This window comes from Arcticibacterium sp. GJ41-1 (genome assembly GCF_055808875.1).
In genome coordinates this window covers 5050344-5165686 of sequence record NZ_CM147888.1, presented here as the reverse complement: position 1 = coordinate 5165686, position 115343 = coordinate 5050344, and the positions used below count along the sequence as shown (strand labels likewise).

General features: G+C 36.8%; 105 protein-coding genes, 2 tRNA genes and 1 pseudogene (2 of these 108 cut by a window edge). 67 read left to right on the top strand and 41 right to left on the bottom strand.

From position 1 onward, the window contains the following. The 14 genes from nrfD to AC0L6O_RS21360 all read left to right on the top strand — a co-directional run. Positions 1–1104: the 3' portion of an NrfD/PsrC family molybdoenzyme membrane anchor subunit gene (gene nrfD / locus AC0L6O_RS21425; RefSeq protein WP_473305249.1), read on the top strand. Its footprint begins 261 nt before the window's first position; 1104 of the gene's 1365 nt are visible here — the last part of the coding sequence; the start codon falls outside the window, past its left edge; its stop codon occupies positions 1102–1104. 24 nt (positions 1105–1128) lie between these two features. Then, a complete protein-coding gene (locus tag AC0L6O_RS21420) occupies positions 1129–1650 on the top strand; it encodes a DUF3341 domain-containing protein (RefSeq protein WP_341227723.1) in 522 nt (173 codons plus the stop codon). A gap of 8 nt (positions 1651–1658) precedes the next feature. After that, the gene (locus AC0L6O_RS21415) at positions 1659–2273 is read left to right on the top strand and encodes a c-type cytochrome (protein ID WP_473305247.1); all 615 of its coding nucleotides are present in this window, start codon (positions 1659–1661) and stop codon (positions 2271–2273) included. A 52-nt stretch (positions 2274–2325) separates the two neighbouring features. Next, positions 2326–3690: a quinol:cytochrome C oxidoreductase gene (locus AC0L6O_RS21410; protein WP_473305246.1), complete on the top strand. Its 1365-nt coding sequence runs from the start codon at positions 2326–2328 to the stop codon at positions 3688–3690. Between the two features lie 55 nt (positions 3691–3745). Beyond that, positions 3746–4855, top strand: coding sequence for a cytochrome c oxidase subunit II (locus tag AC0L6O_RS21405; RefSeq protein WP_473305244.1), 1110 nt, complete (start codon positions 3746–3748; stop codon positions 4853–4855). 31 nt (positions 4856–4886) lie between these two features. Further along, a complete protein-coding gene (locus AC0L6O_RS21400; protein WP_473305242.1) occupies positions 4887–6758 on the top strand; it encodes a cytochrome c oxidase subunit I in 1872 nt (623 codons plus the stop codon). Positions 6759–6834: 76 nt separating this feature from the next. Further along, the gene (locus AC0L6O_RS21395; protein ID WP_473305240.1) at positions 6835–7773 is read left to right on the top strand and encodes a COX15/CtaA family protein; all 939 of its coding nucleotides are present in this window, start codon (positions 6835–6837) and stop codon (positions 7771–7773) included. Position 7774: 1 nt separating this feature from the next. Then, positions 7775–8656: a heme o synthase gene (gene cyoE / locus AC0L6O_RS21390; RefSeq protein ID WP_473305239.1), complete on the top strand. Its 882-nt coding sequence runs from the start codon at positions 7775–7777 to the stop codon at positions 8654–8656. Next, positions 8656–9228 carry a cytochrome c oxidase subunit 3 gene (locus tag AC0L6O_RS21385; protein ID WP_473308555.1) on the top strand — a complete coding sequence of 191 codons (573 nt, stop codon included), beginning with the start codon at positions 8656–8658 and terminating at the stop codon, positions 9226–9228. Before cyoE ends, AC0L6O_RS21385 begins: the two co-directional genes overlap by 1 nt. A gap of 88 nt (positions 9229–9316) precedes the next feature. Then, on the top strand, positions 9317–10045 hold the full coding sequence (locus AC0L6O_RS21380) for a cytochrome c oxidase subunit 3 (protein WP_473305238.1): 729 nt from the start codon (positions 9317–9319) through the stop codon (positions 10043–10045). A 25-nt stretch (positions 10046–10070) separates the two neighbouring features. After that, positions 10071–10406, top strand: coding sequence for a cytochrome C oxidase subunit IV family protein (locus AC0L6O_RS21375; protein ID WP_473305236.1), 336 nt, complete (start codon positions 10071–10073; stop codon positions 10404–10406). A gap of 1 nt (position 10407) precedes the next feature. Continuing rightward, positions 10408–11097 (top strand): SCO family protein, encoded by a 690-nt coding sequence (locus AC0L6O_RS21370; protein ID WP_473305234.1) that lies wholly within the window; start codon positions 10408–10410, stop codon positions 11095–11097. After that, positions 11094–11615 carry a DUF420 domain-containing protein gene (locus AC0L6O_RS21365; RefSeq protein WP_473305233.1) on the top strand — a complete coding sequence of 174 codons (522 nt, stop codon included), beginning with the start codon at positions 11094–11096 and terminating at the stop codon, positions 11613–11615. Before AC0L6O_RS21370 ends, AC0L6O_RS21365 begins: the two co-directional genes overlap by 4 nt. After that, entirely contained in the window at positions 11608–11895 is a 288-nt protein-coding gene (locus AC0L6O_RS21360) for a hypothetical protein (RefSeq protein WP_473305231.1), read from the top strand. Before AC0L6O_RS21365 ends, AC0L6O_RS21360 begins: the two co-directional genes overlap by 8 nt. A gap of 1 nt (position 11896) precedes the next feature. On the opposite strand, the gene ftsZ is transcribed toward AC0L6O_RS21360, so the two are convergent. The 11 genes from ftsZ to AC0L6O_RS21305 form a co-directional block, all read right to left on the bottom strand. Next, positions 11897–13201: a cell division protein FtsZ gene (gene ftsZ, locus AC0L6O_RS21355; RefSeq protein ID WP_473305230.1), complete on the bottom strand. Its 1305-nt coding sequence runs from the start codon at positions 13199–13201 to the stop codon at positions 11897–11899. A 25-nt stretch (positions 13202–13226) separates the two neighbouring features. Continuing rightward, on the bottom strand, positions 13227–14576 hold the full coding sequence (locus AC0L6O_RS21350; protein ID WP_473305228.1) for a cell division protein FtsA: 1350 nt from the start codon (positions 14574–14576) through the stop codon (positions 13227–13229). A gap of 28 nt (positions 14577–14604) precedes the next feature. Next, on the bottom strand, positions 14605–15366 hold the full coding sequence (locus AC0L6O_RS21345; protein WP_473305227.1) for a cell division protein FtsQ/DivIB: 762 nt from the start codon (positions 15364–15366) through the stop codon (positions 14605–14607). Between the two features lie 2 nt (positions 15367–15368). Continuing rightward, positions 15369–16145, bottom strand: a complete 777-nt coding sequence (locus AC0L6O_RS21340; protein WP_473305226.1) for a GNAT family N-acetyltransferase — start codon at positions 16143–16145, stop codon at positions 15369–15371. A gap of 2 nt (positions 16146–16147) precedes the next feature. Then, on the bottom strand, positions 16148–17230 hold the full coding sequence (gene murG / locus AC0L6O_RS21335; RefSeq protein ID WP_473305224.1) for an undecaprenyldiphospho-muramoylpentapeptide beta-N-acetylglucosaminyltransferase: 1083 nt from the start codon (positions 17228–17230) through the stop codon (positions 16148–16150). Next, positions 17227–18411, bottom strand: a complete 1185-nt coding sequence (locus AC0L6O_RS21330) for an FtsW/RodA/SpoVE family cell cycle protein (RefSeq protein WP_473305222.1) — start codon at positions 18409–18411, stop codon at positions 17227–17229. Before AC0L6O_RS21330 ends, murG begins: the two co-directional genes overlap by 4 nt. 185 nt (positions 18412–18596) lie before the next feature. Then, complete coding sequence (gene mscL, locus AC0L6O_RS21325; RefSeq protein ID WP_473305221.1) at positions 18597–18998, bottom strand: large conductance mechanosensitive channel protein MscL; 402 nt, start codon at positions 18996–18998, stop codon at positions 18597–18599. Positions 18999–19027: 29 nt separating this feature from the next. Further along, on the bottom strand, positions 19028–19951 hold the full coding sequence (locus AC0L6O_RS21320; protein ID WP_473305219.1) for a DUF3078 domain-containing protein: 924 nt from the start codon (positions 19949–19951) through the stop codon (positions 19028–19030). A 22-nt stretch (positions 19952–19973) separates the two neighbouring features. Further along, positions 19974–20804: a mechanosensitive ion channel family protein gene (locus AC0L6O_RS21315; protein WP_473305218.1), complete on the bottom strand. Its 831-nt coding sequence runs from the start codon at positions 20802–20804 to the stop codon at positions 19974–19976. Next, positions 20797–21000: a hypothetical protein gene (locus AC0L6O_RS21310; RefSeq protein ID WP_473305216.1), complete on the bottom strand. Its 204-nt coding sequence runs from the start codon at positions 20998–21000 to the stop codon at positions 20797–20799. Before AC0L6O_RS21310 ends, AC0L6O_RS21315 begins: the two co-directional genes overlap by 8 nt. A 2-nt stretch (positions 21001–21002) precedes the next feature. Beyond that, a complete protein-coding gene (locus AC0L6O_RS21305) occupies positions 21003–21605 on the bottom strand; it encodes an RNA polymerase sigma factor (protein ID WP_473305215.1) in 603 nt (200 codons plus the stop codon). Between the two features lie 216 nt (positions 21606–21821). Between AC0L6O_RS21305 and AC0L6O_RS21300 the strand changes: the two genes are divergently transcribed. Next, entirely contained in the window at positions 21822–22130 is a 309-nt protein-coding gene (locus AC0L6O_RS21300; protein WP_473305214.1) for an SCP2 sterol-binding domain-containing protein, read from the top strand. A 38-nt stretch (positions 22131–22168) separates the two neighbouring features. Next, entirely contained in the window at positions 22169–23971 is a 1803-nt protein-coding gene (locus tag AC0L6O_RS21295) for an acyl-CoA dehydrogenase (protein ID WP_473305212.1), read from the top strand. A 35-nt stretch (positions 23972–24006) separates the two neighbouring features. On the opposite strand, the gene AC0L6O_RS21290 is transcribed toward AC0L6O_RS21295, so the two are convergent. Then, positions 24007–24516 (bottom strand): NADH-quinone oxidoreductase subunit B, encoded by a 510-nt coding sequence (locus AC0L6O_RS21290; protein WP_341227697.1) that lies wholly within the window; start codon positions 24514–24516, stop codon positions 24007–24009. Next, positions 24513–24977, bottom strand: coding sequence for an NADH-quinone oxidoreductase subunit A (locus tag AC0L6O_RS21285; protein WP_473305210.1), 465 nt, complete (start codon positions 24975–24977; stop codon positions 24513–24515). Before AC0L6O_RS21285 ends, AC0L6O_RS21290 begins: the two co-directional genes overlap by 4 nt. A gap of 184 nt (positions 24978–25161) precedes the next feature. Here AC0L6O_RS21285 and AC0L6O_RS21280 point away from each other — a divergent pair, with 184 nt between their 5' ends. Then, complete coding sequence (locus AC0L6O_RS21280) at positions 25162–26376, top strand: T9SS type A sorting domain-containing protein (RefSeq protein WP_473305208.1); 1215 nt, start codon at positions 25162–25164, stop codon at positions 26374–26376. Here the strand turns inward: AC0L6O_RS21280 and AC0L6O_RS21275 are convergent. Next, the gene (locus tag AC0L6O_RS21275; RefSeq protein ID WP_473305207.1) at positions 26354–27841 is read right to left on the bottom strand and encodes a sodium:solute symporter; all 1488 of its coding nucleotides are present in this window, start codon (positions 27839–27841) and stop codon (positions 26354–26356) included. The two genes, AC0L6O_RS21280 and AC0L6O_RS21275, sit on opposite strands and share 23 nt — an antisense overlap. Before the next feature lie 94 nt (positions 27842–27935). Between AC0L6O_RS21275 and AC0L6O_RS21270 the strand changes: the two genes are divergently transcribed. The 6 genes from AC0L6O_RS21270 (at position 27936) to AC0L6O_RS21245 (ending at position 32243) form a co-directional block, all read left to right on the top strand. Beyond that, entirely contained in the window at positions 27936–28229 is a 294-nt protein-coding gene (locus AC0L6O_RS21270; protein WP_473305205.1) for an ATP-dependent Clp protease adaptor ClpS, read from the top strand. 24 nt (positions 28230–28253) lie between these two features. After that, entirely contained in the window at positions 28254–28865 is a 612-nt protein-coding gene (recR, locus tag AC0L6O_RS21265; RefSeq protein WP_473305203.1) for a recombination mediator RecR, read from the top strand. 109 nt (positions 28866–28974) lie between these two features. Continuing rightward, positions 28975–29934 (top strand): isopenicillin N synthase family dioxygenase, encoded by a 960-nt coding sequence (locus AC0L6O_RS21260; protein ID WP_473305202.1) that lies wholly within the window; start codon positions 28975–28977, stop codon positions 29932–29934. A gap of 12 nt (positions 29935–29946) precedes the next feature. Next, positions 29947–30498, top strand: coding sequence for a YceI family protein (locus tag AC0L6O_RS21255; RefSeq protein WP_473305201.1), 552 nt, complete (start codon positions 29947–29949; stop codon positions 30496–30498). 104 nt (positions 30499–30602) lie between these two features. After that, positions 30603–31778, top strand: coding sequence for a chromate efflux transporter (gene chrA / locus AC0L6O_RS21250; RefSeq protein WP_473305199.1), 1176 nt, complete (start codon positions 30603–30605; stop codon positions 31776–31778). Between the two features lie 72 nt (positions 31779–31850). Beyond that, a complete protein-coding gene (locus AC0L6O_RS21245) occupies positions 31851–32243 on the top strand; it encodes a RidA family protein (RefSeq protein WP_473305197.1) in 393 nt (130 codons plus the stop codon). Here the strand turns inward: AC0L6O_RS21245 and AC0L6O_RS21240 are convergent. The 4 genes from AC0L6O_RS21240 to AC0L6O_RS21225 are packed head-to-tail and all read right to left on the bottom strand — an operon-like array spanning position 32229 to position 34694. Further along, a complete protein-coding gene (locus AC0L6O_RS21240) occupies positions 32229–32894 on the bottom strand; it encodes a response regulator transcription factor (protein ID WP_473305195.1) in 666 nt (221 codons plus the stop codon). The genes AC0L6O_RS21245 and AC0L6O_RS21240 overlap by 15 nt on opposite strands. Before the next feature lie 3 nt (positions 32895–32897). After that, the gene (locus AC0L6O_RS21235) at positions 32898–33680 is read right to left on the bottom strand and encodes a sensor histidine kinase (RefSeq protein ID WP_473305194.1); all 783 of its coding nucleotides are present in this window, start codon (positions 33678–33680) and stop codon (positions 32898–32900) included. Between the two features lie 3 nt (positions 33681–33683). Further along, the gene (locus AC0L6O_RS21230) at positions 33684–34349 is read right to left on the bottom strand and encodes a hypothetical protein (RefSeq protein WP_473305192.1); all 666 of its coding nucleotides are present in this window, start codon (positions 34347–34349) and stop codon (positions 33684–33686) included. A 9-nt stretch (positions 34350–34358) separates the two neighbouring features. Further along, positions 34359–34694 (bottom strand): hypothetical protein, encoded by a 336-nt coding sequence (locus AC0L6O_RS21225; RefSeq protein WP_473305190.1) that lies wholly within the window; start codon positions 34692–34694, stop codon positions 34359–34361. A gap of 269 nt (positions 34695–34963) precedes the next feature. Here AC0L6O_RS21225 and AC0L6O_RS21220 point away from each other — a divergent pair, with 269 nt between their 5' ends. Beyond that, positions 34964–35185 carry a PspC domain-containing protein gene (locus tag AC0L6O_RS21220; protein WP_341227683.1) on the top strand — a complete coding sequence of 74 codons (222 nt, stop codon included), beginning with the start codon at positions 34964–34966 and terminating at the stop codon, positions 35183–35185. A gap of 3 nt (positions 35186–35188) precedes the next feature. On the opposite strand, the gene AC0L6O_RS21215 is transcribed toward AC0L6O_RS21220, so the two are convergent. Beyond that, a complete protein-coding gene (locus AC0L6O_RS21215) occupies positions 35189–36403 on the bottom strand; it encodes an NADH-quinone oxidoreductase subunit D (RefSeq protein ID WP_473305188.1) in 1215 nt (404 codons plus the stop codon). 218 nt (positions 36404–36621) lie between these two features. Between AC0L6O_RS21215 and AC0L6O_RS21210 the strand changes: the two genes are divergently transcribed. Both AC0L6O_RS21210 and AC0L6O_RS21205 read left to right on the top strand, forming a co-directional pair. Beyond that, positions 36622–37449 (top strand): aminotransferase class IV, encoded by an 828-nt coding sequence (locus AC0L6O_RS21210; RefSeq protein ID WP_473305186.1) that lies wholly within the window; start codon positions 36622–36624, stop codon positions 37447–37449. A gap of 27 nt (positions 37450–37476) precedes the next feature. After that, the gene (locus tag AC0L6O_RS21205; protein WP_473305185.1) at positions 37477–38043 is read left to right on the top strand and encodes a hypothetical protein; all 567 of its coding nucleotides are present in this window, start codon (positions 37477–37479) and stop codon (positions 38041–38043) included. 274 nt (positions 38044–38317) lie between these two features. Here AC0L6O_RS21205 and AC0L6O_RS21200 read toward each other — a convergent pair whose 3' ends face one another. Next, positions 38318–38734, bottom strand: a complete 417-nt coding sequence (locus tag AC0L6O_RS21200; protein ID WP_473305183.1) for a Dabb family protein — start codon at positions 38732–38734, stop codon at positions 38318–38320. Between the two features lie 55 nt (positions 38735–38789). Further along, complete coding sequence (gene mgrA / locus AC0L6O_RS21195) at positions 38790–39779, bottom strand: L-glyceraldehyde 3-phosphate reductase (RefSeq protein ID WP_473305182.1); 990 nt, start codon at positions 39777–39779, stop codon at positions 38790–38792. Positions 39780–39948: 169 nt separating this feature from the next. Here mgrA and AC0L6O_RS21190 point away from each other — a divergent pair, with 169 nt between their 5' ends. Continuing rightward, the gene (locus AC0L6O_RS21190) at positions 39949–40533 is read left to right on the top strand and encodes a hypothetical protein (RefSeq protein WP_473305181.1); all 585 of its coding nucleotides are present in this window, start codon (positions 39949–39951) and stop codon (positions 40531–40533) included. A 264-nt stretch (positions 40534–40797) separates the two neighbouring features. On the opposite strand, the gene AC0L6O_RS21185 is transcribed toward AC0L6O_RS21190, so the two are convergent. Continuing rightward, positions 40798–41820, bottom strand: a complete 1023-nt coding sequence (locus tag AC0L6O_RS21185; protein ID WP_473305180.1) for a hypothetical protein — start codon at positions 41818–41820, stop codon at positions 40798–40800. A gap of 87 nt (positions 41821–41907) precedes the next feature. Further along, positions 41908–41975 (bottom strand) — tRNA-Asn (locus tag AC0L6O_RS21180). A gap of 114 nt (positions 41976–42089) precedes the next feature. Between AC0L6O_RS21180 and AC0L6O_RS21175 the strand changes: the two genes are divergently transcribed. The 12 genes from AC0L6O_RS21175 to AC0L6O_RS21120 all read left to right on the top strand — a co-directional run bounded on the left by AC0L6O_RS21175 (position 42090) and on the right by AC0L6O_RS21120 (position 57491). After that, positions 42090–43331 (top strand): tyrosine-type recombinase/integrase, encoded by a 1242-nt coding sequence (locus tag AC0L6O_RS21175; RefSeq protein WP_473305178.1) that lies wholly within the window; start codon positions 42090–42092, stop codon positions 43329–43331. 83 nt (positions 43332–43414) lie between these two features. Then, positions 43415–43951: a lipocalin-like domain-containing protein gene (locus AC0L6O_RS21170; protein ID WP_473305176.1), complete on the top strand. Its 537-nt coding sequence runs from the start codon at positions 43415–43417 to the stop codon at positions 43949–43951. 385 nt (positions 43952–44336) lie between these two features. After that, positions 44337–45905 (top strand): hypothetical protein, encoded by a 1569-nt coding sequence (locus tag AC0L6O_RS21165; RefSeq protein ID WP_473305175.1) that lies wholly within the window; start codon positions 44337–44339, stop codon positions 45903–45905. 149 nt (positions 45906–46054) lie between these two features. Continuing rightward, a complete protein-coding gene (locus AC0L6O_RS21160; protein WP_473305174.1) occupies positions 46055–46231 on the top strand; it encodes a hypothetical protein in 177 nt (58 codons plus the stop codon). An 835-nt stretch (positions 46232–47066) separates the two neighbouring features. Beyond that, positions 47067–48773: a type I restriction-modification system subunit M gene (locus AC0L6O_RS21155; RefSeq protein WP_473305173.1), complete on the top strand. Its 1707-nt coding sequence runs from the start codon at positions 47067–47069 to the stop codon at positions 48771–48773. Between the two features lie 88 nt (positions 48774–48861). Further along, a complete protein-coding gene (locus AC0L6O_RS21150) occupies positions 48862–50163 on the top strand; it encodes a restriction endonuclease subunit S (RefSeq protein ID WP_473305172.1) in 1302 nt (433 codons plus the stop codon). 6 nt (positions 50164–50169) lie between these two features. Continuing rightward, complete coding sequence (locus AC0L6O_RS21145) at positions 50170–53166, top strand: type I restriction endonuclease subunit R (protein ID WP_473305170.1); 2997 nt, start codon at positions 50170–50172, stop codon at positions 53164–53166. Beyond that, complete coding sequence (locus tag AC0L6O_RS21140; RefSeq protein ID WP_473305169.1) at positions 53163–53972, top strand: hypothetical protein; 810 nt, start codon at positions 53163–53165, stop codon at positions 53970–53972. Before AC0L6O_RS21145 ends, AC0L6O_RS21140 begins: the two co-directional genes overlap by 4 nt. 29 nt (positions 53973–54001) lie before the next feature. Beyond that, positions 54002–54703 (top strand): hypothetical protein, encoded by a 702-nt coding sequence (locus tag AC0L6O_RS21135; RefSeq protein ID WP_473305168.1) that lies wholly within the window; start codon positions 54002–54004, stop codon positions 54701–54703. A gap of 247 nt (positions 54704–54950) precedes the next feature. After that, positions 54951–55706, top strand: a complete 756-nt coding sequence (locus tag AC0L6O_RS21130; protein WP_473305166.1) for a hypothetical protein — start codon at positions 54951–54953, stop codon at positions 55704–55706. A gap of 173 nt (positions 55707–55879) precedes the next feature. Further along, positions 55880–56107, top strand: coding sequence for a hypothetical protein (locus tag AC0L6O_RS21125; protein WP_473305165.1), 228 nt, complete (start codon positions 55880–55882; stop codon positions 56105–56107). A 406-nt stretch (positions 56108–56513) separates the two neighbouring features. Further along, on the top strand, positions 56514–57491 hold the full coding sequence (locus tag AC0L6O_RS21120; RefSeq protein ID WP_473305164.1) for a DUF3871 family protein: 978 nt from the start codon (positions 56514–56516) through the stop codon (positions 57489–57491). A gap of 385 nt (positions 57492–57876) precedes the next feature. On the opposite strand, the gene AC0L6O_RS21115 is transcribed toward AC0L6O_RS21120, so the two are convergent. After that, a tRNA-Asn gene (locus AC0L6O_RS21115) sits at positions 57877–57953 on the bottom strand. Positions 57954–58182: 229 nt separating this feature from the next. Between AC0L6O_RS21115 and AC0L6O_RS21110 the strand changes: the two genes are divergently transcribed. Both AC0L6O_RS21110 and AC0L6O_RS21105 read left to right on the top strand, forming a co-directional pair. Then, entirely contained in the window at positions 58183–58995 is an 813-nt protein-coding gene (locus tag AC0L6O_RS21110) for a crotonase/enoyl-CoA hydratase family protein (RefSeq protein ID WP_473305163.1), read from the top strand. Positions 58996–59019: 24 nt separating this feature from the next. Beyond that, the gene (locus AC0L6O_RS21105; RefSeq protein WP_473305162.1) at positions 59020–59799 is read left to right on the top strand and encodes an enoyl-CoA hydratase/isomerase family protein; all 780 of its coding nucleotides are present in this window, start codon (positions 59020–59022) and stop codon (positions 59797–59799) included. 5 nt (positions 59800–59804) lie between these two features. Here AC0L6O_RS21105 and AC0L6O_RS21100 read toward each other — a convergent pair whose 3' ends face one another. Further along, the gene (locus tag AC0L6O_RS21100) at positions 59805–60245 is read right to left on the bottom strand and encodes an acyl-CoA thioesterase (protein WP_473305161.1); all 441 of its coding nucleotides are present in this window, start codon (positions 60243–60245) and stop codon (positions 59805–59807) included. 116 nt (positions 60246–60361) lie between these two features. Continuing rightward, positions 60362–60748 (bottom strand): DUF1573 domain-containing protein, encoded by a 387-nt coding sequence (locus AC0L6O_RS21095; protein ID WP_473305160.1) that lies wholly within the window; start codon positions 60746–60748, stop codon positions 60362–60364. Between the two features lie 227 nt (positions 60749–60975). Between AC0L6O_RS21095 and AC0L6O_RS21090 the strand changes: the two genes are divergently transcribed. Beyond that, the gene (locus tag AC0L6O_RS21090; protein WP_473305159.1) at positions 60976–63384 is read left to right on the top strand and encodes an alpha-ketoacid dehydrogenase subunit alpha/beta; all 2409 of its coding nucleotides are present in this window, start codon (positions 60976–60978) and stop codon (positions 63382–63384) included. A gap of 80 nt (positions 63385–63464) precedes the next feature. Here the strand turns inward: AC0L6O_RS21090 and AC0L6O_RS21085 are convergent, their stop codons facing one another. Beyond that, positions 63465–65165: a DUF6089 family protein gene (locus AC0L6O_RS21085; RefSeq protein ID WP_473305158.1), complete on the bottom strand. Its 1701-nt coding sequence runs from the start codon at positions 65163–65165 to the stop codon at positions 63465–63467. A gap of 317 nt (positions 65166–65482) precedes the next feature. On the opposite strand from AC0L6O_RS21085, the gene AC0L6O_RS21080 reads away from it, so the two are divergent. Genes AC0L6O_RS21080 through AC0L6O_RS21070 form a run of 3 tightly spaced genes read left to right on the top strand, consistent with a single transcriptional unit; the run spans position 65483 to position 69273 of the window. Then, positions 65483–66955, top strand: coding sequence for a M20/M25/M40 family metallo-hydrolase (locus AC0L6O_RS21080; RefSeq protein WP_473305156.1), 1473 nt, complete (start codon positions 65483–65485; stop codon positions 66953–66955). A 12-nt stretch (positions 66956–66967) separates the two neighbouring features. Further along, a complete protein-coding gene (locus AC0L6O_RS21075; RefSeq protein WP_473305155.1) occupies positions 66968–68509 on the top strand; it encodes a YifB family Mg chelatase-like AAA ATPase in 1542 nt (513 codons plus the stop codon). A gap of 44 nt (positions 68510–68553) precedes the next feature. Then, on the top strand, positions 68554–69273 hold the full coding sequence (locus tag AC0L6O_RS21070; protein WP_473305154.1) for an energy transducer TonB: 720 nt from the start codon (positions 68554–68556) through the stop codon (positions 69271–69273). A 141-nt stretch (positions 69274–69414) separates the two neighbouring features. Here the strand turns inward: AC0L6O_RS21070 and AC0L6O_RS21065 are convergent, their stop codons facing one another. Beyond that, entirely contained in the window at positions 69415–69822 is a 408-nt protein-coding gene (locus AC0L6O_RS21065; protein WP_473305153.1) for a hypothetical protein, read from the bottom strand. 58 nt (positions 69823–69880) lie between these two features. Between AC0L6O_RS21065 and AC0L6O_RS21060 the strand changes: the two are divergent. Beyond that, positions 69881–69997 (top strand): annotated as a pseudogene (locus AC0L6O_RS21060) (magnesium chelatase subunit ChlI family protein); the annotation flags it as partial. A gap of 4 nt (positions 69998–70001) precedes the next feature. On the opposite strand, the gene AC0L6O_RS21055 reads toward AC0L6O_RS21060, so the two are convergent. After that, positions 70002–72032: a protein-disulfide reductase DsbD family protein gene (locus tag AC0L6O_RS21055; protein WP_473305152.1), complete on the bottom strand. Its 2031-nt coding sequence runs from the start codon at positions 72030–72032 to the stop codon at positions 70002–70004. A gap of 342 nt (positions 72033–72374) precedes the next feature. Between AC0L6O_RS21055 and AC0L6O_RS21050 the strand changes: the two genes are divergently transcribed. From AC0L6O_RS21050 to AC0L6O_RS21030, 5 genes are all read left to right on the top strand, one after another. Then, positions 72375–73157 (top strand): XRE family transcriptional regulator, encoded by a 783-nt coding sequence (locus AC0L6O_RS21050; RefSeq protein WP_473305151.1) that lies wholly within the window; start codon positions 72375–72377, stop codon positions 73155–73157. Positions 73158–73522: 365 nt separating this feature from the next. Next, entirely contained in the window at positions 73523–73990 is a 468-nt protein-coding gene (tnpA, locus tag AC0L6O_RS21045) for an IS200/IS605 family transposase (protein ID WP_473305150.1), read from the top strand. A 305-nt stretch (positions 73991–74295) separates the two neighbouring features. After that, positions 74296–74748, top strand: a complete 453-nt coding sequence (locus AC0L6O_RS21040) for a GNAT family N-acetyltransferase (protein WP_473305149.1) — start codon at positions 74296–74298, stop codon at positions 74746–74748. A 63-nt stretch (positions 74749–74811) separates the two neighbouring features. After that, positions 74812–75180, top strand: a complete 369-nt coding sequence (locus AC0L6O_RS21035; protein ID WP_473305148.1) for a DoxX family protein — start codon at positions 74812–74814, stop codon at positions 75178–75180. A gap of 88 nt (positions 75181–75268) precedes the next feature. Beyond that, positions 75269–76279, top strand: a complete 1011-nt coding sequence (locus AC0L6O_RS21030) for an alpha/beta hydrolase family protein (protein WP_473305147.1) — start codon at positions 75269–75271, stop codon at positions 76277–76279. Between the two features lie 70 nt (positions 76280–76349). Here AC0L6O_RS21030 and AC0L6O_RS21025 read toward each other — a convergent pair whose 3' ends face one another. From AC0L6O_RS21025 to AC0L6O_RS21015, 3 genes are all read right to left on the bottom strand, one after another. Then, positions 76350–76916, bottom strand: a complete 567-nt coding sequence (locus AC0L6O_RS21025) for a hypothetical protein (protein WP_473305146.1) — start codon at positions 76914–76916, stop codon at positions 76350–76352. A gap of 11 nt (positions 76917–76927) precedes the next feature. Next, positions 76928–78262 (bottom strand): tetratricopeptide repeat protein, encoded by a 1335-nt coding sequence (locus tag AC0L6O_RS21020; RefSeq protein ID WP_473305145.1) that lies wholly within the window; start codon positions 78260–78262, stop codon positions 76928–76930. Between the two features lie 75 nt (positions 78263–78337). Further along, complete coding sequence (locus AC0L6O_RS21015) at positions 78338–79216, bottom strand: 1,4-dihydroxy-2-naphthoate polyprenyltransferase (protein WP_473305144.1); 879 nt, start codon at positions 79214–79216, stop codon at positions 78338–78340. Between the two features lie 265 nt (positions 79217–79481). Here AC0L6O_RS21015 and AC0L6O_RS21010 point away from each other — a divergent pair, with 265 nt between their 5' ends. Together AC0L6O_RS21010 and AC0L6O_RS21005 are read left to right on the top strand one after the other, a co-directional pair. After that, positions 79482–81314 carry an AAA family ATPase gene (locus tag AC0L6O_RS21010; RefSeq protein ID WP_473305143.1) on the top strand — a complete coding sequence of 611 codons (1833 nt, stop codon included), beginning with the start codon at positions 79482–79484 and terminating at the stop codon, positions 81312–81314. Next, on the top strand, positions 81292–82200 hold the full coding sequence (locus tag AC0L6O_RS21005) for a hypothetical protein (protein WP_473305141.1): 909 nt from the start codon (positions 81292–81294) through the stop codon (positions 82198–82200). Before AC0L6O_RS21010 ends, AC0L6O_RS21005 begins: the two co-directional genes overlap by 23 nt. Here the strand turns inward: AC0L6O_RS21005 and AC0L6O_RS21000 are convergent. The 4 genes from AC0L6O_RS21000 to AC0L6O_RS20985 form a co-directional block, all read right to left on the bottom strand. Further along, entirely contained in the window at positions 82197–82799 is a 603-nt protein-coding gene (locus tag AC0L6O_RS21000; protein WP_473305140.1) for a glutathione peroxidase, read from the bottom strand. The two genes, AC0L6O_RS21005 and AC0L6O_RS21000, sit on opposite strands and share 4 nt — an antisense overlap. 88 nt (positions 82800–82887) lie before the next feature. Continuing rightward, positions 82888–84273, bottom strand: a complete 1386-nt coding sequence (locus tag AC0L6O_RS20995) for an NAD(P)(+) transhydrogenase (Re/Si-specific) subunit beta (RefSeq protein WP_473305139.1) — start codon at positions 84271–84273, stop codon at positions 82888–82890. A gap of 49 nt (positions 84274–84322) precedes the next feature. Next, complete coding sequence (locus AC0L6O_RS20990) at positions 84323–84613, bottom strand: NAD(P) transhydrogenase subunit alpha part 2 (RefSeq protein ID WP_473305138.1); 291 nt, start codon at positions 84611–84613, stop codon at positions 84323–84325. A 73-nt stretch (positions 84614–84686) separates the two neighbouring features. Next, positions 84687–85814, bottom strand: a complete 1128-nt coding sequence (locus AC0L6O_RS20985) for a Re/Si-specific NAD(P)(+) transhydrogenase subunit alpha (RefSeq protein WP_473305137.1) — start codon at positions 85812–85814, stop codon at positions 84687–84689. Positions 85815–85968: 154 nt separating this feature from the next. Between AC0L6O_RS20985 and AC0L6O_RS20980 the strand changes: the two genes are divergently transcribed. Continuing rightward, entirely contained in the window at positions 85969–88164 is a 2196-nt protein-coding gene (locus AC0L6O_RS20980; protein WP_473305136.1) for a S9 family peptidase, read from the top strand. An 85-nt stretch (positions 88165–88249) separates the two neighbouring features. Here AC0L6O_RS20980 and AC0L6O_RS20975 read toward each other — a convergent pair whose 3' ends face one another. Next, the gene (locus AC0L6O_RS20975) at positions 88250–88993 is read right to left on the bottom strand and encodes an NIPSNAP family protein (protein WP_473305135.1); all 744 of its coding nucleotides are present in this window, start codon (positions 88991–88993) and stop codon (positions 88250–88252) included. A 147-nt stretch (positions 88994–89140) separates the two neighbouring features. On the opposite strand from AC0L6O_RS20975, the gene AC0L6O_RS20970 reads away from it, so the two are divergent. After that, positions 89141–90241, top strand: coding sequence for a glycerate kinase (locus AC0L6O_RS20970; protein ID WP_473305134.1), 1101 nt, complete (start codon positions 89141–89143; stop codon positions 90239–90241). Positions 90242–90384: 143 nt separating this feature from the next. Here AC0L6O_RS20970 and AC0L6O_RS20965 read toward each other — a convergent pair whose 3' ends face one another. The 3 genes from AC0L6O_RS20965 to AC0L6O_RS20955 are packed head-to-tail and all read right to left on the bottom strand — an operon-like array spanning position 90385 to position 94247. Continuing rightward, a complete protein-coding gene (locus AC0L6O_RS20965; RefSeq protein WP_473305133.1) occupies positions 90385–91425 on the bottom strand; it encodes a phosphotransferase enzyme family protein in 1041 nt (346 codons plus the stop codon). Then, positions 91422–92885, bottom strand: a complete 1464-nt coding sequence (locus AC0L6O_RS20960; protein WP_473305132.1) for an alpha-L-fucosidase — start codon at positions 92883–92885, stop codon at positions 91422–91424. The genes AC0L6O_RS20965 and AC0L6O_RS20960 overlap by 4 nt, the downstream gene beginning before the upstream one ends. Before the next feature lie 3 nt (positions 92886–92888). After that, positions 92889–94247: an FGGY family carbohydrate kinase gene (locus tag AC0L6O_RS20955; protein ID WP_473305131.1), complete on the bottom strand. Its 1359-nt coding sequence runs from the start codon at positions 94245–94247 to the stop codon at positions 92889–92891. 201 nt (positions 94248–94448) lie between these two features. Between AC0L6O_RS20955 and purD the strand changes: the two genes are divergently transcribed. The 3 genes from purD to AC0L6O_RS20940 all read left to right on the top strand — a co-directional run bounded on the left by purD (position 94449) and on the right by AC0L6O_RS20940 (position 97831). Beyond that, positions 94449–95738 (top strand): phosphoribosylamine--glycine ligase, encoded by a 1290-nt coding sequence (gene purD / locus AC0L6O_RS20950; RefSeq protein WP_473305130.1) that lies wholly within the window; start codon positions 94449–94451, stop codon positions 95736–95738. A 130-nt stretch (positions 95739–95868) separates the two neighbouring features. After that, the gene (locus tag AC0L6O_RS20945) at positions 95869–97359 is read left to right on the top strand and encodes a PSP1 domain-containing protein (protein WP_473305129.1); all 1491 of its coding nucleotides are present in this window, start codon (positions 95869–95871) and stop codon (positions 97357–97359) included. Continuing rightward, entirely contained in the window at positions 97346–97831 is a 486-nt protein-coding gene (locus AC0L6O_RS20940) for a gliding motility lipoprotein GldH (RefSeq protein ID WP_473305128.1), read from the top strand. Before AC0L6O_RS20945 ends, AC0L6O_RS20940 begins: the two co-directional genes overlap by 14 nt. A gap of 137 nt (positions 97832–97968) precedes the next feature. On the opposite strand, the gene AC0L6O_RS20935 is transcribed toward AC0L6O_RS20940, so the two are convergent. Next, entirely contained in the window at positions 97969–99231 is a 1263-nt protein-coding gene (locus AC0L6O_RS20935; protein ID WP_473305127.1) for a thioredoxin family protein, read from the bottom strand. Between the two features lie 135 nt (positions 99232–99366). Here AC0L6O_RS20935 and map point away from each other — a divergent pair, with 135 nt between their 5' ends. From map to AC0L6O_RS20890, 9 genes are all read left to right on the top strand, one after another. Continuing rightward, a complete protein-coding gene (gene map / locus AC0L6O_RS20930; RefSeq protein ID WP_473305126.1) occupies positions 99367–100131 on the top strand; it encodes a type I methionyl aminopeptidase in 765 nt (254 codons plus the stop codon). Positions 100132–100466: 335 nt separating this feature from the next. Next, positions 100467–100817 (top strand): ArsC family reductase, encoded by a 351-nt coding sequence (locus AC0L6O_RS20925; protein WP_473305125.1) that lies wholly within the window; start codon positions 100467–100469, stop codon positions 100815–100817. A 202-nt stretch (positions 100818–101019) separates the two neighbouring features. Then, entirely contained in the window at positions 101020–102456 is a 1437-nt protein-coding gene (locus tag AC0L6O_RS20920) for an arylsulfatase (protein ID WP_473305124.1), read from the top strand. Between the two features lie 9 nt (positions 102457–102465). Next, positions 102466–106509, top strand: coding sequence for a hybrid sensor histidine kinase/response regulator transcription factor (locus AC0L6O_RS20915; protein WP_473305123.1), 4044 nt, complete (start codon positions 102466–102468; stop codon positions 106507–106509). A 233-nt stretch (positions 106510–106742) separates the two neighbouring features. Continuing rightward, on the top strand, positions 106743–109760 hold the full coding sequence (locus tag AC0L6O_RS20910; protein ID WP_473305122.1) for a SusC/RagA family TonB-linked outer membrane protein: 3018 nt from the start codon (positions 106743–106745) through the stop codon (positions 109758–109760). A gap of 12 nt (positions 109761–109772) precedes the next feature. After that, a complete protein-coding gene (locus tag AC0L6O_RS20905) occupies positions 109773–111272 on the top strand; it encodes a RagB/SusD family nutrient uptake outer membrane protein (protein WP_473305120.1) in 1500 nt (499 codons plus the stop codon). A gap of 83 nt (positions 111273–111355) precedes the next feature. After that, positions 111356–112765, top strand: a complete 1410-nt coding sequence (locus tag AC0L6O_RS20900) for an arylsulfatase (RefSeq protein ID WP_473305119.1) — start codon at positions 111356–111358, stop codon at positions 112763–112765. Between the two features lie 200 nt (positions 112766–112965). Then, the gene (locus AC0L6O_RS20895; protein ID WP_473305118.1) at positions 112966–114855 is read left to right on the top strand and encodes a sulfatase family protein; all 1890 of its coding nucleotides are present in this window, start codon (positions 112966–112968) and stop codon (positions 114853–114855) included. Between the two features lie 351 nt (positions 114856–115206). Beyond that, on the top strand, positions 115207–115343 hold the beginning of the coding sequence (locus AC0L6O_RS20890; RefSeq protein ID WP_473305117.1) for a Gfo/Idh/MocA family protein. The gene runs 1159 nt beyond the window's last position; 137 of the gene's 1296 nt are visible here — the first part of the coding sequence; the start codon lies at positions 115207–115209; its stop codon lies beyond the right edge, outside the window.

Sequence of the window (115343 nt, the reverse complement as noted above, 5' to 3'; positions counted from 1 at the left end):
GGTCACGCTGGTACGCTTATTTCTGCAATTCTTTTATTATTCCGTCAAAAATGGAGAACCTCTATTAATAGAGCGGCAGAAGCCATGACCATTTTCGCTGTACTTTGTGCAGGTACGTTCATTTTCTTTCACATGGGTAGACCATGGTTAGCATATTGGGCTTTACCCTTGCCAAATACATTTGGTTCTTTATGGATTAACTTTAACTCTCCATTAGTTTGGGACGTTTTCGCCATCTCTACTTACTTATCAGTTTCTTTATTGTTCTGGTATATCGGTCTTATTCCAGATTTAGCCACTATTAGAGATAGAGCTACAGGGTTAAGAAAAATCATTTACGGAGCTTTGGCAATGGGTTGGACTGGTGGTGCAAGAGCATGGGCGAGATATGAGGATGTTTCTTTAATTCTTGCGGGTTTATCTACGCCACTTGTACTTTCTGTACACACAATTGTATCAATGGACTTTGCAACTTCAGTAATTCCGGGATGGCACACGACTATATTCCCTCCATATTTCGTGGCAGGTGCAATCTTCTCTGGTTTTGCCATGGTTCAAAACCTTATGCTTATTGTAAGAGTGGTTTATAAGTTAGAAGACTACATTACTATAGAGCATATCTCTTTAATGAATAAGATTATTACCGTTACAGGGTCTATTGTAGGGGTAGCTTATATAACAGAGTTTTTTATAGCTGCTTATTCTGGTGTTCAATACGAAAGTTACGCTTTCGTGAATAGAGCAACGGGGCCATTATGGTGGTCATATTTAGCTATGATGACTTGTAATGTTCTTTCTCCACAGATTTTCTGGTTCAAGAAAATGAGAGAGAGTATTGTAGTATCTTTTGTAATTGCGGTTGTAGTAAATATAGGGATGTGGTTTGAGCGTTTCGTTATTATCGTAACATCGCTACACAGAGATTATCTACCTTCCAGTTGGACGTATTTTACACCAAGAATGGGTGATATAGGTGATTACTTATTTACTTTTGGTTTCTTCTTTGTATGCTTCTTATTGTTTGCCAAATTCTTACCAGTTATTAATATGGCAGAGGTGAAAGGTGTGTTGAAATCATCATCAGAAAAGAAATCTAATAAATAGTTAAGCATAATTTTTAAGTCAATAATGGCAAATAAAAAATATATATTGGGTGTTTACGAGGATGATGAAGACGTATTACATGCGGTTTCTGATGTTCGCGGAAAGGGAATTAAGATTCATGAAGTGTACTCTCCATTTGCCATTCATGGTTTGGATACCGCTTTAGGTTATTCAAGGGCAAGAATGGGTGTTCCGGCATTTATGTTTGGTATCACTGGTACTTCGTTAGCATTCTTACTTACTTTTTGGACTATGGGTTGGGATTGGCCAATGATTATTGGAGGAAAGAATTTTGTCCCTTTTCCTACTAATATTCCTATCGTTTTTGAATTAACAGTTTTACTTGCGGCTTATGGTATGTCCTTTGTGTTCTTTGGAATGGAAAGTTTATATCCAGGTTCTAAGCCTGTTATTTTCGACGAACGTATTACAGATGATAAATTTGTAATGGCGATTGACTTAGAAAAAAGTGGTGCTTCGGAAGAAGATGTTATGGAAGCTTTGAAAGCATCAGGTGCGGCAGAGGTTAATGTTAAAGAGATATAATAGAAGAAATGAATATTTTGAAAAATAAACTTTCGATTTCCTTATTAGGCTGTGTGCTTTTAGGTGTGGCAATGATCTCTTGTAATGATACTGAGAGTACTGGTTGGGAGTATGCTCCTAACATGTATAACTCTCCAGCTTATGAGGCTCAAACGCAATACAGGTCAAATGACATAAATCCTCATGGAATGAGCATGAGAGAGCCTGTAGAAGGAACAGTAGCAAGAACTAATTATCAAACATCTTTTTTACAAGATGATGGTACCGTTTTGAATGACCTGATGATGTATAATATGACTAAGGATAGTTTAAATTGGGCTGCGGCTAATTTAGTAAATCCAATTCCTTGGTCTGAGAATGCTGAAGATGAGGGTAAGGTTCTTTATCAAAGAAATTGCATGCATTGCCACGGTTCTAAAGGAGCTGGTGATGGAAATGTAGCTGAAAAGTATAAAGGTATTCCTAACTATGCTTCGGATGCTTTAAGTAGTGTAAGTGGTGGACATATTTATCACGTCATTACTTTTGGAAAAGGTAGAATGTGGCCACATGCGTCGCAGGTTACACCAGAAGAAAGATGGAAGATTGTACATTATGTACAACGTTTACAGTTAGGAATTTAATTTAAGAATTTAACAAGTTTTTCCGTAAAAGGAATAATAATAAGAATTAGACATGGCTCATAAGCACGAAACTCCTTCAGTAGAAGAATCTTATGATTTCTCCCCAGAGCTAAAACGAAAGCTGTTAATCGGCGGTGTTATTGGCGTAGCTCTAGTGGCTATCGGAGTATTTTTGATAAATATGGGATGGTGGGGTCCTGACGGGTTTGCCGGTGGGGCTCACGAGGCACATGGTGCTGTTGATGCTCATGGTGCTGCAGAAGCAGCTCACGGGGCCGCCGCAGAACATGGTGCTGAAGGACATCACGAAGCTACGTTATTAAATAGAATTGTTGGGAATCTTTGGATGAACTCAATTTACTTTTTAGGGCTTTCGGTAATTGGGGTGTTTTTTATCTCTTATAATTACGTAGCTAAGGCAGGTTGGTATACTTCTTTTAAAAGAATTCCTGAAGCACTTCCGGCATTCATGATAATACCGGCAGCGGTTATTTTAATCTTAATGGCCATTCCTGGTTCTAGACATATTATTATGCACTGGACTCATGAAGGTATAATGGATCCTTTAAGCCATAATTTCGATGCTATTATAGCAGGAAAGTCGTGGTGGTTGAATATGCCATTTTACATGTTTAGATTGGTGGCTTATTTTGTAATATGGTGGTATTTATGGAAACAAATTAGAAAATACTCTTTATTAGAAGATGTTTCTGGGAGTTTAGAAGATTATAACAAAAGCAGGCTTTATGCTAAGTTCTTTCTGATATTCTTCGCTGTTACAAGTTCTACAGCGGCATGGGATTTATCTATGGCAGTAGATGCTCACTGGTTCTCTACCATGTTTGGATGGTATCATTTATCTAGTTGGCATGTGGCAGGTCTTGCGGCCATTATGTTAGTTATCGTTACACTTAAAAGTAAAGGGTATTTAAAAGGTGTTAATGATTCAGCTATTCAAGATTTGGGTAAATTAATGTTCGGTTTCTCAATTTTCTGGACATACGTGTGGTTTAGTCAGTTTTTCTTGATCTTTTATGCTCATTTACCTGAAGAGACTATTTATTTTAGAGAGCGTTTGCATGGATATGGTGGAAGATACTTATTCCCATTTTATGCTAGTTTAGTTCTGAACTTTGTGTTCCCATTATTAATATTGATGGCTAGAAGTTCAAAAAGAAATTATACATTCTTAAAGATTGCTTGTTGGGCCATTCTAGTTGGGCACTGGTTTGATTTCTATCAAATGCTTATGCCTGCAATAGCTAAAGATCAAGGAGGTATTGGTTTGATTGAGTTGGGTATTACAACGGTTTTCGCTTGTAGTTTTATATATGTGATTTACTCGCAATTGAGCAAAGCAAATATGTATGCGAAGAATCACCCATTCTTAGAAGAAAGTTTACATCACGATATTTAATCATTAAAAAGATTAATTGAATTTATTTCTGAAAGGAGATTGAATAGTTAATTATATGACAATTATAATAGGAATTTTAGCTCTTGTGTTTGTTGCCTTAACGGTAATCGTGATTGGAAAAACACAAGACCTGTTGAAAGGCGTACAGGGTAAAAGTGAGGAAACGGAAGACCATCAGTTGGATAGTTCAAATGATTGGAATGCCATTGGTTTATTCATATTTTGGATAGTTACAGTGGTTGGTTTGGTCTGGTCTTTCTTAGATGCAAGAAAGGATTTCTTACCAGAAGCTTCATCTATTCATGGCCGTGAAACTGATTTTTGGTTCTGGGTTTCAATGAGTGTTATAATGGTGGCATTCTTTATTGTAAACTCATTATTGTTTTACTTCCCAATTAAGTATAAGTATAAGGCTGGTCATAAGGCTACGTTTTATCCTCATAATAACAAATTAGAGGTTATATGGACTGTTATTCCAGCTATTGTTATGGCCGGTCTAGTATTCTCAGGACTTCGAGTTTGGAATAAAATAATGGATGATGCTCCTGAGGACGCTGAAGTCATTGAAATAATGGGTCGCCAGTTTGCATGGGAAGTAAGATACCCTGGTGTAGATGACAATAAATTAGGAGATTACGATTATCGTTTAATTGATGATGCTAAGTCAAATTCTTTCGGAATAGACTTTTCTGATCCTAACTCGTTTGATGACTTTACTAGTGCAACGGAGATACATATTCCTAAAGGAAAGCCTGTTTTATTGAAGATTAGAGCAAGGGATGTATTGCACTCTGTTTTTATTCCTCACATGAGAGTGAAAATGGATGCTGTGCCAGGAATGCCTACTAAGTTTTGGTTTGAAGCTGATAAGTCTACGGAGGATATGAGAAAGGAATTAAACAACCCTGACTTTAATTACGAAATAGCTTGTACTGAGATTTGTGGAAGAGGTCATTTTAGTATGCGTTTGCTACTAATTGTGGATGAGCTTGAAGACTATGAAGCTTGGAAAAAAGAGCAAACACCTTTCTTATCAATGAATCCTGATTTTATAGAGAAGGTACCTGACAATTTAAAAGCTAGAGCACTAAAGTATATTGAATCAGATGATTCGGATGCAATGGTAGAGGTAATAGAGGCTACAGTAGAGGAGTCAGCAGAATAATTTGAAAATTTGATTTAATTCAATAAGATATATGTCAACGGTTTTATCACATACAGACGCTCATGACCACGGTCACGAAGAACACCATGAGCTTGGTTTTATTAGAAAATACATATTTTCAGAAGATCATAAAATAATTGCTAAACAGTATCTTATTTCAGGTATAGTTTGGGCTGTTATTGGTGGTTTGATGTCTTTGGTTTTCCGTCTTCAGTTAGGTTTTCCTGACATGGATATGACATTCCTTAAACCTTTCTTAGGTCAATGGATAGATGCTCAAGGGAAATTGGATCCTAACTTTTATCTGGCATTAGTTACAATGCATGGTACCATTATGGTATTCTTTGTACTAACGGCTGGTTTGAGTGGAACATTCTCTAACTTTCTTATTCCTCTGCAAATTGGAGCAAGAGATATGGCCTCGGGTTTTCTTAACATGTTGTCTTACTGGTTCTTCTTTGTTTCTAGTATTATCATGTTTTGGTCAATTTTTATTGAAACGGGTCCTGCTGGTGGTAGCTGGGTGATTTATCCACCTCTAAGTGCTTTACCAGAGGCTAATCCGGGCTCTGGACAAGGGATGACCTTATGGCTTGTAGCTATGGCTCTCTTCATTGTATCTCAATTATTAGGTGGTGTAAACTATGTTTCTACTATCATTAACTTGAGAACAAAGGGTATGACCTTTGATAAGTTACCTTTAACAGTTTGGGCATTTATGTTCACGGCTATTTTAGGAATTCTTTCTTTCCCTGTTCTTTTATCAGCTGCTTTACTTTTGATATTTGATAGAAGCTTTGGTACTAGTTTCTTCCTTTCTGATATTTACATTAACGGACACGCTTTACCTAATCAAGGTGGTAGCCCGATTTTATTCCAACACCTTTTCTGGTTCTTAGGACACCCTGAGGTTTATATTGTTATTTTACCGGCATTAGGTTTGGCATCAGAGGTTATTGCTACAAACGCTCGTAAGCCGATATTTGGATATAAGGCAATGATTTTCTCTATGGCTGGTATTATGTTCCTTGCATTTATTGTGTGGGCTCACCACATGTTTATGACAGGAATGAATCCTTTCTTAGGTTCTGTGTTTATGTTATTGACCTTGATTATTGCTGTACCATCGGCAGTAAAGGCCTTTAACTATATCACTACATTATGGAGAGGTAATATAATATTTACTCCTGCAATGTTATTTGCTATTGGGCTAGTATCTTTCTTCGTATCAGGGGGATTAACAGGTATTATACTTGGAAACTCTGCTTTAGATATTCAATTACATGATACATACTTTGTGGTAGCTCACTTTCACCTAGTAATGGGTTCGGCTGCAATATTTGGTATGGTGGCTGGTGTTTATCACTGGTTCCCTAAGATGTTTGGTAGAATGATGAATAAGAGCCTAGGTTATATTCACTTCTGGATTACTTTCGCTGGTGTTTACGCTGTGTTTTTCCCAATGCATTACGTAGGTATAGCTGGTTTCCCAAGAAGGTACTATGCTTGGTCTGGTTTTGATACATTTAATATATATGCTGATTTGAATGCTTTTATGACTATTGCAGCCATATTGACATTTGCAGCTCAGTTGATTTTCATATTCAATTTTATTTATTCTATTTTCTGGGGTAAAAAGGCTTCTGCTAACCCATGGAATTCAAATACTTTGGAGTGGACGACACCTGTAAATCCGGGTCACGGAAACTGGCCAGGAGAGCTTCCTACTGTTTATAGATGGCCTTACGATTATAGTAAGCCGGGACAGGAGGATGGAGATTTTATTCCTCAAAACGTTCCTTTTTCTGCAACACCTGAATCTAACTTACCTGAGGAGAATGAGTTAATCGCAGAAGAAAAAGTTATAGAGGCTATTGAATTTGATAAGAATATTCCAGATTAATTTCTAGGTATTATTTATTAACCAAGTGCGAAGTATTGGGATGTAATACCTTATACTTCGTACTTTTTGTTTAAGGATGTATAAGAAATTTGCCATCGTTACTATTGTAGCAGTGTACTTCCTAATTTTAGTTGGAGGTATAGTAAGGGCTACTGGCTCTGGAATGGGATGTCCGGATTGGCCAAAGTGCTTTGGTACTTGGATTCCTCCGACTAGTGTAGAGCAATTGCCTGATAATTATCAAGAAGTTTTCGGTCAAAAGCTAAAAGGAGAGGTAGAATTTAGTGCCGTTAAAACTTGGACGGAGTATGTCAATAGGCTTGTAGGTGTGTTGATAGGGATATTTATTTTTATAACACTTTTGTTGGCATTTAAGGAGTATAGGGGAATTAAAACGGGAATAGTAAAGTATTCGCTAATCGCCTTTATATTGGTTGGTTTACAAGGTTTTTTAGGCTCTATAGTAGTATCTACCGAGTTGCATCCTGGACTGGTAACGGTTCATATGCTGCTAGCGATAGTGATAGTGTTATGTTTGATTTATGCACTGTTTTTAGCCTATAAATATGAAGGTAAGGGATTAGAGACAGAAAATAGGTCTTTGCGGTTTATTACATTGATAGTGCTAATACTTAGTGTAGGTCAATTAGTTTTGGGTACTCAAATTAGGGAGATGGTAGACCATCTTTCTTTTGGAAGTTTACCAAGAAGTGAATGGGTAGATTCATTGCTAGGAGGTAAGTTTTATATACACATTGTTTTGGCGGTTATTTTGCTTGTCGTTCACTGGATTTTATTTAGAGATGGCAAGAAGGTTTTAAAGGAAGGTGGTTTAAAAATCTTGAATCTGTTGTTTGTGTCTGTAATAATGGAATTTGTAATTGGTGGGGTTTTAGTTTTTTTTGATATACCTGCTTTCTCTCAACCTATTCATCTAACATTGGCAACATTGATAATAGGTTTGCAATATGCATTATTTTTAATTTTTGGTAAATCGAAAAAGTCGCTTAGCTGAAATGGACGAATTAGTAATTTCAAGGAGTATGGGTGGTAAGGCTAAAGCTTTTTATGAGCTGACTAAGTTTAGGTTATCTGCTACTGTAGTATTTTCTAGTGCTATAGGTTTTATGCTAGGTGCCACGGTTATTAACTATGCTTCTTTAGCATTGTTTGCTCTTGCTGCTTTTTTAACAACTGCAGCCGCAAATATTGTGAACCAAATTTGGGAAATAGATCTGGATAAACTTATGACAAGAACAGAGGGAAGACCTTTGCCTTCTGGTAGATTAAGTGTAAATGAGGCTGCTGTTTTTGGTGGGATATGTTTGACAATAGCCATTTTTCTATTGTTATACTTTTTCAACATAAAGGCTGCAGGGATTTCTTTCTTGTCTTTTGTACTCTATGGCTTTGTGTATACACCATTAAAGCGAAAAGGGCCAATTGCAGTTGCTGTAGGTGCTTTACCAGGAGCTTTCCCGCCGATGATAGGCTGGTTGGCTGCAACTAATCAATTTGGCTTAGAACCAGGTATACTTTTTGGAATTCAGTTTTTCTGGCAGTTCCCTCATTTTTGGGCAATAGCTTGGGTGCTGGATGATGATTATAAGAAGGCAGGTTTTAAACTTTTACCTTCAACTGGTGGAAGAAATATTAATTCTGCGATACAAATAATGATTTATACAGTGGTTTTATTACCACTTTGCTGGGTTCCTATGTATCTTGGGATGACAGGAATAAATTCAGCAATGATAGCTATGTTATTTGGTGTTTTATTTTTGATTCAAACTTTTCATTTAATGAGGAAAATGGATAATAAAGCGGCATTACAATTGATGTTTGGCTCTTTTATTTATTTACCTGTAGTTCAAATCGCGTTTTTACTTGATAAAATATGATGGCAATTTCAAAACAAGAAGCGAAGCCAGTTTTAAGCGTAAATAAATGGAAATTTATTACATGGCTTTTTATTATTACTATTTTGATGCTTTTCGCATCGCAAACTTCCGCCTATCTTGTAAGAAGGGCAGAAGGAAATTGGGTAGAGTTTTCGTTACCGGCTGTTTTTTATTGGAGTACGGGAGTATTGCTGATAAGTAGTGTTTTGATGCATCTCGCACTTAAGGCGGCTAAAAAAGATGAGTTTTCTAAGTTAAGAATGTTCATTTCGGGTACTTTCGTTTTTGGAATGGTATTTCTAGTGATGCAGTATATGGGGTGGCAAGAACTTCAGGCTGCGGGAGTATATTTAAAAGGTAACCCGTCTGGTTCGTTTATGTATATTCTAACAGGTTTGCATGCATTTCATTTACTTAGTGGTTTAATTGTTCTAGTATTTGCTTTAATGGCCGCTTTTAAATTGCATATTCACGCTAAGAGTTTAGTGCAAATTGAAGTTTGTGCTACTTACTGGCATTTTTTAGATATTCTTTGGATTTACCTATTTGTGTTTTTATTGTATTTCAGATAATTTTTTAACCAATACTCTATTCTCAAGGCATTTTTACAAAAGATGATTAAATTTGCCGCGGTATAATAGAAAAAATTAAAAGCGTTTTATGTCAAGTCATGCTTCTTCTACGCCAGAAAACCTTCTTTGGAAGGGTGGTGTACAACCAATGAGAGTTGGATACGGTAAACTGATGATGTGGATTTTCCTTTTGTCAGATACATTTACTTTTTCTGCTTTATTGATTTCTTATGGATTAGTAAGATTTAGTTATCCTACTTTTAAGGATCTTAATCCAGGTCAATCCATTGCGGATTTTGTTCCGTCTACAGAATGGTGGCCTACTCCTGAAAAGGTTTTTGAGGCTGTACCTTTTTTACATGGCTTAAGTTTGCCATTGGTATTTGTAGGAATCATGACCTTCATTTTGATATTTAGTTCTGTTACTATGGTTTTGGCAGTAGAGGCTGGACATAGGATGGATAAGGCTGATGTAGAAAAATGGATGCTTTGGACAATTTTAGGTGGTATTACTTTCTTAGGCTCTCAAGCTTGGGAATGGTCTCACTTTATACACGGAACAGGTGCAGGAGGAGCTAACCTTATTCAGAACGAGTATGGTCCTACAGCGTTTGCAGACTTTTTCTTCTTTATAACAGGTTTTCACGGAACTCACGTACTCTCCGGAGTAATACTTAATATTCTCATTTTTTATAATGCCTCAAATGGTGTTTATCAAAAAAGAGGACACTATGAAATGGTGGAGAAAGTTGGTCTTTACTGGCACTTTGTAGACCTTGTTTGGGTGTTTGTATTTACTTTCTTTTACCTAGTTTGATCACATTATTAAAGCATATTAAAAGATGGCAGAACATATAGAAAATATAGATGCAGAAAAGCAAAAACCACAAACAAAGGAACTTTGGAAGGTTTTTTGGATTCTGCTAATAATTACGGCGGTTGAATTTGTGATTGCATTTCAAATCAGCTCAGACAGTGATTTTGGGAAATGGTTGAAAATATCACTTTTCATTATTCTAACATTTGTAAAATCGTTTTACATAGTAGGTACATTTATGCACTTAAAGCATGAGGTCAAAGCCTTAATCTGGACAGTGGTATTACCTGTGATTTTTGTCTTATGGTTTATCTTAGCTCTTGTATACTTTGAGGGTGGCTACATAGGTTCGCTTAAATAAGATGAATAAAGGTTATTTTAAGGCCGGAATACTAATTGTATTATTAGTAATTCCGGCTTTGTTTTTTGTATTCCTTAAAACATTTGGCGATAATCAGTTTAGCTTACCTAAATATTTTCCGGTTTTAGATGAGTCTGGTCATGTTCTAATTACTGAAGGAGATACTGTTTTTAATACTATTGATGATTTTACTTTAACCAATCAATTTGGTGAGCCCCAAGGTTTGTTTGAGCTAGGTGACGGAATCAAAGTGGTTAGCTTTTTCTTTAGTCGTTGCGGTACTATTTGCCCTATGATGAATGAAAACTTGGGCAGGGTACAGGGAACTTTCAAAACTGACAGTAGTGTCAATTTCTTAAGTATTACAATAGACCCTGAGTTTGATACTCCAGAGGTACTTTTAGCGTACGCCTCTGAGTTTAGTCCTGAGTTTAAACAATGGAAATTGTTAACTGGAGAAAAAGAGTATATCTACTCACTTGCCATTAATGAGTTTAAATTACCAGTTGCAGATTATTCCGGTTTAGATTCATTGGGTAATCTAGATGTAGATAAGGCATTCATTCATTCAGAAAGAGCTCTCTTATTAGATCAGAATAACTTTATTCGTGGAATTTATGATGCTACTGATTTGTTAGAGATAGACAGATTGAAACTGGAGATTAAAGTGCTAAAAGATATTAATCAATGAAAAAGGAATACTCACTGAGAACAATCAATATCATATCGGTAGTTGTACCGGTTGTAGTGGCTGTTTTGTTAGGGATTAGGTCAAAACCTTATTTAGGTGAGTGGACCAGAGCATTGCCGCATGTTAATGCTGGTATAAATAGCCTTACGTCGGTTTTATTGATAACTGGCTTGGTATTAATAAAACAAAAGAAGCAGATGGCTCACAGGTTAGTTATGACGTCAGCATTTTCTTTAGGCGGACTGTTTTTAGTGTGTTATGTGCTTTATCATTTGACTAACCCTTCTACTAGTTTTGGTGGGGAAGGAGCTGTAAAATATTTTTATTACTTTATTTTAATTAGTCATATAGTCTTGTCGTTGGTGGTACTTCCATTGGTTTTAAGAGCCTTTTATTTTGCATGGGTTCAAGACTTTCAAAGACACATAAAACTGGTTAAATTTGCATATCCTATCTGGTTGTACGTTTCTATAACAGGAGTAATAGCCTATTTAATGATATCACCATATTATGCTTAAGAGAAGTTTCTTATTTAAAGTCGGGTTTGTTTTACTAGCGGTAATGTTAGTTTCTAACGTTAGTATGGCACAGTGTGCCATGTGTAGAGCTACGGTGGGTAGTAACTTGAGCGAAGGTAGAGGAGTAATAGGTACAGGCCTTAACTTTGGGATTCTGTATTTACTTTTGACACCTTATTTGCTAGTTGGTGGTGTCGCTTTTTTCTGGTTTAGAGCAAGTAAAAAAGAGCTTTCGGAAAAGCTCTCTCTTACTAATTCAATAAAGAAAATATACAACTAGTTTAAATCTTATTGATAAGCCTATTTTCTTCAGGAATATCATCTACTTCTACTAGTTCTAGTCCAAACCTTAAATACGCAGGAGTATTTTCAATGTCTTCTTTGACATCATCGTTTTTGGCAAAGCTGGTTACGCTCTCTCTTAATTTTTCTTCTGCTTCAAATAAACCTACCTGATTCTCAGGAATCGGGTTCTTCTTTTTACTCTTTTGACTTGCAATTCCAGGCATGCCAAAGGTAGAGAAAGGGCTATCACTGTGGTTTGATTCGTTGTTGTCACTTTCGTCCTCTTTCTTAGTTTCAGGAACGGTGTTAAAATCAGTAATTCCAGCTGCTACTATAGTTACTCTGATGCGGTCTTCTAAACTACGGTCAATTGAATATCCGTGCTTAACTATTTTAGCCTTGGTTTTGATTTCATTTTCAATGAAACGCATAATCATAGCTTGGTCACTCATTTTGATTTTGTATTCTGGCTTTTCGTCAGAGTAACAAATAGAAACCAATAATCTTTTAGAACCTTTAATGTTATTGCTATGCAGTAGCGGCGACTTTAAGGCCTCTTCTACGGCTATTTTAGCTCTATCTACACCAGAAGCTTCTGCAGAGCCCATAACGGCTTGTCCGGCGTTTTTAAGCACTGTTTTAACATCCGCGTAATCAAGATTAATAATACCTGGTCTTGTTATCAATTCGGCAATGCTCTTAACGCCATTCGCTAGTATCCCATCAGCTCTTTCAAAGGCCTCTTGAATATCCATGTCATGAAATAGGTTTTCCAACCTATCATTTTTGACAATTAACACAGTGTCGCAATAGGTTTTCATTTTTTCAATTCCCTCTAAAGCCTGCTCAATTTTTTCCGTGCCTTCCCAGCTAAATGGATCGGTAACCACACCTACTGTCAGCATGTTTTTTTCTTGAGCTATTCTGGCTATTACAGGAGCGGCACCTGTACCAGTTCCGCCACCCATACCAGCTGTAATGAAAACCATTTCTGTAGGCTCATTAAAAAGCTGATGAATAGAATCTTCGCTTTCAAGTGCGGCTTGTTCTCCAACTTTAGGAATTGCACCTGCACCTAGTCCTTTTGTTAGTTCAGCCCCAAGCTGGAGTCTCGTAATCTCTTTTGGCAAGTTTTTTAGAACTTGCAGGTCTGTGTTTGCCGCTACAATATTGACATCCTTGATGCCCATTTTGAAAAGCGTTTTAACAGCATTTCCACCTGCACCACCTACACCTATTACTGTAATAATATTAGGCATGTCAGATTGGAAATCTAGTCCATAGTCTTGAGGGTATAACATAATTTCTAATTTAAAGTGAAGGCTACTAGTTATAAGTTTGTCTTAATTCAGGATCCTCCAACCTTTCAAGAAAGGAAGAGATAGGATTGTTTTTAAATGAAAAGATAGTCTTTTTTCTTTTCTCTTTCAACACGTTAGTCATTGGTAATCTGTCGTCTGCTGGTTTCAGCGTTGATAACATTAAACCAACTGCAGTACTATACTTTGGGTGAGAAAGCTCAAAGAAGGTATTATTGTCAATGTTTCTTACAGAATCAGCGACCCTAACGGTCAAAGGAGAAAAAGAGTTTTGAAATATCTTTTTAACCAAACCTAACCTTGCAACAGCTCCAGAAACTATGACACCATTTCCTAGAACCCTGGCATAATTGCTTTCAATAACATTTGAGGCTATTAGACCTACTATTTCTTTTAATCGGCTTTCTATCACAATAGCCACAGACCTTTGCAATAACTGTTTAGTAGGAAGGCCATCTTTTCCCTCAAGCTCCAGTACTTCGTTTATTTCAATTTCTTTGCTACTCTTATCTGAACTGGCTCTTAATACCTCTTCTGCTTGGGCTTCTGTGATATTAAATGCTTGAGATAAATCTTTCAAAATAGCTAAAGAACCAATTCCTAAAACGGCGGTATGTCTTAAACCGAAATCTTTATAAACTGTAACTTCGGTCAGTTGAGAACCTAGGTTAATAAGTAAAATTCCGTTTTGCTTATCTTCAATAGAAAGTGCCGCTGCAGCATCAGCTACGGGCGTATAAATCAATTGGTCTACGGCTACTGGGCTTGGTCCTTTCCTGCTGCTTTCTAAAAAACCATAAGAGAGTTCGTTGGTACTTTCTAAAAAGTTGTTGACTTTTTCAACTGGTGATACCACAAAGTTGAAGTTGCAGGTCAATTTATTTCCTGTAGCACCTTCTGGGTATTTATTTATTTTTTCACCGTCTATAAAAAAGTCTGTAGGTAAAGAATGAATGCACTCTGCTTTGTTACGCTTGTTAAAATTACTCTTGGCAGTTTTAACCAGCTGTACTAAAGTGTTATCATTTACTGTAAACTTATTTCCTGAGTTGGTGTATTCTTCACGTTCTCCTTTTAGTGTAATAAACTCGTTTGAGTAATTACAATTAACCGAACCAATATCTAGGCTAGATTTATTAGCTAGTTTTTGTAAAACTCTGCTAGCTGTTTGTTCAAAATTCTGTGAGTTTTTTGAAAAGCCTTTTGACATAGACTCATAGTCAGGGTCATATCTTTCTTCTGCATAATGCAGAATACTGATTTTACCATGCTCATCTCTTTTACCCGCTACGGCACACATTTTGGAGTTTCCGATATCTAGTCCTACGGAATACATTGGTTCTTTTTGTTCTTTCATTTTTCTCGATTATTAGGATTCACTTTTTTTATTCGCACACAAGTTGGTTGGCATATTGTAATTTGACTTTCGAAAACTTATCCCAGCCTTTTACTGTCATAACCTGTTTATAGAAAACTTTCAGTTTATGAAGTTTCTGTTCTATGTTTTCAGCCTTTCCAAATTCAATAATGTGATTTCCTAAAACTGGGACAAGTTTGATTTGTCCACTTTTGCTGACATCCATTTGAGATATTTGAGCATCCCAAAAGTCGTCTGTCTTGATGACTTTTATAAGTTCCATTAAGGAAGCGTCATCCTGTTTTTGAAGTGATTTCTTTTTATAAAAATAATCTCCAGAAAGTAAGAGAACTCTTTCGGAGTGATATTTAGAAAGTGGGAAAAAGTGACCGCTTTCGTTTAAGTATTGGTCATTTTTAGAAATATATGAGCTGAGTCTAGCATATGGGATGTAAGGTTTTACTTTCACATGAAGCATTCCTTTAAGGTCGCCATAAACTTCGCAATACTCTATCTGGTCTATTTGTTGAATACGCTCTTCCAGTTTTCCTAAGTCAATTTCAGAAAGCACTTTTCCTTCAAGCGGTTCTAAACCGTTTTTAGTTATGTATTTCTTTACATCTTCTTTAGATATATAAGACTGGTCATTATTCTTAATCATTTTGATGTCTATTCCCTGACATCGTTGTACTCTCGATTTCTCATTTACAAAAGCAATGAGCGACAGCAATACCACCAAGCCGATTCCTGCAAATCCGTATTCCTTGAAGTTATTTAGTGATAGTTTCATTGTTATAGTTGGTTTAGGAAGTTGTTAGGTTCCTCTAGATTTTTAAATCTATCTGATGTTTTTTCTTCTAAATCGGTCTTACAGTATTCTTTTAAGAGTTTTACGTCTTGATTCCAATGCTGACCGTCCCAAAACTCTAAACCTTTATGATCTCTAATTTTATAAAGAGCTGCAGGTTTATACGCGGTGCCTAAGTATACATAATCTAATCCTCTTTCTTTAGACCAGTTAATAGCACGCCACATCATCCATTTCCCTAAGGAATGGCTTTTCATATAGTCTGTGTCAAAAAATGAGAACCAGTAGTGTAACATGCTATCCGTTAGGCTAACCAGAATGTAACCTAAAGTTTTATCAGCATTCTTAAACTTTAGAATATGTGTTCCAATACTGCTTTTCAATATATAATTCCAACGTTCTTGGGTCATATTAGAGTCACCAATTCGTTCGGTAATGTATGCTTCGCAAAGGGCTTTGAAAGTTGGCTCTTCAAGGTCAAACTTGTCTTTCTCTATCAGTTCTACACTTACGCCAAGGGGTTCTATTTGACGACAAATCCTCCTGTTTTCAGAAGTGTCTTCAAATCTTGCCAAGTCTACACGTAAGCTTCTTGCTAAATAGAAAGTTTCAGACTCAAGTGTTATGTTTCCTGTATATGGAAGAAAACCTTTATCATAAATAGGTGAAACATCTTCTTGCCCCTCTCGCATAGCATAAATAGCATACGAAAAAGTATAGCTGCTGTAGTCCACGTTATTTTCTGAATAAAATATCTTCATTCCTATATTAGGCTTAAAATTTGGTTTACAATATCTTCCGCAGCCTTAGGCTTGGCGAAAGCTTTAATATTTTTACTTAACTCACCTTGCAAATTGCTGTTTGAAGCTAATTCCAAAGTAGTTTTAATGAGTTCTTTATTTACATCAATGTCTTTAACCAATAGAGCAGCATTCTCATTTACCAAACTCAAAGCATTCATGGTTTGATGGTCTTCCGCAGCGTTAGGAAAGGGAACTAAAATTGACGGCTTATTGGTCAGACAAAGCTCAGAAACTGATAAAGCTCCGGCTCTAGAGATAACAATATCTGCTGCTTTATAAGCTAAGTCCATTTCATAAATAAATTCTGAAATGTAGGTCTTAGAATCTGTAGGAAATGCTGATTTAAAGTTTTTACCGGTTTGCCAAATGACTTGAAGGCCTGCCTCCGTTAAATCTTTGAGGCCTCCTTCTATGGCTTGGTTAATACTTCTGGCACCTTGGCTACCGCCAATAATTAATAATGTTTTTTTGCCTTCAGCTAAACCGAAATGGGCGAGTGCTTCCTTAAGAGTCTTGTTACTTTCAATAATGTCTTTTCTTACTGGATTCCCGGTGAAAACTATTTTTTCACTAGGGAAAAAAGTTTCCATTTTAGGATAGGCCACACATATTTTTGAGGCCTTTTTCGACAAGAATTTATTTGTAATTCCTGCGTATGAATTTTGCTCTTGAAGCAAGGTTTTTACGCCTTTAAAGTTTGCCATTAAAAGAGTTGGTCCACTGGCATAGCCACCCACGCCTATTGCGGCATCCGGTTTAAACCTGCTTATTGTTTTATAAGCGAGTCTAAGGCTATTGATAAGCTTAAATGGAAACTTTAAGTTAGCTATCATATTGGAACGGTTAATTCCCGCTATTGGTAGCCCAATAATTTTAAATCCAGCTTTAGGCACTTTTTCCATTTCCATTTTGCCTTCAGCTCCAACAAATAAGATTTCAATATCGGCAGACCTTGACTTTAATTCATTAGCGATAGCAATGGCAGGGTATATGTGCCCTCCAGTACCACCTCCACTGATTATTATTTTGTAAGGTTTACTCATCTTAATTTGTTTGCGGCTTTAGCCTCATGATTTTTTGATACACTTAATACTATCCCAAGTGCAATGGAGGTAAATAGGATAGAAGTTCCTCCTTTACTAATCAATGGTAATGTTTGACCGGTAACGGGACCAAGGCCAACGTTTATAAACATATGGGTCAATGCCTGAAATACGATACTTAAGGTTAAACCAATACTTAACAAACCTCCAAAGGCATTGGTGGTGTTTTCAATGTTTTTAAAGCCTCGTGCTAAAAGCCATAGATAAAGACCTAGAATGAATATGCCACCAATGAGGCCATATTCTTCAATAATTATGGCGTAAATGAAATCTGAATAAGATTCGGCCATTCCGTGTTTTATGGCACTTCTACCTGGTCCTACACCAAAGAGTCCACCTCTTGCCACTGCGGCTAGGGCTTGGTCTTGTTGGATACTATTGCTACCAACTGTACCGCCAATTAGACTATTGCCATCTAAATCTGAATTTGTGAAGGCTTCTACTCGATCAATAACTGTTTGGGTTCTTCCAAAATCTTTGTCAAAAACTACCTTAGAAATCCAGCCTGCTCCAAAAGCAAGTATTAAACCCATGAATACCGAGCCTGTAAGCCAGAGAATGTATTTTCTAGGAATACGACCTATGATCATAATCATGAGGCAAGTCAGCCCCAGAATAACCGATGTGGAGAAACTAGAAATAGCTAATAAACCACATAGTACACCACACCAAATAATGATAGGCCAAAGGTGTTTGAAGTTGTCTAAAGTATTTTGCTTTCTTGCCAACATGGCAGAAAGATTGGTGATAAGTACTAGACGTACCAAATCTGAAGTTTGGAAAGTCCAACCAAAAACAGAAATCCATCTTTTGGCACCACCCACTTCTCTTCCTGAAGAGAGGGTGTAAATAAGAATCAATGGGGTTAGCCAAAGAAGAATTTTGGCCAAAGGAGCTAAATTGATAAAGTCAAAGCGATGTATGAAGTAGGTCACAAAAAAACCGATAGCTACAAAGAAGGCATGCTTAAAAATGACCATTTCTGGCGTGGCCGAAGTTCTATAAACCAAAGCTGATATAGAGCTATATACCGCAGCAATACCAAAAAGAGACAGAAAGATAGTGATGACCCAAATCTGCATGTCGCCTTGCAGATGGTCCTTCAGTTTGAACCTATTCATTACATGTTTTATTAGAAAAGCTTGATATTAATCTAATTAGAGTTAGTAATTAGACCTTTGTTGTTCAAATTTACGTTTAAAAAACGCTTCGCAAAAGATAATCTGAGTTTTTAATTTGGGTCAAAAGATAAAAAGGGAGAAACGTCTCGTTCCTCCCTTTTTGGTTCTATATGTTCTCTGAAAAATTACTTTTTAAGAGAGTCTCTGATTTCTTTTAGGATATCTAATTCAGATGGTCCTGCTGGAGCTGGAGCAGCTACTGGCTCTTTTGTTTTATTGTAAGCCTTAACAATCATAAAAAGAACAATACCTACTGTGATAAGATTAATAATGCTATTAATCCATACACCATATTTGATTGCATTTTCAGGAGTTGCTACAGTCCCATCTTCAGCCATAATAGCTGGGTCTAAAACGACTTTTAGGTCAGCGAAGTCAAGTCCACCAGCAAAATGACCAACTATTGGCATCATGATGTTTCCTACAAAACCACTAACTACAAGGCCAATGGCTCCGGCTAAAATTACTGCAACTGCAAGGTCAATGACATTTCCTGTCATTATGAAATTTTTGAATTCTTTAAGCATTTTGTTAAAAGATTTATGTTTGAAAAAAATTAAAGGGCAAGTGAAAAGCCAGCTGAAAGGCCTTGGCTAAGTTGGAATTTCTTTACTTGGTCTTCGTCGTAAATACCTATTAAAGAAAAGTTTACATTAAAATATTTACCAATTTTTGAAGTAGCAATTAAATTAATGTTATGGTCAATAGGCTTAGTTTCGGGAGCGTATGCTACAAATGCTTGATACCTCCACTTAAGATTAAAGTTTTCTGTAAGGTTTTTATCAAATGAAGCTACGGCTTGTACGCCTAGTTCATTAAGAATGTTTTTACCTTCATCCACTCCATAAGCCCTTCTAATAATCTCTCCATTTTTAGCTTCTACTTCTATAGCTTTATTTTCAAATACTTCATCATTGAAAACAAGTGTTTGTCTTACTGTAGCACCACCTAACTGTACCGTAAAGTATGGCTTAGGAACCCATTCCAGGCCAATGCCTTCTGATAAAAAAGCAGGTGCGAAAAAGTTTGAAATCATATTACCTCTAACACCATTCTCATCAAATTCATACCCGCCGCCAAGCTGAGAAAGAAGGTTTACACCTGCAAACCAGTTTAATTTTGGAGAAATGCTACTGGCATATTTACTTTCCGCAAAAAGCCTATCAACACTTTTTCTTAAATCAATTCCTTTGTTTTTTAAGAAGCCATATTGGAATTGAATGTCATTTGTCCACACTCCTTTTCCTTTATGCTTGACCGCAAGGTTGTTGAATAATAGGCCGATTGCAAAATTATTCACTCCACCGCCTTGCCAGTTGTTATTAAAAGAGGCTTGAGAAAAGTTAACGGCCACCTGAGTGTTTCTGTCCCACCAACCTACGCGTAATGAATCTTCTAAATTATTCATAACTATTTCTTGTGCAGATGCACCAACAGCCATTAATGAAAAGAAGACTAAAGCTAAAATTTGTTTTTTCATCTTAATTAAATAAGGGGTTTGTTTATTGTTTGTGTATTGTTACTTTTTCCGATTGTAAAACTCTTAATGGGAAAACGGTTTTTGCTTCGCCATTTTGAATCGTTATTGTTGTGTTATCAACTTTTAATATCTCTCCTTTTATACCGTCAATCTCAATGATTTCTCCAGCAGCATACTTGTTCTTTGAGTAGAAGGAACTTATAATATTAAGCAATATTTCTTTAGAAGCAAAGCCGTAACCTATTGAAAACGAAAGGATAATGCCAGCTATTAATATATTGAAACTACTTTCTAAAAGAGCAGTGTTTATGCCAGCTTGGCCTAAAGCCGCTATAATGGTTATCACCAATAGGAAGAAAAAGACACCCGTTCCTATTAGTTTTCCTGAGGCTATATTGAAAGATTCGCATAGACCTACCACAAAAGATTTTACAGCATCTGCCAGTAATAGACCAGCAAATATCATGATGGTAGCGGAGATAACTTTTGGTATATATTCTACCACCATTGCAAACATGTTAGAGATGGCCGGAACGCCTAATGTTTGAGCGGCTTGAATTAGAAAAACGATAAGTATGAAGAAGTATACAATCTTTGATACAACCTTACTCAATTTAATATTGAGGTCAAATTTCTTAATTGCGTCTATGTTGTTTATTTTCTCTCCAAGCTTATCAAGACCAATTTTTGAGATTATGTTTTTAAGAACAGTACTAGCTATTTTGGCCGTAAGCCAACCTATTAAAAGTATAACGACAGCACCAATGAAATTGGAGGTAAACTCTCCAAATTGTGTGATTAGATTTTGAAAGGTACTTATTAGGATATCCTTAATGTTAGGTAATTTATTCATTTGTTTTTTTTGTAGTTTTATTGGCTTCTATTTCTTGAAGTAAAGCAGCTCCCAGTTTAAATGGCTCTCCTATAAACATATTGACCATGACCATGGCTTCTCTTATGATATCAATTTCTGATACCAGTTGGTCTTTAACCTTGTCTGAGCCCTCAAAGGCCTCATTTGTGTTTATGTCAAAGTTGTTATTTGCCATGTTTATTTTTTTAAGAATAACAGTATTTTTAGTGCAATAAGGGCAAATAAAGCAACGTGCTCTAGGTAGAGTTTTTTCATTTTCTCCTTTGTTCTCATTAACCTCATTTTAGTTGCACTTTCAGATAATTCAAAAGTTTGTGCAATTTCCTTTATGCTAAAGTCATCTTGATACTTCATCAAAAGCATTGCTTTTTCTTGGGGAGATACCTGCTCAAGACTTTTATGCAATCCTTCTGCTTTCATACCTAAAAGTTCGGTGTCAACCTCTTCTTCCATAAACTCCATTCTATCATCCCACGCTTCTTCTCGCATTTTTTTCTGTTTCCTTATATTATCCATACAGTAATTATATGTAATGGAATAAAGCCAGGTAGAGAAACGAGCATTCTCTTTAAAAGTACCAATCTTGGTAATAACCTTTAAGAAAATGTCATGAGCCAAGTCTTCTGCTTTAGCGGTGTCTCCAGTGAATGAGAAGCATTTACGGTAAACTTTTTCGGAATAGCGATCATATATCTCTTCAAAATAGATGTTCTGCTGTGTAGAAACATATTCCCGAACAAGTTCTTCGTCCTTCATCTTATCGTACAACTGACTACGCATATTAGACTAAGCAATTTGATTAAGTAACTAGAAATTAGGGAAAAGTTTGAGATTTTTACTTTCAAAAAGCAAATATCCTAAAAATATTAACGGTTTTGGTATGCTTAAGCCTAAAATGTATCTACAAGATAAGCTTTTGAGTCGTCTAACGTGAAGGCTAAATCACGATTGAGAAGTGTAAATTGTTATATTTACAGAAAAAATAACAACAAACTAATGAACGCTAGAGAATTCTTAGAAAGAGTACCTAAAAAGGTAAATCCAGAGGAAAATAAAGATTTGAATACCGCTTTGCACTTTGACTTTAACGAAGAGCAATATACACTTGCTGTTAAAGATGGTGTGGCCGAATTTTTAGAAGGATTGGTAGGAGAGCCAGAGGTGACATTAAAAGCAAAGGCGGACGATTTTGCAAAAATTGCTGCTGGTGAAATGAATCCAATGACCGCTATGATGTTTGGGAAATTGAAAGTGTCTAACCCTGGAGCAATGATGAAGTACGCTAAAATGCTAGGCTTCATGTAAGAACAATTTTTCAATTATCACTTCATCAAACAATTAAAATGGCAAGTAAATATTTTGACAGAAAAACCCTAGATTTTATTCTGGAGGATGTGCATAATGCGTCATCCTTAAGCTCCTTACCTTATTTTGAAGACCATGATTCAGAAACCTTTAAAATGGTTCTTGACTCGGCTGAGCATATTGGAGATACCGTCATGTTTCCTAACCTATCGGCTGTCGATAAAAATCAACCTGAATTGGTAGATGGCGAAGTAAAAGTTCATCCATCGATTAAGGCTTATTTAAATGCGATAGGTGAGGCAGGACTCTTATCAGCAGACTTCTCTTATGAGGATGGTGGCTCTCAGTTACCATTGACGGTAGGGAGTGCCGTTGGCTTTACCTTGATAGCGGCGAATAATGGGATGCTTTATAGCGGATTGACCGCAGGTTCAGCAAGGTTAATTACTACTTATGGCTCTGATGAGTTAAAAGAGAGGTATGTAGAAAAAATGTTATCAGGTAAATGGCAAGGTACTATGTGCCTAACCGAACCTCAAGCTGGTTCGTCCTTATCGGATATTAACGCTTCAGCTACAAGAGAAGAGGACGGTATATTCAAATTAACCGGACAAAAAATATTCATTTCTGCGGGAGACCACGACTGCTGTGATAACGTGGTGCACTTAGTTATTGCTAGAATTAAAGGAGCCCCGTCTGGGTCAAAAGGTATTTCATTATTTGTAGTACCTAAGATTTTACCAAACGGAGAGCTTAATGATGTGACCAATGTGGGCATATTTCATAAACTTGGTCAAAAGGGAGTGCCAGCTATGCATTTGGGCTTTGGCGATAAGTCAAATAGCTGTGTAGCGTATTTGATTGGCCAAGAGAATAAAGGGCTGAGTTATATGTTCCAGATGATGAACGAGGCTAGAATAGGTGTAGGTGTAACAGGAGCGGCTATTGCTTCTGCAGCTTATCAAGCTTCATTAGAATACGCAAAAGAGCGTCCTCAAAGCAGAAGACTTAATGAGAAGTCGGCCGTAGAATCACCACAAATTCCTATCATTCAGCATCCAGATGTAAGAAGAATGCTGTTCTTTCAGAAAGCTGTGGTAGAAGGTTCTATCTCTCTTTTGACAGAAGTATCTAAGTATTATGATTTATCACATAGACTAGAGGATGAAAAAGAACGAATGAAGTATCATATGCTATTGGAATTACTTACGCCAATAGCTAAGACATACCCTTGTGAAGCTGGTGTCAAATCAATTTCTGACGCGGTTCAGGTTTTTGGTGGTTATGGTTTTACAGAAGATTTTCCTGTAGAGCAGTATTATAGAGATATTAGAATTACGCCAATTTATGAAGGAACCACAGGAATTCAGTCGCTTGATTTATTGGGTCGTAAGGTTTTGATGGCAGATGGGAAAGCAATGTTCCTTTTGGCAGAAGAAATAACAAAGACTATTAAAGAGGCAAGTCAAATAGAAAAGCTAAAGCCCTATGCAGGGAAATTAGGTGATGCGGTAGAACGGCTGTCTAAAGTAACCCAACATCTGATGAAGGTAGCTGCTACTGGCGATGTGGAGCTTTTCCTTTCTGATGCTACACTTTATATGGAAGTGTTCAGCTTAGCAACAATTTCATGGCAATGGCTTAAAATTGCAAATGCGGCAGCAAATGGTTTGAAAGATGCAGGAATTAACGCCGAGCAAAAAGCATTTTTAGAAAGTAAGATTAAAACCATGCAGTTTTTCTTCCATTATGAGCTCCCTAAAACAGAAGGATATATTACTCGACTTATGGATAGTGAGGTCATCACGGTTTTAAGAGGAGAAGAGAAAATGGTTTTTTAGAATAAAGGCATTTTTAGAAACAGAAGGCGGAGGGCTTATTCTTTAATAGAATCAAGCGTTTCGCCTTTTATTTTGTCTTGAAGTTTCAGAATTCCACCTATTAAGGCTTCTGGTCTTGGAGGGCAACCTGGTACATATACATCTACAGGAATAATTCTGTCAACACCTTTTACCACATGGTATCCATGCTCCCAGTAAGGTCCTCCACAGTTAGAGCAGCTTCCCATCGAAATTACATACTTAGGGTCTGCCATTTGCTCATATAGCCTTTTGATTCTATCGGCCATTTTGAACGTAACAGTTCCTGAAATTATAATAAGGTCAGACTGACGCGGAGAGTTTCTTGGGAAAATCCCGAAACGCTCTAAATCATAATTTGACGCCATAGAGGCCATCATCTCAATAGCACAGCAAGCCAAACCAAAGCCTAGCGGCCAGAGTGAGTTTGCTCTAGCCCAGTTGGCTAGCTCGTCTAGGTTTGTCAAAATGACTTCCCCCTGACCATCTTTAATTCTTTCGCTATTTTCTAAGGAATCAAAATTCATTGATACTTTTCATTAATAGATTCGTAGGCAGACATTGGTACTTTCGCTTCAAATTCTGTTTGGGTAACAGAAGACTTTATCCAATCTAGATGGCCTTCTTTCCAGGCATAAACTAGACCGAGGGTCAATAAAAATATAAAGACAAACATTTCACCTATGGCGTACCAAGCCCAAGCTCCTGCCGTTTCGTTTATTAGGTTGGCATTTCCGAAAACTGTAGCCCAAGGAAATAATAAAACCAACTCAACCTCAAAAAGTAGGAATATAATGGCTATTACATAGAATTTGATGTTAAAACTGACCACTGCATCTCCCTCAACTTCTTCTCCAGATTCATAAGAAGAGTTTTTTTCAGGGTTTGGTTTGTCAGGTCTTAGTAGTTTTGCAACTCCTAAAAGCACGGACAGCATTAAAAATGCACCGAGAATAAATAGAAATATGAAAGTAAAGTTTTGAGCCATTTTTTGTCCTTAGGATACAAACCTAGTTATTTAATTTAAAAATGTGACATATGGTTTCATTCTCGTCCAAAAAATGGTGTAAAATTTGTTACGCTTTGTTGATTAATAGCGTATTTAGTTTTAGCAGTCATTCATTTTAAAATTTATGTTGTTTGATCGAAGTTTAATTTTGTTTTGTGTCCTCTTGCCTTTTTTAGGTTTTGGGCAAGAGTCGGCTATTCCTGAGCCAATAGTTTGCCATGCTGATAAGCATGATGCTTTCTTTCAGGTTTTAGCAGAAGATTCAGAAAAAACAAGAAGAACTGTTACGAGCAGTATTGATGTTTCTTATACTGACTTTCCTGATGTAGCTGAAACTGCCTTTGAAAAGGCTGTAAGTATTTGGGAGACCATTTTGATTTCAAACCAACCTATCAGAATTAATGCAAAATGGGAAAATATAGGTGGTGGTACCACTTTGGCATATTCTGGAGCTACTAGAATTTATAGAAATATCGATAATGCTCCTTATAGAGATGTATGGTACGTGTGCCCATTAGCAGAGGCTATTGCAGGTAAAGATTTGAATAACGGAGACTTTGATATCAATGTGACTTTAAATAGTAATACAAATTGGTCTTACAGCACTGATGGAACTACTTTTTCAGGAAAGTTTGATTTAGTTACCGTTGCATTACATGAGATAGCTCATGGTTTGGGTTTTTCTTCATCTATGAAGCTAATTAATAATGAATCTGAAGGTCAATGGGGGCAATCTAGCTTCCCTTATATTTTTGATACGTTCGTTCAAACTGAAGAAGGAGAGTCGCTTGTAGATAAAACTAATTATCAAAACCCTTCTGAAGATTTGAAAGAAGAAATGGTCAGCAATGCATTAATTTTCAATGTTACCAACAATAAATACTTAGGAAGAACACCAGAGATATATTCTCCTGAAACGTATAAAGAAGGAGCGAGCTTGTCACATGTTGACTTTCGAGATGCCAACGCTAGTACAGATACTCCCAATGCATACTCCATAATGTCTCCTTCCATACTTGCGGCTTTGGCTATTCATAAACCCAGTGGCGAGGTTTTGACTATTCTTAATGAGATAGGGTGGCCGGTTAATAATCTAGAGACCTTTGTAGTACTAGCAGAAGAACCAGAGCCTAAGATTCTAGTTTTTCCAAACCCTGTTCAGAAGAAGTTAGCCATTGCTTTGCCAATAGAATTGAGATCAGAAAATACAGAAGTTACTATACTTGATAGCCGCGGTAAAGTCTTATTTGAAGTACAAAAAGATACAGTTTTAGAGCCAACCTTTTACATTAGCCTTACTGATTACGCTTCTGGAATTCATTTTCTGACGGTAAATTCTGAGAAAGGTCAATTTACTAAGAAGCTGGTGAAACGTTAGTTTCAGAGTTTTTGAGTGCAAATAAACCCGCAATAGTTAGCATTCCGTTTAAGAGCAAGTTTTCAAAACCAAAACGATATGCTGTTTGGGTTTCTATTATTTGAACCAAGACATAGGTAAGTATAGGGGCCGCAACACATACATAAGGAACAAACTTGTCTTTCACCCCTCTCTTGGTATAAATACCATAGGCAAATAAACCTAACAAAGGCCCGTAAGTATAACTGGCTATCTGAAAAGTAGCGGAAATAACATCAGTGCTATTTAAGGCATGGAAAGCCATAATCACTACAAAAAAGAGTAAAGAGAAGCCTACGTGGGTAATATTTTTCAATCTTCTTCTTTCTGTTTCTGGTTTTCCTTCAACGTTTAAGAAGTCAATGCAGAACGCTGTAGTAAGTGCTGTCAAAGCAGAATCAGAACTGGCGTAAGTGGCTGCGGTAATTCCTATTAAAAACATAACGGCTACTAGCATGCCAGCCATACCAAAGTCTAAACTACCAAAATGCTGTAAGGCCATCATAGGGTAGAGGTCGTCGGTTTTTGCCGGAATATCAAGGCCTTGTTTCTGTGCATAGATGTACATTAATGCACCTAAGCCTAAAAACATTAAATTGACAAAAACTAGTACTATGGTAAACCAAAGCATGTTTTTCTTGGCTTCGCCAATGTTTTTACAAACCAGATTTTTCTGCATCAAATCTTGGTCAAGGCCAGTCATGACAATGGCAATAAGTGCTCCGGAGAAAAACTGTTTAAAGAAGTTTTGGGGGTCTGACCAGCCTCCTTCAAAAAAGAAAATATTAGAATAAGAACTAGAAGAAACGGTATCAAGCATTCCACTGAAATCTAAGCCCATTTCTGCCGTAATTAAATAAATAGTTAAGGCTACTGCAGATACCAAAAATGTAGTTTGCAGCGTATCAGTAATAACAATTGTTTTAATACCTCCTTTAAAAGTATAAATCCAAATAAGAGCAATAGTGATTAATACAGAAAGCCAAAAGGGAACACCCAGTGGGTCATAAATGACAATTTGGAGCACTTGTGCTGCAATATAAAGTCTTACGGCTGAGCCCAGTGTTCTACTCAAAAGGAAAAAGGCAGAACCCGTTTTATAAGACCAAAAGCCAAAACGTTTCTCTAAATAAGTATAAATAGAGATAAGGTTTAGTTTATAGTAAATGGGCATCAGAACCGTGGCAATAAAAAGATAACCAAGAGTATATCCCAAAACCATTTGAAAGTATGAAAAGTCTTTGGTTCCTACAGCTCCAGGAACAGATATAAAAGTAACCCCAGAAAGAGATGTACCTATCATTCCAAATGCCACCAAATACCAAGGTACTTCCTTGTTGGCATTGAAAAAAGAATTGGTATCAGCACCTTTAGAAGTTCTGATTGAAATGAAAACTAGCACAGCGAAGTACACTAAAAGAATGGTGATGGCTAATCCGGGACTCATAAAGTAAGGCTTGGTTATTCAGAAAGGCTCAAAGATAAGCATAAGAAGGTAGCTTTTTTTGATATTTTTGTGTCGCTTTAACAGAGTTAAGTAAATGAAACCAGAAGAAAGTCCGGAAATAGAAATTGTCACAGCCCTAGACGAGGTAGTAGAAAACGTTAAACTATGGAGTCTTGTGGTTTTTAATGATGACGTTAATACTTTTGACCACGTGATAGATACGCTTGTGGATGTTTGCGATCATGAACCTACACAGGCAGAGCAATGTGCCATGATAATTCATTTAAAAGGTAAATGTGCTGTAAACTCAGGAGAGTATGAAGAATTGGTAGGGCAGCGAAACGAAATATGCAAAAGAGGTATTTCTGCAGAAGTGATGGTTAAGTAAACGCTAATAGTTCAAAAATAACAAGTGAATTACCCTTCCAAATTTATTGAAAATGCAATTGATGAGATTTCTAAACTTCCAGGAATAGGGAAGAAGTCTGCATTGCGTTTGGCCTTGCATTTACTGAAAGCCGACGAATCAAAAACCATGGCTCTTTCCAAAGCATTGATTGATTTAAGAACAAAAACTACGTACTGCCGTCAATGTCATAATATCTCTGATGATGTCTTGTGTCAAATATGCACTTCTATAAATAGGGATGAACAGATTATTTGTGTAGTTCAAGATACTAGAGATGTATTGGCCATAGAAAATACAGCTCAGTATCAAGGGCAGTATCATGTTTTAGGGGGAATAATATCACCCATTGCCGGCATAGGTCCAAACGATTTGAATATTGATACACTAATTAAAAGGATTTCGGAAAGTGGTCAGGTGAAAGAAATCATTTTAGCACTTTCGCCAACCATGGAAGGAGATACCACTGCTTTTTATCTTCAAAAGAAATTAACAGACTTCAATTTGCACATTACTACTATAGCGAGAGGGATTCCGATAGGTGGAGATTTAGAATATGCTGATGAAATTACTTTGGGAAGAAGTATTGCTAGCAGAACAAGGTCTGACTTACATTAATAGATTTTTGTAGGTCGAATAAATTAACGTCATTGATATACTTCTAAACGGTTTCTTTGACAAAAGAGCAATTAAACTCGTATTTTTGAATAACAATTTTCACAAGAATATGTCTCAACAAACACTTTTAGACACTATCCCTTCGATTGACTTAGCTGAGTTTACTTCGGGAGATTCTAAACTCAAAAATAAATTTGTAGGTGAGTTAGGTGCAGCCTTTACTAATATAGGCTTTGTCGCTTTGAAAAATCATGGTTTATCTGACGAATTAAGAGAGAAGCTATATGCCGCAGTGCAGAAGTTTTTTTATCAAGAGGGTGCTCTAAAAACAAAATATGAGTTTCCAGAGTTAGCGGGTCAAAGAGGTTATATTGGTAAAAATAAAGAAACTGCTAAAGGTTTTAAGAAGCCTGACTTAAAAGAGTTTTACCACGTAGGTCAGTTAAATCCTAGAGAGGACATGCCTGGAAATGTTTTTCCTGAGGAGGTTCCTGAATTTGAAGAATTCACAAAGGAGACTTTCCGCATCTTTGAAAATACAGGGCGTACTTTATTGAAGGCCATAGCACTTTATTTAGAGTTGCCAGAAGAGTATTTTGAGGCGAAAGTGTATCAGGGTGATAGTATTCTTAGAGCTTTGCATTATTTCCCAATCGAAAATCCTGAATTATTAGAAGAAGGGGCTGTTAGGGCAGCGGCTCATGGTGATATAAATTTGATAACGCTTTTAATGGGGGCATCGGCAGATGGACTGCAGGTATTAAGAGCAGATGGAGAATGGATTTCTGTGACTGCATTGCCTGACCAAATAGTAATAAATGTGGGTGATATGTTAGATAGGTTAACAAATCACAAATTAAAATCAACCATTCATAGGGTTATAAATCCTCCGGTTGAAAAAATGAAGACGTCTAGGTTCTCAATCCCATTTTTTATGCACCCACGTGCAGAAATGGATTTGACCTCATTAGATTCGTGTATTTCTGAGACCTCTCCTAAAGTATATGTGGATATGACTGCAGGAGAGTTTTTAGAAGAAAGATTAAGGGAATTAGGACTCAAAAAATAAATAATAACAAAAATGAAAAAAGTACTTTTAGCCATGTTTGTGACATCTGTAATGGTGTCTTGTAATTCTTCAACAAATACGGAAGAAATAGAAGAAACGACAGAGGCCACGGCTTATAATTTTAATTTGGCAAAGTCTACATTGACTTGGACGGCCTTTAAAACACCAGATAAAGTAGGTGTACCAGGAAGCTTTGATGAAATTAGCCTTTCAGGAAATGAATTTACGATCAATGCAAAAAGTGTAAACACGAACAACGAACCACGTGATGCTAAGTTGGTAGAGTTTTTCTTTAATAACCTTTCTGACTCATTAATTACTGGTTCTTATGGTGTTGCGGCAGATGGCCTTATTCCTGTAACATTGAAAATGAATGGTGTTGAGAAAACTTTTGACTTCGCTATTGCAGAAAATGATACTGCTACTATAGTAACAGGAAGTATTGATATACTTACTGACTTTAGTGGAAACGCGGCTTTAGAAGCTATTGGTGAAGCGTGTAAAGAACTTCACATGAACAAAACTTGGTCTGACGTTAGTCTTCAGGTAGTAGAGATGAAATAGGCTTAAATTTCAGATAGAGAAGCTAAAAAAAGAAATCGGTGCGTGCATCGATTTCTTTTTTTAGTAGATTGTGGTTCTAAGCCAAAAGGAACTCGCAGTGAAATATGCGTAAAATAAGATACTTTATATTTTTAAGGGATGTGCTTACCATAGCATTGACTGGTTTTGGTGGACCAAATGTTCACCTAACCTTGTTTATAAAGTATTTTGTTATTCGTCATAAATACTTAACAGAGGCAGAACTTATGGAGCTTCAGGCTCTCTGTCAAATACTTCCTGGCCCCACATCTACACAAACTTTAACGGCCATAGGCTTTAAGCTAGGAGGGCCTGTTTTAGCCATTATTACACTTTTGGTTTGGATATTACCAGCTACCATCATAATGGCTGGTGCGGCACTTGGGGTGTCTTTTATTGATAAAGATTTATTGCTAAAAATGACGCGGTTTATAAAACCGATGGGGATCGCATTTATTTTTTATGCTGCGTATGTGATAGGGCGTAAAGTGATACATTCAAAAACGAGTTGGGTTTTGATGGTTTTGGGAGCAGGTATGGCTTTTTTATACCGTTCTCCTTATGTTACCCCTGCTCTTATTCTTTTAGGAGGAATAGTGTCTTCTTTTAAGTTTGAAGAACAAGAGGTGATGGATAAAAGCCCTATAAAAATAGCATGGAGAAATTTCATTTTGTGGGCTGTGATTTTTGGAGCATCCATCACCGTAGGTTCTATTACTCAAAACCTTCCTATTCGTCTTTTTGAGAATTTTTACAGAAACGGTAGTTTGGCTTTTGGAGGAGGTCATATTATGAAACCTCTACTTTTCAATGAGTTTGTAGAGTTTAAACATTATTTATCTGCAGATGAATTTCTTTCAGGAATTGCCATAGCAGAGTTGGTTCCTGGGCCTACATTTTCAATAGCCTCCTTTGTCGGTTCATTGTCAATGAGAGATTGGGGGGTAAGTGGTCAAATTCTAGGAGCAGGAGTAGCCGCCTTAGGTATTTTTCTGCCCGGAATTTTGATGATATTTTTTGTGATTCGATTCTGGACTCAATTAAAACAATACCGAGCTGTGAGAGCTTCATTAGAAGGTATAAATGCCTCCAGTACAGGTTTAACCATAGCAGCAGGAATTTCACTTTTTGAAACCATGTCTGGCTCTATGATATCGGTATGGACTATCATAATAACCTTCTTGATTTTGATTACTACCAAAATACCTTCTTACGTAATTATTATGGGTGGGCTTTTTCTTGGTTTGATTCTAAACTACTAGTGCTCAGTCTACTTCGTTTTTTTTATAGTTAGCGATTTTGGACTAAAAGGGTACAGAAAACGTATATAAAATATGAATAGAAAAAATTTAAGTTCAGGAACGTCTTGGGAGGAGTCTGTCGGCTATTCTCGTGCCGTACGAGTGGCTAATACCATTGAAGTAAGTGGAACGGTTTCTATTACCAATAGTGGCGAAATAGTAGGAGAGAATGACCCGTTTTTACAAACCAGATTCATTTTGATGCGAATTCAAAATGCTATTGAGCAGCTGGGTGGAAAACTAGAAGATGTGGTTAGAACGAGGATTTATGTAAAAGATATAGATCAATGGGATAAAATAGGAAAAGCCCATTCCGAGTTTTTTGGTGAAATATTGCCTTGCACCACCATGATAGAGGTAAGCAGAATGATTCAGGAAACCTATTTAGTAGAAATAGAGGCTACCGCAATTTTAAACCATGATTAATTGATTTTTTACAGCGAAAGCCACTAAACTGGCCGTGTTTTTAACGCTCAACTTTTCCATTATTCTGGTTCTGTGTCCTTCTACAGTCCTTGGGCTTAGACATACTTTATCCGCTATTTCTGCGGTAGTTTGTCCTTGACAAATAAGCGTTAAAACCTCTAGCTCTCTTTCAGATAAGTCCTTTTTGTAATTAAAGAATTTTCCCGATCGTGGCAATTTTTTGAGCGTAGCCTTCCTAAGCATAACACGGCTTACAAAATCGGTAAAGTAAATTCCCTGCCCATTCACTTTCCTTATAGCAAGTTCCACCTCATCAGGTTCGGTGTCTTTTAATAAATAGCCGTTTGCACCTATTTCTAATAAATGAAGAATATACTGGTCTTCATTGTGCATGGATAGGATAATTATTTTGGGCTGCTCCTCATCTTTTTTTCTTAAATGCTCTGTGACCTCAATGCCATCCATTTCTGGCATTTGAATGTCTAAAAGAATTAGGTCAACGGTAGTACTTGGGAGCTTTTCTAAAAATTCTTTTCCATTTGACGCCTCTAATACCACTTCAAAGTCATCAATTTGCGAAAGTATCTGAACCATACCATGTCTAAAAAGGAGATGGTCGTCTACAATAGCAAGTTTAATTTTATCTTTCATGGTTTATACTTTTTGGGGGATAGATATCAAATATTCGACACCAGAATTTTTATTGGTGTTAAAGGTGTATTCTCCATCAATTACAGAAAGCCTAGAAAAAATATTTCCTAAGCCTAAGCCCTCTTTTTCAGAAGAAAGTACACTTGCAAGATCAAAACCTTTTCCGTTGTCTGTAAACTTTATTTGCAGTTTTTCGGAAATAACTCTTAAGTCAATTTCAATCAAAGATGCTTCAGCGTGTTTCAAGGAGTTATTAGTTAGCTCTTGAATAATTCTATAGACCGCCAATTCTAAATCGGGATGGAATCTTTCTAAGTCGTCTTCATGGCTGAAATGAAACTCAACGGATGCGGCTTCCTCCATTTTTTGAATAAATTCTTGAATGGCCAGCTCGAGACCAAATTTCTCAAGAGTACGAGGTATAAGGTCACGCGACAAGTTTCTGACTTGGGTTAGTGCTTCAGTTACAAGCTGTTTTGAATGGTTTACCCTTTCCACTACATTGGAATCCACCTGTTTACTGAGAGAGCTAATGCTAAGCTTTGTGGCAGAGAGTAGCCCGCCTATTTCGTCGTGGAGGTCATTGGATATTTTTCTACGAACTACTTCTTGTACGGCTAGAGAGTTGCTAAGCATTTGCTTTTGATGCACTTCTTTTAATTGCGTTAGGGCTCTTTGGCTTCTAATTTGTTTTCTTTGATAATATACCACAAAACCAACGACAGAAAACCCCATTAAGGTTAATATAACAGTACCAATAAGAATAGATTGAACTACCGGATCCATTAATTAAATTGTTTGCTTAAAATGTTTATTATCAAGAAATATAGCTATGGAAATAAAGGTAACAAAGATGTACTTGAAGAAGTCTCTTAGGTGCCTGAAAGTGGGGAAGTAATTATTAATGTGAGTGGTATACTCGGTGAAAATAAACATAAAAAGAGTACCTAAACTACTTATCAATAAACCTGTGAAGAACCAAAATTTTGGGTATTGGAAGAGGTTTTTTACTTCTAGTTTTTCTAATAATTCATAAAAGAACATGAAAGACAAGCCAATGAAAAGGAGTCGGTTAAAAGTGAATATTTTGCCAGAGTAATTAACGAGGTCAAAACCAATAAAAATAATAATGGCAAAAATAATGTAAATGATACTTAAGGCTCTTAATGAAAGCCCGTGGAGCATTTTGTAAAGCACATAAAACAACCAGCCAGCAATAAGTATTTCTTGTAAGTTAGCCCATTTATAGTTGTTTATACCTTGGAGAGCAGTCCACCAAAGTGAAATATCAGTCAGGGCTAATATGGCAGTATAGCCCCACATTAGTTTAATATCTGGCGTTAGTCGTCGCCACCTTACTATTCCTAAAAATAAAGGGATTAGAATACATGCACTTTCAAATACTGAACTTGGGTATTTTGAGATAAAACGTAAAAAATTGTCTAGCGATGTCATATTTTTTTATCAACAATGATCGGGACAAACGGGGCCATCTCCGCCACGATTGTCGCCATCATCACCTAGGCCACCATTTGTTGGTTTATTTACAATGTCGCCATAAGTGTCTATAGGAGTTAAAATGATGTTGGGGATGAGGTTTTCATTTATTCCATAGGAAAATCTAATCCCAACTACCGAGTCTCTGTTAAGCATTTCTTGTAAAATATCAGAGCCATAAAATTGGGAGCGTACGGCATCTGGGTCTCCTATGGCTATCATATAAGTGAGCTCGTTGTCTAGAGCTTTGGTATTACTAATATATTCGCCAAAAGTGGGTTTGAATTTTGGTTCTTTATTCATGTCTATGGTTAGATGGAAATATAAAGTTAATTCTAAATGCTCAAACCTGTTCAGTAAAAATGTGTCTAAAATGAAGCTCTTTTACAAATGGCTTGTTTTTAGCTAGTTATTCGGTTCTGCCGTGTAAATGGTCTAAGCAAGTCCTTTAAGGTCTATAAAAGGGATTATAACGACCTGTTCTGGTAGGTTTGGGCTAAATTGATTAGTGAATTCTTTTAAAAGCATTAACTTAGTGTGTTCTTTGCTAAATTCAAATGAGAAACCACTTCATGGAAAAAATTAAATACCTTGTAGAAAGTAGGCTTTTTGGCGTATGTTCTAAAATTGGTCAAAAGATGAATTTCTCGGCCAGTAGCATTAGACTGTACTTTATATACGCATCTTTTTTTACGCTTGGTTCTCCTATTATTATTTATATGGTTTTAGCTTTTTGGATGGAGGTTAGGAAGCATCTCAGAAGGCATGAAAACCCAAGTGTTTGGGAGTTGTAATTATTACCTGTCTACTTCACCCATTACCACATCAATTGAACCTACAATAGCGACCAAGTCAGCTATCATTGTTCCTCGCGATATTTCGGGTAGTATTGATAAGTTATTGAAAGAGCAAGCTCTTACTTTCGCTCTTTCAGGAATATCAGATTTTCCGTTTGTCTTAAAAAAGAAGCCTAACTCGCCCTTAGGGTTTTCAGCTCTGCAGTAAAACTCCATTGCTTTTGGCCTAATTTTCTTAGGAACTAAAGCTTGTGGGTCAAAACTTCTATCTCTTTTATGTTCTTTAGTTAGCTTTTCAAGACATTGCTCAATAATCTTAACAGACTCTGTGCATTCTTGAACCCTAACATTATTTCTATCCCAGCAGTCGCCTATGGTTCCCATTTCTCCTTTACCCACAGGTATGTCAAAATCAATTTCAGGGTAAACAGAATAGGCGTCAACTCTTCTTAAGTCGTATTTCAAACCGCTTCCTCTAAGGACAGGTCCAGAGCAACCGTAATTTACTGCCATCTGAAGTGGTAAAACGCCTACATTAGCGGTTCTGTTAATGAAAATATGATTGTCAATAATTATTTGACGAAGCTCTACCAGTTTTGGCTTAAGGTAATTCACAAACTCCAAGCACTTTTCTTCAAAGCCAACTGGGAGGTCATAGAACAAACCACCAATCCAGATATAATTATAAAGCATTCTTGCTCCAGAAGCCCACTCCAGCATTCTCATGATGGTTTCACGGTCTCTAAAGAGCCAAAGAAATGGTGTAGCTGCTCCAATATCCAAGCCATAGGTACCTATCGCAATAAAATGAGAGGCTAGTCTATTTAACTCAGCTACTAAAACGCGGATGTATTCTACTCGCTTGGGAATGTCATTTTCTATGCCGAGCATTTTTTCAACACCCATAGCCCATACATGTTCAGAATTCATGGCCGCCACATAATCTAACCTATCCACAAATGGGATAGCTTGATTAAAAGGAACTGATTGAGCATGTTTTTCAAAGCAACGATGTAAATATCCCATATGCGGGACCACGTCTTTGATTATTTCGCCATCTGTAACTACCTCTAGTCTTAAAACCCCGTGGGTAGATGGATGCTGTGGGCCAATATTAATGAGCATTTCCTCCGTTTTTAACTTGGAGGCGTCATATTTTACTGGCTCTGAGAGCGTCAGATTTTCGGGTTTGTATTTGTATTGAATGCTTGACATTTCTTATCGGTAAAGTTAATAGAGAAATGTTCAAGTTTTTATTTTTTTCGAATTAATGGTATTCACCTTTCTTTAAAATTGAGAAAGACTCCCTTAATTTGAAATTATTAAGGATTTTATGGGAGTAATTTACCTTCCTTTTGGCTCAGCAAAGTTTATGGAAATAGTCTTTCAGAAATCTTGTTAATTTACATCGGTATTGATTTAAAATATAGACAATGATGAAAAGTCACAGTTGGTATAATGGGCAAATAATGCCTTCGGAAGATATTACGATTAGTCCAAACGACTTGGGTCTACTGAGAGGGTATGGCCTGTTTGACTATTTCAGGACGTATAACGGGAAGCCTTTTCAGTGGGATTGGTATTGGCAAAGGTTTAAAGGTTCGGCCGATTTGTTAAATATTCCTTTTGGTATGAAACAAGAGGATGTTTTTGGAATTTTGACAGAGCTTTATAAGCTTTCAAACGCTGAAGAAGTAGCTTATCGATTTTTACTAACTGGTGGAGATGCTCCAGACAGTTCTACCATGACAAAGCCGAATTTTCTTATTCGTTCAGAAAATCTATCACAAATGCCAGCTGAGGCTTTTGATGAAGGAATTTCAATAATTACGCATGAGTATTCTCGTGATATGCCTACGCTTAAGTCTACAGATTATAAAAGAGTGATGTCACTTCAGCCGGCTATAAAGGCTGCAGGGGCTATTGATGTTTTATATCATACTGGCGGTCTTCTATCTGAAATGAGTAGGAGCAATATCTTTTTGGTCAAAGACAATCAAATTAAAACACCTGCCACAGGAGTTTTAAGAGGTATTACCAGAAGGACAGTTATGGAATTGGCAAAGTCAGACCATGAAGTGAGCGAAACGGATTTATTTTTAAAAGACATTTTTGAGGCAGACGAGGTGTTCACCACTTCTACCAATAAGAAGGTTTTACCCGTGACTAAAATTGACAACGTTACTATCGGAAATGGCATGGCGGGTACGGTTAGTAAAGAAATGTTGGCACGTTTTGATGAATTTATCGTTAATTGGTAAGAACCCAAATATTCTTTTAGATTTTTAATGCACGACATAGAACCTTATCATAATTGGCAAAAGTATTATCAGGCAGATAAAGACATGCGTTCTCCGTTTTTCGGAAGGGAGTATAGCATTTATTATGAAAATGATGTTTATGGCTACTATATAGACCCTCGCTGGGATGATATTGGCTCAGAAACACTTTATATAAAATTACTTTATACTGATTACACTAATAATGTGGCGGTGCTAGAGCTTTTTGGCGAGTGGAATGATACCCTGCATAATGACATCATGCATCTGAAAAGAAACGTGATTGACAGGCTGCTGAAAAACGGAATTGACAAGTTTATCCTGATTGCTGAAAACCTGTTTCAGTTTCATGGTGGAGACCAAGATTATTACGAAGAATGGTTTGACGATGTGGAAGATGGCTGGGTAAGTATCATAAACGCACCAGAGTTTATTCTCTCGGAAATGCAGAAATATAGACTTGACTATTATTTGAATTTTGGCGGGACGCTTCAGTTTGACAATTGGCGTACGCTAAAGCCCAAAAGGCTATTTGACCTAGTAGAGGCTTTAATGCAGCGGAGGTTGGGTGCTTGACTCATTGTTTTCTTTCTTAGAAGGCTTTTTTATACCTATTTTGTAGAAAAGGTAAGCAAAACCAATAAGGAAATGGAGGATAACTATCGCAGCTATGAGGTAAGTGAAATCCATCTTTTTTTCTTCAAAATTCGGGTTCTTTTTCTGAAGATAATATGACTTTTATCACCAAAAAGAAAAATTAAAGGAGACGTTCTATAAAGAAAAAGGAAGAGCCAAGCCCTTCCTTTTTTGCCGTTTAGGCTCTTAATAATAATGTAGTTTTTGGTTCTACTTACTGAATAGAATCATAAACCTTAACAGTACTCCAAAGGTGACTATAGTCTTCCACAAACTTTAAGTGAATAGGGTCTACTTGGTACATTTCTTCTTCTTCCATGTTTTTGAATAGGCACATCCAGCTTACTGCATAGTCTTTCACTATTACTTCTCTGTCTGTAGCTGCAGGGAAACCAATGTAATGTTTCTGAATAGTTTCTACTTTAGCTAATTTGTTCAAACCTTCTACCAGTTTTGCTCTGTCTTCGGCACTGTCAGGGTTATTCAAGTAGAAATATACGTGATGAATAAATGGGTTTTCTAATTCAGTGACAGCCTCTGTGATAGTTTCTGTTACTTCTGCTGCTTTTTCTTCTACTGGTGTACAAGAGAAGGCAAATGATAAAATTAAAAGAGATAAGATTGATTTCATTTTTTTTGTTAAAATATAGAGTGATACTAAGCATAAAAAATGCAGAGAAGATAAATTACTTTAGAATAGTTTCGATTTGAGCAAGCTCCTCAGCAGAAAACGCTTTGTTTTCTAAAGCACCTAAAGAGTTTTGTAATTGAGAAACACGTCTAGCACCAATCAAGACAGTAGTTACTCTTTGGTCTTTTAATAACCAAGCTATGGCCATTTGTGCCAAAGACTGTCCTCGGCCTTCGGCCAAATCGTTTAGCTTTTGAATTTTTGCTATCAAGCCATCGCTTAGATCCTCTTTTTGCAAGAAACCGTGGTCTAAAGCCGCACGAGAACCTTCAGGTATTCCTTTCAAATATTTACTTGTCAATAAGCCTTGAGCTAGTGGAGAGAAAGGGATACAGCCTACGCCATTGTCTCCTAAAACATCCATAAGGCCAGCTTCGGCATCCCTAACTAGCATGCTGTATTTTGGCTGATGAATTAAACAAGGTGTTCCTAAGTCTTTCAATATCGCTAAAGCTTCTTTTGTTTGCTCAGGGTTATAATTACTTAAACCCGCATATAATGCCTTTCCAGAGCGAACAATACTGTCCAAAGCACCCATGGTTTCTTCCATTGGCGTGTCTGGGTCTGGGCGGTGCGAGTAAAATATGTCTACATATTCTAAGCCCATTCTTTTTAGACTTTGGTCGCAGCTAGAAATAAGATATTTTCTAGAACCCCACTCTCCGTATGGGCCAGGCCACATGAGATAGCCAGCTTTAGAAGAAATGATAAGTTCATCTCTGTAAGGCAAGAAGTCCTTTTTAAGAATAGAGCCAAAGTTTTCTTCAGCAGAACCTGCAGGAGGTCCGTAGTTATTTGCAAGGTCAAAATGTGTCACACCTGCATCAAAAGCAGTATGTAAAATAGACCTATATGTTTCGTAAGTATCTACACCACCGAAATTATGCCACAGGCCAAGAGAGATTTCAGGAAGTCTGATGCCGCTTTTGCCACATCTACGATACTCCATTTTGTCATATCTGGCCGGATTTGCTACGTATGTCATTTGTGTAATAATTAAGTTTAGGTTGGAAAATTACGCTAAGGTAATAAGCCCATTCGAGGTCTGCTTTGTTTTTGGATTCAAATTATCTTTTGACCAGCTTATTTTGACTTAGGCTAGTTTTCTGATAGAATGTCTATATTTATTATTGAGTTTTAAATCAATGCCCTCCATGAAATATTTACTAAGGCTTAGCCTTCTTTTATTTTCAATGAGCCTTACGGCTCAAAAGAAACCAGTTTCTGGTCAATTTACACTCTTTGATGTAACGTTTGACTATACAAAATTTGATGCTGATAATGCTATACCAAATAAATCGCACTACTACGTCAAAGGCGATTTGATTAACGCAGAAAGGCCAAGCGATTGGACTTCGCCAGTTGATTATAGAAACGGAACAGTTCATATTCGTATTGAAGTCATAGAAAAACCAGAAGGCAGCGAGCCGACCAAGTGGACGCTATGTTATATTCCAAACAAAGGACAAGGGAACGGCTACGGCTGTACAGGAACAGAGCTATATACAGAGGAAGGAGTCTATGAGCTAGATGTTGATATGCATGACTTTTGGGAGAACGAATCCATTATTTGGTCAGAAGGAATAAAACAAATGGACTTAGTCATAAAAGACGATAGCGGCGGACAAGGAAAAGCTCACAAAAGAGCAGACCACGAAAAGTTTTTCCCCACCAAAGTCAGAATCTCCATGGTACAGGTTGCTGCTGGATTGGAGTATGATGCTGAGCTATTTGAGTAGGGGGGGCGTGATTTTTTTAACGATTACACAACCTTTGGTTTTTTATCGAAATCCATATACTCGGCTATTGTCAATTTTTAGAAAATAGAAGGCTTGACTTTCTAATAAACCAGACCCTTAAAAACAGTTGTATAGAGGCATTTTTGGAAGGAAAGTGTAGGAAGGTTTCGAGCGAAAAGGTGTAATGAAATAAGGAATTTATGAATAGAAAATGTGTTTACCAGTTACCTTTTGACAAATAATAAGTGAAGTGTTCTATTTATTCTAAAGCTTATATATGCCTTTCTTTTTTAATTTACTTACAAATTTTTCAAAATCCTCATCTAGCCCTTTATAAGAGTCGATGTAATCAGGAACATCTTCATTTGTCATGTTTTCTTGCTGTTTCAGCTTTAGTAAATCCTTATAGTTTAAGTACTCTAAATAGTCGTTTATGATATCATCTATAAATGAAATAGATTTTGTTTTCCAAAGTTGGGTTTGGGTATCTTCATCAAGTTTAACAAGAAGTTGTAATTCAAGATTTAAATACTCTTTCACTTTACTAAGTTTGTCAATGTCTTTGAGATCAAGGTAGCAGATGTTTGTTAAGGGTGTTTTTAATAGGATAGATTGTATTCTTATTATGCCATTAGAATAAAAAAACTTACGCATTTCGTTAAATCTATTGTAAACAATAGAGATGTATGCTTTTTGGCTATTAACCTTAGAGTTGAAAAAGGCGATTGTTGAAAGAAAGTCTTGAAACAGGGTGAAAAAAAACTTTGGGTATTTTTCAGGTATGATAATTTTAGAATTCGTTTTAGAAAGAAGGGGTTCGTCAAAAATTAAATAGTCCATCATTTTGGAATAGTATGAACTTGCATCTTCGGTTGTATTTAAAGCGTTCTTCAATTCAAAGTTCTGTAATTTATTATCAATCAAATCTAGTTTTCTTATGGTTTCTAGAAATATCGTTTCTTCAAACTTATCCGTTCTCTCATTATCTATCTGTTTTTGAATTTTTCTGTTGGCCTCTATTTGCTGGTCAATAGTTATGTATATTAAAATAGCACTTACCAAACCAATAAAAGGAGACAGTATACCCCCGATTGTGTCACCAATTTCATTAGGCTTGGAGGTTCCTAAGTCATAGGCCCAAGAGAAGTGAGTAATCAGAAAGGGCAGGAGAAATACGCCTACAAAGGCTAGCGTAATTACCGCTATGGCCCATTTTTTCAAGTTCTTTGAACGTTTATTGTTGTTCTCAGAGTTCTCTAGTTCTGGCAGATGTGATTTTGGATTCATGTTCTAAAAGTATCATGAATTCCTCAGAAATTCGGCAGAATTTAAAAACTGGGCATAAAAAAAGCAGCAAGAATGCTGCTTTTTTGCTCCTTCTCTTGGGCTCGAACCAAGGACCCTCTGATTAACAGTCAGATGCTCTAACCAGCTGAGCTAAGGCGAAGTGCCCATTAATGCTTGAAAAGGGTAACTCTCCTTAAGCTATTTAACAAACCAGTCTCTTTTACATATCAGTGTTGTTCATTTTGTTGTTCACCTAAAATATGTAAATCATGAGTATAAAGAGACCTACATTTAAAATCATTCAAGACCTAAGAAAGGCTTCTAAGGAGAATACTTTTCCTGTAAAGCTTAGAGTCACCTACAATAGAAAGTTTAGAGTATATTCTTTTGGTTATAATCTATCAGAAGAGGATTATGCCAAGTTAGAGTCTCCAAAACTTAGGGATAAGAACCTATTAGCTATAAGAGAGTTTTGCCAGTCAGAGCTTCATAGAGCCAAAGAAATAGCTGATGTATTTAATGTATTTGATTTTCAAACTTTCAAAAATACCTTTTATGGCATAGAGTCGGAATCTGAGTCTACCTTGGCTGTAGTCTCATTAGAATCCTATTTCCAAGAGTATATATCAAAACTTAGGAAAGAAGAAAGAGTATCTACTTATCAATCAATGGAAAATGCTCTTGCTTCCCTACAGAAATTTAAAAGAGATGTTGATTTTCAGGATATTATACCTGAGTTTCTTGAAGAGTATGAATCTTGGATGCTTGAACAAGGCAGAAGTACTACTACAGTTGGTATTTATATGAGAAACCTCAGGTCTGTTCTTAATTGTGCTATTGAAGCTGAGGATTTTAACAAATCACAGTACCCTTTTTCTAAGAAGAAGTATCAGATTCCTTCTAGCAGGAACATTAAGAAAGCCCTAACCAAACAGGAAATCAAGCTAATTATTGACTATAAGGCTGAATATATGTCTATCAGAGATAAGGCTAAAGACTTTTGGCTCTTTAGTTATTTATGTAATGGCATAAATATTAAGGACATAGTTAACCTTAAACAGAAAGATGTAGAAGCAGATAGAATACACGTAGTAAGAGCAAAGACAAAGAGAAGCTTAAAATCTATTCAGAAGCCTATTGCAATTCCCCTACATCCTTTGGCACAGGAAATCCTGAACAAATGGTCTTATCCATATTTAGGAGATGAAGATTATGTGTTTGACATTTTGACTAAAGAAGTCAGTCCTTTAAGAGAAAGACAACTTATTCAGAATTTCACTCGTGTTATAAACAGTAATATGTCTAAAATTAGTAAGGAAATTGGTCTGAATAAGCTTGTAACTACTTATGTAGCAAGGCATTCATTTGCATCTGTACTCAAATCAAATGGAGCACCAATAGAATATATTTCAGAAGCTTTTGGTCATACTAGTTTGAAGACGACACAAGCCTATTTGGCTAATTTTGACCATCAGACAAAGAAGAAATATAGTAATCTTCTTACAGAGTAATAGCCATTTCAAATGTCATCTACAGAATTAGTAGGTGACATTCTTTTTTACTTCCTTTGCGAGCTAATTTTAACACAGCAACAATGATTCTACAAAAATCCCTCTTTATCCTTATTCTTCCATTTTTATTGTCTCTCAGTTCGTGCAAGAATAATGGCAATAATATAAAACCAGAGACAGGCATAGTTGGTGCATGGAAAGTGGTATATGTGATTGAAAATGATAATGGTGATGAAAGAAGTGAGGTAGTGGACAATAGTGGTCCTTACTCTTATATTGAGTTTTATGAGGACAACCTCTTTTATTCAACTTTTGAGTTCTTTACCTTTGGATTTGATAATTTCCGTCCTTTTTCAGGCAAGCAAACCATATCTGGCAATACTCTAACCCTTTCCTACTATTTGGCTTCTATTGAAAAGGACTATAATACTGTTTTTCAGATAATCTCTATAGATTCGCACGAACTTGTACTGAGATTTAACCATTCAGATTATGCTTCTTCACTTGTAGAAGCTGGTGTAATTTCATCTATTTCAGATTTAGGTGAGCCCAATTTTACATATGTGGAGTTCACTCTAACCAAACAGCCCAATGGCATGCCAGAGGAACTTAAAAATTAAGCCTTGTTTTTTTATTCCTGTAAATCCCTTGCAGTAAGTCTATTGAGAAGTGTTTTCAGGATTCCTTTTCTCCCTAGGAACTTAATAGGCTCTTGAAATGTCTCTTTCACATACATATGTAGGTTTCATTTTTTTGTAACTTATATAGTACATGGAAGTACGAAATTACTTTCAGGGTCTCTTAGAATAATCCAAAGAGGTCTTTACAGTAGTCTTACCTAAGAAACCTGTGGAAAGGTCACTCTCAGTCTACTAATTTATTACGAAGACCTAGGTCTTCGGTTGTTACATAGTCTTGTTTTGACACTAGTAATTATGGTGTCTGGGCAGTTCTATGCGTATTCCAAAGTTTGGAATACTTTGAACTTAATAAATTAGTAAACTAATGAATTTTTTTACTGTAATTCCCAATTTCCAAGGTCAAGGAAAACCAATCCCATCCCCAAACATAGAACTATTTGGAGATTCCATGTTTCTAAGTAGAAAAGCCCCATGGGTTCTCAATTGTGAAAACCAAATGGCATATGGCTTTGTTGAATTTATTCGACTAGTCAACAATTTAAAGACCACAGAAGAAGCCTCTCAGTTTATTCTTGATAAGACTGGCATTCTACTAGAGCCTGATGAGTTTAAGTGTAAGAAGCATGTTCCACAAAATATTGATTCTTTTAAACCTGAAAAACCTAAAAGGATATCTAAGGAGCCTGATACAGAGATTAGTTTTGATTTTTCTGATGAAGAACTTAAAGAAGCAGGGGTAGAACAGTCTTCTTCTGAAACTACTCAGAATTACAAAAAACTTCCTCAAAAGCAACAAAAAGCTTTTGAAATTGAAGAAGAGGAAGAAATATACAAGTTACAAAAGAAATACAACTGGCTAGGGGATTTGATAAAGTCAGAGAAAATCATTAGGAAAACAGCCTCAAAATCCATTGTATGGCGTGAGCCATTAATTACCTATTTAGGATTTCCAGTAATTAAGAAAAACACCCTTAATCTTATTCAAGGACAGTTTGGCAGTCATAAAAGTAGACTAGCTAGTTTTTTTGCATCACTATTACTTACCCATAATAAGGAAGGAAAACTTGGATTTAAAGTAGGGAGTTCTACAAGGTCTGCAGTTGCAATTATTGATTCAGAAAGAAGCATTAGTGAGGAGTTGCCATATGCATTAGCACAAATGAACAAGCATACTAAACTAGACTTAGAGTCAGATATAACTTTTTTCTGCACATCAATAAAAAATATTCCAAGAGAGCATAGGCAGAGAGCCATAAAGCAGTATTGTAGATATGTAGAAGTACACGCATTATTTAAACCATTGATAATTCTTGATGTAGCAAGTGACTGTATTCAAGATTTTAATTCAATAACTGAATCCAACCAACTTTTAGACTTCTTAGGGAATTTATGTGAGGAGCATGATGCTACAGTTTTAATGATTATACATGAAAACCAAGGCACTACTAAAGCTCGAGGACATTTAGGAAGTGAGGCTGCAAACAAATCTAGTAATGTGTTTGGTATCAGCCAAATTCATCTACAGGATGGTACAAAGACAGAACTCATTAGAGTAAATTTTGTCAAGAGCAGGATGAGCAAGCAAATTCCCCCACTTTATCTTAAATACTCTGATAAGTTGCAGGATTTTGAGAAAGCAACACCACAGGAAGTTAAACAACTAAAAAGAGATACAGAACAATCTGCACCTACAGAAAAAGTAGCAAATGAAGTATCACTTATGCTTGGTGAAATAGGTGTCATTAAAGAACAGAAGGACTTAGTAAAACATCTAACTGTAAAGTTCGACTGTAGTATTGGAACTATAAAGTCTAGACTGAAATCTGTAGAAGAAGACCAGCTTATTTTGACCAATAATAAAGGACATAAATGCAAGCTTAAAGCTATAAGTGTATCTGGGAAAGCTACTAAATACCAATTAGTAGAAATCTAACTATTAAATCTTAGTAACACAGTATTGTGATTCTAGGTAATACTTTCCACTTACAATTATTGCAGAAAAGGTACTCGTATTGAGTGGATACAGCATACTCAAAAATAGGGTGAGGAATTAATTAAATCATAAATATAATTTTAATAAACATGTTAACAGCTACAAAAAAAGAGATTTTAGAAGAGATAATAGTCTGCCTTTCAAATGAAGGGTTTGAAAGTAAAATGGAGAATCATTTGACATATTTATTTAAAGGAAATGACTTAGGTTTTACACTAAAAAATCAAAAAGGGCTACATAAAGGAAGTAGCCTCTTTCTATTATAGACCTAACCAAATCAATATATATATATATATAAGGACAAATTAGTCTGGATGGGTAATGATTTTCAAGTTCACCTACATTGATATGGTTTAAGAATTCTCAACCTGTAGGTGTTTTTTGCAAGAATTTTAAGCAGTTCACCTACATGTTGAAATAGTAAGATTAGAGGTCTGTGGGAATATAAAAGTTTGAGTATTGCCAAGTAATATTTAAAAGAGTCTGATTTGCTTATTGTTTAAGTTTGATGTACACCTACCAATCCTGTAGGTGTCCTTTCCTATGGGTTTATTGCATATCAATAAGAGAACCTAAAGAATATTTATGAAAGACCCAACCAAAACAAAGTCTCCCTATATATATATAAATTTAGTTAGGTATGTATTTCTTTTTAAAAGAAGAATAAGAAAGTCTTAAATGAAGTTTTTTTTAACAAACTCTGAATTTCAAGAATTGACAAGTCCTACTATTTTCAAGAATTAAGAACCTTTACTTAATCTAAAGATGAAGCCAACCAAGATAATTGCCCCTTATATATATATTGATTTAGTTAGGTATATTAATATTCAGTTTTAAAGATAGGAGTATGATAATTTGACTGATACACAATCATTGCTAAAGGAATCTTTTTGCTCTTTTATAAACAAAGTGCTAGCACTCTTTACATAGCTTGCTTATTGTGTATTTACTGGTCAAAGTCTCTTTTAAGATTTTGTTGAATTTCTTCTAACACCTCCTAAACATGTAGATGAATTGCATTTTTGATAGTTTTATGGCTAACTCTTAGCAGATGTCACCTTTCAATATTTTATATTGCAAGCTAAAAGCCACTCAAACCCTATGTCAACCCATCAAGAAATCTCCTCCTTTATCTGGAATGTATGTGATGATGTCCTTCGAGGACTATTTAAACAGCATGAATATGGAGATGTTATTCTACCATTTGTTGTACTTAGAAGACTAGATTGTGTACTTGAACCTCAAAAGGAACAAGCCCATAAGCTCTATGAGGAATATAAAGACAAGATTGATGACCCAAGTCCTATCATTAAAAATGCTATTAAGCATAGTTTTTACAATTACTCTAAATATGACCTTTCTAGCCTTCCCTCTAATAGCTTAAAGCTTAATTTTGATAACTACTTGAATGGATACTCTAAAAATGTCTCTGACATTCTTGAGAAGTTTCAGCTAGAGAAGCCAATTGAAAAGCTATTAAGAAACAACAGGCTCTACCTATTGATTTCTAAGTTCAAAGAGGTTGACTTACACCCTGAGATAATTAGCAACCATACTATGGGGCAAATCTTTGAGGAACTTCTACGAAAGTTCTCAGAGATGAGCAATGAAACTAGTGGAGAGCATTATACTCCTAGAGATGTTGTCAAGCTTCTAGTAGGTCTGACATTTTCTGAGAATAAATCAGACTTAGAAGGAGAAGGTAAAATAAGGTCAATATTTGACCCATGCTGTGGTACTGGTGGAATGCTAACAATAGGCAAAGAATGGATACAGGAAAATATCAACCCTAATATAGATATCAAGCTTTCTGGCCAAGAGTTAAATCCTCAGACCTATGCCATATGTAAGTCAGATATGCTTATTACAGGAGAAAATCCTGAGAATATACACTTAGGCAGTAGCTTGTCTGATGACCAACTACAAGGAAAGACTTTTGACTATATGATTACCAATCCACCTTTTGGTGTGTCATGGAAATCTGAACAGGAACAGGTAAAGAAGGAAGCTCAAAATCCCCAAGGTAGGTTCTCTGTAGGAACTCCTAGAAGTTCAGATGGTTCCCTTTTATTCCTACAGCACATGATTTCTAAGATGGAAGAGAAGGGCAGCAGAATAGGAGTAGTTTTTAATGGCTCTCCACTTTTTACAGGAGATGCGGGTTCAGGAGAATCAGAGATAAGAAAATGGATAATTGAAAATGATTGGCTTGAGGCTATTGTAGCACTTCCAGACCAGTTATTCTTTAACACAGGCATTAGCACCTATATCTGGATTGTGAATAACAAAAAGAGAAAGGAAAGAAAAGGTTATGTACAGCTAATAAATGCCACAGACTTGCACCATAGTATGAAGAAGTCTTTAGGAGATAAGAGAAAGGTTATTTCAGATGCTCAAAGAGATGAAATAATTGCCACTTACTTAGACTTTAAAGACTCTGATATTTGTAAGATTTACCCTAACACCTACTTTGGTTATAATAAGGTAACCATAGAGCAGCCACTTGTAGATGAAGATGGAGAAGTCATTAGAAATAAGCAGGGAGAGCCTAAGCCAAACAGTAAGCTAAGAGACTATGAGAGAATTCCTTTAACTGTAGATGTTGATAGCTACTTTGATGAAGAAGTACAGCCACATTTACCTCAAGCTTGGATGGACAGAGCTAAAGATAAGGTAGGTTATGAGATTAACTTCACAAGGTATTTCTATGAATATAAGCCACTCAGAAGCTTAAAAGATATTACTGATGATTTGTTAGAGCTTGAAAAAGAGAGTGATGGTCTATTTCAACAAATCCTTGAGAAATGAGTAAAATAGACTTGATGAGTTTTGAAGAAGCAACAAATTGGATTGGAATCAAAGAAGGGGCATTACATCTTTTAGCACCTAGAACCACATGAAGACATACCCAAAATATAAGCCGACCAAAACTGAATGGATAGGAAATATTCCAGTTCATTGGTCTGAAAAAAGCCTGAAATATTTAATAACTATCAATGATGATACATTAAATGAAAAAACTGATGAAAATCTCGAAATCAATTATATAGAGATTGCTGATGTCAATGCTTCAGAAGGTATTAAGAATAGCACTCTCCTTATGTTTAAGGATGCTCCATCAAGAGCAAGAAGGAAGGTGATTCACGGAGATGTAATAGTTTCTACTGTAAGAACATATCTTAAGGCTATTGCTACCATAAGGAATCCTATAGGAAATCTAATAGCCTCTACTGGATTTGCAGTTCTAAGACCTAGAAAAATAGAATCAGGCTTTTTGGGATACTTTGCTTTAAGTAACTATTTTATTGATTTCACTATATCTAATTCTTATGGTGTTAGCTATCCAGCTATAAACAGTTCAGAGATTGGAGAAATAAAGTCATTTTTACCACCCCTCAATGAACAAAAAGCAATAGTCACCTACCTAGACAAAAAGACAGCCCTAATAGATGATTTACTAGCCAAGAAGGAAAGGAAAATAGAACTACTTAAAGAGAAGAGAACAGCACTAATTAATCATGTAGTCACTAAAGGGCTTAATCCTGATGTGAATCTTAAAGATTCAGGTGTAGAATGGATTGGGGAGATTCCTGAGCATTGGAAAATAAAGAAAAACAAATACATTTTTGAAATTATAAAAAAAATCTCAGGAGAATTGGGTTATGATGTACTATCAGTAACTCAAAAGGGGATAAAAGTAAAAGATATTATTTCAGGAAAGGGACAAGTGTCAATGGATTATTCAAAATATCAATTAGTTGAAAAAGGTCATTTCATAATGAATCATATGGACTTGTTAACGGGCTATGTTGACATTTCTAAGCAGCTAGGTGTAACTAGTCCTGACTATAGAGTATTTAGGTTAAAAGACATCCAAGCTATAAGTGCATTCTACCTTTTCATTTTTCAACTGGGTTACACCAATAAAATATTTTATGGCTTTGGTCAGGGAAGTTCAATGTTTGGAAGATGGAGGTTACCTAGTAAAGCATTTGAACAGTTTGGATTTCCATACCCTCCAATGTCAGAACAAAAGAAAATTGTAGACTATCTTAAGAAGCAAATTGAAATAATAGATAAAACAATTGAGATAGAAAAAAAGAAGATAGAAAAGCTAAAAGAATATAGGCAAAGCCTTATCTCTAATGTGGTTACAGGAAAAATATGTATACTTGAAGACAATCTGCTATCTGACTAATTTGCCATGACTGAATTAAGGTTTGAAGAATACATAGAAAAGTACTTAACAACTACAGAACAAAATGGATTAAAATATAACTCAACCAATAGAAATCTATATAATAGGGAGTTTGGTTTGGTTGGGTCTGAGGTCATTGAGTTCATTTCATCTACACAGCCAGAATCTTACCAAAAATGGCAAACAGCTTTTGGAGAACAAGCTGATGAAAAGCTACTAAAGAGACTGTCAAGTAGTCTTAAATCAGAGGGTATAATCAAGGTCTTAAGAGATGGAATAGTAGACAAAGGCATTTACCTTGACTTGGTTTATTTCGAGCCTAAAAGTGGCTTAAATCAAGACCATAAAGAGAAGTATCTAAAAAACAGACTCTCTGTAGTAAGGCAATTAAAGTACTCTACTAAGAATGAGAAGTCTATTGACATTGTACTCTGTATCAATGGAATTCCTACTATAAGTATTGAGCTTAAGAATCAGTTTACTGGTCAAGATATTTCTAATGCTATAAGGCAATTCAAGTTTGATAGAGCCCCTAAAGGTGAGCCACTTCTACAGTTTAAGAGAATGTTGGTACATTTTGTAGTTGATAATGACAGTGTAGGAATGACCACAAAGCTTAGTGGTTCAGATACCAAATTCTTGCCTTATAATAGAGCCATTGAAAATCCAATAGTTGACAAAGATTATAAGGTCTCCTACCTGTGGAAAGAGGTTCTAAGTCCTGCATCTATATTAGATATTATAGAGAATTTTGCTTTAGAAACTGTAGAGGTAGATAAAGTATGGGATGATAGATTAGGTAAGGTGATTCAGAAGAAGAAGAACCTACTAATATTCCCTAGGTATCATCAGCTAGATGTAATCAGAAAGCTTAAAAAGCAGGTGATACAAGATGGCACAGGTAATTACTACTTAATTCAGCATGCTACAGGTAGTGGAAAAAGCTACAGCATAGGTTGGTTAGCTCATGCTCTTTCATCTCTGTATCAGAATGTCACAGACAGAACTAGAATGTTTGACACTATTGTAGTGGTTACTGATAGAAGAGTATTAGATAAACAACTACAGAAGACATTAAGAGATTTAGAGCAAACAGCAGGAGTAGTAAAGTCTATTGACAAGAATTCAAATCAACTAAAAGAAGCCCTAGCCAGTGGAAATGACATCATTGTAACTACAATTCAGAAGTTTGGTGTTATAGCTGATGCCATGTCTAAGCTAAAAGGCAGGTCTTTCGGGGTTATCATAGATGAAGTACACTCAAGCCAGACTGGTGAGACATCTAAGAAGTTAAAGAAGTCATTATCTGTCAATGTTGAAACATCTACAGAATCTGTAGATGAACTGGCTAATGGGATAATAGATGATGAGGAAGATACAGAAGAGACATATGATGATTTAATTAATAAAGACCTTGCTTCTAGAGGTAAACAACCTCACATATCATTCTTTGGTTTTACAGGTACTCCTAAGAATAAGACACTAGAGCTTTTTGGTAGAAAAAATAATGATGGGCAGTTTGTTCCTTTTCATACCTATAGCATGAAGCAATCTATTGCAGAAGGATATACACTGGATGTACTAGAGCATTTCATGCACTACAAGAGATGGTTCAAAGTAAAAGAAGGTGCTAAAAAGAATGAGAAGCCTTTGCCAGAAGGAAAAGCCACTCAAGAACTGATTAAAAAAGTAGATTCTCATGAGATTACTATAAAGAGAAAGGTCACTATAATCCTGAATCAATTTGTAGGTCACACTCAAAAGCAGATTGAAGGAAATGCCAGAGCAATGGTAGTGGTAAGGTCTAGAAAGCACTGTGTATTATTTCAACAAGAGATGATAAAGCAGATGACTGAATTAAGACTACCATATTCATGTCTAGTAGCATTTAGTGGCTCTATAAAATATCAAGGTGCTGAGCATACGGAGAGTTCTTTAAACTCTGCCAATGGGCTACAGCATAAAGTAGATATTCCTGATGGATTGAAAGACCCTAGATTCAGAATATTGATTGTATCAAGTAAGTATCAAACAGGGTTTGATGAGCCACTTGTACATACCATGTTTGTAGATAAGAGACTTGGAGGTGTTCAGGCAGTTCAAACTCTTTCTAGGCTCAACAGAAAAACTAAGGGTAAGACAGACACTTTTGTGCTAGATTTTGTGAATGAGCCGGATGAAATAGTTACAGCATTCCAAGACTTCTTTACATCTACCTATCTAAGTGGAGAAACAGACTCCTACAAGCTATATGAGTTAGTTACAACAATAAGTAAATTTCAACTCTACACTAAGTATGAAGTAGATGAATTCTGTAAGCTTTTTTATACTCCAAGAGCTACAGATGAACTACTGCAAGCACCTATAGAAATAATAGTCAAGAGATGGAAGGAGATAGATGAACCAGTTCAGAGGGATGAATTTAAATCTGTGATAAACTCCTACTGTAGATTATATTCTTACATCTCACAGATAATGAACTTTGAAGATGTAGAATTAGAGAAGCAGTTCATATTCCTAAAGTACCTTAAGAAGAGGCTGCCAAAGAGAGAGGGAACTACAGTAGACTTGACTGATGCAGTTGATTTGGATTCTCTAAGGATTCAAAAGATAGGAGAGATGAAACTGAGTCTACAAGATAAAGATGGTGTTCTAGACCCACTTTCATCTACAGATTCAAAACAGCCAGAAGATGAGGAAACTTTACTTTCTATCATAATAGCTAAGATAAATGAAGCTCATGGACTTAATTTAAAAGATGAGGATAGGCTAAACTTTAATTCAGTCTATAAAAGAATCATTAAAAGTGAAGAACTAAACAAGGTAATGAATGGTGATAATTCAGAAGCTAATAAGAAAGAGTTCTTTAGAGAGATGTATAGTAAAATTGTTCTTGAATTTGTGAACAATCAATTTGACTTCTATAAGACTGCTGAAAGTTCTGAATACAAGAATGTCATTTTAGATACCATGTACCAGCATTATTTGAGAGGAAGCAAATGAGCATATATAAGATATTAGATGAACCTGAAAAACTCAAGAAAATAGCCTTTTGGTCAATTGTTTTAGGGTTGTTAGTGATTCTTCTTTACTTTATTATACTTTGCTTCAAGGGCTTTATTAATACTACTTACGAACTTGATACAGCCATCATAGGCCAATTTGGAGACTTTATTGGCGGTCTTGTAGGCTCATTATGGACTTTAGCAAGTGTGCTGCTATTTGTGGCAGCTCTTAAAATGCAACAAACAGAAATCTCTAATCAACAGAAAGAAATTAGGAATCAGACTTCTGCACTGAACCTACAAAGAGAAGAGTTTGAGGTTAATAGGATAACAAATTTGATTTTTAAACTGTCTGAGAGGAATTCTAATTATATCAAAGCAATAAGTTATACAAAAGATAAAGTAAGTGTTGACCCCATATTTTCACTTATACATGATAAAACTGTAATCTATTCCTTACATAAGAACAATTCTGATTATTTAAGATGGATTGATTCTTTAAGACAAAGCAATTCGACCTTCTTAGCACTTTTAAATGATGTCAAAATCCAAGATTCTAATATTGATTATTTGGCAAGGTTATATTGTAGCATGATGAATTTAAATGAATTCAAGAATTGTTTTAATAACCTAGAAGATATTTTCAGTATGGCTTATTCTAATAAAAATGTTGTTAAAGGGTATGAATATCTGAGTCCAGAACAAATTGATGAAGCAACAAAATTCTACTCACAACTAAATAGGTTAATTAATATGGCATTAGACTATAAAAGCTCAAACAATCAATCAAATACAAAGAGTTAAAACATTAGAACATAATAATATTTTCAAGTATGGAAGAAATGGTAATGCCAAATAGTAAAGAGGAATTGGAAAAAGAGATTGAGATGTTTAGGGCGAGAATTAATGATAAAATGAAACTTGAGAATAGGCTGTTTTACAATTTTTTGCAGGACAAGTTAGAGTATCTAGAAAGAATTAATAAAGGCAATAGCTTTCTTGAATTCCCTGATTCAATTCATTTACTTAATTTACTCCAACTAATTAAAAAGTTGGATTTCTCCAGACACTATAGTTTTAATACTTTGGCAGTATTTAATTCTTCGGGAGATGCTTTCATGTTTTTTATTAAAAATATGGAATATCTAACTGATGAGGAATATTGGGATGGTTTAGCTTATTGCTATATACATAATTCTGATAATACACTTCCAAATAGAAAATTGATAGCTCTTTTTCAATCAGAGAGACCAGATAGAGAAAAATATTTGATGGAGCTTGAAGAGCTTGAGGTGTTTAATAATTTGGCTGATGAAATAGTAGTTTACAGGGCTATGTCAAATGATGAATTTCACTCTGGTGAATTTGGAATCAGTTGGACTTTAAGTGAGGATGTAGCCATAAGCTTCCAAGAGAGATACGAAATAACAGACCCAGATGAATACACAATTTGTTCACTAACCATTAAGAAAAGTGATGTTGTTTGCTATTTCGGAAGAAGGAATGAAGAAGAAATCATTTACTTCCATAAATAGGAGACAGCCCTCTTGTTAAGGTATGTATTTAGTGTATTCTTAAACTAAACTTTTTATTCCATTTCAATAGGGGTTGTTTGTAACATAATCTGTAATACTAACAAAATTGGCAATGTAGTTTTATCCAATCTTTTTGGCAAGAAGTAGAGGAATTATCAGAAAGAATATATAAAGAGAAGATACAATGATGATGACTTTGACCCTGAGTTAGCAACTAGAAGACTTTAATTAAATTTTTATTACCATTATGGGATGGCTTACATCTGAAAGTGAATTAAAGAAAGAACTTAGACAAGTTGAGACAAAATACAGAGATACTCGTAATACATTGAAATCTGCTATAGAAGAGATGCATAAGGCAATGGAAGAGACTAAGCAAATGAAACTTGAAATTGCTAAATATCAACCTGTTAGAGATTTAGAGAAACAGCTTAAACAAGCACAAAGATATGCTGATAGGTTTGAAGCTTCATTTAAATTTCTTCATGATAAGATTGCAGTCTTGGAAGAGACTGAAGTTAAATCTAAAAAAGAAATAAATGACCTTAAGTTAGAATTAGAAAAGGTAACAAAACAAAAAGAAGGGGCTTTAGATTCTTTAAAAGTAGAATTGGAGAGTAAATTAGTTCTTCCTGAAAGAACAGTTACTATAGGTATTTTAACTTCAATTAGAATTGATGGTTATGACATTATATTGACTGTAAAGAATAAATACAAAGAGTACACTGTGTATACTTGGGAGGAGGAATGGGAAGAAGTACAACTGAGGGCAAGAACACCTCGACAAATAAAGGAGGATTTTGCTAATGAACTAAGACCAATAAGGGAAGGTAGTACAGTAAAGATATTTATTGATTCTATTATAAAAGAAAAGACCTATTTCATACATAAAGGTGATAAAGTAATGCATAAGGGTACATCTGAAATATTACATAGTATTGTTCTTCCTGTAGGGGATGAAGTATATCAATCTCCTTGGAATGAATTTTTCAAGAAATGGTAGAGGTATAGTGTGTCTCTACTTTTTTAAATCATTATGGATATAATATATGCTGTCGTACTCATTTGTACTTTATTCTTAATTATCTGGTTAATTGCTAGTTATAAATTAGAAGACAATGACTTAAGAGATAACAACTTTGTTGTAGAACACTTAAAAGAGTATGCAAGGCTTTCTTGGATTCTGATATTCCAGAAGCTGAACTAGAAGCTAATATATATTCATGTGATATAGATGTTCAAAAGTTTATTGAGGAAGATGATATTGATTCTTCTACTATGAAAACTACTGGTGATTTTGTCTCTTATCTAAAATCTCATCCTATTCCAGAACCAAATCTCTTTACTGGTTATAATTCAATAATAGTAAACAACAGAGACAGTGAATTAGTTAGGAACAAGTAAGTCTATATGTTATCTCATATCAGATTAGAAGAGCTATAAAGTATGCTCAGAATAATGGTTATGATAAGAGTGAAAGCCCAGCTTTGTTTATCTGATACGGACTAGAACTAATCCTACGGAAATTACACCAACTTATTAACCAATTTAAAAGTTTGTTTTTAAACTACACTAAATACATGTACTGCATAAGGTAGTTAGGACTTCAGCCCCATAAGCTTTCGAACAGGAAGGTTACCCCCCCATCATTATTTCTAATAATCAAAGAGTTGCAGCCCCCACAAATACTAAAGTATTTGAACAATTCTGAGCAGATTAATGTCAATTTTCATCTATTTATTAATAGCATAGATTGTGGTGGGTGCCTCCTGTTTTTAATTTATTTATAATTTTTAAACATTCAAGTCTTATGCAAAATCAAAGTTTAATCCTTCCAGAGTACACTCCTTTTGAAGAAGTAGAGTTAAGTACAGAAAAGCCCTTCATTGTATCCAACACATCTCCTATGACTCAATTTGAGTTAGAACATGAACATATCATACCTGTGTTTGTGAAAGATAATGAGACTGTTATTTCACATCAGGACTTCATTAATACTACACAGGAGGTAGTAAACTATGTATTCCAAAGAGAGTCTATTCTAAACCCTAGCTTAAGAGTCTCACACCCTATCAAAGGTAGAATACCAGAAGCTAAAAATAAGCCTGCCAAAGAACTCTTAGACCATGAGAGAACCATCTACTATGAGAGAATGGCTTTCATAATTGAAATCCCTAGTATAAGTACAGAAATCAATGGGAATAAGCTATCTCTAACTGTAGGAGGGGTTAAGTCTTATAACCTAGATAACCTCTACAATAGGAAAGGAGCTGAGGAACACTTTAAAGTCTTTATAGGCTTCCAGAATAAGGTATGTACTAATCTATGTGTATGGTCTGATGGTTTTACAGCAAACCTAGTTGCTAGAAGCATGCAGGAGCTAAAGAAGAAAGTTTATGAGCTGCTTTCTAGATATAAGATAGAGAGACATATCAATCTAATGACTACACTTCCTAACTATTCTTTAAATGAACATCAGTTTGCTACATTGATTGGTAGAGGAAAGTTATATCAATACCTCCCTAGTAAAGAGAAAAGACTTGTTCCTGATTTACAGTTTGGAGACAATCAAATTGGTATAGTTGCTAAAGACTACTACAGAGATGATAGTTTCTGTAGAAATGATGATGGCTCTATAAATCTATGGAATGTGTTTAACTTGTTCACAGGAGCTAACAAACAATCCTACATAGATACTTTCTTGGATAGAGGGCAGAATGCCTTTGAGTTTCTAGGAAAGATTCAATCTAGTTTAGATACAGGAAGAACTAACTGGTTCTTATCCTGATATAATTATAATAAAGACTTTCTGTGATACTACCTTTGGGGAAACTTACACAGTAGAAGAAGTAAGTTTCTCTGATGTAGAAGTTGTGGCATATGATTTAGGCTTTTTAAAGCCACTTGCCATTCACCTACAAAAGGTAGTTTAATAGAATCAGGTTTATGCTGTATTTTCTGCACACATCTTTTGAGATGGTTTACCTGATTAAAACAAAACCCCTGAAAAGAAATGTGATAGATTAATTAACTATTAAAATTAATTTCTACTAATTTTAATTTATCTGAGTAAAAGGACTGGTGTTAAGTAGTTTAAGAGTGTAGTTGTTGTTCATTTTGTTGTTCATAGAACATAAAAAAAGGAGTTACATTTCTGTAACTCCTTGACCTTGTGGCTCCTTCTCTTGGGCTCGAACCAAGGACCCTCTGATTAACAGTCAGATGCTCTAACCAGCTGAGCTAAGAAGGAAACTTATTCCGTTTCCGAAATGGAGATGCAAAAGTATAGCCTTTGTTTTAACTGAGCAAGCTTTTGCTGAAAATAATCTTACTTTTTTTAAGTATTTTTTTTGACGCTTGTGGATGTTGTTGAAATACAGTCAAATAGCTTTTAGCAAAGCGAATTTAAATTTCAAAAAGAAAAAGGGAGGTGCCATTGAAGGATTTGAAATATATTTGTTTAAAACAAAATCATCAACATGAATTACAAACATTTTAAAGTGGACATTGCTAGCCACATTGCCGAAGTTCGGTTTAATAGGCCACAGAAAGCAAACTCACTGGACGGCCCAGCTTGGGAAGAAATGCAGCAAATTTTTGAAGAGCTAGATAGCACTGAAGAGGTGAGGGCTATTATTCTTTACGGAGAGGGCGATAACTTCTGTGCAGGAATAGACCTAGAAACTTTAATGAATATTCAGGAGTTTGCCAGTATATCTTGCGAAGGTCGAAAAAGAGAGGCTCTAAGAGGTTTTATCTTTAAATTACAGAATACTATATCAGCTATTGAAAAATGCCGTAAGCCTGTTATTGCGGCTGTGCACAAGGCTTGTGTAGGTGGCGGCTTGGATATTGTTTCTGCTTGTGATATTAGATACTGTACAGATGATGCTTATTTCTCTATTAAAGAGATTGACCTTGGCTTGGTGGCTGATATTGGTACCTTACAAAGGCTGCCAAACATTGTAGCTCCAGGCATTGTGGCCGAAATGGCCTACACCGGAAGAAATGTAGTGGGTAAAGAGGCGGAACGCATTAATTTGGTAAACCAGTCTTTGGCAAATAAAGATGAGCTCTTAACTGCAGTAAGAAAATTGGCGGCAACTATTGCCGAAAAATCGCCACTTAGCGTTAGAGGAATTAAAGAGATGTTGCTTTATAAAAGAGACCATAGTGTAGCGGAGTCTCTAAATTATATGACAGCTTGGAACGCGTCCATGTTTTTGTCAAACGATTTACAAGAAGCTTTTACCGCATATATGGAGAAGCGTAAGCCCGTTTTTGAAAATTAATTTTATCTATTAGAAAGAATAAGAATGAAGAATTTTGAAACTATAAAAGTGGCAATTGAAGAAGGTATAGCCACATTAACATTATCAAGACCAAAGGCATTAAATGCTCTTAATGCTACTTTAATGGGGGAGTTGTATCACTTTTTTACAGAAGAGTTGAGTAGCTTAAAGTTAAAGGGAATTATAATTACTGGGGATGGTGAGAAATCTTTTGTTGCCGGTGCTGATATCTCAGAATTTGTGGAGGTAAAGCCAGGCGAGTCTTTTAGCCCAGAAAGCGGTCATAAGGTTTTTAATGCTATTGAAAGTTGTCCTATTCCTGTGATAGCCGCTGTTAATGGTTTTGCTTTGGGCGGAGGTTGCGAGTTAGCCATGGCTTGTCATATCAGAGTGGCATCTGAAAGTGCTTTGTTTGGTACACCAGAGGTTAAGTTAGGAATAATTCCAGGTTATGGCGGTACGCAAAGGTTGTGTCAATTAGTAGGACGCGGAAGAGCATTAGAACTAATGATGACAGCCGACATGATAGACGGAAAAGAGGCATACAGGATTGGTTTGGCTAATCATGTGGTACCTGCCGGTCAAGAAATAGCTAAAGCACAGGAGATTTTAGGTAAAATAGGCCAGAAGGCTCCATTGGCCATTTCAAAAGTGATTGACAGCGTAGGTGCGTATTACGCTCACGATAGAGACGGCTTTAAGTCGGAGATTGAAAACTTTGAATATTTAACCACCACTCAAGATTTCCGTGAAGGAGCTGCAGCTTTTTTAGAAAAAAGAAAAGCTTCCTTTAAGGGTGAGTAGGTATTTTACTTCAAAATAGAATCGCCGTAAATTTTTACGATAGAGTCTTTCCAAGACTCAGGGATAGCCGCTTTTTTCAATGCTTTAAAGTCATACGCCATGACGGAGCTTTTGGAGACAGCGGCTATTCTATTATGACGGTTTGAGTAGATTTTGCATTCGCCAATAATGCGGTCTTTATGGAGTTCTATCACATCAAAGGTGATGGTCACGGTGTCTGGATAGGTGACTGGGAATATGTATTTGCAATCTTGCCAAGCCAGAATAATGCCTACCGCTTTAAAGTCAAGGTCTATGCTTCCTAGCTTTTCGTAAAACCCTATTCTGCCAGACTCAGCCCATCGCAGATAATTAACATTGTTAACATGTTGGGCGGCGTCCATTTCTCCCCATTTAACAGGCAGTTCGGTTTTGAAAAAAGCCTTTTCTATTTCTGCGTTTATCATTTGTTCTTATTGATGAAGTGGGCATAAGTAACGAATGGCTGATTAAAAATCAAAATACTGGCATAAAAAAAGACTCACCCTTAGGGTGAGCCTTCCAAATCAAATGTCTTTAAGACTTATTTTGTCTTTGACTTAGGTGTTACTGAACCATTGATGGTCAATATTACCGTAGAGTTTTCTGCATTACTTGTTACAGTAATAGTTTTCTTGAAGTTTCCAGGACGGCCAGAAGTGTTGTATCCAACTTTAATAGAGCTAGATGCACCTGGTAAAATAGGGTCTTGGCTCCACTCAGGAGTAGTACATCCACAAGAAGCCATAGCTCTTGAAATAACTACAGGGGCTGTTCCCGTGTTTGTAACTTTAAATGTATAGTTAGCTACAGGACCTTCTGCAAGTGTCCCAAAGTCATGCTTTTCACTTTCGAATTTAAGAACACCTTGAGCACTTGATGCTACTGCGAAAGCCATTACCGCTATAATTGTGAATAATACTCTTTTCATTGATTTCATCTTTTCTTGAGTTTGTAATTTGAACATTTTATTAGACTGCATTACAAATTAACAGCCAAAAGGGGCTCAATACAAATATTTAACAGCCCGTTAACAAAGAAGAAACGATGTTTTAGCGGGCCTCGACTGATTGATAAATTCAGGAAATGTGGTAAATTGCAGCTCTTTTCAATAAACACGCTAAATGTAATTGATTTAGCACATAAAACCTTTACAGAATGAGTGATACCTCCAGTCAAGCTTCAATCTCTTCTAAATTCATTATTGATAAGAAAGAGGTTCTTGAAGATTATAGAATGGCGGTTGAGAGTAGGGAGGTTAGCCTTCTTGGTAGAAAAGAGGTTTTTATGGGTAGAGCTAAGTTCGGGATTTTCGGTGACGGAAAAGAACTTGCTCAGTTAGCCATGGCAAAGGTTTTTCGTAAGGGAGACTTTAGATCGGGTTATTATAGAGACCAAACTTTTGTAGCCGCTGTGGGCGGAATGACTTGGACGCAGTTTTATTCCCAGTTATATGCTCATGCAGATGTTAACCACGATATATTCTCAGCAGGTCGATCTATGAATGGTCACTTTTCTAACCCATGGTTAGATGATAAAGGAAAGTGGCTTAAACAGACTGATTTATATAATCAGGTGATGGATGTGTCGCCTACTGCCGGTCAAATTCCACGAAGTATTGGTATAGGCTATGCTTCGAAACTATATAGAAACAACCCTGAACTGAAAAGTTTAGATGGCTTTTCAAAGAATGGAAATGAAGTTTGTTTTGCTACCATTGGTGATGCATCTACTTCTCAGGGAATGTTTTTTGAAAGTATTAATGCCGCAGGTGTTCTTCAAATACCTGTCATTTTTGCTGTTTGGGATGATGGCTATGGCATTTCTGTTCCTTCGGAATTTCAAACGACTAAAAGTAGTATTTCAAAAGCTTTAGCTGGTTTTCAGTCAAACGAAGATGGTCCAGGTTTAGAAATTATTAGAGCAAGGGGCTGGAATTATCCTGAGCTTATAGAGGCTTTTCAGAAAGCGGCAAGATTTGCTAGAGATAAGCATATGCCTTGTTTGCTTCATGTATATGAAGTTACGCAGCCGCAGGGGCACTCTTCTAGTGGCTCGCATGAGCGTTATAAAGGAAAAGATAGATTAGCCTGGGAGGTTGGAATGGATTGCAACCTGAAGTTCAAAGAATGGATACTAGAGGAAGGAATAGCCTCTGAAAATGAATTGGCTAAAATAGAGGCGTCGGCCAAAGAGGTAGCTAAAAAGGCAAGGCAAGATGCCTGGCAAGCCTTTAGGAAGAATATTGATAAGGATGTCAAAGAGGCCATTTCGCTACTTGATACTGTTGCCAAAAAGAGCTCGAAAAAAAATGCATTAAATGCAATTAGGAAGTCTCTAGCGAGTAAACAAAACCCGCTTAAAAGAGATGCTGTTTCGGCTATTAAAAAGGCAAAAAGAACATTGATGAAGGAGCAGGTAGGTAAAGAGTTTACTCCTTATCTGGAAAGATTAGCTTCTGAAAATTCGCATAATTATAGTTCACATCTTTACAGTGAGTTTGAGTCTTCTCCTTTAAATGTTAGGGAGGTTAAGCCTAAATTTGGAGGAGAGCAGCAAGTATTAAGCGGTCATCAAATAATCAATAAGTACTTTGACTTACTACTAAAGAAAGACAAAAGGGTTTTTGCTTTAGGGGAAGATGTAGGTTCTATTGGAGATGTAAACCAAGGTTTTGCAGGATTGCAAGAGAAATACGGTAAGCTTCGAGTTGAAGATACTGGAATTAGAGAGGCTACCATTATTGGACAAGGTATAGGAGCTGCCATGAGAGGGCTGAGGCCAATAGTGGAGGTTCAGTATTTTGATTATATATATTACTGCCTATCTATTTTAACGGATGATTTGGCTTGTTTGAGATATAGAACCTTTGGTCGTCAGATGGCTCCGGTTATTATTAGGACGCGTGGTCATAGGCTAGAAGGAATTTGGCATTCTGGCTCTCCGCTAGCTGTCATGATTCATTCTTTAAGAGGAATGCATATTTGTGTTCCAAGAAATTTTGTTCAGGCAGCAGGTCTTTATAATACATTACTAGCTGGAGATGATCCAGCACTAATGATTGAGCCTTTAAATGGTTATAGGTTAAAAGAGAAGTCACCAAGTAATCTAGGTGATATCTGTGTACCATTGGGAGAACCTGAGGTGCTTAAAAAGGGAACAGATATTACAATAGTTACTTATGGTTCTATGTGTAATATAGTGATGGCTGCTAGCGAAGAACTTGAAAAAGTAGGAATATCTATGGAAGTGATTGATGCACAAACGCTTCTTCCTTTTGATAGAACAGATACCATCTTAAAGTCACTGAAAAAGACCAATAGAATAATATTTGCAGATGAAGATATGCCAGGCGGAGCTTCGGCTTATATGATGCAGCAGGTAATAGAACTTAAAGGAGGCTACAAGTATTTAGATTCAAAAGCGACTACCATTTCAGCTAAAGAGCACAGACCAGCGTATGGTTCAGATGGAGATTATTTCTCTAAGCCTAGTGAGGATGATGTGTTTGATGTGGCGTATGCCATCATGAGAGAAGCTAAGCCAAAGAGCTATCCAGAGATTTAGAATTAGTACGATAGTCTTAACATAAAAAGAGCCGAGTTTCAAATTGAAACTCGGCTCTTTTCGTTTTGGAAGAGTCTATCTTATTTTAACAAGAACTCAATTCTTGTTCCAGTTCTCTTTCCGTCAGCATTAGTATAATAGCTGGCTGTATCTTCGTCACCAAATCCGTCATAAGAGATTCTAGATTTAGTTAAACATTTCTTTTGTAAGAAGTACGTGTAAATAGCACAAGCTCTAAGTTTTGCTAATCTAATATTGCTAGAAGAAGAAGCACCGTCATTGTAAGCATTTACATGAATAGCAGCATCAGAACATCTAGCTAGTAAATCACAAACTCTCTGAAGAGACTTGTAAGAAGATGGACGTAATTTGTTAGTTCCGCTATAGAATTCAATTTGCTGTGCAGCATAATTTAATTCGTCTAGTTCAGAAGCTGTGATTTCACATCCGCTAGCAGTTTTGTATCCTAAAGCAGGAGCTACACCGTTAACGTATCCTTCAGGACAACCTTGGTTTGAAATTAAACCTGGTACGTCAGGACAAAGGTCTTTGTTATCTGGAACGCCATCACCATCAGAGTCTGGGCAACCGTCTGCATCACCAGCTACGTTTATGCAATCATCTTCGCTATCAGCTACACCATCACCATCAGCATCAGGACAGCCGTTAGTAGCTGCAGGACCTGGAGAGTTAGGGCAATTGTCATCTTTATCAGCAATACCGTCACCATCAGTGTCAGGGCAACCGTTTAATTCTACAACACCAGCTACATCTGGACACTCATCATCTTTGTCAGCTACGCCGTCGCCATCTCTATCAGGACAGCCATTAAGAGCAGCTAAACCGTAAAGAGTAGGGCACTCATCATCTTTATCGGCAATACCATCACCGTCAGCATCAGGACAACCCTGAAGTGAAGCTGGGCCTGCTAAAGTAGGACATGCGTCAATGTTATCAGGAACGCCATCACCATCAGTGTCAGGGCAACCTTGGAATTTACGAAGACCAGGAACGTCTGGACAGATATCACATTTGTCTACAGTGCCGTCTTTGTCACTATCCTTATCCCCAAATCTATATGAACCCATTAAAAGACCTACAAAGTAACCATCATTACGTTGGTCGTTTGCAGCCATGCTAATTCCGTCTAAGTAATCTGAAAGAGAATATCTATAGCCACCTTCTACACCTAGTGTAAATCGCTCGGCTAAGTTCCATTTCGCACCCAAACCAAAAGGAATTACGGCAGCCCATTTTTTAAGGCTACTTGCGTCAGCTGCAATATCACGTGGTAAAGGAGGGAATGTAGTTCCTGGTTGTACTTCTACGGTAGGATTGGTATATGTTACACCAATACCACCAAAAAGATAAGGAGCTAATGTTTTTCTTGTAATACCTTCGCAGGTAATGCTTCTTTCTTTAAATGGATATATCTCTCCAAGAATAGAAGCCTCCACTAAAGGAGTTTTAAATTTCAAACCTCTGTAATCCCAGTATCCGTCTGGCTGAGAAAAATCATTTCCTGCTAAGCCTCCAGCTAAAATTTGAGGACGAACTGCGAAATAATCGCTAAGATGTCTTCTGGCAAATACGCCACCAATGAGTCTATTTCCTGCTGCATATGGCATGCTACAGTGAACGTCTCCAAAATATTGTGTTAAGCCTATTGGGACTCCAATTTCCCAAGGGAATGGCTTACAAACCTTACAAGTATCTTGTGCTTTTACAGAATAGCTTGCTAAAGTTAAAACAGCGATAAAAGCGAATATACCTTTTTTCATGTGTTCTAATTAATAGTATAAATTTCTAATAACGGATTACAACTGACAAAAATAAACTTATTGAAGTCAAAGTTACGGTGAAAAATCAATTTTTAACAAAATTGACCTTAAAAACAATTCTTTTTATTTGGGGAAGATATACTAAACGAGGACACGTTTCGCGAAGATTCACAAAAAAAAACGGAAAAGTCAAATGTAGGTCACTTTATTCGTACGATTTGACGACAAACTGTGGATATAACTGCCGTTAACAATCAAATATATGCTAGGAAATAGGTTTTTCATCAAGAAAAAACTTAATTCGGGTAATATTTCTTATGAACAAAGGCACTTTTACATCGCTGGTTATTCTCTTTTTTGTTTTTGCTTCTTTTACAGATTCGAGCAAAAAGAGAATGTCTGTATTTAATCGGATAGCGAATAACGTTTCAGAAAAAGGAGCGAGCTACCAAAAGCTTCAAGAGGTTATCAACCTTACCAATCATCGTCTTACTGGTTCTGAAAATGGGAAAAAGGCAGAGACTTTTGCTTTTGATACCTTTAAGGCTTTTGGCTATTCGGATGTAAGCTATTCCCCATTTGAGGTAGAGTCATGGTCAAGAAATAGGGTTTCTCTTTCTATAGTACCTAGTAATAGTGATAATTTTAGAGAAGTTAGTGTGGTCTCTTTGGCTCACTCGCCCAAAGCGGCTCATGTAACAGCTCCTATTGTAGATTGTTTTGATGGTTTGGATGCTGATTTTGACAAAGTCAAAGATATCTTAGCCGGAAAAGTGGCTCTTTTCAATATTAATATTCAATCAGAAGAAAATAAAGGACAAAAGAATTTACATCGTTCTGAGAAAACCGCTTTGGCGATAAAGCATGGAGCAGTTGGCGTTATGATTGCAAATTCGGTAGAAGGCGGTGTGCTTTTGACTGGAACGGCATCGGTTACAGGTTCTTTAATTTCAATTCCTGCAGTTTGTATTTCTTTAGAAAGCGGAAAAGCTATTAGAGAATGGATTAGTGAGGAACATAATTTAGAAGCTCACATTGAAATGCTTAATTACAATAAGCCTGTAAGGGCTAGAAATGTAGTTGCGAAGCACAAAGGGCAAGGGAAGTATAACAAAGAGAAAATTGTGATTGGTGGGCATTTGGATTCTTGGGATTTGGCTCAAGGAGCTGTTGATAATGGTTTAGGTGCTTTTTCCGTTTTAGATGTCGCTAGGGTTTTCAAGGAATTGAATTTGAAAACTAAACGCCCTATTGAGTTTGTGCTCTTTATGGGAGAGGAGCAAGGTTTGCTAGGCTCTAAAAGTTATATTGAAAAAGCTGAGAAAGACGGAAGCATTTCAGATGTGGCTTTAATGATGAATCTAGACATGATAAATGACGCTCATGGTTTTAACGCCTTCGGCAATGATAAGTTAAACCGCCTTTTTAATAGTATAGGAAAGGAGATTCAAAGTATTGACAAAGGGTATTTGAATAAAAATCGTAATGCGGCAGGACTGCATAGCGACCATGCACCATTTATGGTAAAAGGAATCCCAGTTTGCTCGCCCGTAGGTCAATTAAGCCGAGCGGCTCTTAACTGTTATCATGCAGATTGTGATGATATAGAGTTGATAGACAAACAAGAGCTAGATAATAATGTTAAATATACGGCCATGATGCTTTATGCTCTGGCTAATTCTAATAGTCTTCCTAAAAGGAAAACCAGTGAGGAAACCAGAGATTACCTCATTGCTCAAAACCTGAAAAACGAACTTATTTTGGGGGAAGAATGGCTCTGGGATAATTAAATTAAACCACAAATGCTGGCAACAACTTTTGGTGCAGCCGTTTACGGCGTAAGTGCCACACTTATCACGGTAGAAATTAGTATTATTAAAGGTGCAGGAACCAATGTAGTGGGCTTGCCTGATAATGCGGTAAAAGAAAGTCTTCAAAGAATAGACGCTGCTCTGAAAAATGAGGGCTATAATCAGGATAGAAAGAAAACGGTTATAAACCTGGCTCCTGCCGATATCAGAAAAGAAGGCTCTTCCTATGATTTGCCAATAGCTTTATGTCTAATCAATATTTCTTGTGGGGTTACTTATGCCAAAGACATATCTGAATACGTAATTTTGGGAGAATTGGCTTTAGATGGAAGCTTAAGGCCTATCAAGGGTGTGCTTCCGATTGCTATTGAAGCTCGAGCTCAAGGGAAGAAAGGTTTTATACTGCCAAAGGAAAATGCGGAAGAAGCGTCTATTGTTAATAAATTAGATGTGATAGGCGTGGAAACGCTTGACGAAGCTGTTCGTTATTTAAAAGGAGAACTAGAGATTACGCCTTTAGTTACAGATACAAGAGAGATTTTTCAGCATACGGTTAATAATTATGAGGCCGACTTTTCTCATGTTCAAGGGCAAGAAAATATCAAAAGAGCCATGGAAATAGCGGCGGCAGGTGGTCATAATGCCATCATGATAGGCCCTCCTGGAGCAGGAAAAACGATGTTGGCAAAAAGGTTACCATCTATTTTGCCTCCTTTAACATTAGCAGAGGCTTTAGAAACTACCAAGATTCACTCGGTGGCTGGGAAGCTTGGCGGAAAAGCCACATTGATTTCCAAACGACCTTTTAGAAACCCTCATCATACTATATCTGACGCTGCTCTTGTAGGTGGCGGAAGTTTTCCACAACCTGGTGAAATATCTTTAGCACATAATGGTGTGCTTTTTTTAGATGAGTTGCCAGAGTTTAAGCGTACCGTTTTAGAAGTAATGCGTCAGCCGCTAGAAGAGCGAAAAGTAAGTATTTCTAGAACTCGCCTTTCGGTAGAGTTTCCATCTAGTTTTATGCTGATAGCCAGTATGAATCCTTGTCCGTGCGGTTACTATAATCATCCAGAGAAAGACTGTACTTGCCCTCCGGGAGCGGTAGAAAAGTATTTGAATAGAGTTTCAGGTCCACTTTTAGACAGAATTGACCTTCATGTGGAGGTTACCCCCGTGAGTTTTGACCAGATTTCATCTACACGAAAAAATGAAACCTCTGCCGAAATTAGAGAACGCGTGGTTAAAGCACGCGAAGTACAAATAGAACGTTTTAAGGAATATCCAGATATACATTCAAACGCCATGATGCCTGCAGAAATGGTCAAAGAAATTTGCCAGATAGATGATGCAGGAAAAGCCTTACTTAAAAAAGCAATGGAAAGACTAGGCCTAAGTGCAAGAGCCTACGACAGAATCTTAAAAGTAAGCCGAACTATAGCCGATTTGGCAGGTTCTGAAAACATCAGAAACGAACAACTAGCCGAAGCTATTCAATACAGAAGTTTGGATAGGGAGAATTGGGCTGGGTAGAAGTAAAATTTTAGTTATTAAATCATTTTAAATCAGTTGTCGTTGTGAAACCACTATTTTTTTTACTTTTCATTTTTAGTTTTAAATCTTTTTCTCAGACGGATACAACCAGACTGTATTTTGATGAAAATTGGGCAGAAACCACGAAAAACGATGCCAAATATTACAGTATAAGGTATCAAGTAAATGATAGTTTGTGGCAAATGAATGACCATTTCATAGATGGACGCGTTCAAATGACCGGAACATATATGGATTCAGGCTATGAAAATGAAATAGGAGAATTTAGATATTATTCAGAGGATGGTTTTTTGGAAAGTTCAAAGCACTATTATACAAAAGAAAAATTCGTCCAAGAAATACACTATTATAGAAATGGTCAGGTAGATGCTATTCATGAATATAATATAGAAACTGGGAGGTTAATTTTCTCAAAATATTTTAAAGAGAATGGGGATGAAAGTAGTTTTATAGAGCCTGCTTTCAAGGGAGGAATTAGAGAAATGTATTCATTTATTTCAAATAGAACTAGATACCCAAAGGCTGCACGAAAAAGGAATATTGAAGGACAAGTATTCGTGAAATTTGTAATCGAAAAAGATGGCTCGATTGGAGATGTTTCAATCACCAAAAGTGAAAACGTTTTACTGAATGAGGAAGCAAAAAGAGTAGTAAGTATTATGCCGAAATGGATTCCGGGTAATAGAGATGGGAACCTAATTAGATTGTATTACAGAATACCTATAGTCTTTCAATTACAATAAAAATCAGTTCCTTGAATAAACCAGTTCAAAAGATTAGACAGAGGACTAGGCTGAGTGATTATTCAATTGCTTGGAATTAGTAGAAGGGGTAGATTGTCCTAAATCCACCCCTTCCTTATAAAAGTCAGAGCTTTTACTTCTCTATTGTCTAAATTCATCTGCTCGGGTATAATTAGTAAGCCAAGCTAGTATGGTCATCAAAATAAAACAGCCAAAAAAGTAAAAAATAAACATCCAAATCTTCCTGTTTTTCTTTGACATATCAATCTCATCCGGCTTAAGTAAAGGAATGAAATATCGGAAACAAACTGGATAAGCCAAAGAGTTGAAAATTACTCCCGAAACAAAAACAAGTTTTTTAGAGCCAGTAATAAGTCCATTTATTAGCGGAATGTCTAGCATGATATGAATTCCCAACCCTCCAAACAGAAAAAACATTGGTAGAGGAAATACAAACTTGATATTACCTTTTACTTCGCTTTCGCTTTTTTTAGGGTCATTGTAAAGTATGTAGATACCTTCCAAAGCCTCTTTGATAAAATTGATCATTCTTTGATGTTATTAACACGGCTCAGGTTGACCCAAAACACAATTAAGTACAAAATTAATGATTAAAAAAAGCCGAACTATAGCCGATTTGGCAGGTTCTGAAAACATCAGAAACGAACAATTAGCAGAAGCTATTCAATGTAGAAGTTTGGATAGGGAGAACTGGGCTGGGTGAGCTCCTAATACTTACCCTTCCCCTCATCTAAAAACGCCACAAATTCCTCTTCCGTAGAGTAGCCCAATGGCTCCATTAATGTATTTCCTTCAGAGTCTACTATGACATAATATGGCTGAGCATTATTATTGAACATCGTAATTTCTAAATCCATGTTTTTGCCACCCACGGTGGTTTTTAGCTCATTATCATAGGTAGAAACATAATGTTTCTCTTTAGGCAGTTCGGCCTTATCATCCACATATAAAGAAGCTATCACAAAATCATTTTGAAGACGACTTAGTACTTCAGGCTTTGGCCAAACAAACTCTTCCATTTTTCGGCAATTAGCACAAGCATAACCCGTGAAGTCAATCAAAACAGGTTTGCCCACTTCGGCCGAATAAGCTAAGGCATCATCATAATCTTTAAAACTCTGCAAGCCATGAGGGAGCTGTTTCATTTTAGGATGCTCTAGCTTAGTAGCTATGTTGCTTACAGGCATAGGAGGCAAAATTCCCGACAATAAACTCAAAGGCTTATTACTCAGTCCAGGAACCATATACAGCGTAAACGCAAAAAACAGAGCCGCAAAACCCCACCTAGAGAAAGACCTTTTCTCTACTTTAGAATCTTTTGGAAGTCTTAAAAAACCGAGGATATAAAGCGTAATCATAGCAGAAATCAATATCCAGAACATTAAGAAGTAGTTTCTGTGAATTAATTCCCAGTGACGTGTAAGGTCAATATTGCTTAAAAATTTAAGAGCCAAGGCAAATTCTGCCAATCCAAAAACGGCTTTGAGTTCGTTTAACCAGCCACCAGATTTTGGCAATTTCTTTAAATACTCAGGGAAGAAAGCCAAGCCACCAAAAACTAATGCGAAAGGAAGTCCAAAGGCAAGCATGCCTAAAAATGGACGCCAAACATCACCCTTGGCAGACAGTATCAGCAAGCTTCCTACCAGTGGAACTGTGCAAGAAAACGAAACTAAAACCAGCGTTAACGCCATAAAAAAGATGCCGATAAAGCCCCCTTTGTCAGACATAGCGTCAATCTTATTGACTGCAGCATGCGGCAGCACTATTTCAAAAGCCCCCAAAAGAGAGATTCCGAATAGAATAAATATGATAAAGAAGATAAGATTTGGAACCCAGTGTGTACTCAGAAAATTCAAGAATGTTGGCCCTAATGACATGGTCACCAAACCCATCAATGAAAAAATAATAAGAATACAAAAACCGTAAAAAACAGCCTTTACTTTTCCGTTTTTCTGTTTTGTGAAATAACTCACCGTAATAGGCATTATCGGGAAAATACACGGCATAAAAATACTCGCGAATCCCACACCAAAAGCTCCTAAAAGAAAAGTGAAAATAGATGTATCGGCTTCTTCCTTAGGTACAGCAGCAGGTTTGTCGGTGTTTACTGGTTCCGTTCCCTGCTCTAAAACAGCTTCGTTCTCTTTAGTATTTTCAGTATCTAAGCTTGCCATTACCTCATCGGCTGCTTCTTTTTCCTCCTCTACCGAGGTCGATATTGCTACAGTTTCCCGCTCGTCGGGCACCGGCACTACAGCAGATGCTGCCGCCGCTTTAACATTAAAAACGAATTTTTCTTTCCCGTTTACACACCTTCCGTCCACATCGGTGCAGGTTTGAAAAGAGATTTCTCCCGTTATTTTAGCATTAGGTTTAAGAATTTTTACCTTCTGAATAAACTGACCTTTCTCCTTAAAATAAGTGATGTCACCCTCCCAAATATCGTCGTATTTCTTTTTAGGATGAATAGGCGTAATTCCACCTACCAGCTCATATGAGTCGTTTGGCTCCAACTTTACTTCCGTTACTATTGGCCCTAAATCGGGGGCAAAATCAGAGGAGTATAAATACCAGCCCTTATCTATGGTGGCATTAAATTCTAAGTTTATGGTCTCACCTACTTTTACCTCGCCACTTTTGGTGTCAAACGACCAAGTAGTAGGTTTCAGAATTTGTCCAAAGGACACAAAAGATGCCAAAAGAAGGAAAATAATTGGCGAAATCGCTTTCTTCATAATCGATTAATAGAGTCTTAATGGTCTTGTTATAACCCCAAAACGGAGTAAATCATTACGCATAGTATGTAAAAGTATCAATTTGCTTGCCAATGCTGCATATGAAGTCTTTCAAATATCTAAAAAAGGAAACACTTTGGCTTATCGAACCTAGTAGATTACTATTTATTTGGGGCTTACCTTTCAGGTCGGGCTTTCGCTACTCGCCCTATCGGGCTCAAACATGCCGCTCTATCCCTAAGCCGGCTTACGCAGGAGGGAATTGCTAAGTTTTTTATCATTTTTTGCACATAGCATAAAATTTTAGCAGATTTGTGCTAAATATTATTGCAAGAGAACGTTATGAAAAAAATCTGTAAGAACATCGCCCATTTACGCCATTTGAAAGGTTTCTCCCAAGAAAACATGGCGGAGCAGCTAGGTATCACACGTTCTCGTTTGAGCTCATGGGAAGAGCACAGAGCCGCACCACCTATTGATATGCTGATTAAGCTTTCAGATTATTTCAATATTTCGGTAGACTCTCTTGTGAAAATAGACCTGACGAAGGTGCAAGACCTTCGTGATTTACTAAAGATAGGAGGGAACCGAATCCTGTTTCCCGTCATGGTAGACCAAGACCAAAATGACTTGATAGAACTAGTGCCACTAAAAGCATCTGCAGGTTATCTAGATGGTTATGCTGACGAAGAATTTATAGAAAACCTCCCTCGTATAAGTTTACCTTATGCCACTAGTGGAAAATTTAGAGCTTTCCCTATAAAGGGAGACTCTATGCCGCCACTAGAAAGTGGAGCTTACGTAATAGGAAAGTACGTAGAAAACATAGACGACATAAAAGATGGCGACACCTATGTGGTGCTTACGCAAAACGACGGCCTAGTTTATAAAAGACTTTATAACACCACCAAGGCAGACGGAACCATTCAGTTTCATTCGGATAATAAAGCCTATTTGCCATATAACATCAAGCCAGAAGACATTTTCGAAGTATGGCATTTCGTCTGTAGTCTAAACCCAACAGACAGACCAGTCTCAGATTTGCTCTATAATGCCATCCAAGATATCCAGAATAGCTTGGTAGGTTTTAAATTGGATGCGCGTAAAATGATTGCCCAATCGTAGGTTTTTGATAAAAAGGAAAAGTGCGGTAGGGACGTTATGTCGGTAGAAAACATTTCGGAAGCATTAAGAAAGTCCCGCTAGGGACGCAACCTCGGTAGCTCGGAAGAAATGTGTGAGGAATAAAAGGGAGTCCCGCTAGGGACGAAAATATCGGTAGAAAACATTTCGGAAGCACAAAAGGAGTCCCATTAGGGACGCAACCTCGGTAAGACAGGCGATTATGTAGGTATCAAAAAAGTCCCTTAGGGACGTAACATCGGTAGAGAACATTTCAGAAGCACGAAGAGAGTCCCGTTAGGGACGTCATATTGGTAGAATGAGAACAACGCCAAAACCACAAACATTTCACCAACATTCATAAAATCATGTCCAACACATACACACAAATACATATACAAGCGGTTTTCGCTGTCCAAAACAGAGAAAGTATTATTTCCAATTCATGGAAAGACGGATTATATAAATATATCACAGGAATAATTCAGACCAACGGTCATAAATTATTGGCAATAAATGGAATGCCGGACCATGTTCATGTTTTATTTGGGATGCGGCCAACACAGTCGCTTTCAGATTTGATGCAAGATGTAAAAGGGCATTCGTCTTTGTGGATTAATAAAAATGAACTGGTTAAAGGTAAATTCTCTTGGCAAGAAGGTTATGGTGCCTTTTCTTATAGCAAATCTCTGGTTCCTGCGGTGATAACTTATATTGAAAATCAAGAAAAGCATCACGAAAAGAAAACGTTCAAGCAAGAATATGAAGAGTTTTTGGATGCGTTTGAGGTCGATTATGATAAGCGATTCGTATTTAAATCGGTAGATTATTCGTGAGGGATATTAATGTGTTTTGATGGGCTTACCGCTGTTGCGTCCTTAGCGGGACTTTTTGGTATTGTTTCCTTCTTTTCTTCTACCGATGTTGTGTCCCTACGGGACTTTTCGGTTTGTGTTTTCTTCTTTTTTTTCTACGGATGTTGCGTCCCTAGCGGGACTTTTTCGATTTGTGTTTTCTTCTTTTTTCTCTACCGATGTTGCGTCCCTACGAGACTTTTAGATAACCCAATTTTTTGATGGAATCATTTCTTAAAAGATTCTAATTTATATTTTTGTTGGAAGTAAGTCGCTAGATAAACACCATGATTACTATAACACGTACCACATCTGATAACCTTGACTTTATTAATTTAGTAGCCGCTCTTGATAAAGAGCTCGCTATTATAGACGGGGACGACCACGCCTTTTACAGTCAATACAACAAGATTGATAAGATTCAGCATGCCATAGTAGCTTATAAAGATGAGATTCCTGTTGGATGCGGAGCCATAAAGCAGTTTGACCCAAGCAGTATGGAGGTAAAGCGGATGTTTGTAAATCCAAAAGGAAGGAATATGGGAACTGCGACTGCCATACTAAAGGATTTAGAAAATTGGGCTAAGGAGCTAGGTTATAAAAAATGCTTACTAGAAACTGGCAAAAGGCAAGAAGACGCTGTGGCTCTATATACCAAAAATGGGTATGACCTGATTCCTAATTATGGTCAATACGAAGGCGTAGAAAATAGCGTCTGTTTTGAGAAAGTGCTGGACTAGATGCTTTTCTGCTTATATTGGATTATTACATCATGGTTTTAGTCATTAACTTAATAGCACAAAATGAAAATCTTTAAAAGTATTCTCACATATCTGATGGCAGCCTTCATGATTTATGGTGGTGTAAATCACTTTTTGAAGCCAGCCATGTATGTCCCTTTTATTCCTGACTTTCTCCCTACAAACTTTATTAATTATGGTTCGGGTTTGCTAGAAATTATTCTTGGTATCGGGCTTGTGATTCCAAAATTTAGATATCAGGCGGCTCTCGGAGTCTTGATTTTGATGTTAATATTCCTGCCACTACACGTTATGGACGTGTTTGCCGAAACGCCCGCCATAGGAAGCCACGAGGCCGCTATTGTACGCCTTCCAGTTCAGTTTCTATTTATTTTATGGGCTTGGTTTGTTAGTAGGAAAGCAGAGGCTTAAAGTTTCTTAAAATAGGTTTTAGGAATGTAATATTGATTCCGTCTAGTGTAAATTGTCGGAGATTACTCACCAATTCACTGACCTCAATATGCGATTAACTCTTTTAGCTTTATTGTTTCCTTTCTTCTCGTTTTCTCAGAATTTTGAACCGATTGAAGATAAAGCTCTATACTTTCAATTAGCCATTGAAGGGGATAGAATTGATTTTATTCTAGCAGACACATCTATATCTGTTAAAAAGCCAGTTTTTCTTTTTTGTCAAGGTTCGCAGCCAATACCGCTATTTATAGAGTTCGAAGATTCTGGTTGGTTTATGGCTGGGGGTGGTATATCTAATTTTGATTTAGAATACATTAAGAGATTCTATCATTTGGTGGTTATTTCAATGCCTAAAACACCTGTAAAAGCGAAGAAATCAGAACTTAATTCAAATTATAATTTTACTCAAAACTCGGGAATACCAACTGATGGGTTTATAGAGGCAGATTACCTTGAAAATTATGTAAAGCGTGGGAATATCGTTTTGGAGTATTTAAGGAAACAGACTTGGGTTAATGGCGAAAATCTTATAATCGCTGGGCATTCACAAGGTGCGAAAATTGCTACCCAGTTGGCTATTGAGAACAAAACGGTAACACATTTGGGTCTGTTTTCTCCAAATCCGTTTGGACGAATAGATGAATTTATTCGTCGAGCTAGGAAGGATGCAGAAATGGGCAAAATAGCATGGAAAGAGGCGGATGCCGTTATGAATGAGAATTATGAATTTTATAAAATGGCGAACAATAGTGATTCACTGGCAAGGCATCCAGAACTAAAATCTTGGAATACTTTTTCAGAGCCCTTAGTTGATGATTGGCTCTCATTAAATATTCCCATATATCTTACTTACGGAACTAATGATGTATCAGCGGAACTATGTGACATTATTCCCCTGTACTTTATAAGAGGTAATAAGGGGAATCTAACTTTCAAAAGACAGCTTGGTCTTAATCACAATTTTTTCGAGTTTGATGAAAATGGAAAAATCAATCAAGATAAGGCTCATTGGAAAGAAGTTATGAATAGTTTTGTGGATTGGACATTGACCAGTCTATAGTCAGCTCAGCTTAAACAAAAAAAGACTCAACCATTGCTGATTGAGTCTCATTTCTAGCATATATCTTTTCCTAAAGGATTCCCTTTGCCATGCTAAGGATTCCGCCTAATTGATTAGGAAGAGCTTTCTCAGCTCCTTTAGCAGCTAGTCCGCCACCGTCAAGCTTATTGACATTTCCCATAGCACCACCAATAAGGTCGTTTAATCCACCAGACTTACTTCCTAAAATAGAAGAGCCACCTTGCATTAAACTTAAACCAGACTTAAGAGCACTTGCTTTTCCAATTAGGCCGCCTCCGCCGCCAAGCATATTGCCAATTCTGTTGGCACCCAGCATTAATTTCACCGTATTGATGATTTTTTTCAAAGGACCTTCTTTCACCATTCCTTTAGATGCTAAAGGAGCCAACTTGCTTAAGTTAGCAGCTTGGCTCAAAAGCCCAGCTTTAAAATCGCCACCTGTGTCATTTGCTTCAGTTTCTATACCTGAGCTTAACTGACTAATAGCAGAGCTAAGTCCTTTTTTGTCTCCTGATTTTTGTAATGACAAAACATTGTCTAACATGCCATCAAGAGATTGGCTTTGTGCGGATAGACCTAAAATTAATAGGCCAAAAACTAAAAATACTTTCTTCATCTTTATGTATATTAATTGCAGTAATACTTAATAACTTCATACGCTTTCACATATCCTAGTTCGCCTGATTTACTAAGGTCAAAGCAACCTTTGTCGGAGTAGCCAAGAGCATGCTCTATTAAGCCTCTAACGTAATAAGCCTCTTTATAGAATTCGTTGAGGTCGATAGCATTAGTTAAATCAATGATGGCTTCACGCTGTAAACCTTCTGCAGAGCGAACCAAACCACGAGCAAAGTGAGCAGGAGCCATGGTCGGATTTAAATCGATAGCAGTGCTAAGATTAGATAAAGCATCTTTACTATGTCCACTTTTAAACTCCGCAATGCCTCTTAAGTAATATGCGTCAGACCTATTCTCTGAAAATGTGCTAATTTCTATTTCGTCCGTAACTGCATTTCTTAATGATGCCAATTTCTTTTCTGGCATGTTAGGCGAATACTCAAACTTAGATTCTAAACCTGGATTGTTATATTCTATTGCTTTCGTTAAATCTTGAATAGCAGCTCTTTGATTATTAAGTTTGGTGTAAGCAAACCCTCTACCGTATAAAGCTTTAATATTGGTTGGCTCTAATCTTAGTGAAGCATCAAAATCAGTTTTCGCACCAGTATAATCTCCGGATTTAGCTTTTGCAAAACCTCTGAAATAAAACGCATCAGCATCTTGTGGGTTTAAATCTAAAGCTTCGTTATAATCAGAAACGGCCTGAGCAAATTCTCCAACTTGCACATTGGCAAACCCCCTTTCGGCAAAAGTTTGAGAACGCTTAGGGTTGATATCAATAGACTTAGAGTAATCCGAAATACTGCCTTTGAAATCACCTAGTTTAGATTTACATAAACCTCTTGAAAAGAAAGCTTGGTACATGCTACTCTTATCACTGTTAAGTTCAATAACTCTATTGAAGTCGGAAATAGCACTTCTATATTCGTCTAACTTGCTAAGGGTAAAGCCTCTTTGAAGGTAAGCGTAAGAATCTTCAGCGTTTAATTCAATACATCTATTGAAATCTTGAACGGCAGCTCTTGGCTCGCCTTGTTCTGTTTTGCTAATACCTCTATAAAGGTAAGCCATAGGCTCACGAGGGTTGAGGCTCGCCGCTTTATCAAAATCTTGTATGGCTCCACGGTGGTCTTTTAAAGCTTGTTTTGCTAAGCCACGGTTATAATAACTCTGAGAGTTTTCAGGGTTCATTGAAATGGCTCTGCTGAAGTCTGAAAGTGCTCCAGTAAAGTTTCCAACTTTGGTTTTGTTAACGCCTTGCTCAAAATAATCAGCAGCGGTTTGCTGACCATAAGAGATAGATACAATGAGAAGTAGGAAAGGTAGTAATCTTAATTTCATTTTTTTATTAGAAAAGGTATATGTCAAAATTAAGATTTCAAAAAGATAAAAGTGGTATGAAATCTTAAAAATTGGTTAAAATAGTACCGAAACCCCGAATAATAGAACAAAAAACAGGGTTGAAAGTGCCAATTGCTTTAAAAGTGGATCGGGATTTGGAAGTTTGTGGGCACGGATAACATTAAACGCAAAAAGAGGAAAGCTAATCAAAAACCAAAAGGAAATGTCTCCTTTTAGTATTACAAAAGCGACAATAAGAATGACCGCTAGAGCCAGTAAAAAAGTATGATAAATAAGTCCTTTCTCTCTCCCCATTCGTGCGGGAATTGTCATTTTGCCGGCGGCAATGTCAGATTTGATATCTCTAATGTTATTTAAATTCAAAACACCAGTGGCTAAAAGACCACAGCTTAGAGCTGGAAGAATGTTGTAAATGTCAAATGATTTTGTGAAAAGGAAATTGCTTCCCAACACACCTACTAAGCCGAAAAATAGCAATACAGAAATGTCACCAAGACCAGCATAGCCGTAAGGTTTTTTACCTGCTGTGTATGTATAGGCCGCTAAAATGCATAATAAACCAAGTCCTAAAAAGCCAAAGAATAAGGAAGAGTCGGCTGATTTGAAAGAATAGTATAGCAAGGCGGTTCCAGAAGCTAAAGAGAGTATTCCGAAAACCACAATTGCTTTAAACATACTTGTCGATGTTATTTCACCAGTTTGGACAGCTCTGCTTGGTCCAACTCTTTCAGAAGAGTCTGCACCGTTTTGCGTGTCGCCATAGTCGTTGGCAAAATTTGAAAGTACTTGAAGCAAAATAGTCGTTAGACAGGCTAATCCGAAAATTATCCAATCAAACGCACCAGCATAGGCAGCTAAAAAGCTACCCATTAGTATACATGAAAGAGCTAAAGGAAGCGTTCGTGGCCTAGCGGCAGAAATCCATTTATTCATATTAGCTGTTTTTCAGGCAAAAATACTATGCGATTCCGTATCTTCAATTTTAATCATTATTATCTTCAATTTCCTTTTATTCGAAATTATGGAATTAGTTTTTGTTTGGTTTGAAAATTATAGATGTTTAAAGAACCAGGGCGTAAACTTGAGCACAGAATATGAGATAGGTTATGATCCCCAATCAAAGTTTATTTTAGCCTCTAAAAACAAATCTCATTTACCATTTCTTTTCGGTAATAAGATATCGAACCTATCTGTAATAGTGGGAGAAAATGGTAGCGGTAAATCTAGCCTGCTTAATGTTAGTGAAGCAACATTCGTGATTTTCAAAGTTAAAGACATTTTTTTGCTTATTTGTAATGAGGTAGACTTGTTGAATAATATCGCTTTATCGCCAAAGTCTCCTTATAAATTAAAGAAGAGAACTGAACTCAAACAGCATGACACATTATTTGTAAAATATTCCAATTTTTTGGATTTTTCTTTTGAGAGCCCAAAGTCAATTCTGCTGCCATATGGAAGTGAAATTGACATATCTACTAATTCTTTAATTTACGGAATTAAGCATATTGCAGGTGAATTTAATTCTGGAAACCTTCGAAATGCAAGTTCTCCTATTGCCAATAATCTTGAGCAATATTTGTCCGAAATTTTTGACCAATTGGATTTTGTTTTTAAAGAGAATAACTATCAAAAGTTAAAATTTAAGCTTCCTGAAACTTTATCACTAGAGTTAAATATATATAATGAGTTATTCTATTTGAAGGAGCTTTCAAAAGATCAAAGTATGTATGGAGACTCCTCTAGTTATCATATTTTAGATGTTTTTCTTTCTAAGCATTTATCAAATAAGTTTGAAAGGTCGAAGTTGAATGGCCAGTTAGAATTATTGATTAACCCAAAGGAGTATGCCAAGTTTCTTTTCAAGTGGAACATTATTCTTTGTTTTGTGAATTCCTTTTCCGCTCCCAATATTAGTTCAAGTGGACCCATTCAATGGTTTAGCTTCGGAGATAGGTGGGAAAATGAACCTATTGATAATTGGTTTGAATTCTTTTTAGGAAAATGGATTTTAGAAGACGATAACTATCAAGGAAATAAATATGAAATACAGATAGATGCATGGTCTATCTATGCTACCAAACTCGTTAGTGATTTTGAAGATTTATTAGAATTAGAGATTGTTCAGGTTTCCATTCCAGAGCATTCATATCTCTATCACGATTTGGAGGGAGGTCACGGTAAAGCTATTGAAGTGAAAATTGACATTTCTTCAAATAAGTATTATGATCAGCTCTATAAGGGTTTATTGCAGAATTATAAACAAATTCAAATGCCTTCAAATTTTGTTCACAATAGTAGACCCTTTATCTCTTTTAGTTGGCGTGGTTTGAGTTCTGGGGAATTGTCTCTTTTTAGGATATTCTCAAGATTTCATTCTTTAAGAAATACTATAAAGTACAGACAAGAAGTCCAAGGTCCAGGTCATGTTAAAGGCCCTATAAATCATCTCATATTTTTAATAGATGAAGGAGAAATTGGCATGCATCCAAACTGGCAAAAACAATTTATAAGCACAATCATAGAAAATACACCACTGTCATTCGAAGACTTTAATATTTCTTCATTTCAATTTATCTTAACTACACATTCCCCTTTTCTTTTATCAGACATACCAAATAACAATATTATATTTTTACAAAGGGATAACAATAATCAAAGTGTTGTCATTAGAAATCCTCTTCAGGATAAACGAATGACCTTTGGTGCGAATATTCATAGCTTACTGTATGATGGGTTTTTCATGAGGGATGGTTTAATGGGAGATTTCGCAAAAAAGGTGATAGACCAAATTATTGATGACCTTATTTCTCCCGATGATATTCTATCGGAACAGCGAAAACGAGAAATTCAAATTATCATTCCCATGGTGGGAGAACCAATTCTACGAAAAAAAATAATGGAGCTCTATCAAGAGAAAATAAATTTGAAAGTAAATGATAGAATTTTAGCTTTGGAAGGTTTTAAGGCCAAGGTAGAGAGGGAAATTGCTATGTTAAAATCTGGTCAAAATGATAAAAATAAAGAGTCCTGACTTGAACTTATTGGAAAGTGACCATATAAAAGGTCTATTTACCATTGTGTCTAATAGGCTTGATAAGTATCTTAAAGTTAAACAAGTAATTTTGCAGAAATACTCTTTGAGGGAAATCTTAGTTGGGGATCCCGAAACGCTAAGTCAAATAGTTGATTATCTAGAGGGGAAGCTTAATTCTGAGGATAAATTAAACTTAAAAAAAGTTTTTAACTATGAATCTTTTTCGCGTTCAAGGCTATATAATGCGTACAGTCTAGCAGAAAATCTTCATGTAAATGTTTGTCCTTATTGTAATCGTCAGTATACATTTACAATTAATAAAACCGGCAATCCTAAGAAAACTAGGCCTATTTTTGATCATTTCTATAATAAGAATACATATCCGTACCTCTCGTTATCTCTCTATAATCTAATCCCATGCTGCAATATTTGTAACTCAAGCTTTAAAGGGTCCTTGGATTGGCAATTTTTTAGTCATATCAATCCATATGATTCAGGGTTTGGAGATGAATGCAGATTCTCTCTTAAAATCAACAAAGGATTTGGCTCTGACTTTTATTTTGGTAAAACCGATGCATTTGAAATTAAATTTACTAAAACTAGTAATTCTAAAATCCTAAATAATATAGGTGATCTTGCTCTAGAACAGGTATATGAAGGCCACAAAAGTGTTGTTTCTGAGCTAATTAAAAAGGAAATAATGTATTCTGATTCTTACATTTCTAATCTTTACCATCAATTTGAAGGAACGCTTTTTTCAAGTTTAAGCGAACTGAAGAGCATAGTTTATAACAGCCCAATATCAGAGGAAGATTTAGGAAACGAAGCTTTGTCGAAACTTCGTCGAGATATATCAGAGGAGTTAGGTTTAAATAATTACTAAAGTCCAACAGCAGCTTTAAATTCTGCGTCTTCTGGTTTTATCTTAGAAGCAAAGAAATGTGTTACTTTACCCTCTTCGTTAATCACATATTTACAGAAGTTCCAAGTTGGAGCTTTATCATTCCAGCCGTTTAAATCTTTTTTGCTCAACCATTGAAAAAGTGGGTGTTGGTTTTCACCAATCACATCTATCTTTTCAAACATTTGGAAATTAACTCCGTAGTTTAATTGGCAGAAAGAGGCAATTTCTTCATTTGAACCTGACTCCTGTGCTCCAAAGTTATTGGCAGGAAAGCCTAGCACTATAATGTCTTTTCCATGTTCTTCATGGAATTTTTGCCAGTCGGCATATTGAGGCGTGTAGCCACATTTAGATGCAACATTCATGACCACAACTTTTTTCCCTTTGTATTGTGACAAATCAATCTCTTGACCAGTCAATGACTTCATTTTAAAGTCATAAAAAGAGCCTAAAACTTCTACATCTTCTGGTAGGGTAGCCACTTCTTTTTTGTTGGATAATAAATTTTTGATGGTGGTGAAGTTCATGGCAAGCAGGCCGATGAGCACCAAAGCGATAAGAATAAGGGCTATTTTCATTTGTCTTGATTTAAAAGTTTGACACACAAAGTTAGCTAAAACTTCTATTGTATGTTGTAACCTTTAAATCAAGACATTGAATTTGTTTTTACATCTCTTTCATTTCACCAACCAACTTACCAATAGTTGATTTAGCGTCACCAAAGAGCATTAGGCAGTTGTCATAACCAAATAGTTCGTTTTGAACCCCAGCATAACCTTTACCCATACTTCTCTTACTTACAATAACCGTTCTTGCCTTATCGGCATCTAAGATTGGCATACCGTAAATAGGACTTTGAGGATTTTCTCTTGCCGCAGGATTAACAACGTCATTGGCTCCAACCACAAATACTAAGTCTGTGTTTTGGAAATCACCGTTGATTTCGTCCATTTCAATAAGCTTGTCATAAGAGATATTGGCTTCAGCCAAAAGTACGTTCATGTGACCTGGCATACGACCAGCCACTGGGTGAATAGCAAATCGGAATTCGATATTTCTTTTTTCGCACTGCTCCGCTAATTCACGAATAACGTGCTGAGCTTGTGCTACAGCCATACCATAACCCGGAACTACAATTACAGAAGACGCAGAATCAAAAAGCATAGCCGCTTCTTCTACACCTACTTCTTTTACTTGAATTTCGTCAGCATCGCCACCGTCGGCACTTACTGTTTGACCAAACCCACCTAACAATACATTGACAAGTGACCTGTTCATGGCTTTACACATGATTTGGGTCAAGATGATTCCTGAAGCACCTACTAAAGCACCCGAAACTATAAGGACATTGTTATTTAAAACAAAACCTGTAGCACAGGCGGCCATTCCAGAATAAGAGTTGAGCAATGAAATTACTACTGGCATATCTGCTCCTCCAATAGGCAATACAGTCAAAATACCTAAAAGCAATGATAAGGCCACCAAAGCAATAACATAAGTAGTGTCTGCTTGATTGATAATAGCAAAAACAGATGCCGCAATAGCTAGAAGCAGTAAAATAAGATTGAGTAAATGCTGACCGCCAAATGTGATTGGCTTACCAGAAATTTTTCCGTTAAGCTTTAAAAAGGCAATGATGGAACCTGTGAAAGTAAGACCACCAATAAAAATACTTAAAGCGGTACTGGTACTGGTAATTGCGTCAATATTTGCATTTAACTCTTGAGAGTTTAACCAGTAAAATGATAAAGCCACGGCCAATGAACCAAGTCCACCAAAACCATTAAAAAGGGCTACCATTTCTGGCATTTGGGTCATTTCTACTTTGAAGGCTATGAACAAGCCAATAGCAGAACCTATTACCACACAAATTAAAATTTCTACTAAAGAGACGGCTTCTACTTGAACTACCGTAGCCAGTACAGCTATCAGCATTCCTAGTGAAGATAATTGATTTCCTGAACGGGCTTCTTTCGTTTTACCCATTTTCTTGATGCCTATTATAAAGAGTATAGAGGCTATCAGGTAAGCGATTTGTATATATGTATTCATTATCTATTCTTTTTCGTTTGGTTTTAAGTTTTACCTTAAACCATTAACCTCATTTTTTCTTTTTAAACATTTTAAGCATCCTGTCGGTTACGGTGTATCCACCTACCACGTTAATGGTGGCTAATACTAAGGCGAGCATGCCCAGCCATTTGCTGAATGTGCCATAGCCTAATTCGTTACAGGCCAAAATAGCTCCTACCATGGTAATACCTGAAATAGCATTTGACCCTGACATTAGCGGCGTATGAAGTGTTGGCGGTACTTTGGTGATTAACTCAAAACCCAAGTAGCTGGCCAAAACCAAAATGTAAAAAAGTATGATTAGCGATTCTGTTGTCATGATAATTATTTTTTGACAGATGCGGGATGTTAGATGTTGTTTTTAGAACCAACAGTACCTAACATCAGACACCTTAAATTCCTAAAATTTGTTTTGTAAACCCATGGACTATCTCACCTTTATGCGTGATAAGAGAGCCTTTGGTTATTTCTTCTTCCATTTCCCATTTGAAAGCATCTTTGTCTGCTAAGTGTAGCAATAGAGTACTGATGTTAGTAGCATAAAGCTGACTAGCATTAATAGGAAGAAGCGATGGCAAATTAGATTCACCTATAATGGTAACGCCGTGTTTTACTACAGTTTTATTCATTTCGGCTATTTCACAGTTTCCGCCAGACTCCACAGCCATATCTACTATAACGGCCCCCGTTTTCATAGATTTTACCATGTCTTCTGTAACCAAAACCGGAGCTTTTTTACCAATCACCAATGCCGTGGTAATCACGATATCGGCGTCTTTGATTTTTTCTTGAATAAGCTCCTTTTGTTTTTGTAAAAACTCTGCAGATACTTCTTTAGCGTATCCTCCTTCTACCTTGACGCCTTCTACACCTTCTACGGTTAAGAATCGGCCACCAAGAGACTCTACTTGCTCTTTGGTTTCTGGACGTACGTCGGTGACCTCTACCACAGCACCTAATCTTTTGGCGGTAGCTATGGCCTGTAAGCCCGCTACTCCTGCTCCAAATATTAGTACTTTAGAAGGAGTAATGGTTCCTGCCGCGGTCATCATTAATGGGAAAATTTTTCCTAGAGCATTGGCTCCAAGAAGCACCGTTTTGTATCCAGCAAGGTTGGCTTGAGAGCTCAAGGCATCCATTTTTTGGGCTCTAGAAATACGTGGTACCGCATCCATGGAGAAAGAAGAGATGTTTTTCTTTTTCATCACTTCTAAAACTTCAGGAATGGTGTAAGCATACATAAACGACATGCATACCGAAGCGTCTGGGAACATGCTTACCTCTTCTACCGTAAAGGAGTTAACCTTTAAGATGATATCAGATTGACAGGCTTCTTTTGTATTTTTTGCAATACTTGCACCTGCATCTATATACCCTTGGTCAGAAAAGGAAGATTTTAATCCAGAGCCTGTTTCAACGCATACGTCAAAGCCCTTTTTTACTAGAGATTTTACAACATCGGGTGTAAGAGCTACTCTGTTTTCGTAGTCTTTTGTTTCTTTTAAAACTGCTATTCGCATTGTTAGGTTTCCTTGTAAGGTGGTTCTGTTATGACCCCAAAAATAGTTATTCTGATTAAATTACAAACCAATTGTTTCGGTGGCAATCAATAAGACATCAGAATTGAGCCTTATTTTATTAGTTTTGTGCCATTAACTTATCAACGTAACATCTATGAAAGCCAAGTTTTTAGGACTTTTTCTATTTTTAACATTTTGTAATTTAGCACTTTACGCTCAGCCAGGAAGTGGCACTAAGTGGACTCCAGAGGGCGACGCTTATTACTTAGAGAATGAGGGAGCTATAGTGAAGTTTGACCTCAAAACCCAAGAATACACGCCAGTGATAGCTGCAGACCGATTTATACCTAAAGGTCAATCTGAGCCGCTAGAATTGAAAAATTTTGTTTTTACTCCAGACCAAAGTCAACTTTTAATATTCACGAATTCCAAAAAAGTTTGGCGATATGAAACCAGAGGAGATTATTGGATTTTGAATTTGCAAAGCAATGAGCTAAAGCAATTGGGTAAAACTTTGCCAGAGGCAACTTTAATGTTTGCCAAAATTTCTCCTGACGGTCAAAAAGCAGCTTATGTGAGCCACAGGAATATTTATGTGGAAGATATAGCCTCAGGGAAAATAAAGCAATTGACCAAAACTGATGGCAAACCAAAACTTATCAATGGAACATTTGACTGGGCTTATGAAGAAGAATTAAGCTGTTATGACGGTTTTAGATGGAGTCCAGACAGTAAAAAGATTGCTTATTGGCAATTGGATGCATCGGGTATCAAAGACTTCAACATGATTAATAATACCGATGATATTTATTCTAAAGTAATTCCGATAGAATATCCGAAAGTAGGCGAAGACCCATCTGCATGTAGAATAGGTGTGATGGATGTTAAAAAAGGAAAAACTAAATGGATGAATATCCCTGGTGATAGCAAACAACACTATATCCCAAGAATGGAGTGGGCTGGAAGCTCTGATGAAATTATGGTGCAGCAGTTAGATAGAAAGCAGCAAGTATCTAAAATTATGTATGCTAATGTGAAAACTGGTGAAGCCAAAACTATTTTTGAAGAAACAGACGATGCTTGGGTAGATGTTCGTACCATTTGGCATGATGATAACCCTGCAGGATGGGAGTGGATAAATGACGGAAGAGAGTTTCTTTGGGTGTCTGAAAAAGATGGCTGGAATCACTTATACAAAATATCAAGAGATGGTAAGAATGTTAGCTTAGTTACCGATGGCGATTATGATGTAATAGACCCACTGATGTATGATGAAAATACGGATTATGTGTACTTTACGGCGTCTCCAGATAATGCTATGCAAAGATACCTTTATAGAGTTTCGGTAGGAACAAAAGGTAAGGCGGAGCGTATTACGCCAATGAACCAAGAGGGAACGAACTCTTACCAATTGTCTGCCAATGGCAAGTTTGCAAGCCACCTATTTCATAATCATTATACTAATCCTGTAAGGGAATGGGTAACGCTTCCAGACCATAAAGCACTGGATGAAGCCAACGGGGTAAATAGCAAAATAGACCCAGCTAAAAAAGCGGCATCTAATATCAGGTTTGTAGAAGTAGAAACGGCAAGTGGTGTTAATATTCAAGGTTGGATGGCTTTACCAACAAACTTTGACCCAGCTAAAAAATACCCAACTGTTTTTTATGTCTACGCTGAACCTGCTAGCCAAACAGCTTTAGATAATTACGCAGCTGGTAAAAATCGTTTATATGCAGGAAACATGGCAGATGACGAATACATCTATATATCGGTAGACGGAAGAGGTTCTCCTGCTCCAAAAGGAAGTGCGTGGAGAAAAGCTATTTATAAAAACATTGGGATTATTAATATCAAAGACCAAGCAGAAGCTGCTCAGGAATTGATGAAAAAATATGATTTTATTGACTCAGAAAGAATTGCAGTTCATGGTTGGTCTGGTGGTGGAAGTACTACGCTAAATTTACTTTTCAAATACCCAGATATTTATCAAACGGGTATTGCGGTAGCAGCCGTAGGAAACCAACTGACGTATGACAATATTTATCAAGAGCGTTATATGGGTGTTCCGCCGGAAGATTTAGCTGGTTTTGTGGAAGGTTCTCCAATAAATCATGTTCAGGGTTTTAAAGGAAACTTACTTTACATTCATGGAAGTGGTGATGATAATGTGCATTATCAAAATGCCGAAATGCTAATTAACGAAATGGTGAAGTATAATAAGCAATTTCAGTTTTTTGAATACCCAAACCGTACACATAGCATTAGAGAAGGCGAAGGGACTTCACTTCATTTAAGAACCATGTTTACCAAGTTTTTGAAAGAGAATTGCCCTCCGGGAGCGAAATAATCTCTTAATATTTGAGCTATAAAAAACGCCAATCAGCAGAAATGTTGATTGGCGTTTTTGGTTTTAAAGGCTTTGCTTGAAAGTTTTACAACTGCGAATAACCCAAAGGCTTTAAAAATGTTCTTTTGATATCAGAAACTGAGTTAGCGTATTCGTCTAAACTAGAGATAGTCTTCCAGTCTGGATGAGAGACAAATTTTGCCCAATTGGCATCACGCTCTTCCATGTCTTTAAACGCCAACATATAAGTTAAAGCTGGCATTTGTGGACCGGCTAGTTTCTCTCCAAAGAAAACAGAATGTAAGCCTGTCTTTTCAAAAATCTCTATTTCGCCCTCGTTAAACATTTTTCTTTTTCTTCTGGCGGCATCTTCGCTGTAGCTTTCGTAGGTTCTTAATTCAAAAAGCATAGAACCGCTAGCAGGCTTTATCAGCTTAGGTATGCCGTCAAAAGCTCTAAAGTGAGATACTTCAACTCTGCCATAAGGAAAAGCTTCTTGCGAAAGTTGGTTGTACTCTTTGGAGTCTTTAATGAAGGCTTTGTCTGTTTTTAATTTGGCATGAATAGTCTCATATGAGCTCATGCTAGCATAAGGAATTAAAAGATAAAATTTGGCTGGCTGGCTCATGCCGTATTCTTCAAAAACGCCAATGTTTTTTACACCCTCTCTGTTTAAAGCAGGCATTAATGCTTTTTCAAGGTAATTATGGAGTCCAGAAGCTGGCCCACCACGTTTCATAGAGTAAACTCTAAGTTCATAAAATTCATTTTGAGCAAAGGCACCCAAAGTGAAGAGGGCAAGGCAAAGGGTTAGGAAGTTTTTTCTCATTTCGTAATAGGGTTTTTTATTAATGGAAGCAATTTAAACCTAATAAGTTGCCTTTCACAAGCTTGCTAGCTGATTCTAGTTGACAAAGTAGACAGAACTGAACTTTTCACTAATTCATTGCTGTTCTTTGCCCGAACAATTAATACTATGAAAATACTCATTTCCTCCGATTCCTTTAAAGGAAGTTTAAGCTCAAAAGAAGTAGGTGAAGCCTTAAAGGCTGGGATCCTAAATAAAAATCAAGAAATAAATGTGGAGGTTGTTTCTGTAGCCGATGGCGGCGAAGGTTCCTTAACGGCTATTAACGAGTCTTTACAAGGGGAGGAAATAAAACAATTTGTTAAAGACCCATTTTGGCGTACCACCACGGCTTCTTATTTGAAAAAAGGTAAGACTGCATATATAGAGATGGCAGCGGCTAGTGGACTGCATTTAATAAAGGAATCGCAAAGAAACCCTGAGTTTACCACGTCTTACGGTACAGGGCAGCAAATAAAGCATGCCGTTAAAAACGGAGTGGATGAAGTTTATCTTTTTGTAGGTGGCACAGCCACAAATGATGGAGGAATAGGCATGGCTCAAACTTTGGGCTATAAGTTTTTAGATGAGGCTGGCGAGTCGGTTTTGACCATTGGCGAAGGTTTGTCTCAGATTAAGAAGATTGTTCCGCCAGAAGAGAAATTAGACTTCAAACTCAAAATAGTAGTGGATGTTAATAATCCGCTTTATGGCCCAAATGGTGCCGCACATATTTTTGCTGCTCAAAAGGGTGCAGATGAAGCTACTATAGAAAGACTAGACAATGGACTACGCAACCTGTCAGAAATTATTAAAAGAGATTTAGGCAAAGATGTAAGTCAATTAGCTGGTGGAGGAGCCGCAGGTGGTGTAGGAGCAGGAATGTCGGCTTTCTTTGATGCTGAGATTCTTCCAGGAACAGAGACCATAATGGATATCATAGGCTTTGATGAAAAACTGACGGATGTTGATTTGGTAATAACCGGCGAAGGGAAATTAGACCATCAAACACTTTCCGGAAAGTTAATAGCTGGAATATGTAAAAAAACAAAATCTCCTGTAATAGCCGTCTGTGGCATAAATGAGCTTTCTGAAAAGGAATCCGAAGCCTTAGGATTGAAAAAGGTTTTCTCCCTTGTAAATGATAAAGTATCAAAAAGCGAAGCCATTGAAAACGCTAAGTCTCTGTTGACTGAAATAGGCGAAGAAATTGTGCTTGATTTAGCTTAAGAAATTTATATAAATAATGCCTAGTAGGGTATAATATTGGTAGCGATGGGTAAAGCCCGTCGCTATTCTTGTTTTAGATTAGTTTCATTTGGTGGGATTTTGGCGATAAAAAGCTAAAATCGTGACAAATATGTAAAGCCCAATTAGCTTAAACCTTTCGACGCAAGATATTGCTGAAGGCTTTCTAAAAGAATCATTTGATTTTTTGCTCGGTCAAAATTATGAAGGTCGTATTTGACAGGGTAATACGTGTCGCCTTGCAGGTAGTCGCTCAAAAAACGCAAGCCCTGCATGTAAATCATAAATTGCCCTGCGTAATGTAAATTGGCTTTTTCGGATGGACTTAAAACAGTCTCCATTTCCGATAAATAGCCTTTAATCAAAGCCTCGTAATATGCAGGCCTAAGTTTTACTTCATCCCAGTTTGTGCTGTCTTCATTTTCGGCAGAGGTGTAGGTTCGCACCATGTCTCCCAAATCCGAAATGAAATAACCAGGCATTAAGGTGTCCAAATCACATATAGCTAAGGCCTTAAAGTTTGTTTTGTCTAGCAGTACATTGTTGATTTTGGTGTCGTGATGCTGCACTCGTTTTGGCAGCGTATTTTGATTTACAAGTTCATTATAAACGTCAACGATGCTGTCATTGGCGAAGTAAAAGTCTATAATAGCGGCGGCATGTTTTTTTCTGTCTTCTAGTCCGTTTTCTAAGGCAGTTTTAAATTCCTCAAAACGGAAATTTAAATTGTGAAAATTGACAATACTTTCTTCAAAATTTTCAATCGAAATGCCATCAAGATGTTTCCCTAGCTCACCAAAAGCCTTAGCTGCTTCATGAGCGGCTTCAGGATTTTCTACAATGTCAATGGTGGTAGAATTGGCTACAAACTTTGTCAGACGCCAGTAATGGCTGCCATCAAAAAAGACGTTTTTGTTTTCTAAGGTCGGAATAGAAGCTAGAAATAGATACTCAGGATTCTGTTTAGCCAAATGTTCTCTAACCAGTCCAATATTTTTCTCAATGAGTTCTGGGTCTTTGAAAACTGCGGTGTTTAATTGTTGGATTACATAAGCGTCATCACCCTCTAGTTTTAGGGTTTGATGAATATGTCCAGAGCCAATCTTTTGTTCTTTAAAATTGGAAGCATTTAAGCCCCAAGCTGCTAAAACGTCCTTTAAATTCATTTAATCTTAAATATTCCAATATCACTAATGCAAATAGCTACGGGTGCGTTAAACGTAATTCTGATTTTATCGCTTTCTACTGGAGTGTCAAGTTTTATTAATCGAGTAGCTCCTATGCTGTTAACTTCGCCTACTATCTCCCATGCATCATTCACAAATACTTCTACAGTAGCTTTGTCAATTCGTTGACCAAGTTTTATGTTTTCACGAATTCTAATTAAATCAAAATTCGCAGGTTTTGATAGCTCAATTTCCAGAGAAGCATTTGTAACCTCATCATCCGTAGCCCAGTAAGAGTACCTGTCGTCATCTATCAAAAACTCTTCTCCAAAAGCAGTTCCTCTAACATTACTGGCTTTTAAAGTAGCCCCCGAAATATAATTCTCACGGAAGGTTTCACTCAGTTTTGTTCCAAATTTCGTAAGAATTTCTACATCATTATTGTGAAGGATTCCTTCTGGGGTTGGAGCTAAACCTAGGTCAAGCCCAGCACCACGTCCTACACTTTTTAAGTATAGGTCAAAAAGAGCTTCAGAGTCTTTTTCTTTTCCATCTTCTTCAGGGTGATAAAACCATCCTGGTCTAAGCGGCACATCGCACTCTGCAGGCATCCAGTACTTACCATTTCTAGTTCCAGTGCTACTTACTAGCGTATTCACATTTCCTGGAACGGGCACAGTGCCTGTGTTGGCTTCTGGCGAAAAAGTAGCCCAATGGGTTTCGGCAGCATAGCCATGCTCTCCACCTACCCACCTTACATCTAAACCAATATCACTAAATATGTTAGCCGTAGGCTGTAATTTTCTAGTTATGCCTTCCCATGTGTTTGTCCAGTCGTAATAGGTAGTGTTATCTATTTTTCGAGCTTCATTGGCTCCACCATAATAGCCATCGCCACCATTGGCTCCGTCATGCCAACTCATAAAAAACTCACCGTAATTACTATATAGCTCCTTTAGTTGCGTTCTGTAGATTTCCAGATACTTTGGTGTTCCATAAAACTCACTGTTTCTGTCCCACGGTGAGCAGTAAACGCCAAATTTAAGACCAGCTCTTTCACAAGCTTCTTGAAACTCCTTAACCATATCACCTTCGCCATCTTTCCATGGGCTTTTTGTGATATTGTATTCGGTAGACTTGGTAGGCCATAATGCAAAACCGTCATGATGCTTAGCTACCAGTATCAAGCCTTTTAGTCCTCCTGCTTTTGCGGCATTAACTATTTGGTTTGGGTCAAAATTTGAAGGATTGAAAACAGAAGGGTCGGCATCACCATAGCCCCATTCTTTGTTTTCAAAAGTGGTAGGCGTAAAATGAACCAAGGCATAAGTTTCCATTTCGTGCCAAGCTAATTGACGTTCCGAAGGAAGGACTCCATAAGCTTCAGGGGGAGTGGCGGATTCTTGACAAGAGGTTATGACAACACTTAAAAATGTTAAAACAAGAGCAATTTGCTTCATCTACTATTCTATTAATTCTAATTCTAATAATTCTTCGGCTGGTTTTTCTGCACCCCAAGCTTCGCCAATAACTAAGGCGGCTCCCATGGCTGCGGTATCCTCAAAACCAACTTTATAAACTTTTTTGTCATGAAATGCTTCAGAAAGAAGCTCCATGAAAATGCTGTTTTTGGCTAGTCCACCTTCTACAAATATTTTTTCAATAATAGGGCGATGCTCAATAGTCAACTTGATGGAAGCCACCTGCTGAGCTACTAAATCCATAATAAACTGGTGGTATGCTTCCTCAATACTTGCGAAATTATTTAGGTTTCGTTCCATAAATGGACTATCCAGCATATTGCCCAGCTCTGTATTATCAGGTACCACTTGGCTGGTGTTTTTTCTTAAACGTCTTACTATGTTGGCATCAAAGTCAATTTTTAAACAATGCTTGGGAGCCAAGTTGAAATGGGTGGCAAGGTGTTCAATTTGCCTAGTATGCTCGTTCCCGCTAAAGAGGCGAGCCATTTTTATTCTTTTACCCTCCTGGTTTAAAATATTGAAGCAGTTATTTGCTAGGTCATTATCAGTAGCTTTTGAGTGGTTAAAAGGATTTATGCAAATAGTCCATGCACCCGTGCTTAGCAAAACGAAGCGTTCTTTAACGGTTTTTAGAAAAGGTAATGTTTCCGCCACTTTGTAATACATGCCTGGACCAATGGCAAGCTTATCTACTTCGATAAATTCAGATGAACGTTTTACAGGAAGTTTAAAGGCGTTTAACTTTTCAGTGTCAATCCACTTTAAATAGTCTTTTTTTGAAAAATCCCAAGCTCCAGAATGACAAGCTACTATAGAATAATCATGAAAGTATTCTTTGGTAAACTGAGCTTGAAAATACTGAGCAATAGAAACGCTTTTAGTTATTTTCTCAAATAGTTCAGGTTTGGTATTCTTAAAATAGAGTAGCTGAAGAGCAGCTGTTTCAAAGCTATTGTTAGTAATTTGAGCTTCTTCCTTTTTAAGATTATTTTTTTCTAAGGTTTTCTCAATGGTACTCCTTGTAGCGTAATTAAACCTTCGGTCAATATCCCAGATAGGAAGAACCAACTCGTTATTGGCGTCTAAGTGAGCTATACCGCCTACATATGAAGTGAAATTTATGGCTGCAATCTCGTATTTGTCAGAACCTTTGTGAATTTTGATATTGCTGTCAATCCATGCCTTAATGCTGTTTAAATCTTCAACTCGACCTTCGTTTTTAGAAGTAATAAGTTGTTTAGGCGTGCTTGAATGAAAAAGAACATTCAGTTTTTGGTCAAAGACAGTCACGTTTAAAACATGACGTAAAACATCAAAAACAAGACAAGCCTTTTGCATTAGTTTTTTTCTTCAAATAAACACAGTTCCGATTATGATTCAAAGTTAAAAGGGAGAAGAAAAGGCTGTTTTTAGTCATATACTTTAAAAAATGTTATTGGGCACTCGTCTTTTACTATATGCCGATGTATTCAAATTAATTTCCACAAGCCCCAAAACTTCACGACATTTGTCATCTTTAAAAAGAAAGCGAAATTTTATATGAATATTCTAGTTTTAGGTTCAGGAGGAAGAGAGCACACTTTTGCATGGAAAATAGCTCAGTCAAACAGGTGTGAAAAACTTTATGTAGCACCAGGTAATGCAGGAACTTCGGAAATAGCTGAAAACGTAGATATTTCAATTCTTGATTTTGAATCTATTAAAAGTTTTGTGTTAGAGAAAGAAGTTGAAATGGTGGTGGTTGGACCTGAAGCTCCGCTAGTAGTCGGAATTGTAGATTTCTTTAAGCAGGATAAGCGACTGAAAAAAGTGAAGATAATAGGGCCTTCTGCTAAAGGTGCTATGCTAGAAGGGAGTAAAGACTTTTCTAAAGACTTTATGCTACGTCATAATGTTCCTACGGCTGCTTCTAAAACTTTTACAAAAGATACACTGGAAGACGGTTTTGCATATTTAGATTCTTATCCAGGCCCTTATGTTTTAAAAGCAGATGGTCTGGCTGCGGGTAAAGGCGTAATTATTACGGAAGATACCGCGGAAGCTAAGGTTACTTTGAAAGAGATGCTGGTAGATGCCAAGTTTGGTGATGCTAGCTCTAAAGTGGTTATAGAGCAGTTTTTGAAAGGTATTGAGCTTTCTGTTTTTGTATTGACCGACGGTAAAAATTATATGATTTTGCCAGAGGCCAAAGATTATAAAAGAATTGGCGTAGGAGATACTGGTTTAAATACGGGTGGTATGGGTGCTGTGTCGCCAGTGCCATTTGCAGATGCTGCTTTTATGGAAAAAGTAGAAGAAAAGGTGGTCAAACCAACTTTAGCAGGTATCCAAAAAGATGAAATAGATTACGTAGGTTTTATATTTATTGGCTTAATGAATGATGGCGGTGAGCCATACGTGATTGAGTATAATGTAAGAATGGGCGACCCAGAAACTCAGGTGGTTTTTCCAAGAATCCAGACGGATGTTGTAAGAATTTTTAAAGCTGCAGCAGAAGGGAAGTTGGATAAAATTAAACTAAAAACTACACCTAAATCTGCAGTAACATCTGTAGTGGTAGCTGGTGGATATCCTGAAGCCTACAAAAAAGGACATAAGATGGATATTCCTGAAAGCAGTGCCGATACGCTAGTTTTTCATGCGGGTACTAAGCATGCTGAAGGAGAAATAGTGACCAACGGAGGACGAGTAATGGCCTTCACTGGTTTGGCAAAAACTATGGCTGCGGCAGTAAGAAAATCACAGAGCATGGCACGAAAAGTGAAATATACTGGTAAGTACTATAGGAAAGATATTGGGCAGGATTTACTGTCTTTGAATAATAATTAGATTATTTTTGATAAAACTTGGATTCTGTTAATGAATCTAAAGGTTTATGTACTCTGCGTGAGAGGTTTGAAAAGTGAATTAAGGCAGAGGTTTTGAATAACGGGCATTATGCCCTTGAATTTATATATATATGGGATGTGGACAATGCTCTTCCGGAGGGTGCGGTAGCGTTAAAACGCTCGCAACCGACGAGAAGACTAATCATAAAACCGCTGGCTGTAGTAGCGGTGGGTGCAGCACAGGCTGTACCAAATTAAATACTTTCGATTGGCTATCAGATATGGCCCTGCCTAGCTCCATGCGTTATGATGTGGTGGAGGTTAAATTTAAAGGCGGAAGAAAAGGATACTTCAGAAATACCAAAAAACTAGATTTATACACGGGTGATTTTGTAGCATGTCAAATGCCTACAGGTTTTCATATTGGTACTGTTTCTTTACAGGGTGAGCTTGTAAGATTACAGCTTATTAAAAAAGGGATTTCAGATAATAACGAGCTTACTAAAATTCTCAGAAAAGCTACCGAGCAAGATTTAGAAAAGCATCAGCAAGCCATTAATAGAGATATGCCTACGCTCTTTAGAGTAAGGGAGCTTGTGTCTGAGTTTAAATTAAAAATGAAGCTTTCTGATGTAGAGTTTCAATCTGATAACTCTAAAGCCACTTTTTATTATTCTGCGGAAGATAGAGTTGACTTTAGAGAACTGATAAAAGGTCTTGCATCAGAGTTTAGAATTAGGGTAGACATGCGTCAAATTAGCATGCGTCAAGAAGCCTCAAGAATTGGAGGAATTGGCTCATGCGGAAGAGAACTTTGCTGCTCTACCTGGCTTACAGATTTTAAATCTATTTCTACATCGGCTGCTAGGTATCAAAACTTATCACTTAATCCTGCAAAACTTTCAGGGCAGTGTGGTAGGCTAAAATGCTGCCTTAATTATGAGCTTGAAACTTATGTGGATGCTCTTCAAGATATCCCGAAAGTAACAAAACCTCTTTTTACTGAAAAAGGAGAAGCATATCTTCAGAAAACTGACATTTTTAGAAGGTTGATGTGGTTTGGCTACAAAAACGATAGCAACTGGTATCCTATTGCTACTACAAGAGTGGTAGAAATCATGGAAATGAATAAAGCGGGTAAAAAACCCGTTAGTTTGGAAGACCTGAAGTTATTAGTTGATGTGGTGAGTAATAAAGAGCCTATCAATAATGAGTTAGACAGGTTGGATAAGAAGTTGGCAGCCAAAACGCCGGGCAATAAAAAACGTCCAAACAGAAAAGGAAAACCTCAGAATAAAGGGAATAATAGGCCAAATAGTAATAAGCCTGTTCAGGCCAAAGCGAAGCCAGGAGCACCTGCTGAGAAGAAGCCGAGTGGTAATAGACCAGCACCAGCTAGAGCAAAACAAGGAGCACCTGCTGAAAGGAAACCAAAAGGGAATAGACCGCCACAAGCTAGAAATAAGCAAGCAGTACCGTCTACTGGAGATGCTAAACCGAATGCCGAAAAAGCTCCTAATGCACAAGCCAAGAGTGGGGGGCCAAAAAAGAATAACAGAAGGAATAATAGAAAACGTCCGAATAGAAATAACAACAGTAATCCGAGTAATGAGAAGAGCTAGTCTTGTATTTATTTGTGCTATTTTTCTTTATGGATGTAATTCAAATTCGGTTCATAAAGACTTGGCAGATTTTGATGATTATCAATGGGCTGTGGACGACACGCAAAATTTTGATTTTGAGATTGATGATAATACGAAAGAGTATCATGTCAATTATCTTTTAAGAAATGCAATTCAGTACCCTTTCTATAATATTTACTTAAAGAGTGCTTTAAAAGACTCTGCGGGAAATGTCTTAATGTCTGGAATGGAAGAGCTTATTCTTTTTGACCAAAAATCGGGCAAACCGATGGGGGACGGACTTGGAGATCTTTTTGACCATAGGATTGCAGCAGCTCAATACAAAAAAGTTAAATTTCCTTACAAAGGGAAGTACAGTTTTGAGATACAACAAAACATGCGACCTGACCCTTTAGTAGGTATTTTGTCAATAGGTTTTGAAATCAATCTTCCAGAAAAAGCAACAAATTGATTTAAGATTTTGCAGGAATATATTAGCCTACTTGATACTAATTCATTAGGCTATTTTATGTTCAAAGGTGCTGGAATTAAATCAAAAAAGGGACAAACAGCATGTTCATCCCTTTCTCATTAAATCTTTGTTTGACCTTACTTTATGCTTTCATAAAGGGTGTTAAACTTCTCTAGTTTAGTACCAATTTTTGTAGCTAAATCTACGGCAGTTTTGGCGTTTAGTTTCGCTTTTTCTGTTTCTCCATCTTTCTGATTTAGTCTGGCTAACTCATAATAGTATTCTGCTCTAACATTATCTTGTGTAATGGTAGGCAGTGCACTTACTAACCAGCTTTTGGCAGATTTTACATAAGAGTTGTCAGGGAAATTATCGGTAAAAACTCTGGTGATATAAACGTAAGCCGAGCCATTGCCTTTAAATGTGTTAATCATTTTATTACCTACAGCTAAGGCTTGAGGTAAGTTTCCTTCTCTGATGTTAGCCTTAGTTTCAAATTCCCAAAGCGTATTATCAGCATATTGACTAGCTTTTATACGAGCCATATAAAGTCTCACTTTTTTAAGCTCATCTATGCTAAATTCTTTTCCTTTTGGACCGTAAAGCGTTCTTTGTAAAATTCCTCCGAGAATATTGTTTTGATTGTCTGCGTGGCCTTCTTCTTTTTCAAAAGCAGCAGCTTCATCCACGTGGTTAAACCAATGTTGAGCAAAACCATTGTCTAAATCATCTACCGCCTTTTTAGTCAACTCCCAGCTCTCTTCAGAACTTAATTTATCTTTTGGATAAACCTCATAAAGTGCGTTAGCAGCATTTATTCCGGCAGTGGTATCTTTAATTACTCTTGCAAAAGATGCATAGTTGGCCAAGAACTCAACAGAACGCTCACCATCTTTAAACCTTTTAGCAAAACTAGAAGCCCTAGTTTCAGGATTTAAAGCAGCATCCGCATTACCATTAATAGAAGCAATGTTTGGGTCTGCACTGGATTGGTGCACTAGGTTTCCGTCGCCATCAAAATAGAGGAACATAGGAAAACTTGGCAGCCAAATGTTTCTTTCGTTTAAGTATTTTACTTGTTCTGCTTCTGTTACGTTTAGCTTGAAATTGATAAAATTGCTGTTGTATTTTTTTGCAACTTCTGGCTCTTTGAAAAATGGCTCTAGTGCCAAGCAGTATGGGCAGGTAGGAGAGTAACACTCCACAAAAAGCAATTCACCTCTGTTTTTAGCTTCTGCCAAAGCCTCCTCGAAGTTTGATTTCCAAGAAATCTCAGTTTCGTTAATTACTTTTGCAGGAAGGTCAACGGTAGCTGCTTGTTGGGAATTTGATTTACAGCCTATGGCTAGTAATACCAGTAGTATGGATATTCCTTTAAGGTTTTGAATGTGCTTTTTCATTAAATGCATAAACGTTTTGAGTATATAATATTCAGAATGAATCTAATCAAGAATTTTGCCGAAATTAAGAACAAAACAGGAAACGACAGCAAGATTGATTATGTTGTCTTGTTAAACGGATGTTAAAAAGAGAATATGTCAATAGGAAGTGATGAAGAACTAGAAGGGATGATAGCCGTAAGTAAAGCGGTAGGAGAAACCCTCAAAGAAATGAGAGCCTATGCCAAAGTGGGTATGAGTACGTATGAATTAGACCAATACGGTGGAGAATTGTTAAAGAAATATGGAGCAAAATCTGCTCCTTATGAGACTTATGAGTTTCCGGGTTATACCTGTATAAGTGTGAATGAAGTGGTAGCTCACGGCACACCGTCAAAAGAAATAATATTAAAAGAGGGAGATCTAGTTAATGTAGATGTATCGGCAGAGTTAAATGGTTTTTGGTCTGACAATGGCGGTTCTTTTGTATTAGGAGAAGATATTAACAAACTTCAGCCACTGGTAGATGCCTCTAAAAAGATTCTTTTTGATGCAATTAACAAGATAAAAGGCGGTGTCAAAATTTCTGATGTAGGCCTTATTATGGAAAATGGAGCTAGAAGAGCTGGTTTTAAAGTGATTCGTAATTTGGCAGGTCATGGTGTAGGAAGAAGTTTGCATGAAGCACCTGAAGATATCCTGAATTATAAGGATAAATCAAACAAAGAACGTTTCAGGAAAAACTCTGTGGTGGCTATAGAAACCTTTATATCTACCGACTCTAAATATGCGGTAGAATCTGACGGAGAGTGGAACTTAGTGGGAGATAAGGGCGGTTTTGTGACCCAACATGAGCATACCATAGTGGTAACCGATGGAGAGCCGCTAATATTGACGGCTTGTAATGAAATTTGGAATTAAGAATTATTTGGGTTGAGGGAGAAGGTTAAATCAAATGTATTCTTTATATCAGCCTGTACTGTTTGAGCACGAGCAAAATTCTTAGGCAATGATATGCTTTTATAACTCATTTTATTAGAATTTTGAACGTGTGAGTTTACAGGATGCAGTTTTTTTTGGTTCGTTTTTTTTCGAAAAAAAATGAATGCAGGCGGCAAGCCTCCCCACTGGAAAGTGAACCGAGAAAAAGGTTGGGGTTGTTTTGAGATTGAGGGAAAGTGGTTGTATAAGAGTAATTGACCACTTTTTAATTATTTCTAAATTTGCTCGGATGAAAGTAATTAAGAATAAATAAAATGGCATATATACTTTACGGAATCCCGAACTGCGACACAGTAAAAAAGGCAAGAACATGGCTTACTGAAAAAGGAGTTGACTTTGAATTTCATAATTTCAAAAAGGATGGCTTAACAAAAGAGAAAGTAGATAATTGGTTAAATCAAGAATCTTATGAAGTTCTTATCAATAAAAAAGGAACAACTTACCGTAAGCTTTCTTCTGGCGAAAAAGATGCACTAAATAATAATGCAGCGGCGGCAGAATTAATGCTAGCAAATGCTTCTGTAATTAAAAGGCCTGTTTTAGAATTAGAAGGAAAAGTGATTTCGGTAGGCTTCAAACCTGAGCTGTACGAAGGCATTTTTTAGGGGTATAAATGGTACTTTAGCTCTGAGTCCCCTGACTTGTCATCTGGTTAAAAAATGACTATTTGTACTTCTAGCTACCTTTGACCATGATAGCAGGGGTGAATTTTGATTCATAGTACTGTCATAAATCATTCAAAGGGCTTTGAGTATTTCTAGGATGATTATCTCTTGCTTAGTTTTGAAGAAAAAAATATCCAGCCATATGTCTTTAAAATCTCTAGCAGTAATTCTTATTTCTATTTCTCTTTTTTCTTGTTCGCAAGAAACCGAGACTGTTCAAAACCCAAATGTGATTTACATTTTAGCCGATGACCTTGGTTATGGTGATGTAGGTTGCTACGGACAAGAATTAATAAAGACTCCGAATATAGATAAACTAGCAGCAGATGGAATGTTGTTTACAGACCATTATGCAGGTAGTTCGGTTTGTGCTCCGTCTAGAGCTTCATTAATGACTGGTAAGCATATTGGTCATAGTTACGTCAGAGGGAATTATGAAAAAGGACCTTTGGGTTTTGGAGCTTGTCTAGAATTAAGAGACCAAGATTTTACCCTTGGCGAATTACTTAAGAAAGCCGATTATCAAACATCTATTATTGGAAAATGGGGTTTAGGCATGGACGCTACTACTGGCGAGCCAATCAAACAAGGTTTTGATTATAGCTACGGTTACTTGAATCAAGGTCACGCACATAATCAGTTTCCAGAGTATCTTTTTGAAAACGGAAATAGAATCGCCATTGAAGAAAATGAGGAAGGCAAAATGGGAGGCTTCTCAAATGACCTTTTCACGAAAAGAGCTATAAAATACCTAGATAATGAAACCTCAGAAAAGCCATTCTTTTTATACATGGCTTATACTACACCGCATGCAGAACTAGTGTTACCAGCTTCAGAGACTTTTGATAAATATACAGAAACAGTAGACGATAAGGCTTTTGTTAATGCTGCTGGGGAAAGTGACAAAGATGGTAATAAGTGGGCTTACAGGTCTACAGAGACGCCTCTTGCTGCTTATGCTGCTCAAATAAGTCATTTAGATTCTTGTGTGGGTGTTTTAGTTAACAAAATCAAAGAATTGGGTTTAGAAGATAATACCATTATCATGTTTAGCTCGGACAATGGCCCCCATAAGGAAGGCGGGGCTAATCCGAGTTATTTTAAAAGCAACGGTGAATTTAGAGGTGTGAAAAGAGACCTTTATGAAGGAGGTATTAGAGTGCCGTTTATCGTAAAATGGCCAGCCAAAATAGAAAAAGGAAGTGTGTCAAATCATATTTCGGCTTTTTGGGATTTAATGCCAACTTTAGCTGAGATTACAAATCAAGATGCTACTGGTTTAGAGTCAGATGGCGTTTCTTTTTTACCTACATTAACCAACGAAACCCAGAAAGAGCATGATTACCTTTACTGGGAATTTCATGAAAATCCAAGTTCTGACCAGGCAGTAAGAAAAGGTAAATGGAAAGCAGTAAGGCATGATTATAAGGGGGAGGCAGAGCTTTATGACTTAAAGAAAGATAGAGGAGAAATGAATAATGTGGCTGCTGAAAACCCCGAAATAGTGAAAGAATTGACACATCTGTTAGATAACACAAGAACACCAAGTGAAATTTGGCCACTTAAAAGTTTGAAATAAAGATTTAGTTTGAAGAAAATTGGAGCTTTCATTATTAGTTTCTTTGCCCTTTTAATTCATTTGAAAGGGCAGGAAATTAATTTGGAGAATCTGAGGATTTCGGAGGAAAATTGGCTTCCAAACAGGTCTATAAATTGCATTTTTCAGGACTCAGAAGGCTTGCTTTGGATAGGTACGGGTTCTGGCCTTTATGAGTATGATGGCTATGATGTAAAGCATTATGCCACCAAACCAAATCAAACTAACGCTCTTTTTACCAATACGGTAACTAGTTTGTCTGAAGATGTTTATGGGAATATTGTTATTTCCATGGAAAGCGGCTTCAGTGTTTTTAACAAGAAAACTAAAGTCTTTCAAACGCTCTCTAGAGAAATTGAAGGCTTTGGGAGTTTGAAAAGAGGAAATAATAAAGAGCTTTGGGTAGGAACCAACACCAGGAGCTACCTCTATCGTTATAAAAACGACTCAAAAGACGGTTTCTCACCCGATAGTTTATCCCGATTCATACATTCATCTAAAGATTTTGAAAAGCAAACTGGACGTATAGTCGATTTAGAACAGATTAATGCAGACTTACTTCTTTTAGGTACGGCAAAAGGACTTTTTTTATTTGATATAAAAAGTCAAACCATTAAAAGTACGCCTTATAAATTTCCAGTAAGTGTTATTCAAAAATCTAAACTTGGCGAAATTTGGGTAGGGAGTCAGGGCAAAGGTTTATATGAGTTTGTTATTGAAAAAGACCATTTAAAACTTCTAAATAACTACCATTTTGGGAATCCGAAAGAAGCGGGTTATGATTTTATTACCTCTATTTCGTTTGGTAGAAATAAAGAAATATTAGTTACTTCTTATCACAATTTCTATTTGTCTAATGGCATTGGAGGTAAAAAGTCTTTTAAGGAAGTTAAGCTAAATACAGGCATTTTTGACGACAATAATATTCTGACCTCCTACATTGATAAACTGGGGGTAATTTGGATTGGTACTTTGCGAGGTTTGGTGAAAATAAGGCCTGCTTCCATAGAAGTAGAAAGGATAAAACTCAATACTAGGAATTACATTCCTATCAATAATCAGGTCAACTACTTGTTTAAGGACAATAAAGACCGAATTTGGGTCAAAAGTCGAGATGACGGAGCCTTTCTTTTTGAACCGAAAACTAAAAGGTTTGAGAAGGTAAATATCCCAGATAATATCAGACGTTTTTATCAGTCAGAAAATGGGGTCTTCTATTTTATAGGAGAAAACAACTTTTACGAGCAAAATAGAAACGCCCAGAAATCGGAATTGAAATTACTCCATACCGCCAAAACCAACATTAATGTGGCTTTGGAAATAGAAGCTGGAGAGTGGTGGCTTGGTTGTGAAAAGGACGGTTTGGAGAGATATTCTGTCAATAGAAAAGGCGTTCATGACGGGCTTCTTGATAAAGTTAATGAGCTCAGTAATCATTCGTCTACGCTTTTTGCCATGATTAAAGACCGTTCTCAAAACGTCTGGATTGGTTCTAGGGGAGATGGACTTACTAAGGTGAATTTGCTTACAGGTGATGTTAAGAAATATTCAGGGATAGACAGGAAAGGAGATATATCAAGAAGAATATTAACGGTCAAAGAAGACTCCAAAGGTCAGATTTGGATTGGAACCAGAGAAGGTGGTTTGTACAAATATTTACCAGAGACAGATACTTTCAGACAATACACAAAGCAGCACGGCTTGCCATCTGACGTGGTTTGTGCCATTGGAGAGAGTTTGAATAAAGATTTGGTAGTGAGTACAGATAATGGCATTGCCAAGTTTATTCCTAATGAACCTATCCCGTTTCAAAGTTATGGTATAGAAGAAGAAATTCTATTTGGCGATTTTTCTTTTGGAGCCGTAGCCGAGGGCGAAAATGGCGAAGTTTACTTTGGGAACACCAATGGCATTTATAAAATAAAAACGCTCCCTACGCAGGGGCGTCAAATGGCAGCTTTTCACTGGAATTCTTTTGAGGTGCTAGACATTGATGGGAATAAAAATGATGGTGAAAATTTAATTAACTCCATTTTAGACGATAAAAGCATAAGCTTAGCAGCCAATCAAAACAGCTTTGAGATTCTTTTTTCATTACTGGATTTTGGTATTCCAGAAAAGAATAGATACGCCTACAGACTAAAGGGGTATGATAATGACACCTGGAGGTATTCTTTGGATGCAAATCAAAAAGTACAGTTTTTAAATATACCTTCGGGTCAATATACGCTTGAGGTAAAATCTTCTAACAGCTACGGCCAGTGGAATGATGAGCCTTCTAGTTTTGATATAATCATTGACGTTCCTTTCTGGAGGTCAAAAACAGCATTTGTGATATATTTAGGGCTGTTTCTTTCGCTATTATACCTCGGATATTTCTTATTTAGAAGATGGATTAAACTTCAAAAACAGTTACAAGAAGAAAAGGCTCAGGTTGCTTTCCAAGACCAACAAATGGTTCACTTCTCTGATTTGTCGCATGAAATCAAGAATAGACTCACCATGATTTTGGGACCTCTTGAAAATGCATTGACAGGGAAAAAAGTTAATCAGGCGGTTCTTAATAACCTATATGAGCAAGCCCTCAGGTTAAAAAGAATTACCGACCAGATTATGAACATCAGAAAGAGTGAAGGTGGCGAGTTCCTCTTAAAAGTGGGTGAAGGAAATATCTTTTCTTTACTAGAGACCATCTGTCATGATTCAGAGCCTTTGGCCATCATTAGAGACATAGAGTTAAAATATTCTTTTGAGCAAGAATACCCTGAGGCATGGTTTGATGGGGAGTTGATAGAAATTATGATGCTTAATCTCCTGAGCAATGCCATGAAATATACTCCACCAAATGGTGTGGTTACAGTAATTGGAGAGACGGTTACACTAGAAAAATCTGATTTGCCAGATACGGCACCCTTGGCGGGTACTTATCTAAAATGTACCATAAGTGATACGGGAATAGGTATTCCGGAGGGTGATATTGAGAAGCTTTTTGATAGGTTTTATAGAGCGAGTAACCTGCCAGAGTCGGATGGTGGAAAGGGGATTGGCTTAGAGCTGGTTACCAGGCTTATTCAGAAGCATAGAGGTTTTATTGATATAAAAAGTAAGGAGAAAGAGTTTACAGACGTCACCTTTTATTTGCCGATAGAGAAAGAACACTTTCAGGTAAATGAAATGAAACTCTCTATTGACAGTGTTCCAATAATTGAGATTGAATCAAGGTCTAAAAAAGGGCTGAAAAGTTACAGGAATGATGATGGCTCGGTACCAAGCATTCTTATTGTAGACGACGAAGCCGACATTTTAGATTTATTAGAAGAAAACCTAAGTGTCAATTTTGAGGTGACCAGAGCTATAAATGGGGAAGAGGCACTCAAAGAACTTGGTTTGAGAAGTTTTGACTTAATAATTAGTGATTTGGCTATGCCCAAAATGGATGGTTTGTCATTACTAAGGCACGTCAAAAATCAGGCGACATGGAATCATATTCCTTTTATAATTCTTACGGGTAGAAATTCGGAATCTCAGAAATTATTATGTCTTCAAAGTGGTGTAGACGATTTTATTGACAAGCCATTTAGTGCTACGCTAATAAAATGGAGGGCTAAAAACCTGATTGAAAACCGCTCACTACTAAAGGCTAAGTTTGCAAAAAAAATCAACCTGGAGCCAGAGGAAACAGAAATGGAGTCGCCGGAGGATTTATTTATCCAAAAGGTGATAGGACACATAGAGGCCAATTTAATGAATCCAAGTTTGGGTGTAGAATTTCTGGCAGAAGAGTGCAGCATGAGTAGGGCTACTTTCTATAGAAAAATGGAAAGCCTTTTGGGCGAAGCTCCTTCTATATTTATTCGTACTTATCGTTTGAAAAAGGCTGCACAATTATTGAAAAGTGGAAATTTCTATATTTCAGAAGTAGCCTACCAAACGGGATTTAACAATCCAAAATACTTTACAAAGTGCTTTCAAAAGGAATTTGGTACTACGCCATCAGAATACATCAAAAACATTACAGAAGGAACATTTGAATAAACAAAGACTAAAGTTGGTCTATGTTTTTTAGAATGGAAAGAATAGGGGGCTTAGGCCCTCTTTCTTTTATATCAGTTTTCCTGACAAAACGGGCATATAGCTTGTTTTAGGGCTGTTTAAGCCATGCATGAAACATTTTTCACCCTTTATTGAGACATCTAGAAAGTCTCATGAAACTACTTTTGCTTCTGTTAAATACATTCAATTCTATTAATCTAATTTTTACAAAGACTATGAAGAAAAAACTATTTCTCAAGCTCTCTTTGGTCATGCTTTTTGCCTTCGTATCAGTTTGCGGCTTTGGGCAGCAGGTGATAAAAGGAGAAGTGATTGACGAAAACGATGAGCCTTTAATTGGAGTAACCGTGGCTGTGCAAAATTCTACTAGAGGAACCATGACAGATGTTAATGGTCTTTATAGTATTTCGGCCAATGCTGGCGAAAAACTTGTATTCTCTTTTGTAGGATATAAAGCTAGTGTGGTAACCATAGGTAATCAATCTACCATTAATGTAAAACTAGAATCAGACCAAGCTCTTTTAGAAGAGGTAGTAGTGGTAGGTTATGGTGTTACACAGAAAAAAGATTTAACAGGTGCTGTGAGTTCAGTAGATGCCGAGCAACTTTCTGACATGCCAGCCTCTAGAGTAGACCAAATGTTACAAGGTAGGTCTTCTGGTGTATTGGTAACTTCTGCCAATGGTTCTCCAGGAGCTAGGTCTTCTATCAGAATTAGAGGAGGTAACTCTATCAATGCAGATAATGAGCCTCTTTATGTTATTGACGGATTTATTGTTGGTACCGACTTTAACCTTAATAATATCAACACCAATGATATTGAGTCTATCGAGGTTTTGAAAGATGCAACTGCCATTTCTATTTATGGAACAAGGGGTGCAAACGGTGTAATATTGATTACAACTAAAAGTGGAGAGTCTTTTGGAAGTGAAAAACCAAACGTTTCTTTAAACCTTTATACGGGTGTTCAGCAAATGGCTAGAAAGATAGATTATCTTAATGGTTATGATAGAGCCGTATATGGAACTGAGTTTGCGGCTAACTCTGGAAGTGCAGACCCATTTGCAGATAAAAGTGAAATAGGGAATTCAGATTGGCAAGATTTAATATCTCAAACAGGAACAGTATCTAACTTGGATGTTTCTATTGGTGGAAGCACTAAAGATTTGAACTATTATGTATCTGCCAATTATTTTAATCAGGAAGGTATAATTAAAGGAACGGGTTTAGAGCGTTATAACTTTAGAGCAAACCTTGACTTTAAGCTTAATAAGAAATTAAAAGCTGGAGTAAGATTGAATGGGGCTTTTACACAAACCGAAAATGATAAAACGGATTTGTGGCAAATGCGTTCTGCCCTAACGGCATTCCCAACTTATTATCCTGATGGAGTAACTTATTGGGACCAAAATATTGTTCAGGGTGGAGCATTCGCAAACCCTTTAGCAGATATAGCTCTAAAAACAGATTTTACTTATGGTACTAACCTTCTTACCACGGCATATTTAGAATATAGCCCTTGGAAAGATGTAGTTATCAGGTCAACTATTGGACCTAAGATTAACTGGAGTAAGAGAAATCAATTTGACCCAGGAACACTACCAGCTAGAGCAGCTGCTCAGCAAGGTGGTTTGGCTCAAATAGACAATGTTTTTGAATTTGATATTCTTCAAGAGAACACCATCTCTTATACAAAGAAGTTTAACGAGAATAATAGAATCAACCTTTTAGGTGGTTTTACGTGGCAAAAGGGTTTAAGAGAAACCACTTTTACGCAAACGCAGGGTATTTCTATTGATGCCATTAATTATGATAACTTAAGCATTGGAGACCCTTTAACATATAGAGTAGGTTCTTCTTTGGCAGATTCTAGGCAGTTGGTGTCTTGGTTAGGAAGAGCTAATTACTCTTTAAAAGACAAATACTTATTTACAGCAGTAGGTAGAGTAGATGGTGCTTCGGTTTATTCGGGTTCTAATAATGCTTATGCGTTTTTTCCTTCTGGAGCCTTTGCTTGGAGAATTATTGACGAGCCATTTATGCAAAACCAGAATCTATTTTCAAACTTAAAGTTTAGAACTAGTTTCGGTACAGCGGGTAAAGAGTCTATTAGCCCTTACAGTACTTTAGCGGTATTGGATAATAATGTTTTGGTTTTCAATGATACCCAGGCTATAGGTATTCAAAAAGGAAGACCAGCGAACCCAGAACTTAAATGGGAAACTACCAGCCAGTTAGATATTGGCCTTGAGTTTGGCTTTTTGAACAACAGACTTTCTGGTGAAATAGATTATTACTACAAGAAAACAAAGGACTTATTGTTGGCAAGACAAATTCCTAAAGTAACTGGTTTTGACACTAAACTTGAGAATATTGGTTCTATCCAAAATCAAGGTTTAGAGTTTATGTTAAACTCTATCAATATTAATTCTAAGGATTTCAAATGGGAGTCTTCATTGACAGTTTCTGGAAACAGGTCTAAGATTTTGAACCTTGCCGGTTCTGACGAAATCATTATTTATTCGCTTGAGCAAGGTGGACCTGGAGCTAAATTAATAGTAGGCCAGCCAGTAGGTGTTTTTACAGGAGTTCAGTATTTAGGAACTTATAAAACGCAAGAAGAAATAGACACTGATGGAAACTTAGGTGTACGTCAGGTGATAGGTGGGCCACGCTATAAAGACGAAAATGGAGATGGTAAAATAAATAACGATGACCATGTAATGATGGGTAATCCTGAACCGAAGTTTTTTGGTGGAATTAACAACAGTTTTGTTTACAAAAACTTTAGTCTAGATATATTCTTCCAAGGAACATTTGGTAACGACATCTATCATGAGCCAAACCAATCTAGTTTGTTTGGATTAAGTGAAGCTAATATTTATGCAGAAGCAATAGACCGTTGGAGCCCAGAAAACCCAACTTCTGATATTCCTAAAGCTGGTGGAATTGCGAGTATTTCAGATGTGGTTTCTAACTCTGCTATGTTAGAAGACGGTTCGCATTTAAGACTGAAGAGCTTAAAAGTAGGTTATAATTTACCGCTTAAAAGTAATGCAATAAAGAGCCTGAATATTTATGGTGTAGGTAGTAACCTATTCTTGATTTCTAAGTTTAGAGGTTATGACCCAGAGGCTACCAGATTTGGTACAAACTCTACAGTGAGAGGGATTATTAGAAACCAATATCCTAATGCAAAAACATTCACAGTTGGTTTAAAAGCAGACTTTTAAAGAATAAGAAAAATGAGAAAAATAATATTAGTACTAACCGTAGTTTTCTTGAGCTCATGCTCAAACTTTTTAGAGGAGAACGTAAGGGGAGTTATCGCTCCAAATAATTTTTATAATTCTGATGAAGAGGCTATTCAAGCAGCAAACGGAATTTACCTTGGAATGAGAACAGACAACCTTTATAAGGGTTGGCAAGGGATTTCTACTTTTACTTTCTTTGGAAGTGATGAGGCTATGCCAAGTAGAATTTTTGGTGGACTAGGTGCCATTATGGACTATAACTTAACAGAAACAAACTATAGTAATGCCTACAATATATGGAGAGATTTATATGCTGTAATAGGTGATGCAAACTCTGTTTTAGTTAATGTAGAAGGAAATAATAATATCTCTGTACAAACGCAGGATGTGGTTATTGGCGAAGCATTATTTCTTAGAGCTTTAGCTTATTATCATTTGACAGCTTTATGGGGTGATGTTCCTTTCTTTACGGAAGACCTTCCTTTAGACGAGGTGGCGGTTTTAGGAAGAACTAACCTAACCGAAATAAGAGCGGCTATGATAGAAGACCTTAGGAGGTCTGAAGCTTTATTGCCATCTACAAATGACGGTGCAGATATTGGAAGAGCTACTAAATGGGCAGCCAAATATTTAAGAACTAGATTTCATTTATGGGAGAAAGATTGGGCTAGTGCATTAGCTGCGAGTAAAGACATTATTGACAATTCGCCTCATGCTTTAATGCCTACATACGGAGAGGTTTTTGACCCTAACAATTTGTTTAATCAAGAAGCCATTTTTGGTTTTGACTTTACGAAGGATGTACCAAACAATGCTCAGTCTATCACGGATAGTTTTAATCCAAGACTTAGAGATGAGCCAAGAGATGCTTCTTTAAGAAACGAGTTTGCAGGTAAATTATCAGATATAGGAGAAGAGTTTAATGGCTACGGGCTTGCCGTTCCATTGACAGATTTAGTAGAAACTTATCCTATGGACGACCCAAGAAGACCTTACAATTTGATGAACGAGTATCTTGGTTATGACCTAACGTTTACTTACTTCAAAAAGAGAACAAATTTTGACTTTGTTAATTCTCCAAGGTATAATCACGGAGAGTGGTGGATTACGATGAGGCTTGCTAGTGTTTATTTGATGGCTGCAGAAGCTGCAAATGAATTAGGTAACACAGGAGAAGCTTTAACTTATGTAAACGAAATTAGACGTAGAGCTTATGGTGAAGCGTCGCCAGTGGCAGCAACTGCTCAAAGTGGAATTAGAAAAGCTATTCAAGACGAGCTAAAATGGGAGCTTGCTGGAGAAACAGAACGTCGTTACGACTTAATCAGATGGGGCATTTTAGTAGAAACCGTGAGAAATGCTTCTTATGGTATGTTTGAGGGGCCTCAAAACATTCAAGACCACATGGTGAAGTTGCCTATCCCTCAAGAAGAAATTGACCTAAACCCTAATCTATTAGATTCCGATGCATCTAACAATGGTTACCGTTAGTATAAAGTGTGAATAATTAAGTAAGCCGTAAAGGTCAGTCGCTTTGCGGTTGACCTTTATTTTTTTTCAAAAAATCAATAAATATGTTAAGAAAAATAATAGTTCTAACCATTGTAGTAGGGTTTGTTTGGGCTTGTAAAACACAATTGCCAGGAAGCTCAGATTCATCAAAAAAGCCAAATATTGTCTTCATCATGGCAGATGATTTGGGCTATGGCGATGTAGGATTTAATGGGCAAACCAAAATTAAGACACCAGCCTTAGACCAAATGGCAAAGGAAGGCGTGGTATTGACAAATCACTATTCAGGTTCGCCTGTTTGTGGACCGTCTAGGTCTTGTTTACTAACAGGAACGAATACCGGACACACCACCGTAAGAGGAAACCCTAACTGGACCACCTCTGGTGCTGATGTAGTTTTAAAAGAAGATGATGTAACCGTGGCAGAAGAGCTTAAAAGGGCAGGTTATCACACCGCTATTTTAGGTAAATGGGGTATGGATGAATATGGTGTTAGCGGACAAGCCAATGCTCAGGGTTTTGATTACTTCTACGGATACAGGAGGCACGGCGAAGCTCATCATTACTACCCAAAACATCTGTGGCGAAACACAGAGAAAGTGCCTTTAGAAGGAAATATTCCTAAGGAGACTTTTGGCCAATATTCGCATGATTTGGTAGCGAACGAAGCTCTGAATTACTTAGATGAAAGAGCCAAAAGTACGGAGCCGTTTTTTATGTATGTGGCATTTACCACGCCTCATTATGAATTAACCGTTCCAGAAGATTCTAAGACACAGTATGAAAACCTTGGTTGGGAAAAGCGACCAATGAAAAAAGGACATTACTATAATGACGAGGAAGGAAACATAGCCTACGCCGGCATGGTAAGTAGAATGGATAGAGACATTGGCCGCATTAGAGAGAAGCTAGAAGAGCATGGTTTGGCTGAGAATACCTTGGTAATATTTACCAGTGATAATGGTCATGAGTACGACAGAGGCTTTTTCAATAGCAATGGCGACTTTAAAGGACGTAAAAGAGATGTGTACGAAGGTGGAATTCACGTGCCGTTTACAGCCGTTTGGCCAAACAAAATTCGAGAAGGTTCGGTGTCAAATCATCAATCTGGTTTTTGGGACTTTTTAAATACAGCCTGTGAAGTGGCTGGAATCACACCTACTAAAAAGAATTTGGATGGTATTTCTTATTTGAATGCCCTCAAAGGGGAAAAGCAGAAAGCACACGAATACCTTTATTGGGAGTTTAACGAAGGTGCAGGGCCAAGACAGGCTTTAAGAAAAGGAGATTGGAAGCTGGTACGTCAATATCAAAAAGAAGACGAACTTTATAACCTTTCAAATGACATAGGAGAAGAAAACGACCTGTCAAAAGCAAACCCTAAAAAGCTAAAAGAACTTCAAGCCTTAATTCTTACAGCAAGAACAGATGACCCGAACTATGAATTGGTCAAAATTGTGAAGAAGAAGTAAGCTATGTTATAAATTTAGATAATCCTTTGTCTTAAAATCTTACTGATGAATTCAGTAAGATTTTTTTATTACTCAGGAATTCCCCTTAGGTTTAAATCTAATAAGCTTTGCAGCTCCAGAGGAGCGTAATATTGGTAGAGAGGGCTGATAAGCCCTCGTGAATTCCCAAAACATTATAATAATAAACGACCCTACATAAAATGAAAAAAACGCTTTTGTTTTTATTCTTTATAAGCTTTTCCGTTTTCTCCCAAGACCGTCCAAACATCCTTTGGCTAACCTATGAAGATACGTCTCCTGAGTTTATTGGAGCCTATGGCAATGAAGACGCTAAAACCCCTTTTATGGATTTTATGGCGGAAGAAGGTGTTCGGTTCACAGGTGCTTTTTCTACAGGAAGTGTCTGTTCGCCTAGTCGTTCGGCTATTATTACGGGTGTTAAAACTTTTGAGCTAGGCACAGGAAATCATAGAAGTAATTACCCTATTCCAGATTATATTCATGGCTTCCCAAAATACTTGAGAGATGCAGGGTATTACACAAGCAATAATGCCAAAACAGACTATAATGTGGCCAATGAGGCTAAAATGATAGCAAATGCTTGGGACGAAAGCAGCAACAAAGCAGGTTGGTGGAATAAAAAAGACGGGCAGCCTTTTTTCTCCGTGTTTAATTCTAATTCTTGTCATCAATCTAGAACCATGACACTGCCTTTTGAGAAATACAAGGAGATGATATGGGACCAATTACCTGATAGTCTTAAAACGGGGGATAATGACTTTGAAATGCCCTCTTTTTATGAAGATTCTCCAGAGATGCGAAAGCAAATGGCGAGGGTTTATAATTCGCTTTCTAAAACTAATCTTGAGTTTCAAGAACTCTACATTCGTTTAGTAAAAGAAGGATTGGCAGAGAACACCATCATCTTCTCTTTTGGTGACCATGGAGAGGGCATGCCCAGAATGAAAACCAATGGCATAGGTTTAGGACATAGAGTGCCTTTTACTATGTGGTTTCCAGAAAAATACAAACATCTTTCTCCGTGGGGACAAGGCGGTATAGTGACAGATGAGATGATTGACTTTGTGGATTTGGCACCTACGGTTTTAGCTTTGGCTGGTGTCGAAATTCCTACTTATATGAAAGGGCGAGTGCTGCTAGGGGAGAATAGAACTGCACCTAGAGAGTATTTATATCTCTCTTCTGATAGGTCAGACGAAAGTTATGATTTGACTAGAACGGTTATCAAAGGGAAATATGCCTACACACGCATTTTCATGCCATATATTCAGGAATTAAGGCATTTGATGTATATGGACATGGGTGAAATTACGGCTCAAATTAGAAATGACTTTAAAGAAGGAAAACTTAACGAAACTCAAGAAATGATGCTTAAGCCCAGAGCTGCGGAGTATTTGTTTGACTTAGAAGCAGACCCATGGGAATTAAATAATTTAGCAGAAAATAAAGACTACAAAACCGTATTGACAGACTTTAGAACAAAGTTAAAAGCCAATATCCTTAAAGAGCGAGATGTTTTGTTTTTGCCCGAATATGAAATTGATAAAATATCTCAGAAAGGAACGGCCTATGAATTTAGATTAGACAAGGCTAAATATCCTTTGGAAGAAATATATGAGCTGGCTAGTTTGGCTGGTTTTAAAGATAAAGGAACATTGAAAAAGCAATTGAAAGCCTTAAAATCTAAAAATGAATTTGTCAGGTATTGGGCATTGATGGGTTTAAAGTCGCAGGAAAATAAAACTTTCGATAACCAACTTTTAAGTGTTTTGGATGATACTTATGAGCCTAATGCTATTTTGGCGGCAGCTATGATTTATGAGATAAATGGGAGCGAACTGGCAAGTGCGGTTTTAAGGAAGGCAATAAACAGCCCACACGACCATATCAGCAATTTGGCAATACAGCAAATCATGTATCAAGAAAACGCCAGCGATTTTTTAGAAATAGTGGCAGCATTTGAAGCAAAGCAAAAAAAGTTAAAAGCAAAAGAAAGATTATTTAATGCAGACCGCTCTGCCAGCATGTTTAAGTATGTGCTTTCGGGTGGTGTAATTTCTGAGAATTGATTAAATTAGCCTAATAATATTCAACCCAAGAACGAAAAAAGGACTTACATCTGAGTAAATGGCATAATTGTAAAGAATTCTTTTTATCGCCCTGTACTGTTTGAGAACGGTCAAAATTTAACCCTAAAATTTTTACCAATTTCTAATAATAATTTTGAGCGTTGGAGTTTACAGGGTGTTGCTTTTTTTGTTTCGTTTTTTTACAATAAAAAAATGAAATCCCGGCTGGAAGGCCAGCGAAGAGAAAGCGTGGGAGTTCTTTTTGAAGGTAATTGAAAATACCGTTTCATGCCATGAAAGCCTTTTTATTAAATTTAGTTTTTAGTCGAAAGACCTTAATATTCAACCAAAATGAAAAATAACCTTAACCGCCGTGATTTTCTTAAATCATCGGCCATTGCATCTAGTTTCTTTATTCTGCCAAGACATGTCTTAGGAAAAGGCTTTTTAGCTCCGAGTGACATGGTTAATATGGCTTTTATAGGCTG

Bases quoted from the DNA above. Each gene is read 5' to 3' on its own strand.
- AC0L6O_RS21420 (WP_341227723.1), top strand. From the start codon at position 1,129: ATGGCAAATAAAAAATATATATTGGGTGTTTACGAGGATGATGAAGAC.
- AC0L6O_RS21415 (WP_473305247.1), top strand. From the start codon at position 1,659: ATGAATATTTTGAAAAATAAACTTTCGATTTCCTTATTAGGCTGTGTG.
- AC0L6O_RS21410 (WP_473305246.1), top strand. From the start codon at position 2,326: ATGGCTCATAAGCACGAAACTCCTTCAGTAGAAGAATCTTATGATTTC.
- AC0L6O_RS21405 (WP_473305244.1), top strand. From the start codon at position 3,746: ATGACAATTATAATAGGAATTTTAGCTCTTGTGTTTGTTGCCTTAACG.
- AC0L6O_RS21400 (WP_473305242.1), top strand. From the start codon at position 4,887: ATGTCAACGGTTTTATCACATACAGACGCTCATGACCACGGTCACGAA.
- AC0L6O_RS21395 (WP_473305240.1), top strand. From the start codon at position 6,835: ATGTATAAGAAATTTGCCATCGTTACTATTGTAGCAGTGTACTTCCTA.
- cyoE (WP_473305239.1), top strand. From the start codon at position 7,775: ATGGACGAATTAGTAATTTCAAGGAGTATGGGTGGTAAGGCTAAAGCT.
- AC0L6O_RS21385 (WP_473308555.1), top strand. From the start codon at position 8,656: ATGGCAATTTCAAAACAAGAAGCGAAGCCAGTTTTAAGCGTAAATAAA.
- AC0L6O_RS21380 (WP_473305238.1), top strand. From the start codon at position 9,317: ATGTCAAGTCATGCTTCTTCTACGCCAGAAAACCTTCTTTGGAAGGGT.
- AC0L6O_RS21375 (WP_473305236.1), top strand. From the start codon at position 10,071: ATGGCAGAACATATAGAAAATATAGATGCAGAAAAGCAAAAACCACAA.
- AC0L6O_RS21370 (WP_473305234.1), top strand. From the start codon at position 10,408: ATGAATAAAGGTTATTTTAAGGCCGGAATACTAATTGTATTATTAGTA.
- AC0L6O_RS21365 (WP_473305233.1), top strand. From the start codon at position 11,094: ATGAAAAAGGAATACTCACTGAGAACAATCAATATCATATCGGTAGTT.
- AC0L6O_RS21360 (WP_473305231.1), top strand. From the start codon at position 11,608: ATGCTTAAGAGAAGTTTCTTATTTAAAGTCGGGTTTGTTTTACTAGCG.
- ftsZ (WP_473305230.1), bottom strand. From the start codon at position 13,201: ATGTTATACCCTCAAGACTATGGACTAGATTTCCAATCTGACATGCCT.
- AC0L6O_RS21350 (WP_473305228.1), bottom strand. From the start codon at position 14,576: ATGAAAGAACAAAAAGAACCAATGTATTCCGTAGGACTAGATATCGGA.
- AC0L6O_RS21345 (WP_473305227.1), bottom strand. From the start codon at position 15,366: ATGAAACTATCACTAAATAACTTCAAGGAATACGGATTTGCAGGAATC.
- AC0L6O_RS21340 (WP_473305226.1), bottom strand. From the start codon at position 16,145: ATGAAGATATTTTATTCAGAAAATAACGTGGACTACAGCAGCTATACT.
- murG (WP_473305224.1), bottom strand. From the start codon at position 17,230: ATGAGTAAACCTTACAAAATAATAATCAGTGGAGGTGGTACTGGAGGG.
- AC0L6O_RS21330 (WP_473305222.1), bottom strand. From the start codon at position 18,411: ATGAATAGGTTCAAACTGAAGGACCATCTGCAAGGCGACATGCAGATT.
- mscL (WP_473305221.1), bottom strand. From the start codon at position 18,998: ATGCTTAAAGAATTCAAAAATTTCATAATGACAGGAAATGTCATTGAC.
- AC0L6O_RS21320 (WP_473305219.1), bottom strand. From the start codon at position 19,951: ATGAAAAAACAAATTTTAGCTTTAGTCTTCTTTTCATTAATGGCTGTT.
- AC0L6O_RS21315 (WP_473305218.1), bottom strand. From the start codon at position 20,804: ATGAATAAATTACCTAACATTAAGGATATCCTAATAAGTACCTTTCAA.
- AC0L6O_RS21310 (WP_473305216.1), bottom strand. From the start codon at position 21,000: ATGGCAAATAACAACTTTGACATAAACACAAATGAGGCCTTTGAGGGC.
- AC0L6O_RS21305 (WP_473305215.1), bottom strand. From the start codon at position 21,605: ATGCGTAGTCAGTTGTACGATAAGATGAAGGACGAAGAACTTGTTCGG.
- AC0L6O_RS21300 (WP_473305214.1), top strand. From the start codon at position 21,822: ATGAACGCTAGAGAATTCTTAGAAAGAGTACCTAAAAAGGTAAATCCA.
- AC0L6O_RS21295 (WP_473305212.1), top strand. From the start codon at position 22,169: ATGGCAAGTAAATATTTTGACAGAAAAACCCTAGATTTTATTCTGGAG.
- AC0L6O_RS21290 (WP_341227697.1), bottom strand. From the start codon at position 24,516: ATGAATTTTGATTCCTTAGAAAATAGCGAAAGAATTAAAGATGGTCAG.
- AC0L6O_RS21285 (WP_473305210.1), bottom strand. From the start codon at position 24,977: ATGGCTCAAAACTTTACTTTCATATTTCTATTTATTCTCGGTGCATTT.
- AC0L6O_RS21275 (WP_473305207.1), bottom strand. From the start codon at position 27,841: ATGAGTCCCGGATTAGCCATCACCATTCTTTTAGTGTACTTCGCTGTG.
- AC0L6O_RS21270 (WP_473305205.1), top strand. From the start codon at position 27,936: ATGAAACCAGAAGAAAGTCCGGAAATAGAAATTGTCACAGCCCTAGAC.
- AC0L6O_RS21260 (WP_473305202.1), top strand. From the start codon at position 28,975: ATGTCTCAACAAACACTTTTAGACACTATCCCTTCGATTGACTTAGCT.
- AC0L6O_RS21255 (WP_473305201.1), top strand. From the start codon at position 29,947: ATGAAAAAAGTACTTTTAGCCATGTTTGTGACATCTGTAATGGTGTCT.
- chrA (WP_473305199.1), top strand. From the start codon at position 30,603: ATGCGTAAAATAAGATACTTTATATTTTTAAGGGATGTGCTTACCATA.
- AC0L6O_RS21245 (WP_473305197.1), top strand. From the start codon at position 31,851: ATGAATAGAAAAAATTTAAGTTCAGGAACGTCTTGGGAGGAGTCTGTC.
- AC0L6O_RS21240 (WP_473305195.1), bottom strand. From the start codon at position 32,894: ATGAAAGATAAAATTAAACTTGCTATTGTAGACGACCATCTCCTTTTT.
- AC0L6O_RS21235 (WP_473305194.1), bottom strand. From the start codon at position 33,680: ATGGATCCGGTAGTTCAATCTATTCTTATTGGTACTGTTATATTAACC.
- AC0L6O_RS21230 (WP_473305192.1), bottom strand. From the start codon at position 34,349: ATGACATCGCTAGACAATTTTTTACGTTTTATCTCAAAATACCCAAGT.
- AC0L6O_RS21225 (WP_473305190.1), bottom strand. From the start codon at position 34,694: ATGAATAAAGAACCAAAATTCAAACCCACTTTTGGCGAATATATTAGT.
- AC0L6O_RS21220 (WP_341227683.1), top strand. From the start codon at position 34,964: ATGGAAAAAATTAAATACCTTGTAGAAAGTAGGCTTTTTGGCGTATGT.
- AC0L6O_RS21215 (WP_473305188.1), bottom strand. From the start codon at position 36,403: ATGTCAAGCATTCAATACAAATACAAACCCGAAAATCTGACGCTCTCA.
- AC0L6O_RS21210 (WP_473305186.1), top strand. From the start codon at position 36,622: ATGATGAAAAGTCACAGTTGGTATAATGGGCAAATAATGCCTTCGGAA.
- AC0L6O_RS21205 (WP_473305185.1), top strand. From the start codon at position 37,477: ATGCACGACATAGAACCTTATCATAATTGGCAAAAGTATTATCAGGCA.
- AC0L6O_RS21200 (WP_473305183.1), bottom strand. From the start codon at position 38,734: ATGAAATCAATCTTATCTCTTTTAATTTTATCATTTGCCTTCTCTTGT.
- mgrA (WP_473305182.1), bottom strand. From the start codon at position 39,779: ATGACATACGTAGCAAATCCGGCCAGATATGACAAAATGGAGTATCGT.
- AC0L6O_RS21190 (WP_473305181.1), top strand. From the start codon at position 39,949: ATGAAATATTTACTAAGGCTTAGCCTTCTTTTATTTTCAATGAGCCTT.
- AC0L6O_RS21185 (WP_473305180.1), bottom strand. From the start codon at position 41,820: ATGAATCCAAAATCACATCTGCCAGAACTAGAGAACTCTGAGAACAAC.
- AC0L6O_RS21175 (WP_473305178.1), top strand. From the start codon at position 42,090: ATGAGTATAAAGAGACCTACATTTAAAATCATTCAAGACCTAAGAAAG.
- AC0L6O_RS21170 (WP_473305176.1), top strand. From the start codon at position 43,415: ATGATTCTACAAAAATCCCTCTTTATCCTTATTCTTCCATTTTTATTG.
- AC0L6O_RS21165 (WP_473305175.1), top strand. From the start codon at position 44,337: ATGAATTTTTTTACTGTAATTCCCAATTTCCAAGGTCAAGGAAAACCA.
- AC0L6O_RS21160 (WP_473305174.1), top strand. From the start codon at position 46,055: ATGTTAACAGCTACAAAAAAAGAGATTTTAGAAGAGATAATAGTCTGC.
- AC0L6O_RS21155 (WP_473305173.1), top strand. From the start codon at position 47,067: ATGTCAACCCATCAAGAAATCTCCTCCTTTATCTGGAATGTATGTGAT.
- AC0L6O_RS21150 (WP_473305172.1), top strand. From the start codon at position 48,862: ATGAAGACATACCCAAAATATAAGCCGACCAAAACTGAATGGATAGGA.
- AC0L6O_RS21145 (WP_473305170.1), top strand. From the start codon at position 50,170: ATGACTGAATTAAGGTTTGAAGAATACATAGAAAAGTACTTAACAACT.
- AC0L6O_RS21140 (WP_473305169.1), top strand. From the start codon at position 53,163: ATGAGCATATATAAGATATTAGATGAACCTGAAAAACTCAAGAAAATA.
- AC0L6O_RS21135 (WP_473305168.1), top strand. From the start codon at position 54,002: ATGGAAGAAATGGTAATGCCAAATAGTAAAGAGGAATTGGAAAAAGAG.
- AC0L6O_RS21130 (WP_473305166.1), top strand. From the start codon at position 54,951: ATGGGATGGCTTACATCTGAAAGTGAATTAAAGAAAGAACTTAGACAA.
- AC0L6O_RS21120 (WP_473305164.1), top strand. From the start codon at position 56,514: ATGCAAAATCAAAGTTTAATCCTTCCAGAGTACACTCCTTTTGAAGAA.
- AC0L6O_RS21110 (WP_473305163.1), top strand. From the start codon at position 58,183: ATGAATTACAAACATTTTAAAGTGGACATTGCTAGCCACATTGCCGAA.
- AC0L6O_RS21105 (WP_473305162.1), top strand. From the start codon at position 59,020: ATGAAGAATTTTGAAACTATAAAAGTGGCAATTGAAGAAGGTATAGCC.
- AC0L6O_RS21100 (WP_473305161.1), bottom strand. From the start codon at position 60,245: ATGATAAACGCAGAAATAGAAAAGGCTTTTTTCAAAACCGAACTGCCT.
- AC0L6O_RS21095 (WP_473305160.1), bottom strand. From the start codon at position 60,748: ATGAAAAGAGTATTATTCACAATTATAGCGGTAATGGCTTTCGCAGTA.
- AC0L6O_RS21090 (WP_473305159.1), top strand. From the start codon at position 60,976: ATGAGTGATACCTCCAGTCAAGCTTCAATCTCTTCTAAATTCATTATT.
- AC0L6O_RS21085 (WP_473305158.1), bottom strand. From the start codon at position 65,165: ATGAAAAAAGGTATATTCGCTTTTATCGCTGTTTTAACTTTAGCAAGC.
- AC0L6O_RS21080 (WP_473305156.1), top strand. From the start codon at position 65,483: ATGAACAAAGGCACTTTTACATCGCTGGTTATTCTCTTTTTTGTTTTT.
- AC0L6O_RS21075 (WP_473305155.1), top strand. From the start codon at position 66,968: ATGCTGGCAACAACTTTTGGTGCAGCCGTTTACGGCGTAAGTGCCACA.
- AC0L6O_RS21065 (WP_473305153.1), bottom strand. From the start codon at position 69,822: ATGATCAATTTTATCAAAGAGGCTTTGGAAGGTATCTACATACTTTAC.
- AC0L6O_RS21055 (WP_473305152.1), bottom strand. From the start codon at position 72,032: ATGAAGAAAGCGATTTCGCCAATTATTTTCCTTCTTTTGGCATCTTTT.
- AC0L6O_RS21050 (WP_473305151.1), top strand. From the start codon at position 72,375: ATGAAAAAAATCTGTAAGAACATCGCCCATTTACGCCATTTGAAAGGT.
- tnpA (WP_473305150.1), top strand. From the start codon at position 73,523: ATGTCCAACACATACACACAAATACATATACAAGCGGTTTTCGCTGTC.
- AC0L6O_RS21040 (WP_473305149.1), top strand. From the start codon at position 74,296: ATGATTACTATAACACGTACCACATCTGATAACCTTGACTTTATTAAT.
- AC0L6O_RS21035 (WP_473305148.1), top strand. From the start codon at position 74,812: ATGAAAATCTTTAAAAGTATTCTCACATATCTGATGGCAGCCTTCATG.
- AC0L6O_RS21030 (WP_473305147.1), top strand. From the start codon at position 75,269: ATGCGATTAACTCTTTTAGCTTTATTGTTTCCTTTCTTCTCGTTTTCT.
- AC0L6O_RS21025 (WP_473305146.1), bottom strand. From the start codon at position 76,916: ATGAAGAAAGTATTTTTAGTTTTTGGCCTATTAATTTTAGGTCTATCC.
- AC0L6O_RS21020 (WP_473305145.1), bottom strand. From the start codon at position 78,262: ATGAAATTAAGATTACTACCTTTCCTACTTCTCATTGTATCTATCTCT.
- AC0L6O_RS21015 (WP_473305144.1), bottom strand. From the start codon at position 79,216: ATGAATAAATGGATTTCTGCCGCTAGGCCACGAACGCTTCCTTTAGCT.
- AC0L6O_RS21005 (WP_473305141.1), top strand. From the start codon at position 81,292: ATGATAAAAATAAAGAGTCCTGACTTGAACTTATTGGAAAGTGACCAT.
- AC0L6O_RS21000 (WP_473305140.1), bottom strand. From the start codon at position 82,799: ATGAAAATAGCCCTTATTCTTATCGCTTTGGTGCTCATCGGCCTGCTT.
- AC0L6O_RS20995 (WP_473305139.1), bottom strand. From the start codon at position 84,273: ATGAATACATATATACAAATCGCTTACCTGATAGCCTCTATACTCTTT.
- AC0L6O_RS20990 (WP_473305138.1), bottom strand. From the start codon at position 84,613: ATGACAACAGAATCGCTAATCATACTTTTTTACATTTTGGTTTTGGCC.
- AC0L6O_RS20985 (WP_473305137.1), bottom strand. From the start codon at position 85,814: ATGCGAATAGCAGTTTTAAAAGAAACAAAAGACTACGAAAACAGAGTA.
- AC0L6O_RS20980 (WP_473305136.1), top strand. From the start codon at position 85,969: ATGAAAGCCAAGTTTTTAGGACTTTTTCTATTTTTAACATTTTGTAAT.
- AC0L6O_RS20975 (WP_473305135.1), bottom strand. From the start codon at position 88,993: ATGAGAAAAAACTTCCTAACCCTTTGCCTTGCCCTCTTCACTTTGGGT.
- AC0L6O_RS20970 (WP_473305134.1), top strand. From the start codon at position 89,141: ATGAAAATACTCATTTCCTCCGATTCCTTTAAAGGAAGTTTAAGCTCA.
- AC0L6O_RS20965 (WP_473305133.1), bottom strand. From the start codon at position 91,425: ATGAATTTAAAGGACGTTTTAGCAGCTTGGGGCTTAAATGCTTCCAAT.
- AC0L6O_RS20960 (WP_473305132.1), bottom strand. From the start codon at position 92,885: ATGAAGCAAATTGCTCTTGTTTTAACATTTTTAAGTGTTGTCATAACC.
- AC0L6O_RS20955 (WP_473305131.1), bottom strand. From the start codon at position 94,247: ATGCAAAAGGCTTGTCTTGTTTTTGATGTTTTACGTCATGTTTTAAAC.
- purD (WP_473305130.1), top strand. From the start codon at position 94,449: ATGAATATTCTAGTTTTAGGTTCAGGAGGAAGAGAGCACACTTTTGCA.
- AC0L6O_RS20945 (WP_473305129.1), top strand. From the start codon at position 95,869: ATGGGATGTGGACAATGCTCTTCCGGAGGGTGCGGTAGCGTTAAAACG.
- AC0L6O_RS20940 (WP_473305128.1), top strand. From the start codon at position 97,346: ATGAGAAGAGCTAGTCTTGTATTTATTTGTGCTATTTTTCTTTATGGA.
- AC0L6O_RS20935 (WP_473305127.1), bottom strand. From the start codon at position 99,231: ATGAAAAAGCACATTCAAAACCTTAAAGGAATATCCATACTACTGGTA.
- map (WP_473305126.1), top strand. From the start codon at position 99,367: ATGTCAATAGGAAGTGATGAAGAACTAGAAGGGATGATAGCCGTAAGT.
- AC0L6O_RS20925 (WP_473305125.1), top strand. From the start codon at position 100,467: ATGGCATATATACTTTACGGAATCCCGAACTGCGACACAGTAAAAAAG.
- AC0L6O_RS20920 (WP_473305124.1), top strand. From the start codon at position 101,020: ATGTCTTTAAAATCTCTAGCAGTAATTCTTATTTCTATTTCTCTTTTT.
- AC0L6O_RS20910 (WP_473305122.1), top strand. From the start codon at position 106,743: ATGAAGAAAAAACTATTTCTCAAGCTCTCTTTGGTCATGCTTTTTGCC.
- AC0L6O_RS20905 (WP_473305120.1), top strand. From the start codon at position 109,773: ATGAGAAAAATAATATTAGTACTAACCGTAGTTTTCTTGAGCTCATGC.
- AC0L6O_RS20900 (WP_473305119.1), top strand. From the start codon at position 111,356: ATGTTAAGAAAAATAATAGTTCTAACCATTGTAGTAGGGTTTGTTTGG.
- AC0L6O_RS20895 (WP_473305118.1), top strand. From the start codon at position 112,966: ATGAAAAAAACGCTTTTGTTTTTATTCTTTATAAGCTTTTCCGTTTTC.